The 111163-nt window shown below is 71.2% G+C and carries 112 protein-coding genes, 1 pseudogene and 1 riboswitch (2 of these 114 only partly in view); of the genes and pseudogenes, 63 read left to right on the top strand and 50 right to left on the bottom strand.

All coding sequences use genetic code 11. The annotated features are described in order from the left end of the window. The 10 genes from ABEA43_RS19130 to ABEA43_RS19175 form a co-directional block, all read right to left on the bottom strand. Positions 1-6, bottom strand: partial view of a VOC family protein gene (locus ABEA43_RS19130; protein ID WP_345563494.1) — the beginning only. 381 nt of this gene lie to the left of the window's left edge; 6 of the gene's 387 nt are visible here — the first part of the coding sequence; its start codon is at positions 4-6; its stop codon lies off the left edge, out of view. Between the two features lie 95 nt (positions 7-101). Then, complete coding sequence (locus ABEA43_RS19135; protein ID WP_345563496.1) at positions 102-1058, bottom strand: AraC-like ligand-binding domain-containing protein; 957 nt, start codon at positions 1056-1058, stop codon at positions 102-104. Positions 1059-1213: 155 nt separating this feature from the next. After that, complete coding sequence (gene lipA, locus ABEA43_RS19140; protein WP_345563498.1) at positions 1214-2143, bottom strand: lipoyl synthase; 930 nt, start codon at positions 2141-2143, stop codon at positions 1214-1216. A gap of 42 nt (positions 2144-2185) precedes the next feature. After that, positions 2186-3172 (bottom strand): M48 family metallopeptidase, encoded by a 987-nt coding sequence (locus ABEA43_RS19145; RefSeq protein ID WP_345563500.1) that lies wholly within the window; start codon positions 3170-3172, stop codon positions 2186-2188. A gap of 59 nt (positions 3173-3231) precedes the next feature. Then, positions 3232-3924 carry a lipoyl(octanoyl) transferase LipB gene (gene lipB, locus ABEA43_RS19150; RefSeq protein WP_345563502.1) on the bottom strand — a complete coding sequence of 231 codons (693 nt, stop codon included), beginning with the start codon at positions 3922-3924 and terminating at the stop codon, positions 3232-3234. Positions 3925-3961: 37 nt separating this feature from the next. Next, a complete protein-coding gene (locus ABEA43_RS19155; RefSeq protein WP_345563503.1) occupies positions 3962-4699 on the bottom strand; it encodes a Type 1 glutamine amidotransferase-like domain-containing protein in 738 nt (245 codons plus the stop codon). A gap of 37 nt (positions 4700-4736) precedes the next feature. Then, positions 4737-5630 (bottom strand): TIGR01777 family oxidoreductase, encoded by an 894-nt coding sequence (locus ABEA43_RS19160; protein WP_345563505.1) that lies wholly within the window; start codon positions 5628-5630, stop codon positions 4737-4739. A gap of 134 nt (positions 5631-5764) precedes the next feature. Next, positions 5765-7234 carry a 2-oxoglutarate dehydrogenase, E2 component, dihydrolipoamide succinyltransferase gene (gene sucB / locus ABEA43_RS19165; RefSeq protein WP_345563506.1) on the bottom strand — a complete coding sequence of 490 codons (1470 nt, stop codon included), beginning with the start codon at positions 7232-7234 and terminating at the stop codon, positions 5765-5767. 39 nt (positions 7235-7273) lie between these two features. After that, positions 7274-8638 (bottom strand): dihydrolipoyl dehydrogenase, encoded by a 1365-nt coding sequence (gene lpdA, locus ABEA43_RS19170; protein ID WP_345563507.1) that lies wholly within the window; start codon positions 8636-8638, stop codon positions 7274-7276. Positions 8639-8689: 51 nt separating this feature from the next. Then, the gene (locus tag ABEA43_RS19175) at positions 8690-10165 is read right to left on the bottom strand and encodes a leucyl aminopeptidase (RefSeq protein WP_345563509.1); all 1476 of its coding nucleotides are present in this window, start codon (positions 10163-10165) and stop codon (positions 8690-8692) included. A gap of 105 nt (positions 10166-10270) precedes the next feature. Between ABEA43_RS19175 and ABEA43_RS19180 the strand changes: the two genes are divergently transcribed. From ABEA43_RS19180 to ABEA43_RS19190, 3 genes are read left to right on the top strand one after another with little or no spacing between them, the layout of a single operon-like run. Then, complete coding sequence (locus ABEA43_RS19180) at positions 10271-10618, top strand: GntR family transcriptional regulator (protein ID WP_345563511.1); 348 nt, start codon at positions 10271-10273, stop codon at positions 10616-10618. Beyond that, positions 10615-11586: a DUF1648 domain-containing protein gene (locus tag ABEA43_RS19185; RefSeq protein ID WP_345563512.1), complete on the top strand. Its 972-nt coding sequence runs from the start codon at positions 10615-10617 to the stop codon at positions 11584-11586. The genes ABEA43_RS19180 and ABEA43_RS19185 overlap by 4 nt, the downstream gene beginning before the upstream one ends. Further along, positions 11583-12470 (top strand): CPBP family intramembrane glutamic endopeptidase, encoded by an 888-nt coding sequence (locus ABEA43_RS19190; protein WP_345563513.1) that lies wholly within the window; start codon positions 11583-11585, stop codon positions 12468-12470. Before ABEA43_RS19185 ends, ABEA43_RS19190 begins: the two co-directional genes overlap by 4 nt. A gap of 126 nt (positions 12471-12596) precedes the next feature. Here the strand turns inward: ABEA43_RS19190 and ABEA43_RS19195 are convergent, their stop codons facing one another. After that, entirely contained in the window at positions 12597-13463 is an 867-nt protein-coding gene (locus ABEA43_RS19195) for an adenosylcobinamide-GDP ribazoletransferase (protein WP_345563515.1), read from the bottom strand. Between the two features lie 34 nt (positions 13464-13497). Between ABEA43_RS19195 and ABEA43_RS19200 the strand changes: the two genes are divergently transcribed. Next, positions 13498-14298: an ABC transporter ATP-binding protein gene (locus ABEA43_RS19200; protein WP_345563516.1), complete on the top strand. Its 801-nt coding sequence runs from the start codon at positions 13498-13500 to the stop codon at positions 14296-14298. 294 nt (positions 14299-14592) lie between these two features. Here the strand turns inward: ABEA43_RS19200 and ABEA43_RS19205 are convergent, their stop codons facing one another. Both ABEA43_RS19205 and ABEA43_RS19210 read right to left on the bottom strand, forming a co-directional pair. Then, positions 14593-15636: a bifunctional adenosylcobinamide kinase/adenosylcobinamide-phosphate guanylyltransferase gene (locus ABEA43_RS19205; RefSeq protein WP_345563518.1), complete on the bottom strand. Its 1044-nt coding sequence runs from the start codon at positions 15634-15636 to the stop codon at positions 14593-14595. 73 nt (positions 15637-15709) lie between these two features. Next, complete coding sequence (locus ABEA43_RS19210) at positions 15710-16510, bottom strand: SCO2322 family protein (protein ID WP_345563520.1); 801 nt, start codon at positions 16508-16510, stop codon at positions 15710-15712. A gap of 82 nt (positions 16511-16592) precedes the next feature. On the opposite strand from ABEA43_RS19210, the gene ABEA43_RS19215 reads away from it, so the two are divergent. Continuing rightward, on the top strand, positions 16593-16799 hold the full coding sequence (locus ABEA43_RS19215; RefSeq protein ID WP_345563522.1) for a hypothetical protein: 207 nt from the start codon (positions 16593-16595) through the stop codon (positions 16797-16799). A 66-nt stretch (positions 16800-16865) separates the two neighbouring features. Here ABEA43_RS19215 and ABEA43_RS19220 read toward each other — a convergent pair whose 3' ends face one another. Further along, the gene (locus ABEA43_RS19220; protein ID WP_345563524.1) at positions 16866-17864 is read right to left on the bottom strand and encodes an aldo/keto reductase family protein; all 999 of its coding nucleotides are present in this window, start codon (positions 17862-17864) and stop codon (positions 16866-16868) included. A gap of 57 nt (positions 17865-17921) precedes the next feature. On the opposite strand from ABEA43_RS19220, the gene ABEA43_RS19225 reads away from it, so the two are divergent. Continuing rightward, positions 17922-19079, top strand: coding sequence for an SMI1/KNR4 family protein (locus tag ABEA43_RS19225; RefSeq protein ID WP_345563526.1), 1158 nt, complete (start codon positions 17922-17924; stop codon positions 19077-19079). 24 nt (positions 19080-19103) lie between these two features. Here ABEA43_RS19225 and ABEA43_RS19230 read toward each other — a convergent pair whose 3' ends face one another. Next, positions 19104-19688, bottom strand: a complete 585-nt coding sequence (locus ABEA43_RS19230) for a DUF3043 domain-containing protein (RefSeq protein WP_345563527.1) — start codon at positions 19686-19688, stop codon at positions 19104-19106. A gap of 151 nt (positions 19689-19839) precedes the next feature. On the opposite strand from ABEA43_RS19230, the gene ABEA43_RS19235 reads away from it, so the two are divergent. The 8 genes from ABEA43_RS19235 to ABEA43_RS19270 all read left to right on the top strand — a co-directional run bounded on the left by ABEA43_RS19235 (position 19840) and on the right by ABEA43_RS19270 (position 27912). Next, positions 19840-20664 carry a PspA/IM30 family protein gene (locus tag ABEA43_RS19235; RefSeq protein ID WP_345563528.1) on the top strand — a complete coding sequence of 275 codons (825 nt, stop codon included), beginning with the start codon at positions 19840-19842 and terminating at the stop codon, positions 20662-20664. Continuing rightward, the gene (gene pspAA / locus ABEA43_RS19240) at positions 20661-20939 is read left to right on the top strand and encodes a PspA-associated protein PspAA (protein ID WP_345563529.1); all 279 of its coding nucleotides are present in this window, start codon (positions 20661-20663) and stop codon (positions 20937-20939) included. The genes ABEA43_RS19235 and pspAA overlap by 4 nt, the downstream gene beginning before the upstream one ends. 5 nt (positions 20940-20944) lie before the next feature. Continuing rightward, positions 20945-21844 (top strand): zinc metalloprotease HtpX, encoded by a 900-nt coding sequence (gene htpX, locus ABEA43_RS19245; protein ID WP_425570297.1) that lies wholly within the window; start codon positions 20945-20947, stop codon positions 21842-21844. Positions 21845-21848: 4 nt separating this feature from the next. Continuing rightward, the gene (gene pspAB, locus ABEA43_RS19250) at positions 21849-22406 is read left to right on the top strand and encodes a PspA-associated protein PspAB (RefSeq protein ID WP_425570299.1); all 558 of its coding nucleotides are present in this window, start codon (positions 21849-21851) and stop codon (positions 22404-22406) included. A gap of 47 nt (positions 22407-22453) precedes the next feature. Beyond that, on the top strand, positions 22454-24109 hold the full coding sequence (locus ABEA43_RS19255; protein WP_345563531.1) for a DUF998 domain-containing protein: 1656 nt from the start codon (positions 22454-22456) through the stop codon (positions 24107-24109). A gap of 115 nt (positions 24110-24224) precedes the next feature. Then, positions 24225-26222: a serine/threonine-protein kinase gene (locus ABEA43_RS19260; protein ID WP_345563533.1), complete on the top strand. Its 1998-nt coding sequence runs from the start codon at positions 24225-24227 to the stop codon at positions 26220-26222. A 74-nt stretch (positions 26223-26296) separates the two neighbouring features. Further along, on the top strand, positions 26297-26896 hold the full coding sequence (locus ABEA43_RS19265) for an SIMPL domain-containing protein (protein WP_345563535.1): 600 nt from the start codon (positions 26297-26299) through the stop codon (positions 26894-26896). A 29-nt stretch (positions 26897-26925) separates the two neighbouring features. Beyond that, entirely contained in the window at positions 26926-27912 is a 987-nt protein-coding gene (locus ABEA43_RS19270) for an alpha/beta fold hydrolase (RefSeq protein WP_345563538.1), read from the top strand. A 127-nt stretch (positions 27913-28039) separates the two neighbouring features. Here the strand turns inward: ABEA43_RS19270 and nadA are convergent, their stop codons facing one another. Next, positions 28040-29197: a quinolinate synthase NadA gene (gene nadA / locus ABEA43_RS19275; protein WP_345563539.1), complete on the bottom strand. Its 1158-nt coding sequence runs from the start codon at positions 29195-29197 to the stop codon at positions 28040-28042. Between the two features lie 157 nt (positions 29198-29354). Between nadA and erpA the strand changes: the two genes are divergently transcribed. Both erpA and ABEA43_RS19285 read left to right on the top strand, forming a co-directional pair. Further along, positions 29355-29708, top strand: a complete 354-nt coding sequence (gene erpA / locus ABEA43_RS19280; protein WP_345563541.1) for an iron-sulfur cluster insertion protein ErpA — start codon at positions 29355-29357, stop codon at positions 29706-29708. Between the two features lie 98 nt (positions 29709-29806). After that, positions 29807-30793, top strand: coding sequence for a carbohydrate kinase family protein (locus ABEA43_RS19285; protein WP_345563543.1), 987 nt, complete (start codon positions 29807-29809; stop codon positions 30791-30793). Between the two features lie 52 nt (positions 30794-30845). Here ABEA43_RS19285 and ABEA43_RS19290 read toward each other — a convergent pair whose 3' ends face one another. Genes ABEA43_RS19290 through ABEA43_RS19300 form a run of 3 tightly spaced genes read right to left on the bottom strand, consistent with a single transcriptional unit; the run spans position 30846 to position 32717 of the window. After that, entirely contained in the window at positions 30846-31274 is a 429-nt protein-coding gene (locus tag ABEA43_RS19290; protein ID WP_345563544.1) for a CBS domain-containing protein, read from the bottom strand. 58 nt (positions 31275-31332) lie between these two features. Continuing rightward, positions 31333-31578 (bottom strand): sulfurtransferase TusA family protein, encoded by a 246-nt coding sequence (locus ABEA43_RS19295; RefSeq protein ID WP_345563546.1) that lies wholly within the window; start codon positions 31576-31578, stop codon positions 31333-31335. Then, complete coding sequence (locus tag ABEA43_RS19300; protein WP_345563548.1) at positions 31575-32717, bottom strand: cysteine desulfurase family protein; 1143 nt, start codon at positions 32715-32717, stop codon at positions 31575-31577. The genes ABEA43_RS19295 and ABEA43_RS19300 overlap by 4 nt, the downstream gene beginning before the upstream one ends. A 191-nt stretch (positions 32718-32908) precedes the next feature. Between ABEA43_RS19300 and ctaC the strand changes: the two genes are divergently transcribed. The 4 genes from ctaC to ABEA43_RS19320 all read left to right on the top strand — a co-directional run bounded on the left by ctaC (position 32909) and on the right by ABEA43_RS19320 (position 37117). Next, positions 32909-33694: an aa3-type cytochrome oxidase subunit II gene (gene ctaC, locus ABEA43_RS19305; RefSeq protein WP_345563550.1), complete on the top strand. Its 786-nt coding sequence runs from the start codon at positions 32909-32911 to the stop codon at positions 33692-33694. After that, positions 33691-35352 (top strand): aa3-type cytochrome oxidase subunit I, encoded by a 1662-nt coding sequence (gene ctaD, locus ABEA43_RS19310; RefSeq protein WP_425570301.1) that lies wholly within the window; start codon positions 33691-33693, stop codon positions 35350-35352. The genes ctaC and ctaD overlap by 4 nt, the downstream gene beginning before the upstream one ends. Next, on the top strand, positions 35352-35765 hold the full coding sequence (locus ABEA43_RS19315) for a cytochrome c oxidase subunit 4 (protein ID WP_345563554.1): 414 nt from the start codon (positions 35352-35354) through the stop codon (positions 35763-35765). The genes ctaD and ABEA43_RS19315 overlap by 1 nt, the downstream gene beginning before the upstream one ends. 143 nt (positions 35766-35908) lie before the next feature. Beyond that, positions 35909-37117: a L,D-transpeptidase gene (locus ABEA43_RS19320; protein WP_345563556.1), complete on the top strand. Its 1209-nt coding sequence runs from the start codon at positions 35909-35911 to the stop codon at positions 37115-37117. Positions 37118-37250: 133 nt separating this feature from the next. Here ABEA43_RS19320 and trpD read toward each other — a convergent pair whose 3' ends face one another. Continuing rightward, a complete protein-coding gene (gene trpD / locus ABEA43_RS19325; RefSeq protein WP_345563557.1) occupies positions 37251-38294 on the bottom strand; it encodes an anthranilate phosphoribosyltransferase in 1044 nt (347 codons plus the stop codon). A 6-nt stretch (positions 38295-38300) separates the two neighbouring features. Then, positions 38301-38726, bottom strand: coding sequence for a hypothetical protein (locus ABEA43_RS19330; protein ID WP_345563836.1), 426 nt, complete (start codon positions 38724-38726; stop codon positions 38301-38303). Between the two features lie 193 nt (positions 38727-38919). Here ABEA43_RS19330 and ctaE point away from each other — a divergent pair, with 193 nt between their 5' ends. Genes ctaE through qcrB form a run of 4 tightly spaced genes read left to right on the top strand, consistent with a single transcriptional unit; the run spans position 38920 to position 43188 of the window. Beyond that, positions 38920-39573, top strand: a complete 654-nt coding sequence (ctaE, locus tag ABEA43_RS19335) for an aa3-type cytochrome oxidase subunit III (RefSeq protein ID WP_345563559.1) — start codon at positions 38920-38922, stop codon at positions 39571-39573. Positions 39574-39587: 14 nt separating this feature from the next. Beyond that, positions 39588-40397 (top strand): cytochrome bc1 complex diheme cytochrome c subunit, encoded by an 810-nt coding sequence (qcrC, locus tag ABEA43_RS19340; RefSeq protein WP_345563561.1) that lies wholly within the window; start codon positions 39588-39590, stop codon positions 40395-40397. Then, entirely contained in the window at positions 40394-41509 is a 1116-nt protein-coding gene (gene qcrA, locus ABEA43_RS19345) for a cytochrome bc1 complex Rieske iron-sulfur subunit (RefSeq protein ID WP_345563563.1), read from the top strand. Before qcrC ends, qcrA begins: the two co-directional genes overlap by 4 nt. Further along, on the top strand, positions 41506-43188 hold the full coding sequence (gene qcrB, locus ABEA43_RS19350; protein WP_345563565.1) for a cytochrome bc1 complex cytochrome b subunit: 1683 nt from the start codon (positions 41506-41508) through the stop codon (positions 43186-43188). Before qcrA ends, qcrB begins: the two co-directional genes overlap by 4 nt. A 96-nt stretch (positions 43189-43284) precedes the next feature. On the opposite strand, the gene ABEA43_RS19355 is transcribed toward qcrB, so the two are convergent. Beyond that, complete coding sequence (locus tag ABEA43_RS19355; RefSeq protein WP_345563566.1) at positions 43285-43572, bottom strand: Lrp/AsnC family transcriptional regulator; 288 nt, start codon at positions 43570-43572, stop codon at positions 43285-43287. Positions 43573-43594: 22 nt separating this feature from the next. After that, positions 43595-45358, bottom strand: a complete 1764-nt coding sequence (locus ABEA43_RS19360) for a DEDD exonuclease domain-containing protein (RefSeq protein WP_425570303.1) — start codon at positions 45356-45358, stop codon at positions 43595-43597. Between the two features lie 30 nt (positions 45359-45388). On the opposite strand from ABEA43_RS19360, the gene ABEA43_RS19365 reads away from it, so the two are divergent. The 3 genes from ABEA43_RS19365 to ABEA43_RS19375 all read left to right on the top strand — a co-directional run bounded on the left by ABEA43_RS19365 (position 45389) and on the right by ABEA43_RS19375 (position 50092). Then, positions 45389-46891, top strand: coding sequence for a serine/threonine-protein kinase (locus ABEA43_RS19365; RefSeq protein ID WP_345563569.1), 1503 nt, complete (start codon positions 45389-45391; stop codon positions 46889-46891). Beyond that, a complete protein-coding gene (locus ABEA43_RS19370; RefSeq protein WP_345563571.1) occupies positions 46881-48329 on the top strand; it encodes a serine/threonine-protein kinase in 1449 nt (482 codons plus the stop codon). The genes ABEA43_RS19365 and ABEA43_RS19370 overlap by 11 nt, the downstream gene beginning before the upstream one ends. Before the next feature lie 80 nt (positions 48330-48409). Continuing rightward, positions 48410-50092, top strand: a complete 1683-nt coding sequence (locus ABEA43_RS19375) for a hypothetical protein (protein ID WP_345563573.1) — start codon at positions 48410-48412, stop codon at positions 50090-50092. Positions 50093-50250: 158 nt separating this feature from the next. Here the strand turns inward: ABEA43_RS19375 and ABEA43_RS19380 are convergent, their stop codons facing one another. The 3 genes from ABEA43_RS19380 to ABEA43_RS19390 are packed head-to-tail and all read right to left on the bottom strand — an operon-like array spanning position 50251 to position 52507. Beyond that, a complete protein-coding gene (locus ABEA43_RS19380) occupies positions 50251-51795 on the bottom strand; it encodes a PH domain-containing protein (RefSeq protein WP_345563574.1) in 1545 nt (514 codons plus the stop codon). Beyond that, positions 51792-52283: a PH domain-containing protein gene (locus tag ABEA43_RS19385; RefSeq protein ID WP_345563576.1), complete on the bottom strand. Its 492-nt coding sequence runs from the start codon at positions 52281-52283 to the stop codon at positions 51792-51794. The genes ABEA43_RS19380 and ABEA43_RS19385 overlap by 4 nt, the downstream gene beginning before the upstream one ends. Next, entirely contained in the window at positions 52280-52507 is a 228-nt protein-coding gene (locus ABEA43_RS19390; RefSeq protein WP_345563578.1) for a hypothetical protein, read from the bottom strand. The genes ABEA43_RS19385 and ABEA43_RS19390 overlap by 4 nt, the downstream gene beginning before the upstream one ends. A gap of 110 nt (positions 52508-52617) precedes the next feature. Here ABEA43_RS19390 and ABEA43_RS19395 point away from each other — a divergent pair, with 110 nt between their 5' ends. Both ABEA43_RS19395 and ABEA43_RS19400 read left to right on the top strand, forming a co-directional pair. Continuing rightward, positions 52618-53856, top strand: a complete 1239-nt coding sequence (locus ABEA43_RS19395; RefSeq protein WP_345563580.1) for a sensor histidine kinase — start codon at positions 52618-52620, stop codon at positions 53854-53856. Then, positions 53853-54539, top strand: coding sequence for a response regulator (locus ABEA43_RS19400; protein ID WP_345563581.1), 687 nt, complete (start codon positions 53853-53855; stop codon positions 54537-54539). The genes ABEA43_RS19395 and ABEA43_RS19400 overlap by 4 nt, the downstream gene beginning before the upstream one ends. 3 nt (positions 54540-54542) lie before the next feature. Here the strand turns inward: ABEA43_RS19400 and ABEA43_RS19405 are convergent, their stop codons facing one another. Next, on the bottom strand, positions 54543-55604 hold the full coding sequence (locus ABEA43_RS19405; protein WP_345563582.1) for a phosphotransferase family protein: 1062 nt from the start codon (positions 55602-55604) through the stop codon (positions 54543-54545). Between the two features lie 144 nt (positions 55605-55748). On the opposite strand from ABEA43_RS19405, the gene ABEA43_RS19410 reads away from it, so the two are divergent. Together ABEA43_RS19410 and ABEA43_RS19415 are read left to right on the top strand one after the other, a co-directional pair. Next, on the top strand, positions 55749-57071 hold the full coding sequence (locus ABEA43_RS19410; protein ID WP_425570305.1) for an NYN domain-containing protein: 1323 nt from the start codon (positions 55749-55751) through the stop codon (positions 57069-57071). Positions 57072-57184: 113 nt separating this feature from the next. Next, a complete protein-coding gene (locus tag ABEA43_RS19415) occupies positions 57185-58144 on the top strand; it encodes a C40 family peptidase (protein ID WP_345563585.1) in 960 nt (319 codons plus the stop codon). 138 nt (positions 58145-58282) lie between these two features. Here the strand turns inward: ABEA43_RS19415 and ABEA43_RS19420 are convergent, their stop codons facing one another. Then, on the bottom strand, positions 58283-59170 hold the full coding sequence (locus ABEA43_RS19420) for a LysR family transcriptional regulator (RefSeq protein ID WP_345563587.1): 888 nt from the start codon (positions 59168-59170) through the stop codon (positions 58283-58285). Between the two features lie 70 nt (positions 59171-59240). Between ABEA43_RS19420 and ABEA43_RS19425 the strand changes: the two genes are divergently transcribed. The 6 genes from ABEA43_RS19425 to ABEA43_RS19450 all read left to right on the top strand — a co-directional run bounded on the left by ABEA43_RS19425 (position 59241) and on the right by ABEA43_RS19450 (position 65607). Further along, a complete protein-coding gene (locus ABEA43_RS19425; RefSeq protein WP_345563589.1) occupies positions 59241-59930 on the top strand; it encodes a class I SAM-dependent methyltransferase in 690 nt (229 codons plus the stop codon). A gap of 288 nt (positions 59931-60218) precedes the next feature. Beyond that, a riboswitch (cyclic di-AMP (ydaO/yuaA leader) is annotated at positions 60219-60381 on the top strand. A gap of 202 nt (positions 60382-60583) precedes the next feature. Further along, entirely contained in the window at positions 60584-61003 is a 420-nt protein-coding gene (locus tag ABEA43_RS19430; RefSeq protein ID WP_345563591.1) for a C40 family peptidase, read from the top strand. Between the two features lie 696 nt (positions 61004-61699). Beyond that, positions 61700-62515 carry a gluzincin family metallopeptidase gene (locus ABEA43_RS19435; protein ID WP_345563593.1) on the top strand — a complete coding sequence of 272 codons (816 nt, stop codon included), beginning with the start codon at positions 61700-61702 and terminating at the stop codon, positions 62513-62515. A gap of 325 nt (positions 62516-62840) precedes the next feature. Beyond that, a complete protein-coding gene (locus ABEA43_RS19440; protein WP_345563595.1) occupies positions 62841-62966 on the top strand; it encodes a hypothetical protein in 126 nt (41 codons plus the stop codon). A gap of 71 nt (positions 62967-63037) precedes the next feature. Next, the gene (locus ABEA43_RS19445; protein WP_345563597.1) at positions 63038-64321 is read left to right on the top strand and encodes a M48 family metallopeptidase; all 1284 of its coding nucleotides are present in this window, start codon (positions 63038-63040) and stop codon (positions 64319-64321) included. Between the two features lie 113 nt (positions 64322-64434). Next, entirely contained in the window at positions 64435-65607 is a 1173-nt protein-coding gene (locus ABEA43_RS19450) for a glycosyltransferase family 4 protein (RefSeq protein ID WP_345563599.1), read from the top strand. 94 nt (positions 65608-65701) lie between these two features. On the opposite strand, the gene ABEA43_RS19455 is transcribed toward ABEA43_RS19450, so the two are convergent. From ABEA43_RS19455 to ABEA43_RS19465, 3 genes are read right to left on the bottom strand one after another with little or no spacing between them, the layout of a single operon-like run. Next, complete coding sequence (locus ABEA43_RS19455; RefSeq protein WP_345563601.1) at positions 65702-66619, bottom strand: carbohydrate ABC transporter permease; 918 nt, start codon at positions 66617-66619, stop codon at positions 65702-65704. After that, a complete protein-coding gene (locus tag ABEA43_RS19460; RefSeq protein WP_345563603.1) occupies positions 66616-67491 on the bottom strand; it encodes a carbohydrate ABC transporter permease in 876 nt (291 codons plus the stop codon). Before ABEA43_RS19460 ends, ABEA43_RS19455 begins: the two co-directional genes overlap by 4 nt. Further along, complete coding sequence (locus tag ABEA43_RS19465) at positions 67491-68774, bottom strand: ABC transporter substrate-binding protein (RefSeq protein WP_345563605.1); 1284 nt, start codon at positions 68772-68774, stop codon at positions 67491-67493. The genes ABEA43_RS19460 and ABEA43_RS19465 overlap by 1 nt, the downstream gene beginning before the upstream one ends. 183 nt (positions 68775-68957) lie before the next feature. On the opposite strand from ABEA43_RS19465, the gene ABEA43_RS19470 reads away from it, so the two are divergent. Together ABEA43_RS19470 and ABEA43_RS19475 are read left to right on the top strand one after the other, a co-directional pair. Beyond that, positions 68958-69719, top strand: coding sequence for a DeoR/GlpR family DNA-binding transcription regulator (locus ABEA43_RS19470; RefSeq protein ID WP_345563608.1), 762 nt, complete (start codon positions 68958-68960; stop codon positions 69717-69719). A 163-nt stretch (positions 69720-69882) separates the two neighbouring features. Then, the gene (locus ABEA43_RS19475) at positions 69883-71730 is read left to right on the top strand and encodes an ABC transporter ATP-binding protein (RefSeq protein WP_345563610.1); all 1848 of its coding nucleotides are present in this window, start codon (positions 69883-69885) and stop codon (positions 71728-71730) included. A 51-nt stretch (positions 71731-71781) separates the two neighbouring features. On the opposite strand, the gene ABEA43_RS19480 is transcribed toward ABEA43_RS19475, so the two are convergent. Then, the gene (locus ABEA43_RS19480) at positions 71782-72081 is read right to left on the bottom strand and encodes a cytochrome P450 (protein WP_345563612.1); all 300 of its coding nucleotides are present in this window, start codon (positions 72079-72081) and stop codon (positions 71782-71784) included. 22 nt (positions 72082-72103) lie between these two features. Here ABEA43_RS19480 and ABEA43_RS19485 point away from each other — a divergent pair, with 22 nt between their 5' ends. After that, on the top strand, positions 72104-73069 hold the full coding sequence (locus tag ABEA43_RS19485; RefSeq protein ID WP_345563614.1) for a TetR/AcrR family transcriptional regulator: 966 nt from the start codon (positions 72104-72106) through the stop codon (positions 73067-73069). A gap of 51 nt (positions 73070-73120) precedes the next feature. Here ABEA43_RS19485 and ABEA43_RS19490 read toward each other — a convergent pair whose 3' ends face one another. After that, positions 73121-73429, bottom strand: coding sequence for a hypothetical protein (locus tag ABEA43_RS19490; RefSeq protein ID WP_345563617.1), 309 nt, complete (start codon positions 73427-73429; stop codon positions 73121-73123). A gap of 362 nt (positions 73430-73791) precedes the next feature. On the opposite strand from ABEA43_RS19490, the gene ABEA43_RS19495 reads away from it, so the two are divergent. Next, the gene (locus ABEA43_RS19495; protein WP_345563619.1) at positions 73792-74163 is read left to right on the top strand and encodes a MerR family transcriptional regulator; all 372 of its coding nucleotides are present in this window, start codon (positions 73792-73794) and stop codon (positions 74161-74163) included. Positions 74164-74325: 162 nt separating this feature from the next. Here ABEA43_RS19495 and ABEA43_RS19500 read toward each other — a convergent pair whose 3' ends face one another. Further along, the gene (locus tag ABEA43_RS19500; protein ID WP_345563621.1) at positions 74326-76074 is read right to left on the bottom strand and encodes an AMP-dependent synthetase/ligase; all 1749 of its coding nucleotides are present in this window, start codon (positions 76072-76074) and stop codon (positions 74326-74328) included. Between the two features lie 195 nt (positions 76075-76269). On the opposite strand from ABEA43_RS19500, the gene ABEA43_RS19505 reads away from it, so the two are divergent. The 7 genes from ABEA43_RS19505 (at position 76270) to ABEA43_RS19535 (ending at position 82026) form a co-directional block, all read left to right on the top strand. Then, complete coding sequence (locus ABEA43_RS19505) at positions 76270-77037, top strand: metallophosphoesterase family protein (protein WP_345563623.1); 768 nt, start codon at positions 76270-76272, stop codon at positions 77035-77037. A gap of 68 nt (positions 77038-77105) precedes the next feature. Then, positions 77106-77543 carry an SRPBCC family protein gene (locus ABEA43_RS19510; protein WP_345563625.1) on the top strand — a complete coding sequence of 146 codons (438 nt, stop codon included), beginning with the start codon at positions 77106-77108 and terminating at the stop codon, positions 77541-77543. 1 nt (position 77544) lies between these two features. After that, positions 77545-78702, top strand: a complete 1158-nt coding sequence (locus tag ABEA43_RS19515; protein ID WP_345563627.1) for an ArsA family ATPase — start codon at positions 77545-77547, stop codon at positions 78700-78702. 92 nt (positions 78703-78794) lie between these two features. Next, complete coding sequence (locus ABEA43_RS19520; protein WP_345563629.1) at positions 78795-79205, top strand: hypothetical protein; 411 nt, start codon at positions 78795-78797, stop codon at positions 79203-79205. Positions 79206-79218: 13 nt separating this feature from the next. Then, on the top strand, positions 79219-80151 hold the full coding sequence (locus ABEA43_RS19525; RefSeq protein WP_345563631.1) for an ROK family glucokinase: 933 nt from the start codon (positions 79219-79221) through the stop codon (positions 80149-80151). 11 nt (positions 80152-80162) lie between these two features. Further along, positions 80163-80879 carry an endonuclease/exonuclease/phosphatase family protein gene (locus ABEA43_RS19530; protein ID WP_345563633.1) on the top strand — a complete coding sequence of 239 codons (717 nt, stop codon included), beginning with the start codon at positions 80163-80165 and terminating at the stop codon, positions 80877-80879. Between the two features lie 37 nt (positions 80880-80916). Continuing rightward, a complete protein-coding gene (locus tag ABEA43_RS19535; RefSeq protein ID WP_345563635.1) occupies positions 80917-82026 on the top strand; it encodes a hypothetical protein in 1110 nt (369 codons plus the stop codon). A gap of 25 nt (positions 82027-82051) precedes the next feature. Here ABEA43_RS19535 and ABEA43_RS19540 read toward each other — a convergent pair whose 3' ends face one another. Together ABEA43_RS19540 and ABEA43_RS19545 are read right to left on the bottom strand one after the other, a co-directional pair. Continuing rightward, entirely contained in the window at positions 82052-82552 is a 501-nt protein-coding gene (locus tag ABEA43_RS19540) for a hypothetical protein (RefSeq protein ID WP_345563637.1), read from the bottom strand. A 46-nt stretch (positions 82553-82598) separates the two neighbouring features. Further along, a complete protein-coding gene (locus ABEA43_RS19545; RefSeq protein WP_345563639.1) occupies positions 82599-83357 on the bottom strand; it encodes an alpha/beta hydrolase in 759 nt (252 codons plus the stop codon). 161 nt (positions 83358-83518) lie between these two features. Between ABEA43_RS19545 and ABEA43_RS19550 the strand changes: the two genes are divergently transcribed. Beyond that, positions 83519-84226: a lysophospholipid acyltransferase family protein gene (locus tag ABEA43_RS19550; protein ID WP_345563641.1), complete on the top strand. Its 708-nt coding sequence runs from the start codon at positions 83519-83521 to the stop codon at positions 84224-84226. 7 nt (positions 84227-84233) lie between these two features. Here ABEA43_RS19550 and ABEA43_RS19555 read toward each other — a convergent pair whose 3' ends face one another. Beyond that, positions 84234-84695, bottom strand: a complete 462-nt coding sequence (locus ABEA43_RS19555) for a MarR family winged helix-turn-helix transcriptional regulator (RefSeq protein ID WP_345563643.1) — start codon at positions 84693-84695, stop codon at positions 84234-84236. Between the two features lie 127 nt (positions 84696-84822). Here ABEA43_RS19555 and ABEA43_RS19560 point away from each other — a divergent pair, with 127 nt between their 5' ends. Further along, positions 84823-85248: a DoxX family protein gene (locus ABEA43_RS19560; protein ID WP_345563645.1), complete on the top strand. Its 426-nt coding sequence runs from the start codon at positions 84823-84825 to the stop codon at positions 85246-85248. Positions 85249-85268: 20 nt separating this feature from the next. Here ABEA43_RS19560 and ABEA43_RS19565 read toward each other — a convergent pair whose 3' ends face one another. Further along, positions 85269-86183, bottom strand: coding sequence for a LysR family transcriptional regulator (locus ABEA43_RS19565; protein ID WP_345563647.1), 915 nt, complete (start codon positions 86181-86183; stop codon positions 85269-85271). Between the two features lie 114 nt (positions 86184-86297). Between ABEA43_RS19565 and ABEA43_RS19570 the strand changes: the two genes are divergently transcribed. Then, positions 86298-87650, top strand: a complete 1353-nt coding sequence (locus ABEA43_RS19570; RefSeq protein WP_345563649.1) for an MFS transporter — start codon at positions 86298-86300, stop codon at positions 87648-87650. On the opposite strand, the gene mmuM is transcribed toward ABEA43_RS19570, so the two are convergent. The 3 genes from mmuM to ABEA43_RS19585 all read right to left on the bottom strand — a co-directional run bounded on the left by mmuM (position 87622) and on the right by ABEA43_RS19585 (position 90089). Further along, entirely contained in the window at positions 87622-88488 is an 867-nt protein-coding gene (gene mmuM, locus ABEA43_RS19575; protein ID WP_345563651.1) for a homocysteine S-methyltransferase, read from the bottom strand. The two genes, ABEA43_RS19570 and mmuM, sit on opposite strands and share 29 nt — an antisense overlap. 17 nt (positions 88489-88505) lie before the next feature. Further along, on the bottom strand, positions 88506-89333 hold the full coding sequence (gene otsB, locus ABEA43_RS19580; RefSeq protein ID WP_345563652.1) for a trehalose-phosphatase: 828 nt from the start codon (positions 89331-89333) through the stop codon (positions 88506-88508). A 93-nt stretch (positions 89334-89426) separates the two neighbouring features. Next, on the bottom strand, positions 89427-90089 hold the full coding sequence (locus ABEA43_RS19585; protein WP_345563655.1) for a Crp/Fnr family transcriptional regulator: 663 nt from the start codon (positions 90087-90089) through the stop codon (positions 89427-89429). Between the two features lie 74 nt (positions 90090-90163). On the opposite strand from ABEA43_RS19585, the gene ABEA43_RS19590 reads away from it, so the two are divergent. Further along, positions 90164-90427: a YciI family protein gene (locus tag ABEA43_RS19590; protein ID WP_345563656.1), complete on the top strand. Its 264-nt coding sequence runs from the start codon at positions 90164-90166 to the stop codon at positions 90425-90427. Positions 90428-90492: 65 nt separating this feature from the next. Here ABEA43_RS19590 and ABEA43_RS19595 read toward each other — a convergent pair whose 3' ends face one another. Together ABEA43_RS19595 and ABEA43_RS19600 are read right to left on the bottom strand one after the other, a co-directional pair. Beyond that, complete coding sequence (locus ABEA43_RS19595) at positions 90493-92889, bottom strand: VIT domain-containing protein (RefSeq protein WP_345563657.1); 2397 nt, start codon at positions 92887-92889, stop codon at positions 90493-90495. Further along, the gene (locus tag ABEA43_RS19600; protein WP_345563659.1) at positions 92886-93758 is read right to left on the bottom strand and encodes a helix-turn-helix domain-containing protein; all 873 of its coding nucleotides are present in this window, start codon (positions 93756-93758) and stop codon (positions 92886-92888) included. Before ABEA43_RS19600 ends, ABEA43_RS19595 begins: the two co-directional genes overlap by 4 nt. Before the next feature lie 117 nt (positions 93759-93875). Between ABEA43_RS19600 and ABEA43_RS19605 the strand changes: the two genes are divergently transcribed. The 4 genes from ABEA43_RS19605 (at position 93876) to ABEA43_RS19620 (ending at position 97055) form a co-directional block, all read left to right on the top strand. Continuing rightward, a complete protein-coding gene (locus tag ABEA43_RS19605; protein WP_345563661.1) occupies positions 93876-94343 on the top strand; it encodes a Dps family protein in 468 nt (155 codons plus the stop codon). Positions 94344-94452: 109 nt separating this feature from the next. Next, positions 94453-95256 (top strand): TIGR04282 family arsenosugar biosynthesis glycosyltransferase, encoded by an 804-nt coding sequence (locus tag ABEA43_RS19610; RefSeq protein ID WP_345563663.1) that lies wholly within the window; start codon positions 94453-94455, stop codon positions 95254-95256. Further along, positions 95253-95864, top strand: a complete 612-nt coding sequence (locus ABEA43_RS19615; RefSeq protein ID WP_345563665.1) for a methyltransferase domain-containing protein — start codon at positions 95253-95255, stop codon at positions 95862-95864. The genes ABEA43_RS19610 and ABEA43_RS19615 overlap by 4 nt, the downstream gene beginning before the upstream one ends. Positions 95865-96032: 168 nt before the next feature. Continuing rightward, positions 96033-97055: an alkaline phosphatase PhoX gene (locus tag ABEA43_RS19620; protein WP_345563667.1), complete on the top strand. Its 1023-nt coding sequence runs from the start codon at positions 96033-96035 to the stop codon at positions 97053-97055. 16 nt (positions 97056-97071) lie between these two features. Here ABEA43_RS19620 and ABEA43_RS19625 read toward each other — a convergent pair whose 3' ends face one another. After that, positions 97072-97665 (bottom strand): TetR/AcrR family transcriptional regulator, encoded by a 594-nt coding sequence (locus ABEA43_RS19625; RefSeq protein WP_345563669.1) that lies wholly within the window; start codon positions 97663-97665, stop codon positions 97072-97074. A gap of 94 nt (positions 97666-97759) precedes the next feature. On the opposite strand from ABEA43_RS19625, the gene ABEA43_RS19630 reads away from it, so the two are divergent. After that, a complete protein-coding gene (locus tag ABEA43_RS19630) occupies positions 97760-99982 on the top strand; it encodes an MMPL family transporter (protein ID WP_345563671.1) in 2223 nt (740 codons plus the stop codon). Here ABEA43_RS19630 and ABEA43_RS19635 read toward each other — a convergent pair. Beyond that, entirely contained in the window at positions 99951-100799 is an 849-nt protein-coding gene (locus ABEA43_RS19635; RefSeq protein WP_345563673.1) for a bifunctional helix-turn-helix transcriptional regulator/GNAT family N-acetyltransferase, read from the bottom strand. The genes ABEA43_RS19630 and ABEA43_RS19635 overlap by 32 nt on opposite strands. A 94-nt stretch (positions 100800-100893) precedes the next feature. Here ABEA43_RS19635 and ABEA43_RS19640 point away from each other — a divergent pair, with 94 nt between their 5' ends. Both ABEA43_RS19640 and ABEA43_RS19645 read left to right on the top strand, forming a co-directional pair. Next, positions 100894-101796, top strand: coding sequence for a lactonase family protein (locus tag ABEA43_RS19640; RefSeq protein WP_345563675.1), 903 nt, complete (start codon positions 100894-100896; stop codon positions 101794-101796). Between the two features lie 52 nt (positions 101797-101848). Beyond that, positions 101849-103201, top strand: coding sequence for a N,N-dimethylformamidase beta subunit family domain-containing protein (locus tag ABEA43_RS19645; protein WP_345563676.1), 1353 nt, complete (start codon positions 101849-101851; stop codon positions 103199-103201). On the opposite strand, the gene ABEA43_RS19650 is transcribed toward ABEA43_RS19645, so the two are convergent. After that, entirely contained in the window at positions 103198-103935 is a 738-nt protein-coding gene (locus tag ABEA43_RS19650; protein ID WP_345563678.1) for a Clp protease N-terminal domain-containing protein, read from the bottom strand. The genes ABEA43_RS19645 and ABEA43_RS19650 overlap by 4 nt on opposite strands. 358 nt (positions 103936-104293) lie before the next feature. On the opposite strand from ABEA43_RS19650, the gene ABEA43_RS19655 reads away from it, so the two are divergent. Then, positions 104294-105319 (top strand): 6-phosphofructokinase, encoded by a 1026-nt coding sequence (locus ABEA43_RS19655; RefSeq protein ID WP_345563680.1) that lies wholly within the window; start codon positions 104294-104296, stop codon positions 105317-105319. A 152-nt stretch (positions 105320-105471) separates the two neighbouring features. Here ABEA43_RS19655 and ABEA43_RS19660 read toward each other — a convergent pair whose 3' ends face one another. Continuing rightward, a complete protein-coding gene (locus tag ABEA43_RS19660) occupies positions 105472-106230 on the bottom strand; it encodes an MHYT domain-containing protein (protein ID WP_345563682.1) in 759 nt (252 codons plus the stop codon). A gap of 120 nt (positions 106231-106350) precedes the next feature. Continuing rightward, positions 106351-107214: an MHYT domain-containing protein gene (locus tag ABEA43_RS19665; protein ID WP_345563683.1), complete on the bottom strand. Its 864-nt coding sequence runs from the start codon at positions 107212-107214 to the stop codon at positions 106351-106353. A 114-nt stretch (positions 107215-107328) separates the two neighbouring features. Between ABEA43_RS19665 and macS the strand changes: the two genes are divergently transcribed. From macS to thiI, 3 genes and pseudogenes are all read left to right on the top strand, one after another. Continuing rightward, positions 107329-108462, top strand: coding sequence for a MacS family sensor histidine kinase (gene macS, locus ABEA43_RS19670; RefSeq protein ID WP_345563684.1), 1134 nt, complete (start codon positions 107329-107331; stop codon positions 108460-108462). A gap of 9 nt (positions 108463-108471) precedes the next feature. Next, positions 108472-109135 (top strand): annotated as a pseudogene (locus tag ABEA43_RS19675) (response regulator). 75 nt (positions 109136-109210) lie between these two features. Beyond that, positions 109211-110407: a tRNA uracil 4-sulfurtransferase ThiI gene (thiI, locus tag ABEA43_RS19680; RefSeq protein WP_345563685.1), complete on the top strand. Its 1197-nt coding sequence runs from the start codon at positions 109211-109213 to the stop codon at positions 110405-110407. Between the two features lie 4 nt (positions 110408-110411). On the opposite strand, the gene ABEA43_RS19685 is transcribed toward thiI, so the two are convergent. Continuing rightward, the gene (locus ABEA43_RS19685) at positions 110412-110699 is read right to left on the bottom strand and encodes a YiaA/YiaB family inner membrane protein (RefSeq protein ID WP_345563687.1); all 288 of its coding nucleotides are present in this window, start codon (positions 110697-110699) and stop codon (positions 110412-110414) included. A 152-nt stretch (positions 110700-110851) separates the two neighbouring features. Beyond that, positions 110852-111163: the end of a 3-deoxy-7-phosphoheptulonate synthase gene (gene aroF, locus ABEA43_RS19690; RefSeq protein WP_345563688.1), read on the bottom strand. It continues 720 nt past the right edge of the window; only the last 312 of its 1032 coding nucleotides appear in the window; its start codon lies off the right edge, out of view; its stop codon occupies positions 110852-110854.

A 111163-nucleotide genomic window follows, 5' to 3' on the forward strand; every position in this document is an offset into this window, starting at 1 on the left:
CTGCATTTCCCTGGTCCCTTCCATCGATCCGTGCGAACACCCATCAGTCTGCCGAGCGGCGGCTCGCCGGTCTTGGATCTGGGCGCCAGGTGGATTGACGTTCAGTGCACAGTGCCGGCCCGGCCGCCCGCGCGGCGGTATTCGGCGGGCGGCACCCCGTACGTGCGCCGGAACAGCCTGCTGAAGTGCGCCGAGTCCGGCAGCCCCCACCTGGCCGCGATCTCGCTCACGGGCCGGACGCCGCCCGCGGACAGATCCGCGCGGCAGCGTTCGAGCCGCCGCAGCCTGATCCAGGCGGCCACCGTCGTGTTCTCCGACTCGAACAGCCGGTGCAGGTAGCGCACGGAGATGTGGTGGGCCGCCGCGACGGTCGCGGGATCGAGGTCGATCTCGCCCAGGCGCTGCTCGATGAAGGCGTGGACGCTGAGCAGGAGCACCCGCCGGCGCGAGTCCTCCGGCAACGCCGGCTCCTGCTCGGCGCGCTCCGCGACGGCGGCGCCGACCAGGTCCATCACCACGGTCGACAGCCTGGCGGCGCTGCCCGGCTGGTAGGTCTGGTGGTCGGTGGACACCCGGCGCATCAGCGGCACGGCCAGCGCGGCGGCGCCGGACTCGGCCGAGATCGGGACCGCGGTGAGGTGGGCGGGCAGCGTGAGCAGCTCGCGCGGGAAGCTGAACACCGCGAGCCGCACGGCCGCGTCGTAGGCCAGCTCGTAGGGGCGGCTGAAGTCGTAGATCGCGAACTCGCCCTGCCGGAGCCTGGCCTGCCGGCCGTCCTGGGCCAGGCGCGGGCTGCCCGACACGGCCAGCACGGCCCGGTAGAGCTCGGGGTTGTCACGGTGGATCAGGCCCTGGGTGCGATGGATGCTGTGCGGGGTGGAGGTGCGGATCCGGCCGACGCCGACGGGGCCGAGCTGGCCGATCTCGACCTCGCCGCGTAACGGGGCGTCGGGGTCGATGCGTAAGTCGAGCGGGCCGAGGATGTCGCACACGATGCCCCGCCACGCGTCGTGGCGACTCTTGGCGGGCAGGTCGCTCGTGCGGATCAGAAGGGTCATGCCCCCGAACACCTCCGTCGCTCGCGATGCCATGCTAGCCACGCCTTCCGGCGCCGGATAGCCGAGCGCACGCGAAAAAGCCCCGGGCAGCCGAGCGCGACAGGCCCCACGCATGCAAAAGCCCCGTCCGGCCGGACGGGGCTTCTTGCTTGTGCTCAGGCGGTCTGGCGGGCCTCGATGGCCTGCTGGTAGAGCCGGCCCGCCCGGTAGGAGGAGCGCACCAGCGGCCCGGACAGGACCCCGGCGAACCCGATCGCCTCGGCCTCGGCCTGCAGCTCCACGAACTCCTCCGGCTTCACCCACCGCTCCACCGGGTGGTGGCGCGGCGTCGGCCGCAGGTATTGGGTGATCGTCAGCAGGTCGGTGCCGGCCTCGTGCAGGTCACGCATGGCCTCGACGACCTCTTCGCGCGTCTCGCCCATGCCCAGGATCAGGTTGGACTTGGTGACCAGACCGGCCTCGCGGGCCGTCGTGATCACCCCGAGCGAGCGCTCGTAGCGGAACGCGGGACGGATCCGCTTGAAGATCCGCGGCACCGTCTCGACGTTGTGCGCGAACACCTCCGGCTTGCTGGAGAAGACCTCCGCAAGCTGGTCGCGGTTGCCGTTGAAGTCGGGCACCAGCAGCTCGACGCCGCAGCCGGGCAGCAGCCCGTGGATCTGCCGCGCGGTCTCGGCGTAGAGCCAGGCCCCGCCGTCGGGCAGGTCGTCGCGGGCCACGCCGGTCACGGTCGCGTATTTCAGGCCCATCTGCTGGACGGACTCGGCGACCCGGCGCGGCTCGTCGCGGTCGTACTCCTTCGGCTTGCCCGTGTCGATCTGGCAGAAGTCGCAGCGGCGGGTGCACTGGTCGCCGCCGATGAGGAAGGTCGCCTCGCGGTCTTCCCAGCACTCGTAGATATTGGGACAGCCCGCCTCTTCACAGACCGTGTGCAGGCCCTCCCGGCGCACGAGCGATTTCAGCTCGGTGTATTCGGGGCCCGTCCTCAGCTTGGTCTTGATCCACGGGGGCTTGCGCTCGATAGGGGTTTCGGCGTTACGCACCTCCAGGCGGAGGAGCTTTCGGCCTTCAGGAGCAACGGTCACCGTCTCAGCTTACGTCTCCCGGGAAGGCGGACCGTTCGAGGGTCAGGAGATGAGGCCGAAACCGCGGATCGCCCGGCTGAAGTGGCCGAGCAGCTCGTCGTCGATCCGGTCGGACTCCCGCGTCCCGAGCAGGTCGGAGTGCGGGACCGAGGTGAGCACGCCGTCCTCGGTGAGCCTGAACCTGGCCAGCGCGCCCTCCCTGATCGACGCCACGCTCTCGCCGCGCAGCGCCGCCGCCTGCATCGGCGCCAGGTAGCCGCTGCCCGCCGCCAGCTCGCGCAGCTCGGCCAGCTCGTGCGCAGGGGCGACCCGCAGGGCCTGCGACTCGTGCCTGGCCAGTGTGCGGGTCTCGCCCGAGCGGGCCAGCCGGTCGAGGCCGTACTGGATGAGCAGCAGGGGACCGCCGAGCACCCGCCCGGCCAGGCGGCCGAACATGCCCATGACCTCGTAACCCGTGCCCGGCTGGTCCTCTATGCCGAGCGAGGCGGCGGTGATCCTGGTCTGCGCCTCCTCCCTGGCGTGCAACGGCCCGGCCGGTCCCAGCAGCGTGTCGCGCCAGGCGTCCAGCGTGAACTGGGCGCCCGTCACGATCAGCTCGCCGCCGGTCGGGACCCGCGCGTACGCGGTGGCCAGCAGGACGGCCCGCTGCCTGGGCGGCAGCGCCAGCCACAGCGGCAGGCCGACGACCAGGACCGGGGTACGCGACAGGCCGACGCGCTCGTAGCGGGTCTCCGGGTCGAGGTCCCTGATCGCGATCTTGCGCGGCCTGGCGACGCCGATCCGGTCGGCCACGCGGTCCGCGACGGCGTACAGCTCGGGGGCCGAGGAGCGGCCGAGCACCTCGGCGTCGGCGGGCAGGTGGCCCAGGCGCGGCCGCAGCGCCCAGGCCACCCCCAGGCTCACGCCGCCGAGCAGCCAGGCGAGCAGGGAGTCGAGGTGGGCCAGGATGGCCCACGCGCCCAGCACGACGAAGCCGAGCGTCAGCAGGTGCACCGTCAGCGCGAGCAGGAGAGCGAGGAGGCGCTTCACACGGGCGATGGTAAACCGGCGGACCCGGGATGACCGCCCCTGCCCGGATGCCGATTAGGTCACTGCCGGAGCAGGTCCTCCTCATGCAGTTCGTACGGCTCCAGCCCGAGCGCCTCCGACAGCCGCTTCTCCGCGATCTCCATGACCTCCTCCACCACGATGCGGCGGCCCGTCTCCGCCGACAGCGAGGACACCCCCACGTCGGGCAGCCCGCACGGCGCGATGCGGTTGAACCAGCGGGGGTCGTTCGCGCAGTTGAGCGCGAAGCCGTGCATCGTGACGCCGCGCGAGACCCGCAGGCCCACCGCGCCGAGCTGACGGTCGGGCAGGCCGAGGCTGGAGTCGCCGGCCGCCCAGACGCCGCCGCGGCCGCGCACGCGCCTGGCCGTGACGCCGAAGTCGGCGCAGACCTGGATCATCGTGTCCTCCAGGCGGCAGGCGTAGGAGGCCACGTCGGTGATGGCGACGATCGGATAGGCGACGAGCTGGCCGGGGCCGTGCCAGGTGAGGCGGCCGCCCCGGTCGACGTCGATGACCGGAGTGCCGTCGGACGGGCGCTCATCCGGGGCGGTGCGCTTGCCCGCGGTGTAGACCGGGGCGTGCTCAAGGAGCAGCACGGTGTCGGTCACCTCTCCGGCGACACGTTTGCCGTGCACCCAGCGCTGCAGCGACCAGGCCTGCTCGTAGGGGACGTCGACACCAAGGCGGACGATGGCGAGTGCGTGGGGACCGTCCCCGGGGATGGGGCGCATGAGCCTATTGTGCCGTTGCCTCACCCTTGAAGGGTAATCAGGGGGTCAGGAGACGGGGCTCGATCCTGAGCTCCTTGACCCCGCCGTCGCCGTCGCTCTCCAGCTTGTACGCGTAACCGCCCGGCTCGACGGTCACGGCCTGGATGAACTCCGTGCCCACGTAGTGCAGCCCCACGCCCTCGTCGGCCGCGTAGCCGCCGGGCAGCTCGCCCTCGGCCACCGACCGCTGCAGCATCGCGCGGCGCTGGGGCTCGGAGTTGTAGTGGACGCCGCACGAGTAGGGCAGCAGGGCCATGCCCTCGGCCCACACCCGCAGGTCGGGGCCGAAGGAGTCGGTGTTGCCCCCGACGTGCCAGCACAGCGCGCCCGCGCTCTGCCCCGACAGCACCACCCCGGCCCGCCAGGCCTCCTCGAACGCCTCGTCGAGCCCGTGCAGCCGCCACAACGCCATCAGGTTGGCCACGCTGCCGCCGCTGACGTAGATCATGTCCTGCTCGAGCATCCAGGCGCCGGGATCGGCCACGTTGGGCATCGGGAACACCGTCAGATGGCTCACCTCGACGTCCCAGCCCGCGAACGCGCCGTACATCTTCAGCAGCCAGTCCGCCGAGTCGCCTACCGCGGTGCCGACCAGGCCCAGCTTGGGCCGGTCCTGGCCGGTCAGGTCGAGGCCGTAGCGCAGCAGCGGGCTGGCCTCGACGAAGCTGTAGCGTCTGCTCGGACGGAACGATCCGCCCCCGATGGCAAGGATGTGCGACTGTCCCGACCGGCTCACGTCAGATCTCCCACCTGCTAAAAGGACGAACGGCACACTAGATTACGGCGCTCAGCGCCTCGTCGAGGCTGGTATGGGCGAAGCGGTAGCCGCCGGCCGTCAGCTTCTCCGGCAGCACCCGGTGACTGGGCAGCAACCCTTCGCGAGCGAACTCGCCGAGCCCCGCCGAGAGCGCGAATCCCGGAACCGGGATCGGCATCGTGCCCTTACGCAGGGCTTTTCCGAGAGTGCGGGTGAACTCGGCGTTGGTGACGGGGGAGGGGGAGGTGAGATTGACCGGCCCCACCATGTCCCGATTTTTCAGGATGTGCAGGGTGGCCCCGACCCAGTCGTCCACCGCGATCCACGACCAGTACTGCTTCCCCGATCCCAGCGGCGCCCCGAGTCCCATCTTGAAGATCGGCAGCATCCGCCCGAGCGCCCCGCCGCGCCCGCTGAGCGCCAGCCCCGTGCGCAGCTGGACGCACCTGACGCCGTACGCCTCCGCGCGCCTGGCCTCGCCCTCCCACAGCCCGCACAGGTCCGCCAGGAAGCCCGTGCCCCTGCCCTGGGTCTCATCGACCACCCGGTCGCCCGTGTCGCCGTAGAAGTCCACTCCAGAGGCGCAGACGAGCACTTCCGGCGGGCGTGACAGCTCGCCCAGCGCGTTGACGAGGACCCGCGTGCCCTCCACCCGGCTGGAGATCAGCTCCCGCTTGTACGCCGCGCTCCACCGCTTGTCGCCGATCGGCGCGCCCGCCAGGTGGACCACGGCTTCCGCGCCTTCGAGCGCGGCCAGGTCGGCCACCCGCTCGGAAGGCTGCCAGAACGCCTCGTCCTGGCTCCGCGGCTGGTGCCGTACGAGCCTGACGACCTCATGCCCCCCGGCCCGCAGTCCTTCGGTCAGCGCGCTCCCCAGCAGGCCCGACGCCCCTGTCACGATGATCGCCATGACCCCACAGTACGCCCGCGCGCCGCCCCGGGCGGGCAGCGCGAGCCGCGCGCCCACGAGGCGACGAAAAGCGGCAGCGAAAGGCCGGGCGGCTCGCCACAGCGAGCCGCCCGGCCGGAGATCCGCCGGAACCCCTACGCGAGGCCGAGCTGCGCCTCGAAGCGGCCTTCCTCCAGACGGCGCTTCACCGTCGTCAGGAACCGGGCCGCGTCGGCGCCGTCCACCAGGCGGTGGTCGTAGGTCAGCGCCAGGTAGACCATCGACCGCACCGCGATGACCTCGCCCTCGGCGGTGTCCAGCACCACAGGCCGCTTCACGACGGCGCCCGTGCCGAGCATGCCGACCTGCGGCTGGTTGAGGATCGGCGTGTCGAACAGGGCGCCGCGGCTGCCCGTGTTCGTCAGCGTGAAGGTGCCGCCGGTGATCTCGTCGGGCGTCACCTTGTTGGCGCGCGTGCGCTCGGCCAGGTCGGCCGTCTTACGGGCCAGCCCGGCGAGGTTGAGGTCGCCGGCGTTCTTGATGACCGCCGCGATCAGGCCGCGCTCGGTGTCGACCGCGAGGCCCAGGTGCTCGACGTCGAAGTAGGTGACCTCCATGGTCTCGTTGTTGATCGTCGCGTTGAGCTTCGGGTGCTGCTTGAGCGCCTCGATGGCGGCCATCTCGAAGAACGGCATGAACGACAGCTTCACGCCCTCACGGCGCAGGAAGTCGGCCTTCGCCTGGTCGCGCAGACGCGCGATCTTGGTGACGTCGACCTCGACCACCGTGGTGAGCTGGGCGGCCGTCTGCAGCGACTCGACCAGGCGCTTCGACATCGTCTGGCGCAGGCGCGACATCTTCTCCGTGCGGCCGCGCAGCGTCGTGTCGACCTCCACGGCCTCGGGCGCGGCGGCGACCGGCGCCGGCGCGGCCTGAGCCTGGGCCGGAGCGGCCGCGGCGGGCTGGGCGGCGGGAGCCGGGGCGGCCTGAGCGGCGGCGGCCTGGTCGCGCTGGGACTTGGCGGCCTCCAGCACGTCCTGCTTGCGGATGCGGCCGCCCACGCCGGTGCCGTTGATCGAGTCGAGGTCGACACCGTGCTCGTTGGCGAGCTTGCGCACCAGCGGCGTCACGTAGGGGCTGTCGCCCGACGACGGCAGCGAGGTGGGCTCGCTGGCCGGCGTGGTGGCGATCGGCGACGGCTGGGCCTGGGGAGCGGCCTGCTGCGCAGGAGCGGGCGCGGGAGCCGGCGCGGGGGCCGCCGGAGCCGGCTGCGGGATGGAGGAGACGGGCGGAGCCGGCGCGGGCTCGGGCTCCGGCTCGGGCTCAGGAGCCGGCGCGGGAGCCGCGGGGGCGGCCTCGGCGGCCGGAGCGGCGGCGCCCGGCTGGCCGTTCTCGTCGATGATGGCGAGCTCGGCGCCGACCTCGACCGTCTCGTCCTCAGCCACGACGATCTTGGTGAGGACACCCGCGGACGGCGACGGGATCTCGGTGTCGACCTTGTCGGTCGACACCTCGAGGAGCGGCTCGTCGGCCTCGACGCGCTCGCCCTCCTTCTTCAGCCAACGGGTTACCGTGCCCTCGGTCACGCTCTCGCCGAGCTGGGGCATCTGTACGGAGACCGGCATCGTTATTCTTCTCTCGCGTTCTGATCTCGAGGGCTTGGACTAGTTGTGTACGTGCAACGGCTTGCCGGCCAGGGCCAGCATCGCCTCACCGACGGCCTCGGACTGGGTCGGGTGTGCGTGGATGAGCTGGGCGACCTCTGCGGGCAGGGCCTCCCAGTTGTAGATCAGCTGGCCTTCGGTGACGAGCTCGCCGATGCGCCTGCCCACCATGTGGACACCGACGACGGGGCCGTCCTTCTGGGCGATGACCTTCACGGCGCCAGCGGTGCCGAGGATCTGGCTCTTGGGGTTGCCGGCGAGGTCGTAGACCTGCTCGACGATCTCGATGCCGCGCTCGGCCGCCTGCGCCGAGGTGATCCCGACCGAGGCCACCTCGGGGTCGGAGTAGGTGATGCGCGGCACGCCCGCGTAGTCGATGGGCGGCGGGTTGAGGCCCGCGATGTGCTCGGCCACCATGATGCCCTCGGCGAACCCGGCGTGCGCGAGCTGCAGCGTCGGGATCAGGTCGCCGATGGCGTAGACGCCGGGCACGGAGGTCTGGCAGTGCTCGTCGACCACGACCGCGCCGCGCTCGACGGCGATGCCCTGCTCCTCGAAGCCCATGCCCGCCGACACCGCGCCGCGGCCGACCGCGACGAGGAGCAGCTCCGCGTCGAACGTCTTGCCGTTGGCCAGGGTGACGACCACGCCCGTCTCCGTGGTCTTGGCGCTGTCGAAGAAGACGCCCAGCTCGTACTTGATGCCGCGGCGGCGGAAGGCCCGCTCCAGCAGCTTGGAGCTGGACTCCTCCTCGGTCGGCAGCAGGTGCGGCAGCGCCTCGACGATCGTGACCTCGGCGCCGAACGAGCGGTAGACGCTGGCCAGCTCCACCCCGATCACGCCGCCGCCCAGCACGATCACCGAGCTGGGCACGCGGTCCATCTTGAGGGTGTGCTCGCTGGTGATGATCCGCTCGCCGTCGATGTCGAGGCCGGGCAGCGACTTCGGCGCCGAGCCGGTGGCCAGGACGACGTTGCGGCCCTCGTAGACCTCCGAGCCCACCTGGACCCTGCCGGGGCCGGCGAGCCGGCCCTCGCCCTCGACGATCGTCACGCCCGCGCCCTTGAGCAGGCCCTGCACGCCCTTCCAGGCGCGCGTGACGATCTTGTCCTTGAACGCGTGGACGCCCGGCACGTCGATGCCGTCGAAGCGCGCCTTGACGCCGAAGGACTCGCTCTCGCGGGTCTCGTCGGCGATCTCGGCGGAGTGGAGCAGGGCCTTGGTGGGGATGCATCCCCTGTGGAGGCAGGTGCCGCCGATCTTGTCCTTTTCGATGAGGACGACCGACTTGCCCAGCTCGGCCGCCCGGAGCGCGCAGGCATAACCGCCGCTGCCGCCACCTAGGACGACGATGTCATAGGCCACAGGAAGGCTCCTTGTCGGGGTGTACGTGATGCCGTCATCTTTTCATTTGTTTCAGATGCTCGCGTGCCGCTCGGCGAGTCCGATGAGCGTGCGGGTGATGGCGCCCGTGCCGCCCTTCGGTGTGTAACCGTACGGCTCGCCCTTGTTGAACGCGGGTCCGGCCATGTCGATGTGGGCCCAGCGCACCCCGTCGGGGACGAACTCCTTCAGGAAGATGCCCGCCGCCAGCATGCTCCCCCAGCGCTCCGGCTGGAGGTTGGCGATGTCGGCGATCGGCGAGTCGAGGCCCTTGCGCAGCTCCTCGGGCAGCGGCATGCCCCAGGCGCCCTCGCCCGCGGCCGTGGCGGCCTCGACGACGAGCTCCCTGACGGCGTCGTCGTTGGCCATGACGCCGGCGGTGCGCCAGCCCAGCGCGACGATCTGGGCGCCGGTGAGGGTGGCGACGTCGACGATCAGGTCGGGGCCATCCTCGGCGGCCCTGGCGATGCCGTCCATGAGCACCAGGCGGCCCTCGGCGTCGGTGTCGAGCACCTCGACCGTCTTGCCGCTGTAGCTGTGGATGACGTCGGAGGGGCGCTGCGCGGTGCCGCTCGGCAGGTTCTCCGCCAGGCAGAGGTAGCCGACGACGTTGACGGGCAGGCCGAGCCTGGCGATGCCGAGCACCGCGCCGAGCACGGCGCCCGCGCCGCCCATGTCGGACTTCATCCAGTCCATGGAGGCGGACGGCTTGAGCGACAGGCCGCCCGAGTCGAACGTGATGCCCTTGCCCACGAACGCCAGCGTCTTGCCGGCCTCCGGGTGGGTGTAGGAGAGGCGGACCAGGCGCGGCGGGTTGACCGAGCCCTGGCCGACGCCGACGAGGCCGCCGTAGCCGCCGTCCTTGAGCTGCTTGTCGTCCAGCACCTCGACGCTCAGCCCGGCCTTGCCGCCCACCTGCTCGGCGATCTCGGCGAACTTGGCCGGCCACAGGTCGGACGGAGGCGTGTTGACCAGGTCGCGGACGAGCGAGACCGACTCGGCCAGCACTCCCGCGCGCTCGGCGACGCCCTCCGGCTGCCCGGAGACCACCGTGAGCTCGGCGACCGGCGCCTTCTGCGCGCCGTTCGTGCGGTAACGGGCGAAGGCGTACGCGCCGAGCAGCCCGCCGAGCGCGACGGCCTCGGCCTGCTCCTGCGTGCCCGCGGGCAGCGCGAGGGCGGCGCGCGGGGTGCCGGCGAGCGACCGGACGGCGGCGCCCGCGGCGCGGCGCAGGGTCTCGGGCGTGGGGTCGGCGGCGTCGCCGAGGCCGACCGCGACCAGCAGCGGGGCCGCGATGGCGCCGAACGTGGGCAGCTTGGCCAGCTCACCTGCCTTGCCGGAGAAGGCGACCGCCTTCAGCGAGGCGGCGAGCTTGCCGTCGAAGGCCGCGTCGAGGGACTCGGCGGCCGTGGCGGCGCGTGGGCCTTCCTGGCCTGACCTGAAGCCGACGATCAATGCGTCGGTGTCGATGGAGACTGGATCTGCTGAGTTCAGCCGCACAGTGGTCACGTAAACCGATGCTATCCACGGTTTCTACGTACTCACAAACAGGGGTTCATCCTACAAATCAATGGTCAGCGCTTCCCGAGACATGGTGCTAGTGTCATTAGCACCATGTTGCTGACACTCGATCTCAACGATGCGCGCCCCCTGCACGAGCAGGTGGCCGGGGCCATCAGGCGTGCCATCGGCGAGGGCTCCTACCTGCCCGGAGACCGGCTGCCGCCGGCGCGCGACCTGGCCCAGGCGCTCGGCATCAACTCCAACACGGTCCTGCGCGCCCTGCGCGACCTGCGCGACGAAGGGCTGCTGGAGTTCAGGCGGGGCCGGGGGGTCAGCGTGGCGCGGCGCGCCGACGGGCGGGCCCTGCTCGCCCAGCGCACCCGCGAACTGCTCGAAGAAGCGAGGAGGTACGGCTACGGCCGCGACGACCTCATCGCCATCCTGGAGGAACTGCCATGAACGCCCGAACGATCGTCGTGTCGTGGGGTGTGCTGGTCACCGCCGTGTTGATCATCATGCCCCTGTCCCTGCGGGACCGGCTGCCCGAACAGCTGGCCGTCCACTGGGGAGTGAGCGGCGTGCCCGACCGCTCGATGTCGTTCGTCCCGTACGTGGCGATGGGGGTGCTGTTCTGGGTGGTGCCCTGGCTGGTCATCCTGGGGGCCGCCGTGCGCGGCATGGCGCTGGTCCGCAGGCTCGGCCGGGTGTACTGGTGGGGCTCGCTGGCGTTCCTGAGCGTGTTCGCGCTCGGCATGAACGCCGCTACGCTCCTGGCGAACCTCGGCGCTTCCGACTGGACCCGGGCCGACCTGGCGGGCTGGCACGTGTTCGCGCTCAGCGCCATCGCGGCCGCCGCCGCCCTGGCCGCGGGCTACGCGGGCAGGGGCGCTCCCGACCAGCAGCCGCCTCCCGGCGAGCAGCCGCCGCGCCTGCGGATGCGGGCGGGCACGCGGGCGGTCTGGGTCAGCAGGGTGACCAACCCGTGGCCGGCCGCGCTCACCGCGGTCGCGGGCGCCGCCCTGGTCGTGGCGATCGTGCTGGAGTTCGTCGGCGTCACGTCCGGCGGCACGGCACTCGCGCTGCTGCCCGTGCTGGTCATCGTGCTCGTCGCCGGCCTCCTGTCCGCGTCCGTCACGGTCAGCGCGGGGCAGGACGGCGTGGCGATCGGGTTCGGCCCGTTCGGCCGGCCGGTGCGCAGGATCCGGCTGTCCCGCATCGACTCGGCCCTGCCCGAGGTGCGCCACCCGAGCCAGGTCGGCGGCTGGGGCTTCCGCGGGCTGCCCGGCAGCGCGACCATCATGCTGCGCGGCGGCGAGTGCCTGATCATCCGGTACCGTTCCGGCGGACAGCTCGCGATCAGCATCGACGACGCCGCACGCGGCGCATCCCTCATCAACGCCCTCATCGCGGAGCGAGTGGAGACATGAAAAGACCCCTCCTGATCTTCATCGTCCTGGCCTTCGGCCTGTCCTGGGCGATCGTCCTGCCCATCTGGTTCGGCGGCGGCCTGAGCTCGCCGTCGATGCAGGGGCTGGCGACGCTGATGATGTTCACGCCGGCGGTGGGCGTGCTCGGCGTGTGGGCCGTCACGCGCACGCCGGCCAAGGAGTGGGCTCGCCAGACCGGCCTGACGCTCGGCGAGAGCAGGAAGCGCACGGGCCTGCTCGTGCTCACGGCCTGGCTGGGGATGCCGCTGCTGGCGTTCCTGGCCATGGGGCTCAGCGCCGTCACCGGGCTGGTCTCGCTGGACCTCGACCGGCTCAGCCTGTTCAGGGCGGCGCTGGAGGCGCGCGGGATCGAGGCGCCCGCCGACCTCGGCACCGCGGCGCTCCTGCAGATCGTGATCGCCGTCGTCGCCGGTCCCGTGCTGAACGCGATCCCGGCGCTGGGGGAGGAGTGGGGCTGGCGGGGCTGGTTGCTGCCCAGGCTGCTGACCTCGAACGGCGTGGTCGCCTCCCTCCTGCTGTCCGGGGCCGTGTGGGGAGTCTGGCACGCCCCGCTCACGCTGCTCGGCTACAACTACCCGCGGCTGGGCTCCTGGGCGGCGCTCACCTTCATCGGCTTCTGCGTGCTGGCCGGGGTGCTGTTCGGCTGGCTGCGGCTGCGTACCGGCAGCGTGTGGCCCGCCGTGGTCGCGCACGGCTCGCTCAACGCGGTCGCCGCGCCCGTCCTGCTGCTCGGCGACGCCGCCGCGCCGCCGAACGAGTTGCTGGCGGGGGTGACGGGGCTGGCGGGCTGGGTCGTGCTGGCGGTGGCCGGCACGGCCCTGCTCCGCCTGTCCCCGGTACGGCGCCCGCAGCCGGTCGCCTGATGTGACGCCTCCGGGCCCCTGGCCGCGCTCAGCCGAGCACCGGTCCGGGGCCCGGGCGCTCAGCTCTCGGCACCGGTCCGGATCCCGGGCGGACAGCTCTCGGCGTCGGTCCGGGATCCCGGGTGCTCAGCCGAGCACCGCGCACACCACCAGTGTGGTGGCCGTGGCCGTTTCCACCAGGGCGCCCAGGACGTCCCCCGTGACGCCGCCCAGCCGGCGTCTGGCGTGCCGCAGGAGCAGCAGAGCCGCTCCCAGCCCGATGAGCAGGGCGATCGGCGGCACCACGACTCCCGCGAGCCCCTGGGAGCCCTGGGAGTCCTGGGAGTCCAGGGAGCCGACGAAGCCGATGGCCGCGCTCGCGAGCAGGGCGGCCACGGTGGCGGCCACGGTGGCCGCCCACGCGACGGAGGGGCGTACCGTACCCGCCACCATCGCGCCGAGACCGCCGGGGCGGGCGGCGGGCACCCCGGCCCGGCAGGCCCACGTCAACGCCAGCCGCCCGGCCGCACACGCCGTCACCAGCGCCGCGAACCCCGCCCCGTTCGTAGCCCCGGTCATGGCCCCAGCCGTCGCCGCAGCCGTCGTCCCAGCCGTTGCCCCAGAGGTCGCCCCTGCCTCCGCCAGCGCGGCCACCTGGACGAGCAGCGTGAACACCAGCGCCATCACCCCGAACGGCCCGATGTCCGACTTTTTCATGATGTCGAGCGCCTGGTCGGCCGGCTTGCCGCTCCCCAGCCCGTCCGCCAGGTCGGCGAGCCCGTCCAGATGCAGCCCCCGGGTCAGGACGGCCAGCAGCCCCACCGCCAGAGCCGCGCCGAGCAGCGGCGAAGCGGGCAGCAGCAACGGCAGCCCGGCGACCGCGCCGAGCACCAGCCCGACGGCCGGCGCCAGCACCATCGCCTGCCCCGCGACCTCCCGATCCACCCGCTCAACACGTACGGGGAAGACGCTGAGCGTGCCGATCGCGAACCGCAGCCCGTGCACCAGCCGCATAACGGACGATCCTATGGCCCACTAGTGTGGCGGGATGCACGTGGTTGAACTGGAAGGCGTAGGTGTCCGTGTTGTCGGCAAATCCCTGCTCGACGCGGTCGATTGGCAGGTGGACTACGGCGACCATTGGGCGATCCTCGGTCCCAACGGCGCGGGCAAGACGACGCTGCTCTCGCTGGCGAGCGCCGTACGGCATCCCACCGAGGGCACGGTCAGGGTGCTCGGCCACCAGCTCGGCCGGGTCGACCTGCGGGAGCTCCGCCGCCACATCGGCCTGGTCGCGGCCAGCCAGCGGCTGATCGACGAGGAGCTGATGGAGGAGGAAGGCGCGACCGCGCACACCGTGGTGCTCACCGGGCACACGGGGACGAGCGTTCCCCTGTGGGAGAGCTACGGGGAGAGCGAGAAGGAGCGCGCCCTTCGCCTGCTGTCCGACCTCGGCTGCAAGGACCTGGCGGACCGGCCGTTCCGCGTCTGCTCCCAGGGCGAACGCGCCCGGATCCGGGTCGCGCGGGCGCTCATGGCGGATCCCGCGGTGCTGCTGCTCGACGAGCCGTTCGCGGGGCTGGACCTGCCGGCGCGGGAGGACCTCATCGCCGCCGTGGAGGACCTGGCCACGACCAGGCCCGTCCTGACCACCGTGATGGTGACGCACCACCTGGAGGAGGTGCCGGCGACGACCACGCACGCGATGCTCATGCGCGACGCGAGGGTGCTGTCCGCGGGCCCGGCGTCGGAGGTGCTCACTTCGGAGAACCTCTCCGAGTGCTTCGGCCGCCCCCTGCACGTGGACCGCCTCGACGGCCGCTGGTACGCAAGAGCCGTCCGCCCGTAGACAGCGCATTCGGCACGACCGCCTGACGCGCCATCGGCCCCTCAGCGGACCGCCGGGGGGCGCCCAGTTCAACCGGATCACCCGGAGCCTCCGAACGGGCTCGCCGCGTTTCCGCGCTCACGCGGACGGCCCGGCGCCGCGAGCCCACCGAGCCCGGTCTCCGGAGCTTGAGCGGGAGTCGAGGCCGTGAGTTGTGCGGATGCGGCGGACAAGATCACAAGCTTGCCCGAACCTCCAGCCGTCACAGCTCCAGCAGCCTCACGGCTCCAGCAGGCATCACAGCTCCGGCAGTTATCACAGCTCCAGCAGGCGTCCCGCGACCACCAGCGCCACGTACTCGGACTCGGCGGCGAGGCGCTCGTTGAGCCGCCCGAGCGCGTCCCTGAACGCCCTCCCGCTGGCCGTCGCGGGCACCACGCCCATTCCCACCTCGTCGGACACGGCCACGATGCGCTCAGGCGTCTGCCGCCACGCCGCCACGAGCTCGTCGCAGCGGGCGGCCACCGGTGCGCGGTCGCCCTCCCACGCCCCGTGCTCGTCGAACACCGCCGCCAGCCAGGTGCCCAGCCCGTCGATCAGCAGCGGCGTGGCGGCCCGCCGGACGGTGCCTGCAAGGTCCGTGGTCTCGGCGGTCTCCCAGTGCGCGGGCCGCCGCACCCGGTGCGCCCGCACCCGTGCCGCCCACTCCCCATCGCCCTCGCCGCCGGGCCCGGTGGCCACATAGGTGACGTACGGCTCCGCCGCCAGCCGCAACTCGGCCTCAGCCGACTTCCCGGACCGCGACCCACCCAGCAGCAACGCCCGCCTTACGTGCCCTGCCGTCCGCTGGGGCGGGGTAAGCGGCTCCGGCGAGGTGGGCGGCTCGGGTGACGCAAGCCGGGCCGGTTCCAGCTCCGTGCCGTCGGATACGGCGATCGCGCCCCACAGCCGCAGGCGCCTGGCCAACTCCGCCTCCGAGCGGACCCGGTGATCCAGCCCGATGGCCACCACCAGGGTCTCGTCGTCGGCCATCCCGGCTCGCCGCAGCTCTCCGAGTCGTTCCGGCCGGTCGAGCAGGTCGATGAGCACCATGTCGTACCTGGCGGGCCCGTCCAGGGGCGGGCTCGCGTCCGGTGGGAGGCACAGCAGGGCCGAGCCGTCGGGGGAGGCCAGCCCGAGCCCGCCCGCGCAGACGGCGTACCCGTCCGGCAGGCCGGCGAACGGGAACCGGATCACGCCGTCCACGGTCAGGTCGAACGGGCGGCGGTGACCGGTGGGGAGCGCGGCGCACGACGCGCAACGACATCCCGGCTCGGGCCACCCAGCGCTGCCCGCCGTACCGGAGAGAAGGACCTTCACCGCGCCGAGCGTACAAAGCGGCTGGCCAGGCACGCAGGCCGGGTGCCGAGCCAGGCCCGCCTGAGGTGGGTGGTCAGGGTGCGGGCTGCGTGGTGGAGCGGGTGCGGCGGCGGGTGGCCACCACTGCGCCGCCGCCCAGGAGGACCAGTGCTCCTGCGCCGCCCGCGATCAGTGCGATCGGGAGCCCGCCGCCCGGGTCCGAGCCGGTCGGGTCGGGGCTGAGGTCGGTGCCGCCCTTGTCCTGGGCGGGGTAGTCGCCGATGGTGACGACGTCGCCCTGGGCGTTCGCGCGGACCTTGGCCGCCGTGGCGAGGAGATGCGCGGCGGTGGCGTCCTCGGCGCCGGCCACGCACTTGAGGACCCCCTTTGCGGGCGGCCGGTCTCCGGGATAGGCGTCGCTCTCGCCGTCGCCGAAGTCCACCATCACCACGACGCGCTTGTGACCCGAGGTGGCCGCGTCCTTGCCGCACACGATCCGGAACGACGGCAGTTCCCCGCCGGGGGACTCGCCCGCTGCGGCGTCGGGGGCCGCGGAGAAGCGCCAGCCGATCACCGAGCCGTCCGGCGGCGCGTCCTGGGCCGTGGTTGCCAGCCACGCCGTGCCATCGCTCTGCCAGACGCTCCAGGCGCGCGTCACGCCCGGTGCGGCGGCTTCGGGTACGAGGTCTTCGGGTGCGAAGGACTGGGTCCCGAGCGTCGTGAGAAGGGCGAGCGGTGGCGCTCCGAGAGGCTGCGCGGCGATGGCCGGCCCGGGGGTCGTTGCGGTGCGGGATGGTGCGGCCGAGGAGGGTGCGGCGAGCGCGGAAAGGGGGAGGGAGAGGGAGAAGGCAGCCCCGATGGCGACCCCCGCCGCAACACGATATGCGCGCAGCATCGATTGACCTCCAAGCTCGGGAGTAGGGTTCCAGTGCCGTCGGAGGGTGCGCCGGCGAACCCGCGGAAAAGGAGCGTATGGCATGACATGGCGGTGGCGTTATGAAAATGCAAATGGTGGTGAGGTGACGGATCGCCCTTTGCCGCGAGAGGTTTTTCCGAGCCAGGCGGACGCGGAGTCCTGGATCGGCGAAAACTGGCGTGACCTGCTCGAAGCCGGTGTTGAGCAGGTGGCCTTGCTCGATGAGGACCGCGTTGAATACGCGGGATTGTCATTGCGACCGGAGTGAATTCCGGCTAATTGAAAAACCCCTTGAGCACAGTGGTGGCTCAAGGGGTTTTTGATGTTCGGGGTGTTATGGGCGGGTCCGCGGGCTCACCGTCTTGGACGCGTCGCGCTCGACGACGTCGCCGAGCACCTCGTCGATGCGCTGGAGCACGCCGGCCTCCAGCTTGACGCCCGCCGCCTTGACGTTGTCGCGCACCTGGTCGGGGCGGCTGGCGCCGACGATGGCGCTGGAGACGTTCGGGTTCTGCAGGACCCAGGCGGTGGCCAGCTGAGCCATGCTCAGCCCCAGGTCGGACGCGACGGGCTTGAGCTCCTGTACGCGGGTCAGCACGTCGTCCCGCATGAACCGGGAGATCATGGCGCTGCCGCTCTTGTCGGTCGCGCGGGAGCCCTCGGGCGGCTGCTGGCCGGGCACGTACTTGCCGGTGAGCACCCCCTGCGCGATCGGGGACCAGACGATCTGGCCGACGCCCTCCTTCTCGCTCAGCGGCACGATCTCGGTCTCGATGACCCGCCACAGCATGTTGTACTGGGGCTGGTTGGAGACGATCCGGTCGAAGCCCATCTCGTCGGCGATCTTCAGGGCCTGGGCGATCTGGTCGGCGGTCCACTCGCTGACGCCGATGTAGAGGACCTTGCCCTGGCGTACGAGGTCGTCGAAGGTCTTGAGGGTTTCCTCCAGCGGCGTCTCGTAGTCGAAGCGGTGCGCCTGGTACAGGTCCACATAGTCGGTCTGCAGACGGCGCAGCGAGCCGTTGATGGCCTCGGTGATGTGCTTGCGCGAGAGGCCGCGGTCGTTCTGGCCGGAGCCGGTGGGCCAGAAGACCTTGGTGAAGATCTCCAGCGACTCCCTGCGCACGCCGTGCAGCGCGCGGCCGAGCACCTCCTCGGCCTTCGTGCCCGCGTAGACGTCGGCGGTGTCGAACGTGGTGATGCCCTCGTCGAGCGCCGCCTGCACACACTGCTTGGCGGCGTCCTCCTCGACCTGGGAGCCGTGGGTGAGCCAGTTGCCGTAGCTGATCTCGCTGACCATGAGACCGCTGCGACCAAGGTGTCGGAATTCCATGCGTCCGACCTTAATCCCGGCGCATGACCTGATCTGTTTCGGGATAGGGTGCGCGACGTGCTGAAGCTCGTACGGCTGGCGCTGACGGCGGCCATCGTGACCGCGATCGCGGTACGGCTGCGCAGGCGCGCCCGCATGACTGGGGAGGAGCCCGCGCTCCCGGCCGCCGCGCCGGAGAGCGGATCGCGGCGGACGCACGGGCGGTGGGGCCGCCGGGTGGGCCAGAGGATGGGCTCCCCGATGGGTCTGGTGTGGGCCGCCATCGCGGCGATCGTGGCGGTGACGCTGGCCGCCGCGCTGGTCCCGACGGACGCCCAGCAGGCCGCCGCGGCCGCCTGGCGGCGCTACCAGGCCGAGCAGGCCGAATTCGACTCGGCACTCCCGGTGTCGCCCGCTCAGCCGCCCACGGCCGCTGCTCAGGAGTGGGGCCAGCCGTCGCCCCAGGCGTCGGCTCAGGTGTCCATGGGGTCCGGACAGGAGACGGCCGCTGCTCAGTGGCCCGCGCAGTCCCCGGTCGCATCCGTACCGGCGAGTCCGGCTCCGGACGGGCAGGCCGGCGGGTCGCCGGCGGCCGGGATTCCGGACCCTCGTTGCTCGCCCGCGCCCCGCCCCGTGACCGTGCGCCCGATCGACCCGAGGGTCGCGCGGGCCGTGGACAGGCAGTGGCGGCGGATCGAGCGCTGGCTGCGGGCGAACGCCCCCCGCACCTACCGGACGCTCGGCGCCCCTGGGAGGACGCGGACGATCGCCGTCGCCGAGTCCCAGATGGGCGTGGACTTCCCCGACGACCTGCGCGCCTCGCTCCTGCGCCACAACGGCTCGAAAGGGCTCCTGGGGTTCGGCTTCGGGTACGACGGCGCCGTCAACCTCGGCACACGCGAGATCAGGGACGCCTGGCGCCACCTGTGCCGATGGGACGGCACCGATGCCGGCACCGACCCGGCCACCGAGCCGTGGAACGGCCGGATGGTCCCGTTCATGCACTTCGGGGACCGCGACGGCGCGGACATGGCGTACGCCGTCGTCGACTCCGTCGAGCGGAAGGTCGGCTGGGACGACACGATCTCCGGCATGGCGCCTCGCCTGCCGTCCTATTACGCGTTGATGCGGACCGTCGCCGACGCCCTGGAGCAGGGCGCGGAGATCGACGGCCGGCGGCCCGCGGTCAAGCGAGGCGTGCTGCGCTGGGACAACGTCCGGAACGGCAACTCGTAAAATTTCCTGAAAAATCGGGAAAGGCTACTTCTTTGCCGCCACCGGCTTGCCACCCGGCCGCACCTGGGGCGGCGGGAAGCGCAGCTTGCGGATCTGCAGCGCCCGCATGGCCGCGTAGAAGCCCACGCCCTTGGTGCTCTCGTTGGGCATCTTCTCGGCCACCAGCCGCTTCAGCTTCCACGCCACGTAGACGGACGTGAAGAGCACGCCGACCATCATGATCGGCCAGCCGACCGCGATCACGATGTTGAGCACCTGGGCGCGGATCTCGACGGGCCACGGAACCCAGGTCGCCAGCAGGATCAGTAGCGAGAACGGCAGGAAGTACTGGCTCGGCAACCGCCGCGAATCGACCCAGTCACGCGCGAACTTGCGCGCTGGGCCCTTATCGCGAGCAGGAAAATACCGCTCGTCACCTGCGAGCATGCCCTTACGGGCCCTATCTCGCTCGGCTGCCTGTTTGCCGCGCATCTGCCGATAGGCCTCTTTACGGTCCTTCGGCGCTGAAACGGGCTGGCGTCGTCTGCCTTCGGCATCTCGGCGCTTGGGTGTGGGACGACCTTTACCCTGGGGCTTAGGATCGTCAACGGGGACGGGGGTGTCGTCCACGGAGGTTTGGGAACGGCGTCGCAACACGCGTCAACCCTACCTGGACTGCAACTTAGTGACGCCCCCGTGCGTTATGCGTAGGGTAATCCCAAGGCGGCTGCGCTGCATTGGGTGACCACCAGCACGACCTAGAAGGGGACGGCCGACGCGCATGAGCGTGATGAAGAGACTTTCGATGATCTTCAAGTCCAAGGCCAACAAGGCTTTGGACAAGATGGAAGATCCGCGCGAGACCCTCGACTACTCCTACCAGCGGCAGCTGGAGCTGCTGCAGAAGGTACGGAGGGGCGTGGCCGACGTCGCCACGTCGCGCAAGAGGGTGGAGCTCCAGATTACCGGCCTTGAGAAGCAGGCTCAGCGTTATGAGGAGCAGGGTCGCAAGGCGTTGTCGGTCGGGCGCGAGGATCTCGCCCGTGAGGCGCTGCAGCGCCGTTCCGGACTGCAGACGCAGATGGCCGACCTCAAGCTCCAGCATGACAACCTGCAGGCCGAGGAGGAGAAGCTGACGACGGCTTCCCAGCGGCTGCAGGCCAAGGTTGACTCCTTCCGTACGAAGAAGGAGACGATCAAGGCGACCTACACCGCCGCTGAGGCGCAGACGCGCATCAACGAGGCGTTCTCCGGCATCTCCGAGGAGATGGGCGACGTCGGCCTGGCGATCCAGCGTGCCGAGGACAAGACGGCGCAGATGCAGGCCCGCGCGGGCGCGATCGACGAGCTGCTGGCCAGCGGCGCGCTCGACGACTACACCGGCACCCGCGGCGACGACATCCAGGCCGAGCTCGACCGCATGGGCGGCGGCATGGACGTCGAGCTTGAGCTGGCCAGGATGAAGTCCGAGCTGGGCCAGGGCCCCGCCCCGAAGAGCGCGATCGAGCCGGGCCAGGCGCAGCAGCAGGGCCAGCCCCAGCAGGCGCAGCCGCAGCAGCAGGGCGGCCCGACGCAGCAGCTCCGTCAGCCTGGGGAGGGCGCATGATTGTCAGGATCATGGGCGAGGGCCAGGTGGAGATCTCCGCCGACGACATCTCGATACTCAACGAGCTCGACAGCCAGCTCGAGGCCGCCATCGAGGTGGGCAACGAGCGGGAGTTCCGCGTCAAGCTGCACGCGTTGCTCGACAAGGTGCGCCATGTGGGCAAGGCGCTTCCCGACGACAGCCTTGAGCCGTCAGAGCTGATCCTTCCCCCCGCGGACGCCTCGATCGAGGAGGTCCGGGAGATGCTGGGCGACCAAGGCCTCATTCCGGGCTGATCCGCGTGCGTTCGCGGTTCGCGTCCGACCGCGGCCTGACCAGCCGCATGGTCGTGACGATGTTCCTGCTCGGGCTGCTCTACGTGGTGTTCGTCGGCGTCCTGATCTCTCTGGGCGTCCGGGCACTCACCGTGCTGGTGGTGGCGGGGGGCCTGCTGCTCGTTCAGTACTTCCTGTCCGACCGCATCGCCTTGTTCGCGATGGGGGGACGGGAGGTTTCGCCGCAGGAGGCCCCTGAGCTGCACGGCCTGATCGACCGGCTGTGCGCGCTCGCCGACATGCCCAAGCCGCGCGTGGCGATCGCGGATTCCGACGTCCCCAACGCGTTCGCCACCGGCCGCAACCAGAAGAAGGCCGTCGTCTGCGTGACGACCGGCATCCTGCGCCGCCTGGAGCCCCACGAGCTGGAGGGCGTGCTCGCCCACGAGCTCTCGCACGTCGCCCACCGCGACGTCGCCGTGATGACGATCGCCTCGTTCCTGGGCATCGTGGCCGGCCTCATGACCAGGTTCGCGCTCTACACGGGGCTCGGCGGGCGCCGCAACAACGGCCAGGGCGGTCTGCCGATCGGGGTGATCATCCTGCTGGTCTCCGTCCTCGTGTACGCCGTCAGCTTCCTGCTCACCCGCGCCCTGTCGCGCTATCGCGAACTTGCCGCCGACCGTGCGGGCGCCCTGCTCACGCAACGCCCTTCCGCCCTGGCCAGCGCGCTGACCAAGGTCACCGGCGACATGGCCAGGATCCCGACCAGGGACCTGCGCGAGGCGGAGCCGTTCAACGCCTTCTTCTTCGCCCCGGCGCTGGCCAAGGGCACGACGCTGGCGACGCTGTTCGCCACGCACCCGCCGCTGGAGCGGCGGCTGGAGCAGCTCGCGAACATCTCCAAGCAGCTCGGAAGGGGCTGACCGCATGGGCTGGCTCGACGCGTTGCTCGGCCGCACGAAGCCGGTCGAGCCCAACCTCGACGCGTTGTTCGCGCTGCCGTCCGCGGCCGTGACGCTGCAGGCCGCGACCGGGCTCGTGCCCACAGGTCTCGGCTCCGTGGCGTTCAGGGCCGCGGAGGGCGGCGCGTTCGCCACGGTCGAGCGCGACGCCAAGGAGCTGCTCGGCGAGCGCGTCGAGGAGTCCGGCGACGGCTACGGCTACACCTGGCTGCTGGTGCGCCGGCCGCCGGAGGCGATCAGCGACCTGGTGACGGAGCTGCACGCGGTCAACTCCTCGCTGGAGTCCGCCGGGTTCGGGCCCTCGCTGCTGTGCTCGCTGGTGTCGTTCGCGGGCGAGGACGGCCGGCGGCTGGCGGTCGTCTACCTGTACAAGCGGGGCACGTTCTACCCGTTCGCCCCGCTTTCCGGGCAACGGCGCGACAACCCGCTCGAACTGCAGGCCAGGGGCGTCCTGGAGGGCGAGCTGCCGCTGGAGAAGGACCTCGCCCGCTGGTTCCCTGTCTGGGGCGCTCCAGGGCTCTGACCAGGGGGCTCCTGTGCGAATGTCGCCCATGGTGATCTAATGATCACGTGGAGCGAAGATTGTACGTGCTCGCGGCTTGCGCGTTCATCGTGGCGGCGGTGCTCGGCAGTGCGTGGATAACCGGCCAGTTCACCACGCCGGCGGTGGACAGGATCGACGGCTACGTCAGCGAGCTGGCCGCCCGCGACCAGCCGTGGACCCGCCTGTTCCGGGTCAGCGACGCGCTGTCGGGGCTGGCGTGCCTGTTCGGCGTGGCGCTCGTGCCGCGGGTGGCGCGCGAGTGGCCCGGCTGGCTGGCGCTGGCCGCGTACGGGCTGCTCACGTTCGTGGCGGGGCTGTTCCCGCTGGACTGCGCCGCGTTGAGCGATCCGGCCTGCGCGCAGCGGGCCATGTCGCCCGGCCATCTGATCCACACGCTGGCGGGGGCGCTGGGCACGCTCGCCGTGCTGGCCGCCATGGTGCTGCTCAGCTCGCGGTGGCGTTCGTGGGTGTCGTGGCTGTTCACCTGGCTGACGCTGGCGGCCACGCTGCTCACCGCGGGCGCGCTCGCCGACGGGCACGGGGTGGGGCTCGCGCACCGGGCGCAGCTCACGATGATCGCCGTGTGGCTGGTCTACCTGGCCGTCCACCTGCTGATCGCGGACGGCGTCACCGCAGGCCTCGCCACGGGTCTCACCGCAGGCTTTGTGGCGGGACACACTGCGGGTCTCGCTGTGGGCGGGCCTACGGGCGGTCCCGTGGGTGGCGGCGCTGTGGTCGGTGCGGACCCGGGCGGGGACGCGGCGGCCGGTCATGGACGGCCGCACGTGGTCGAGCAGGGCGCGGGCCCCGCGGTGCTCATCACGGCCGGTCCCGCGGGCGCCTGGTTCCACTGGGACGCGGTGGCCGGCGAGCTGGCCAGGAGCCACCGCGTCATCCGCTTCGACCGTCCCGGGCTCGGCCTCAGCCCTTGCTCGCCGGCCGCGCCCAGCCTGTACGCCGAGGTCGCCCGCCTGGCCGCGCTCGCCCCCGCCCATCCGGAACGCGTCACTCTCATCGCCCACGGCGTCTCCTGCTGGCACGCGGAGGCGTTCGCCAGGACGCACCCGCTGTGCGCGGCCAAGCTCGTCCTGGTAGACCCGGCCTGCGCGGTGACCCGCCGGCGATGCGCCCTGGCCGCGAACGCCGGCCGCTGGCTGCCCGCCCTGGCCGGTACGTGGGGCGCGACCGTCCTGGCCCGGCTGGCCGGGCCCGCGGCGCACCGCCTGCTCACCGGGGGCCCCGACCCGCGCGGCGTCTACCGCATGGGCAAGGTGCCGCTGACGGTGGCGGGGGAGTGGCTGGCGCGCCGCGACATGGCGGCCGATCTGCGCAGGATCAGGGCGGAGAAGCCATTCCCGGACGTGCCGGTCACGGTGATCAGCGCGGGAACGAGCACGAAAACAGGCCAGGAAGACGGTCCGCAAGGCGGCGTGGCGATCAGCCCAGAAATCGGCCCAGAAATCGGCCCAGCGATCAGCCCACAGATCAGCCCACAAATCGGCGCAGAAATCAGCACAGCGGCTGAGGACGATTGTCATGAGCGGCTTGCCCGCTACCTGCGCGCCAAGCTCGTCCGGCTGCCGGGAACCGGGCGGCAGATTCACCTGGAGAACCCGGCGTCGATCGTGGACGCGGTCTTAGGCGGCCAGGGCGGCGGACTGGCGCCTTGCCGGAACGGGTGACGTGGAGCCGCGGGACGCACCAGAATGGCGAGAAAGACGCCATATGTGGGGGTTCTATATGCCAGACCTCGCGGCCCCGAGACCAGGGGATCCCGCGACGGTGGGGGAGTACGCCGTGACCGGGCGCCTTGGCGAGGGCGGACAGGGGATCGTCTACCTCGCCACGGCGCGGGACGGGACCAAGGTGGCGCTCAAGCTCCTGCGCGCCGATCTGGCGGGGAACGCCCAGGCCTCCGAGCGGTTCGTCCGCGAAGTCGCGATGGCCAGGCGGGTGGCGCCGTTCTGCACGGCGCAGGTGATCGACACGGGGTTGTTCGGCGGCCGGCCGTACATCGTGAGCGAGTACATCGACGGCCCCACCCTCACGGACGTCGTACGCACGCAGGGCCCGCGCTCGGGCACCTCGCTGCACCGGCTCGCGATCGGCACCATCACCGCGCTCGTGGCCATCCACCAGGCCGGCATCGTGCACCGCGACTTCAAGCCGTCGAACGTGGTGCTGGCCTCCGACGGCCCTCGGGTGATCGACTTCGGCATCGCCAGGGCGCTGGACCTCACCTCGACGCTCACCGGCACCGCGATCGGGACGCCGTCGTACATGGCGCCGGAACAGCTCACCGAGGCCAGCCCCGGGCCGAAGTCGGACCTGTTCGCCTGGGCGTGCACGCTGCTGTTCGCGGCGTCGGGGCAGGCGCCGTTCGGGCAGGACAGCCTCCCGGCGGTGGTCAACCGGATCATGCACACCGAGCCCGACGTCGGCCCCATCCAGGACCCGGCACTGCGCGCCCTGGTGGCGGACTGCCTGGCCAAGGACCCCATCAGGCGGCCGACGGCCAGTGACGCGCTGATGCGCCTGCTCGGTCACGCGCCGGCCTTCGCGCCGCCGAGCCTGCCGGGCAATCCCGCGGGAGCGGGCCCCGCCATGCAGCCGCCGGGGCTGCTCCAGCAGGGCAGCGCGGCGGCCGCCACCGGTCCAGCGCCGCCGCCACGGGCGTACCCGCCGCGGCCGCAGCCGTACCACTACGCCCCGCCCACGCAGCCGACCAGGAGGAAGGCCACCGGCTGGATCATCGCGGGGAGCGTCGCGGGCGCGCTCACGCTGGTGGCGGCCAGCGCCTTCGTCGCCGTACGCATCAGCGCCCTGCCGGGCCCCACGCCGTCACCCACGGCGTCCGCCACAGAGCCCACCACCCCGACCCGGTCCCCGACGCCCACCCCCACCCCGACGCCGACGAGCCGCGAGGTACGCCTGCCCGGCACTTCGGTGGAGATCCAGGAGAGGGAGGGCGACCCCATCGGCCTCGCCTCCTACACCGTGAACCGGGGCAAGCGCCTCTACGTGAGAAAGCACGGGAGCGGGACCTTCACCGCCGACTCCCGCTATTTCGAGTACGCACTCGACCCCAAGACGAACCTGGCCCTGGGCACCGACGTGGACTACAGCACCGACTTCTTCGCCACCGTGTCGATCATCGACCACGTCACCGGCACCAAGCGCGTCGTCAAGCTCAGCCCCAAGCCGGTCTTCCCCACCACGCCGCGCTGGTCGCCCGACGGCAAGTACGGCCTGGTCACCCTCTACAAGGGCGCGGCCGGGAACACGGTCGAGTACGGCTACGGCATCATCGACGTGGGCAGCGACAAGGGCCGCGCGTTCCAGGTCAAGGAGGAGGGCGCGGGCGAGTGGCGCTTCTTCTGGGACGTGGGCGGCCGGTCGGTGGGCACGTGGGTGGGCGGCAAGATGAAGTTCTACGACCTGAACGGCAAGCTCGTACGCACCCTGTCGGACGTCGGGTCGCCGGTCTGGGTGGAGGGCGACGACATCTCGCCGTCGGGCACCCGGTTCCTGGCCCACTGCACCTCCGCCGGCACCTCGTTGTGCGCCCGCTCCACCTCGGGCGACGACACCGCGCCCGTCACCATCCCGTTCACGAGCAACCGGCTCATCGGCTGGTGGGACGACGACCATCTGGCGGTGTGGCGGGCCAAGGGCGCCGGGTACGAGGCCGTGGTCATCGACCTGTCGGGGAAGGTCAGCCGGGTGCTGGCGACGGCGGGGAAGAAGGCGGAGTTCGACGGGATGGCCTTCAGGTTCGGCCGCAACGCGTCCTGAGCCCGCCGGGATCCTTCGCCTGCGGAGGCGCCCGGCCTAGGATCAGGGGGCCAGTCACATCCGAGGAGGCAGGCGTGGACATCACCGTCGTCGGCGAGGGCGCCGTCCTGGCCGCGCCCGACACACTGCGGCTGCACGCGGGGGTCGAGGTGCGCAGGGCGTCCGCGGCGGAGTCGTTCGCCGCCGTGCGCGCCGCCGCCGCCCGGCTCGCCGAGGCGCTGAGCGGGGCGGGGATCGCCGCGCAGGACGTACGCACGGTGGAGCTCTCGCTGGGCCCCGAGTACGAGGCGTACCCGAAGGTGGCCGCGTACCGCGCGGTGCAGGGCGTGGAGGTCGTCGTCCGCGACCTGGCCCGTGCCGACCACGTCATCGACACGGTGGCCGGCGTGGGGGAGGAGGCCAGGCTCAACGGGGTGGCCTTCGAGCTGTCCGACCCCGACAAGGTGCTGAAGGACGCGAGGGCGCGGGCGTTCAGGGACGCCGCGGCCAAGGCGGCCCAGTACGCCGAGCTGGCCGGGCGGCCGCTGGGCCGGGTCGTCTCGGTGAGCGAGGAGGTCAAGGGCGGGCCGCAGCCGATGCGCGCGTCCGTCGCGATGGCCGAGAGCGCCGCCTCGGTCAGCCCTGGCCGTCAGACCCTCTCGGTGAGCGTCCAGGTCGGCTACGACTTCGCCTAGCCCCGGGCCGGTCGGCGAGACTGTGCGGCGTGGACGAGACGACGCTGCCAAAGACGACGCTGCCAGAAACGACGCTGCCAGAGACGGTGCTGAGTGAGACGACGCCCGCTGAGACGGTGCTGACGGACGACGGGGTGGAGTTGTGGGCGGTCAGGGCCGGTGAAGGGCCGCCTGTGGTCTTCTGCCATGGCGGCCCCGGGCTCTGGGACACCCTGGAGGACGTGGCCGGGCCGCTGTCCGGCGTGGCGGCCGTGCACCGCTGGGACCAGCGCGGCTGCGGCCGCTCCCAGCGGACGGGGCCCTACTCGGTGGCCAGGACGCTGGCGGACCTCGACGCCGTGCGGCGCCATTTCGGGCTGGCGGACATGGTGCTGCTCGGCCACTCGTGGGGAGCGCAGCTCGCGTTGCGGTACACGCTGGAGCATCCGGAGCACGTGCGCGGGCTGATCTACGTCTCCGGCACGGGCATCGACCGGGGTGCCACCTGGCGCGACGAGTACGCCCGCAACCTGCGCGAACGGCTGGGCGGCGACCTGGAGCGCTGGCAGGCGCTGGAGAGCAAGGAGCGCACGGAGGCCGAGGACCGGGAGATGTCGGTGCTGCAGTGGACGGCGGACTTCGTCGACGACGCCCGGGACCACAGCCAGGATCGCAGCGGGAGCCACAGCCGGGATCGCAGCCGGGATCGCAGCCGGGATCACGGTCGCGCGCGGGAGCTCGCCGAGCGGATGGCGACGCCCTGGCTCGGGGTGAACTTCGCGTGCAACGCCGCCATCAACGCCGAGAACCGGCGCTCGTGGGGCATGCCCGAGCTCCACGCGGCGTGCGCGGCGTCGGAGGTCCCCGTGCTGATCGTGGACGGCGCCGAGGACATCCGCCCGCGCCGGGCCGTCGACTCGCTGGAGCGGGCGCTGCCCAGGGTGTCCCGCGTGGTCCTCGAAGGTGCGGGTCATCTGCCGTGGGCCGAGGACCCGGACGGGTTCCAGGCGGCGGTGAGAGCCTTCCTGACCACCTGAGACGAGCCGTCCCGGCCGAAGGACCGGCGGCGGGACGGCCCGTACGGCGGCACCCCGGGCCAGCCCGGCCTGGCGGGACGGCCCGCACGGCGGAAACCCCCGACCAGACCGGGCCCGGGACCGGTGGTTACGGCAGGGCGAGCATGCGGTCCAGGGCGGCCTTGGCCCAGCGGGTGGTGTCGTCGTCCACCGTGATCTGGTTGACGACGTCACCCAGGACCAGCGACTCCAGCGCCCACACCAGGTGCGGCAGGTCGATCCGGTTCATCGTCGAGCAGTAGCAGACGGTCTTGTCCAGAAACGAGATGTTCTTGTCAGGGAACGTCTGCGCCAGCCGCTTGACCAGGTTCAGCTCGGTGCCGATCGCCCAGCTCGACCCCGCAGGAGCGGCCTCCAGCGTCTTGATGATGTGCTCCGTCGAGCCCACGTGGTCGGCCTTGAGCACGACCTCGTGCCGGCACTCGGGGTGCACCAGCACGTTCACCCCGGGGATCCGGGCGCGTACGTCGTCCACGGACTCGGCCGTGAAGCGGCCGTGCACCGAGCAGTGGCCGCGCCACAGGATCACCCTGGCCCGTTCGAGCTGCTCCTGCGTGAGGCCGCCGTTCGGCCGGTGCGGGTTCCAGACGACGCAGTCGTCCAGGGACATCCCCATCTCCAGCACCGCCGTGTTGCGCCCCAGGTGCTGGTCGGGCAGGAACAGCACCTTCTCGCCCCGCTCGAACGCCCAGTCCAGGGCGCGGCGGGCGTTGGAGGAGGTGCAGACGGCGCCGCCGTTCCTGCCGCAGAAGGCCTTGATGTCGGCGCTGGAGTTCATGTACGTGACCGGAATCACCTGATCGGCCAGCCCGGCGTCCTCCAGGGCGTCCCAGCACTCCTCGACCTGGTCGAACGTGGCCATGTCGGCCATGGAGCACCCGGCCGCCAGGTCCGGCAGGATCACCTTCTGCGCGTCACCGGTCAGGATGTCGGCGGACTCGGCCATGAAGTGCACCCCGCAGAAGACGATGAACTCCGCCTCCGGCCTGGCCGCCGCCTGCTGGGCGAGCTTGAAGGAGTCGCCCGTCACGTCGGCGAACTGGATGACCTCGTCGCGCTGGTAGTGGTGGCCGAGCACGAACAGGCGGTCGCCGAGCGCCGCCTTGGCCTTGCGGGCCCGTTCCACCAGGTCGGGGTCGGAGGCGGGCGGCAGCTCGCCGGGACAGTCGACCCCCTTCTCGCTGTGCGGATCGGCGCTCTGGCCGAGGACGAAGAGTGGCAGCCCAGTCTGGGTGGCCATGGCCATACCCCCTTATCGTCGATTTGACGATACTCATGATGACACACGGACATACGTGGTTATTCCTGGGGGAGACGGACCGGGAATGTGTGGCATCGCCCAGGTGTTGGTAGCGTCATTAGTAGGACGTCGGAAACAGACAGCCGGGTTAGGGAGTCAGCAGATGACGGTTGAGAGCAGCGAGACCACGGCACAGGGCCTGATCCTGACTGACGCGGCCGCCGCCAAGGTCAAGAACCTGCTGGAGCAGCAGGGTGAAGAGGGTCTGCAGCTGCGGGTCGCCGTGCAACCGGGTGGTTGCTCCGGCTTGCGCTATCAGCTCTTCTTCGACGACCGTTCGATGGACGGCGACGTTGTGTCGGACTTCGGCGGCGTCAGCGTGGTCACCGACCGGATGAGCGCCCCCTACCTGCTGGGCGCCTCCATCGACTTCGTCGACACCATCGAGAAGCAGGGCTTCACCATCGACAACCCGAACGCCACCGGCTCCTGCGCCTGTGGTGACTCCTTCAACTAGTCGATGGCCGCCGGGTCCCGCTCGCCTTTGTGCGTGCGGGACCTTCGCGTATCCTCGTGGGGCCCATTGGCTTGCTGACAACGAGGAAGAAGAATCCCGTGCGCATCGCCGTCACCGGCTCCATCGCGACAGACCACCTGATGACCTTCCCAGGAAGCTTCGGCGATCAGCTCATCGCCGAGCAGCTGGACCGGGTGTCACTCTCGTTCCTGGTCGATGACCTTCAGATACGTCGTGGCGGTTGCGCCGCGAACATCGCTTTCGGCATGGGCTGTCTCGGCCTCAAGCCGGTCCTCGTGGGAGCCGTCGGCAACGACTTCGCCGACTACCGCTCGTGGCTGGAGCGCCACGGCGTCGACTGCGGATCCGTGCACGTCTCGGAGACGCAGCACACAGCGCGTTTCCTGTGCACCACTGACGAGCATCACAACCAGATCGCCTCGTTCTACACCGGGGCCATGGCCGAGGCCCGGCTGATCGAGCTGCAGCCCGTGTCCGACCGCGTCGGCGGTCTCGACCTGGTGCTGATCAGCCCCAACGACCCTGACGCGATGCTGCGCCACACCGACGAGTGCCGCCAGCGCGGCATCCCGTTCGCCGCCGACATCTCCCAGCAGCTCGCGCGCATGGCCGACGAGGACATCCGCAAGCTCGTGGACGGTGCCTCCTACCTCTTCTCCAACGACTACGAGAAGGGGCTCATCGAGCAGAAGACCGGCTGGTCCGACGAGGAGATCCTGGCCAGGGTCGGCGTCCGCGTCACCACGCTCGGCCCCAAGGGCGCCGTCATCGACCGCGCGGGCGAGCCGTCCATCCAGGTCGCCCCCGCCCCCGAGCAGGGCAAGGCCGACCCCACCGGCGTCGGTGACGCCTTCAGGGCCGGCTTCCTGGCGGGCGTGGCGTGGGGGCTGCCGCTGGAGCGCTGTGGCCAGGTGGGCAACCTGACCGCCACCCACGTGCTGGAGCGCGTCGGCGGCCAGGAGTACGAGCTCGGCCAGAAGGGCTTCCTGGAGCGGTTCGCCGCCGCGTACGGCACCGAGGCGGCCACCGAGGTCGCCGAGTACGTCCGCTGCTACCACCCCTGACGCCTGCTCGCCGTCCCGTCCCCGCCCGGCGGCAGGCGGGGACGACCGGTGCTCAGCGCAGGGCGTAGACGCGGTGCACGAACTCCGCGAGCTGGTTGTCGGGCAGGTGCTTGGCCAGGTCGGCCTCGGTGATCATGCCGGCGATCCGGTTGCCGTCCATCACCGGCAGCCGCTTGATCTGGTGCTCCTCCATCCGCGCCAGCGCCTCCTCCACGGTGGCGTCGGCGGGGATCCAGACCAGCCCGGTGGCCAGCTCGCCGGCCGTCACCGTGGCCGGGTCGTGGCCCGCCGCGACGCACTTCAGCACGATGTCACGGTCGGTGATGATGCCCTGCACACGGTCGTCGGGACCGCAGACGGGCAGGGCGCCGACGTCGTATTCGCGCATCATCTGCGCCGCGCGGTCCAGGGTCTCGTGCGCGGGTACGCACTCCGCCCCCGTGCTCATCACGTCGCGGGCGGTCTCGTGTCCCTTGGTCATGGCTCTTCCCCCCGAAAGTCGTCGCCTTCGGGGAACCCCTACCCGAAATGTCCGGGTATCAGTAGTTTCGTCGGACGTGGATGGCCCAGCCGCCCTCCGGCAGCTCGTACGAGCCCACATGGCGATGCGACTTGAGCCGGCACCACGCGGGCACGTCCGTGTAGGCCGCCGGATCGTCGGCCAGCACGGCCACCACGGCGTTGAGCGGCACGTAGTTGATCTGCTCGGCGAGCATGATGATCGGGATCGGGCATTTCTTCCCGAGCGCGTCGATCGTCAAAGCGGGCTGGGCTACCTCGGTCATGCGACTCCTGCGTCCTGGCGGATGCGGCGGACCAGATCGGGCAGTACGGCGAGAAATCTGTCGACCTCCGCCGCGGAAGCGCCCCTGGGCAGCGACACCCTGACATTCCCATGCGTCAGCACGCCCATCGCTTCCAGGACGTGCGATGGACGAAGCGTACTAGCGGTGCACGAACTTCCGGACGATACGGCGAATCCGGCCTTGTCGAGCTCGGTCAGCAACGCCTCGCCGTCTACGTACAGGCACGAAAAGGTCACGATGTGTGGCGCCCGGCCGACGGGGTCGCCGATCACCTCCACGTCGGGGACGGTCTTCGGGACCGTCTCCCTGATCCTGGCGACGAGCTCGGAGAGCCGCGCCTGCTCCTGCGCCGCCTCGGCGGCCATCGCGCGGAGCGCCGCCGCGGCGGCCACGATGCCGGGGACGTTCTCGAAGCCCGGCACCCGCCGCCGCTCCCGCTCGTCCTCGGGCAGGAACGAGCGGAACCTGGTGCCCTTGCGCACCACCAGCACGCCGACCCCGGCCGGGCCGCCCCACTTGTGCGCGCTGGCGGCCAGCACCGACCAGCCCGGCGGCACCGGCATCCGGCCGGCCGTCTGAGCCGCGTCCACGAGGAGCGGGACGCCGTGCGACCGGCAGGCCGCGGCGACCTCCTCGACCGGCTGCAGGGTGCCCACCTCGTGGTTGGCCGTCTGCAGGCAGGCCAGCGCCGTGCCGGGGCGCGCGACCGCCTCGGCGAAGGCGGCCGGATCGACCCGGCCGGTCAGGTCGACGCCCACGGTCTCCACCGTGCCGCCGTCGCGTTCGTGCACGCCACCGGCGTGCAGCACGCTGGAGTGCTCGACCGCGCTCGTCACCAGGTGGCGGCCGACTCTGCGCCTGCCGTGTAGGGTGCCGAGCACGCCGAGATGCGCGGCCTGCGTGCCGGACGAGGTGAACGACACCTCGTCGGGGCGCGCGCCGAGTGCCTCGGCGACCTCCGTGCGAGCCTGTTCGAGCAGCAGGTGCGCGCGGCGGGCCTGGCCGTACAGTCTCGCGGGGTCGGCCCAGCCGACGTCGATCGCCGCCAGCAGCGCCTCGCGTGCCTGAGGGTGGAGCGGCTCGCTCGAAGCCGCGTCGAAATACGCCACGAGACTCATCGTCCCACTTGCGGCGCCATCGAGGGGTCGCGCGGGAGGGCGGGGCCCTTGCACGCTAATGTGTCTGCAATCAGCTGTGCATTCTGGAAATACGAGCGCCCAAGGGAGAGACTCTTGGGCTTCATCTGTGGGGTAGGCGATCCGTGAGTCCGACTCGCCGTACGACGCGGCGTTCGTTGGCCCGGCGCAGGGTGCCGCGCGCCGCCGCTTTGGCGTTGCTGCTGGCCACTGCTACGGCGTGTGCTAATGACGTCCCTGAGGCCGACTGGTCTCGCGGCCTTCTTCCGGAGCACATCACCACGCAGGGTGATGTGGTCCAGGGTTTGTGGAACCCGGCCTGGATCGCCGCACTCGCCACGGGCGTCGTCGTCATCGTCCTGATCGTGTGGGCGGCGATCTTCCATCGCAAGCGCAAGACGACCAAGGCCGAGCTCCCGCCGCAGGTGCGTTACAACCTGCCGATCGAGATGCTCTACACCTTGATCCCGCTCGTGATGGTGTCGGTGTTCTTCTTCTTCACCGCGCGCGACAGCGCGGTGCTCACCCGTGTCGACGGCGACGCGCGGGTCAAGGTGAAGGTGGAGGCGTTCCAGTGGAGCTGGCGCTTCACGACCACCGTTGACGGCAAGACGCTGCAGCCCGTCGCCGGCATGCCGGTCAGCGACTACCACCAGGGCCCTCAGCTGGTCCTGCCGGTGAACAGCAAGGTCGAGTTCGACCTGTCGACCGACGACGTCATCCACTCGTTCTGGGTGCCCGCGTTCCTGTTCAAGCGCGACGTCATCCCCGGCATCCGCGAGGACAACCCGGGCCGCAAGTTCGAGATCACGACGCTCAACAAGCCTGAAGTCTACGCAGGCCGCTGCGCCGAGCTCTGCGGTGTCGACCACAGCCGGATGTTGTTCTCGGTGAAGCTCGTTCCGCAGCAAGAGTTCGACCAGTACATCGCGACCAACCAGGCTGGGAGTGCCCAGTGACCGCCATTCAAGAACCACTTCGCGTGCCTGTCAGGCCCGGCACCAAGGGCCAGGTGATCGCCAAGTGGCTGTCCTCGACTGATCACAAGATCATCGGGCATCTTTACCTGATCACCTCGTTCGCTTTCTTCCTGATCGGCGGCATCATGGCGCTGATCATGAGGGCCGAGCTGGCCCAGCCGGGGCTGCAGTTCACCAGCAACGAGCAGTTCAACCAGCTGTTCACCATGCACGGCACGATCATGCTGCTGATGTTCGCGACGCCGCTGTTCGCCGGCTTCGCCAACGAGCTGATGCCGCTGCAGATCGGCGCCCCCGACGTGGCGTTCCCCCGCCTCAACATGGTCAGCTACTGGCTCTACCTGTTCGGCAGCCTCATCGCCGTGTCGGGCTTCTTCACCCCGGGCGGCGCTGCCTCGTTCGGCTGGTTCGCCTACACGCCGCTGTCCAACGCGATCCAGTCGCCCGGCATCGGCGGCGACCTGTGGATCATGGGCCTGGCGCTGTCGGGTCTCGGCACGATCCTCGGCTCGGTCAACTTCATCACCACGATCATCTGCATGCGCGCGCCCGGCATGACCATGTTCCGCATGCCGATCTTCACCTGGAACGTGCTGCTGACCAGCATGCTCGTCCTGATGGCGTTCCCGGTGCTGGCCGCCGCGCTGCTGGCCCTGGAGGCCGACCGCAAGCTGGGCACCCACATCTTCGCCTCGGAGAACGGAGGGGCGCTGCTATGGCAGCACCTGTTCTGGTTCTTCGGCCATCCAGAGGTCTACATCATCGCGTTGCCGTTCTTCGGCATCGTGACCGAGATCCTGCCGGTGTTCAGCCGCAAGCCGATCTTCGGTTACATCAGCCTCGTGGGCGCGACGATCTCGATCGCGGGTCTGTCCATCACGGTCTGGGCGCACCACATGTTCCCGACCGGGCAGGTGTTGCTACCGTTCTTCTCGTTCATGACCTTCCTCATCGCGGTGCCGACCGGCGTGAAGTTCTTCAACTGGGTCGGCACGATGTGGCGAGGGCATCTGACGTTCGAGTCGCCGATGCTGTTCTCGATCGGCTTCCTCATCACGTTCCTCCTGGGCGGTCTGACGGGCGTCATCCTGGCCTCGCCGCCGCTCGACTTCCACATCAGCGACACCTACTTCGTCGTCGCGCACTTCCACTACGTGGTCTTCGGCACCGTCGTGTTCGCCATGTTCGCGGGCTTCTACTTCTGGTGGCCCAAGTTCACCGGCAAGATGCTCGACGACAAGCTGGGCAAGCTGCAGTTCTGGCTGCTGTTCATCGGCTTCCACACCACGTTCCTCATCCAGCACTGGCTGGGCGTGCTCGGCTTCCCGCGCCGCTACGCCGACTACAGCGCGGCCGACGGCTTCACCGACCTCAACCTGATCTCGTCGGTGGGCGCGTTCGTGCTGGGCGCCTCGACGCTGCCGTTCTTCTACAACGTCTGGAAGACCTGGCGCAGCGCGCCCAAGGTCACCGTCGACGACCCGTGGGGCTACGGCGGCTCGCTCGAATGGGCGACCTCCTGCCCGCCGCCGCGGCACAACTTCACCTCGCTGCCGCGCATCCGGTCCGAACGCCCCGCGTTCGACCTGCACTATCCGCATGTATCCGCCAAGTCCGCCCAGGAGGTCGAGGCCTGATGAAGGTCCAGGGTTGGCTGTTCCTGCTGTGCGGCCTGTTCTTCGCCGGTGTCGACGTCGCCTACTGGTTCTGGACCAAGGCGGCGACGGGCCACGGTGAGCCGGTCGGCACCACCGCCATGGCGATCTCGGTCGGGTTCGCGTTCATGGTCGGCTACTACCTGATGTTCACCGCGCGGCGCATCGGGCCGCAGCCGGAGGACAACAAGCAGGCCGACATCAGCGACGGCGCGGGCGAGATCGGGTTCTTCAGCCCGAGCAGCTGGTGGCCATTGTTCCTGTGCCTGGCGGCGGCCTTCGCCTTCGTCGGGTTCGTGTTCGGCTTCTGGATGTTCCTCATCGGCGTCCTCCTGATCCTCATGGCGATGATCGGGTTCGTGTTCCAGTACTACCGGGGCAACTTCTCGCACTAGCGCGACCGTCAGCGGGCGTCCTTTCCTTTGGGGGAGGGCGTCCGCTTTTTGGTGTTCTTTACCAGTGCACGGATGTGGTGATTCGATCACTCAGGGTAATAAAGGAGGCAGAAGCGGTTCGATCTTGGACGAGGGAGTCACTCGTGGGGCGCGTAGCGTATGGATCGGCCGGCCTGCTGGCCTTGGCGCTGCTGACGGCGTGCTCGGGCGGGCCTGCCGAGGGTCCCGAGGGGGCCGCCATGGCCGGCAAGGCGGCTCAGGCGCCCCCTGTGGGCTTCTCTCCGCCGGACAAGGCCGCCAACGTGCCCACGGACCAGACCGTGGTGGTGGCGGCCCACGGGGGCGCGTTGAAGAGCGTACGGGTGGAGGGCGGCAAGGCGGGCTCGCTGCCCGGTGAGCTGAGCGCCGACCGCACCCGCTGGCGCAGCACCGGCACCGCCCGGCCGGGCGCCTCGTACACGGTCACCGCGGTCTCCGTGAACGCCGCCGGCAAGCAGAGCGAGTCGACCAGCACGTTCACGACGGTCAAGGGCGGCAAGACGTTCGACATCCAGACCATCACCCCGAACAAGGACGACACCGGGCTGACGGTCGGCATCGGCATGCCGGTCATGATCACCTTCGACAAGCCGGTCGCGGACCGCGTCTCCGTCGAGCGGAACCTGTCCATCCACAGCACCAAGCCGGTGGAGGGGGCCTGGCACTGGTTCGACGACTCGCACGTGGACTTCCGGCCGGAGAAATACTGGCCCGCGCACTCGAAGGTGCGGGTGCAGGCGAAGCTGGCCGGCGCGCGGGGCGGGCCCGGCATGTACGGCAAGCGCGACGTCAAGCTCGACTTCAAGATCGGCCGGTCGCAGATCACCCGGGGCAGCACCGACAACCACGTGCTCACCGTCAGGCGGGACGGCAAGAAGATCCGCACGATGCCGATGAGCGCCGGCCAGGGCGGGCAGTGGAAGTACTACACCACCTCCGGCATCCACCTGGCGATGTCGCGCGAGCCCGTCACGGTCATGACCTCGCCGGGCATCGGCCCCGGCTCGGCCGGCTACTACCAGCTCACCGTCTACAACACCGTCCGCATCTCCAACAGCGGCGAGTACGTGCACAGCGCGCCCTGGTCGGTGGGCTCGCAGGGCAGCGCGAACGTCAGCCACGGCTGCGTGAACATCAGCCCGGACAACGCCGCCTGGTTCATCAAGAACACGCTGATCGGCGACCCGATCATCATCACCGGGTCGCCGCGCAAGCTGGAGCCCACGAACGGCTGGGGCCACTGGCAGGAGAACTGGAAGCAGTGGCAGAAGTGGAGCTCCCTGAAGGCGGGCCCCACCATGGCCCTGCCGTAAACGGGCCTGCCCCGCTTCGAGCGGGGCAGAAGGGCCTGGGCCGGGCGGAAGCCCTGGACCTGGGCAGGGCCTGGACCGGGCGGAAGGAGCCCCTGGGCCGGGCGGAAGGGCCCTGGGCCGCGCGGGAAGGTGCCTAGGGGCGGAAGGAGCCGCTGGCCTCGATCCAGCGGTCGAGGGTGGCCGAGGCGCCGCCGGAGTCGACCGCCTGCACCGCGCGGGCGTAGCCGTCGATCATGGCCGCGTCGAGGTTGTCGCCGGGACCGCTGAGCGACACCAGGGCCGCGGCGGCGTTGAGCAGCACGGCGTCGCGCACCGGGCCGGTCTTGCCGCGGACGAGGTCGTGCACGGCCTGCGCGTTGAACTCCACGTCGCCGCCCCGCAGCGCGCCCACGTCGGCGCGCGGGATGCCGAGCACCGCCGGGTCGAACGTGGTCTGCGTCGCGGTGCCGTCCTTGACCACCCAGACCGTCGAGGTGGCCGCGATGGTCAGCTCGTCGAGGCCGTCGTCGCCGCGGAACACCAGGGCGGAGACGCCGCGCTCGGCGAACACGCCCGCGATCACCGGCAGCATGCCGGCGTCGAAGACGCCGATGGCCTGGGCCGCGGGACGGGCGGGGTTGGTGAGCGGGCCCAGGAAGTTGAAGATCGTGGGAATCCCGATCTCCTTGCGCGTGGGCCCGGCGAAGCGCAGCGCGGGGTGGTAGACCGGGGCGAAGCAGAAGGCGATGCCCGCCTCGCGCGCCACCTGGGCGGTCTGCTCCGGTGACAGGTCGAGCCTGATGCCGAGGTGCTCCAGGACGTCGGCCGCGCCGCACGAGGACGAGGCGGCCCGGTTGCCGTGCTTGACGACGCGGGCGCCCGCGGCCGCGGCCACGATGGCGGCCATCGTGGAGACGTTGACGGTGTGGGCGCGGTCGCCGCCGGTGCCGACGATGTCGACCACGGGGCCCTCCACGCTCAGCGGCGTGGCCAGGTCGAGCATGGTGCGGGCCAGGCCCACCACCTCCGCCACGGTCTCGCCCTTGGCGCGCAGGGCGATCACGAACCCGGCGATCTGGGACGGCGTCGCGGCGCCGGACATGATCTCCCGCATCGCCCAGGCCGACTCGTCGGAGGTGAGGTGCTCTCCGGACAGGAGAGCGGTGAGCAGGGCGGGCCAGGTCGTCCGGGAGTCCATGGGCACCTACTTGGCGTTGAGTCGGGTGGCGGAGCGGCGGCGCATCAGGTCGGCCACGGTGTCGGCCAGGACCAGGGGCTCCAGGGGCTGCGACACGACGGCGTCGGCCTTGGACCAGTCGGCCAGCCAGCGATCGTCGCGCCTGGCGATGATCAGGCAGATGGGCGGGCAGTCGTAGACCTCGTCCTTGGCCTGGCGGGCGACGCCCATGCCGCCCGCGGGCTGGGTCTCGCCGTCGAGGATCGCGACGTCGATCTCGCCCGAGCCCAGCCACTGGTGGACCTTGGGCTCGGTGGCGCACTCCACGATCTCGACGAGGGGGACGTCGGCCGCGGGGCGCCTGCCGATGGCCTGGCTCACCTCGGTCCGGGTGGCGGCGTCGTCGCTGTAGACGAGGACCCTCATCGTGTCGTCGGTGCTCCCACTGGACATCACGGTCGCGCTCACTATCGCTCGTAGCGGTATGGTCACCCTGGATCGTACCGGTGCTCCGGGCCGCAATCCCAGGCCGCCCGGCCGGTGGGGCGGTTTGCTGGGTGTTTTGTGGCGATTATCCCAGGTTGGTTGGTGGTTTGTACCTGCTAACGGGGGGTCGTGCGCCGGACCGACCACCGGAACCGCAATAATGCTGCCCGTGGCGACAGCATCCGCAATAACTTCGACGACGGCAGCCCAGTCGTACCGCAGACCAAATCTGGTCAGCGTCGGTACGATCGTGTGGCTGTCCTCTGAGCTCATGTTCTTCGCGGCGCTGTTCGCGATGTACTTCACCATCCGGTCGGTGAGCACCGGCAACGGCTTCGAGTGGGGTCCCGCACTGCACAAGGCGGGCCTGGAGGTCGCAGAAGGCGCTCACCTGAACATCCCGTTCGCGACGGTCAACACGATCATCCTGGTTCTGTCGAGTGTGACGTGCCAGCTCGGCGTGTGGGCCGCGGAGAAGGGGCAGGTCGGCAAGCTCCGCTTCTGGTACATCATCAGCTTCCTCATGGGCGCGGTCTTCGTCGGTGGGCAGCTGTACGAGTACATGGAGCTGGCGTCAGAGGGCGCGACCTTGTCCGCTAACGCCTACACCTCGGTGTTCTACCTGACGACGGGCTTCCACGGCCTGCACGTGACCGGTGGCCTGATCGCGTTCCTGTTCATGCTGGGACGTACGTACGCCGCGAAGCGCTTTACGCATGAGCAGGCCACCAGCGCCATCGTCGTGTCCTACTACTGGCACTTCGTAGACGTCGTCTGGATCGGTCTTTTCGCGACCATTTACATTATTCGTTAAGGAACGGGATCTCTGTGACTAGGATCACCGCTTGGCGGCGGCATCCCCTCGCGAGATATGCCGTCCTGATTTTGGCGTTGGCGCTGGTCGGGATGGTATACGCCGCCTTTGTCCAGGCGGGCAAGCCTGCCGACGCGGCACTCGCGGCAGGCAAGGTCGATGACGTGGCCGAGGGCAGGAGCCTGTTCGTCGCGCACTGTTCGAGCTGCCACGGCATGAACGCGCAGGGCACCGCGACCGCGCCCACGCTCGTCGGCGTCGGCGCCGCGGCCGTCGACTTCCAGATGAGCACCGGCCGCATGCCCGCGGCCAACCCGGGCCCGCAGGCGCCGCGCAAGCCGCCGGCGCCCTGGGTCGACGAGACGACGACCCGGCAGGTCGCGGCCTACGTGCAGTCGCTCGGCGGCGGCCCGCAGGTGCCCGGGGCCGAGCAGGTCGACGCCAAGCTCGGCGACGCCGGCAAGGGCGGCGAGCTGTTCCGCGCCAACTGCATCCAGTGCCACAACTGGGTCGGCGCCGGTGGCGCCTTGACGCAGGGCAAGTACGCGCCCAACCTCAATGAGGCGACCCCGACGCAGATCTACGAGGCGATGGTCACCGGTCCGCAGGCGATGCCCGTCTTCAACGACACGACGATCACGCCGGAAGAGAAGCGCAGCATGATCGCGTACATCACTGAGGTTCGTGAGCAGCAGGACCCGGGAGGCTTCGGCCTCGGGCGCATCGGCCCGGTCACCGAAGGTCTCGTAGCGTGGATAGTGGGCCTCGGTGCCCTCGCACTCGCCGCCATCTGGATCACCGCGAAGAAGCGACAGAAGTCATGACTGACAACGAGCACGAGATAGAGCAGCCGGACGAACGCGTACCCAAGCGCGTCATCGGCACTCCCGCGCCGGGCACCTCGATGCTCGGCGCCGCGGAGGCGGCGGAGAGCGCCGACCAGGACGTCCCCGGCGTGACGCTGCAGGACGAGGCCAAGGCCCGCAAGGCGGAGAGGCTCGTGGCGCTCTGCTTCACGATCACCTTCCTGGCCGGCCTCGCGTTCATCGTCTCCTACGTGGTCTTCCAGGTCGGCAGCCCCGAGGCGACCGGCACGTCCAACCTCGCGCTGGGCAGCACGCTGACGATCGCGATCCTGGGGCTCGCGGTCGGCATCGTGATCTGGGTCCGCCAGATCATGCCGAAATACTCCTTGGTCCAGGAGCGCCACGAGATGGCCTCCGCCGAGGAGGACCGCGAGGTCGTGGCCGACACGTTCGTCCAGGGCGCCAACGAGAGCGGCTTCGTCAAGCGCAAGCTGCTGCGCCGCACGCTGCTGCTGGCCGCCGCGCCTCTGGGCCTGGCCCCGATCGTGCTGCTGCGCGACCTCGACAACAGCAAGATGCCGGGCGCCAAGTTCAACAAGACGCTGCGGCACACGGTGTGGGGTGAGAAGACCAAGGAGGGCAAGCCGCTCAGGCTCGTCGTCGAGGGCACGGGCCAGCCGATCCGCGCCGCCGACTTCAACTCTCCCGGCGGCATCCTGTCGGTGGTCCCCGAGGGCTACCAGCACGACCTCAACGCCCTCGCCAAGGCCACGCTCATCCTGATCAAGTTCCGGCCGGAAGAGATCAAGAGCGGCGTCAGGCAGAACTGGATCCACGACGGCATCGTGGCCTACTCCAAGATCTGCACGCACGTGGGCTGCCCCGCGGCGCTCTACGAGCAGAACACCCACCACATCCTCTGCCCGTGCCACCAGTCGACGTTCGACGCCGCCGACGGCGCGAAGGTCATCTTCGGCCCGGCCGCGCGGCCGCTGCCGCAGCTGCCGATCACCGTCGACGGAGAGGGCTACCTCATCGCCCAGGGGGACTTCGAAGTGCCCCCCGGCCCCAGCTACTGGGAACGCGGTGACGCCGAGGCCGCGGCGAGGGAGAAGGGAGGCCAGGCATGAGCGACGAACTCAACAAGGTGCCCAAGGCCATCGCGGGGCCGTCGACCTTCCTCGACGACCGCCTCGGCGGGGCCAACTTCCTCAAGCGCAACCTGCGCAAGATCTTCCCGGACCACTGGTCCTTCCTGCTGGGCGAGATCGCCCTCTACTCGTTCATCATCCTGCTGCTGACCGGTACGTTCCTGACGTTCTGGTTCAAGCCGAGCATGGGCGAGATCGCCTACGACGGCTCGTACGCGCCGCTCAAGGGCGTCATGATGTCCGAGGCCTACGCGTCGTCGCTGGAGATCAGCTTCGACGTCCGTGGCGGTCTGCTCATCCGGCAGATGCACCACTGGGCGGCCCTGCTCTTCGTGGCCGGCATGATGGTCCACGCGCTGCGGGTGTTCTTCACCGGCGCCTACCGCAAGCCGCGCGAGCTCAACTGGATCATCGGCGTGCTGCTGCTGACCCTGGCGCTGGCCGAGGGCCTGACCGGCTACTCGCTCCCCGACGACCTGCTCTCCGGCGCCGGTCTGCGGATCACCGAGGGCGTGGCGATCTCGCTGCCGCTGGTGGGGACGTACATCACGTTCTTCCTGTTCGGCGGGGAATATCCGGGTGAGGATGTCATCTCCCGGTTCTACGCACTGCACATCCTGCTCATCCCGGGCATCCTGCTGGCGCTGATCTCGGCTCACATGGTGCTCATGTGGGTGCAGAAGCACACGCAGATGCCGGGCAAGGGCCGGACGAACCAGAACGTGGTGGGCGCGCCGTTCTACCCGGCCTTCATGGCGAAGGCGGGCGCGTACATGCTGTTCACGCTCGCCGTGATCTCGGGTCTGGCGACGTTCAGCCAGATCAACCCGATCTGGTTGTTCGGGCCCTACACGCCGGCGGACGTGTCGGCGGGTTCGCAGCCCGACTTCTACATGGGCTTCCTCGAAGGCGCGCTGCGTATCATGCCGCCCTGGGAGATCAACCTCTTCGGCACGGCCCACGCGGGCACGCTGCCGCTGAGCGTGATCATCCCCGCGCTGGTGCCGATGGGCATCATCATGACCGGGCTCGCGCTCTACCCGTTCCTCGAACGCTGGGTGACGGGCGACCACCGCGAGCACCACGTCGTGGACCGGCCGCGCAACAACCCGCACCGGACCTCGATCGGCATGTCGGCGATCACGTTCTACGGCGTGCTGTGGCTGCTGGGCGCCAACGACGAGATCTCGGCGAACTTCCACATCGGCCTCAACTGGACGACGTACGGCGGCCGCGTGCTGATCTTCGTCGCTCCCGCGCTGGCCTACCTGATCACCTACCGCATGTGCCTCGGCCTGCAGCGTTCCGACGCCGCGGTCATCTCGCACGGGGTGGAGTCGGGTGTGATCAAGCGGCTGCCGCACGGTGAGTTCATCGAGGTCCACACGCCTCCGGCGGACGACATCGAGGCCCACATGCGCGGCAAGGAGCCGGTGCCGATGCTGCCGGTGGAAGAGGACACCGCGGGCATCCCGCCCAAGGGCATGCGCGGGCCGCTCGGCAAGCTCCGCGCGCGGATGTCGAAGGCGTACGGCGGGGAGAAGATCCCGCTGGACGACGGGCACGGGCACGGGCACGGGCACGGCGAGGACGGCCACGGCGAGGACGAGCACGCCGCCATCAGCTCCGGCGGTGACGACCGCAGCCTCACGCACTGACCGCGGACGCCACACGGGCCCGCCCGGTGAGAGCATCGCTCTCCCGGGCGGGCCCGTCCGCGTGTGCCGGCCCTGCTGAGGGGATGACCGCGCGCGTCAGTCGGACTCGGGGAAGCCGATCGAGAACGCCGCGTCCAGGTCGTGCTTGGAGTAGGTGCGGAAGGCGATGTGCGTCTCGGTGTGCAGCACGCCCGCGACCTTGTTGATCCGCCCGGGGATGACCTCGGCGATCTCCTCGTAGGCGGCCACCCTGACCATCGCCAGCAGGTCGTATGCGCCGGTGATGGAGTAGACCTCGCTGACGCCCGCGATCTCGGCGATCGTCTGGGCGACCTCCGGGATCCGGTCTACCTCTGCGTTGATGTGGACGATAGCCGTGACCATGCGGCAACTCTATCGGGTCACCTCAAGGCCGCCCCTCCCGCCCGCGCGGCTGGTCGAAGTGCCGGTAGGCCAGGTCGATGCGGGCCTTGTGGCGGGCGGCGCCCCTGGCGGGCAGGCTCCACTCGCCGTCCACCTCCACCAGCCGCACCCCCGGCGACTCCAGCCAGCGCAGGATGCACTCGGTCTCCTCGGCGCTGGCGGCGTGGACGGGGCCGGGCCCCGGGATGACGGCCTCGGCCGTGGCGGTCAGGGAGGCGACGAACGGGGTCGGATGGGTGCCTTTCCGCATCACCCCGGCCGCCGCCAGCCTGCCGTAGCGGACGACGTGGAGGTCCCAGCCGCCGTCGAACGCCGGGCTGGCGGCGACGAGCTGCGGGATGCGGGTGATGGCGCTCAGGCGCTGCATGCGGGCCGCCGTACGGACGAAGGAGGCCAGCCGGTCGCGGTCGATGGAGGCCTCCTCGTAGCGCTGCTCCACCGACAGCCGCTCCATGCGGGCCGACACGGCCGTGAAAACGGGCGTGGCATCGAGCGTCATGGCGCGGCGGGCGCTCTCCGCGTGCAGCGAGTATTGCTCCTGGGTCTCCCTGCCCTCGCAGGGCGCGCCGCAGCGGCCCATCTCGTGCAGCACACAGGCCGCGCGCCGGGTGCGCAGGGTGATCGGCTGGGTGCACTGGCGCAGCGGGACGGCCTCGTGCAGGGCGACGCGGGCCTCGTCGGCCAGGCGGGCACTGGTGAAGGGCCCCAGGTAGGTGGCGCCGTCGTCCTTGAGGTCGCGCACGATCGACAGGCGGGGGAACGGCTCGGTGGTGAGCTTGAGCCAGACGACCTTCTCCGGGAAGCGGGAGCGGCGGTTGTAGCGGGGCTTGGCGCCGCCGATCAGGCGCAGCTCCCTGACCTCGGCCTCCAGGGCGGTCGCGCAGACGATGTGGCGCACCCGCTCGGCGATGCCGATCATCTCGCGGATGCGCGGGCGGGTCTCGCTCGCGGTGAAGTAGGAGCGCACGCGGTTGCGCAGGTTGGTGCTCTTGCCGATGTAGAGGACCTCGCCGCGCTCGTCCTCGAAGAGGTAGACGCCCGGCGCGTGCGGGACGGAGTCGGCCAGGTGGCGCTTGCGCTGCTGCTCGGGCGTGGGCGCACGGACGAACGACTTGAGCTCTTCGAGCGTGTGCACCTGGAAGGACCCGGCCCGCTCGATCAGCCCGTGGAGCACGTGGACGGTGGCCCTGGCGTCCTGGAGGGCGCGGTGGCACGGGTCGGTGGGGCTGCGGAAGAACCTGGCCAGCGTGGCCAGCTTGGCGTTGGGCGTCTCGTCGCGGGTCAGCACGCGGCGGGCCAGGTCGACGGTGTCGACGACCGGGTTGGCCGGCGGCGGATAGCCCTGCGCGGCGCAGGCGGCCTTGACGAAACGGGTGTCGAATCCCGCGTTGTGCGCCACCAGCGTGGCGCCGCGGATGAACTCCAGGAAGCTCGGCAGCACCGCCTCGATCCGCGGCGCGGCCACGACCATGGCGTCGGTGATGCCGGTGAGCACCGAGATGAACGGCGGGATCGGCCCCCCGGGATCGACCAGCGTGGAGAACTCGCCGAGGACCTCGCCCGCCCGCACCTTGACCGCGCCGATCTCGGTGATGGCGTCCTCGGACGGGGAGCCTCCGGTCGTCTCGAGGTCGAACACGACGAACGTGACGTCGCTCAGCGGAGTGCCGAGCTCGTCGAGGGTGCCTTGAACCGAGTCCACGAACCAAGACCATAGAGAGGGGGACTGACAGGAACGAATCACCATCCCTCTTGATCCTTAGTTACCCTTCCCTGTATGTCCGCGGGAAGACTTGCCGGTCGCTACTCCCTGCTGCGCCCCCTGGGCGCCGGCGGTATGGGGAAGGTGTGGCTGGCCAGGGACGAGATGCTTGAGCGCGAGGTGGCGGTCAAGGAGCTCACGCTGCCCGAAGGCACGTCGCCCAAGGATCGGGCCGACCTGGTGACCAGGGCCGTGCGCGAGGCGCAGGCCACCGCGCGGCTGCGCCATCCCGGCATCGTGGCGCTGCACGACGTGGTCGTCGAGCACGAGCGGCCGTGGCTGGTCATGGAATTGCTGAGGGGCCGGACGCTGGCGGAGACGGTGCGCGAGTTCGGACCCATGCCGCCTGCTTATGCCGCGCGGGTCGGCGCCGAGGTGCTCGAAGCGCTGACCGTCGCCCACGCGCAGGGGATGCAGCACCGCGACGTCAAGCCGGGCAACGTCTTCCTGACCGACAAGGGCAGGGTGGTGCTCACCGACTTCGGCATCGCCAGGCAGGAGGGCCAGGCCACGCTCACCGAGCAGGGCATGATGATCGGCTCGCCCGGGTTCATCGCGCCCGAGCGGCTCGACGGCGAGCCCGGCGGGCCGGCCAGCGACCTGTGGTCGCTCGGCGCGACCCTCTACGTCGCGCTGACGGGCGCGTCCGCCTACGAGGGCTCGGCGGCCCAGCGGGTGCGCGCCACGCTGACGCAGCCGGTGCCGGTCGCGCCCGGCCCGCTCGGCCCGCTGCTGGCGGCCATGATGGCCCAGCGGCCGGCCGCGCGTCCCAGCTCGCACGCGGCCGTGGAGGCGCTCAGGCAGGTCGCCGCGGGCGGCCCCGCGCCGCGGCTGCCCTCGACCCAGGAGGTGACCGCGCCCGGCAGGGTCAAGCGGCGCCGCCGGGTCGTGATCTGGGCCGCGGCCGCGGCGGCGGTGGTCGTCGCGGCGGGCACGACCGGCTACTTCGTCCTGCGCGGCCAGGAGAGCGGGACGCCGTCGGCCTTCACCGTGCCCATGGACGTGTGCAAGCTGATCGGCTCGCAGGACGTGGGCAGGCTGCTGCGCACCCAGAGCCCGCCCAAAGGACAGCCCAGCTCCGACGAGGTCGGCCCCAAGTGCGGCTGGCCGATCTCCGGCAGCGGCGTGGGCCTGCAGGTGCAGAAGGACTCCGACACCGTCGACCCCTGGTCGATGACCGTGTCCTCGTCCCGCGTGCTCTTCCAGAACCAGAAGCGCTGGTGGACCAAATACGACAGCGTCGACTGGACGTGGCCCGAGATCGGGGTGAAGGAGTCCAGGACGGCCAAACGCACCCAGGTGCGCCAGATCGACGGGGTCGGCGAGGAGGCGTTCGGCGTCGAGCTGGCCGGCTCCACGGGCCGGGTGCACACCTCGTACGTCTACTACCGGCTGGCCAACCTGGTGGTCAGCGTCGAATACTCCACCCTCGCCGAGAGGCCGACCGACGAGGACGTCAAGCAGACGGCGCTGAAAGCGGCGCAGGCGAGCGTGCAGGCGTTGCGCAATGCCGGGTGACCTCTACCTCCTGGCAGGCCGCTACCGGCTGATCGAGCGGCTCGGGCAGGGCGGCGCGGGGACCGTGTGGCGGGCGATCGACGAGGTGCTCGACCGGCAGGTCGCGGTCAAGCAGGTGCGCGTGCCCGAAGGGCTGAGCCCGCACGGCCGGGCCGAGTTCACCGACCGGGCCATCCACGAGGCCAGATCCGCCGGGCGGCTGCGCGACCCGGCCATCGTGCTCGTCCACGACGTGGTCCTCGAGAGCGGCCAGCCGTGGATCATCATGGACATCGTCAGCGGCCGCTCCCTGGACAAGGTGATCAAGGAGCAGGGGGCGCTGCCGCCCGCGTTCGTGGCGGCGGTGGGGCTCCGCGTGCTGTCCGCGCTGGAGGTCGCCCACGCGCACGGCATGCTGCACCAGGACGTCAAGCCGGCGAACATCCTGCTCGACGCCGACGGCTCCGCCATGCTCACCGACTTCGGCATCGCCGCTCCGATGGGCGGGCAGGGCGACAGGTTCGGCAGCGCGGGCTCGCCCGGTTACATGGCCCCCGAGCGGCTCAACGAGCAGCCCTCGGGCCCGTCGTCCGACCTGTGGTCGCTCGGCGCGAGCCTGTACACGGCCGTGCAGGGCCGCGGGCCGTTCGAGCGGGCGCTGCCCGCGGCGGTGGCCGCCGCGGTGCTGCTGCACGAGCCGCCGTTCCCGGCCAACGCGGGCCGTGACCTCGGCGGCCTGCTGATGGCCATGCTGGCGAAGGACCCCGCGGCCCGCCCCACGACCCCCCAGGTCCGCGCGGCGCTGAGCGCCCTGACCGGCGCCGCTCCGAGGGGTTCCCTGGCGCGCTCCGGCGGCCGCAGGCGATGGCTGCTGCCCGCCGTGCTCGCCGCCGTCGTGGCCCTGGGCGCGGGCGGCTGGTACGCCGTGAGCGTGGCCGGCGGGCAGCAGGAGATCGGCAAGTTCGCGTCGGCGCCCAACCCCTGCAAGCTCCTCACCGACGCCCAGGCCGCCCAGATCATGAAGGGCGTCCCCGAACGCAGCCTGACCAGGCCCGGCGAGTGCCAGTGGCTCGTCCGCGAGCGGCCGGCCCGCCGCCTCGTCGTCCGCGCCTGGACGGAGAAGCCCGACGGTGACCTCGGCGGCCCGCAGGTGGCGATACGCCGCTTCACCAGCGAGAAGGCCAGCCGCGACGCCGCGAAGGGCACGGTGATGCGCCAGTCCTACGGCGGGGTCAGCGAGGTCACCGGCGTCGGCGAGGTGGCGATCCTCCAGAACGGTTTCCTGCGCCACACCAACAGCAACAAGAGCGGCAATTCCGACAGCACGCTCCTTTTCCGGACGAGCAACCTGCTCGGCGAGGTGATCTGGCATCGTGAGGACGTGTCCGTCGAGTCTCCGCAGGACAAGGGACCTGCCATCGACGCTGCCCGGCTGATCTCCGCAGAACTCTCGAAATGAGTACAAACACGCTGCAAGCACCTTGCAAGGGGTGTGACTAACATGTTTCCCCGCAAGTCAGGGCAACCCCAGGAGTCCCAGTGAATCCCGGTAGCGAGTACGAGCCACCCACCACCCCTCACCCGGTGCCGGGCAGGCCGTTCGAGCCGCCGATGCAGCCGCAGCAGCCGCCGTCAGGCCAATGGCCGGCGCAGCCCCCTTACCAGCGGCAACAGCCCAGCCAGCCGTACGGCCAGCCCCCCAGCCAGCCGCCGAGTCAGCCTTACGGTCAAGGGCCGGGCCAGCCGTACGGCCAGGCGCCGACACTGCCGCCGACGCAGCCGCCGATGCCGCCGCCGCGCAGGCAGCGGCCCGCGTGGCTGCTGCCCGCGCTGGCCGCCGCCCTCGTCGTGCTGGTCGCGGCCGGCGGCGTGGGCGCGTACCTGGTGTACGGCAATCCCTCGGGCGCGTCCTCCCCGCCGCCCGTCGCGAAGAGCGGCACCTCCTCCGGCCCGGCGGCGGGCGGGGCGGCCGGGCCCGACGTGTGCGCCATGCTGTCCAAGGACGAGGTCGACCGGCTCGTGCCCGACGCGACCGTGACCACGCGGTCCAGGGACGGCGACTACACGGTTGACTTCACCTGCAACTGGACGAACCAGCGGATCTCATTCGGCGAGTTCTGGCGGAGCAGGGAGATCGACGTCAGGATCGAGCAGCACAAGGGCGACGGCGCCAAGACCGGCCGGGCGATGGCACAGAACTCGTACGAGATCGACCTGCGCGGCGGCAAGTACGGCGAGACCGCCAAGCCGTCGCTGGAGTCCGGCGACAAGGAGTACGTCTCCCCGGCCAAGGACGTCCAGGGCGTGGGCGACGGCGCGTTCGCCCAATACACCTGGCGCCGCAACGGCGACCTGCTGTGGTACTCCTTCGGCAAGGCCTACGCCCGGGTGGGCGACATGACGATCGAGGTCAAGTTCCAGGCGGGCCAGCAGCGCAAGGACGCGCAGATCCTGTCCAGCGACGGCACGCAGTCCATCAACGAGGACAACGCGATCCGCGAGGTGAGCGGCCTGGTCGCGAACTTCGCCAAGGGCGTGGCCGCCTGGCAGGCCCAGCATCCGGACGTGCTGGCCAAGGCGGAGCCGTCGCCGTCGCCGTCCACGCTCTCGCCGAGCGCCCGGCCGACGCCGTCACCGACGGTGCTGGCCGCGTTCCCCGCGGAGTGCACGGCCGTGACGGAGCCGGCGACGCGGCTCGTGCCCGAGCCTGCCACCCGCGCGCGCGGCACCGAGGCCGGCGACGACAAGCAGACCGAGTGCCGCTGGCTCAACCGGGAGCTGTCCGGCGGCGCGGGGATCAAGAAGATCCGCAGCGCGCTGATCACCACGCACCGCTTCGCCAACCGGGCGGGCGCCGCCGACGAGCCCGCGGCCAAGGGCTACTACGTGAGCGAGTACGGCGGCGACAAGAACGCCGCGAACTCGACGATCGGCGCCATCACCTGGGGCAAGGTGACCGACGTGGCGGGCCTGGGCGACCAGGCGTACCAGCAGTTCGTGCAGACCAGGCAGGGCGAGGTCTCCGCCTCCAGCGGCTCGGTGCTGGTCCGCAAGGGCGCGATGGTGATCAGGGTCGACTACTCCGGGCACCAGCGGCCGGAGGACACGGCGACGAACTCGCCCAAGGTCAAGCTCATGGCCGAGAAAGAGGCGATGGACGGGGCGCTCACGCTGGCCAAGGCGTACCTGGCCGCGGTGGCGCAGCAGCCCGCGGGCGGCTGAAGGCGACCCGTCCTGACCGATGATCTGCGCCGGCGGTTAATGAGGCTGCAACCCGCTTGCAAGCGGGACAAATACGGTTATGTCTTGCAAGCATCTGAGCCGCGCGATCACGTTTGTCCAGTACAGGGGCATGGGCAAGCCATGGGGGATCACGCGGCTCATTGCTGTGCGGGGGCCGGTCGCTCGAGGAAGGGCTCGAGCAGGCCGGGGACGGCGTGCGCGGCGAGGTCCAGGCCGTCGCCGCGGCCCACGTCCAGCACGTCGTAGTGCCCGCTGCCCGCCGCCGTGGTCGCGGAGACGGTCAGCAGGCCGGAGCGGCGCTGGACGTACGACTCGGTGATCGTCCAGCCCGCGATGCCCCTGCGGTCCAGCGCGATCGTGCGCCGCACCACCGCGCCGCTCCTGCTCACCAGATGCCGGCCGCCGAGCGCGTGCCCGAGGCTTCCCGCACCCGACGCGGCCAGCCACAGCCCGGCCGCCAGCGCCGCCACGGGCACCAGCCAGATCCCGGCGCGCAGCCACGGCCAGGGCAGCGCCCAGGACGCCGCCGCCGTCCCCGCGGCCAGCACGGCCGACGTCACCAGCGCCCGCACGACCCGCCTGCGCCGGGCCGCCGCCGGATGCGCCACCAGCCCGGGAACGCGGGCGCCCGCGACGTTCGCGGCGATCTGCCCGGCCAGGCGGCGGGGGAGCGGCGGGGTGAGCGCGGCCACGTCCTCGGTCTCGTCCTTGGCCGCCTTGCCCAGCCCGGTGGCGATGGCCTTGACCCGCGCCCCGCCCGCCAGCCGCAGCAGCAGCGGCTCGCTGATCTCCACGCCGCGCAGCCTGCGCTCCTCCATCGTCAGCGAGCGCGTGGTCAGCAGCCCGCGGCGCAGCCGCAGCCGGCCGGGCTCGCGCTCCAGCCGGTAGCGCCCCCACGACTCGGCGAACAACAGGACGGCGCCGAGCGCGCCGGCCACCGTGTTCACCGCCAGCAGCAGCGGCACGGCGACCAGCGGCTGCGCCGTCACCCAGTCCCACAGGCCGGCCGTCGCGCTGGTGGTGAGCCGCTTGAACCCGATCGAGTCCAGCGCCTTGTACAGCGCGCCGAGCACCAGCGCGGCCCCGGTGAACGTCCACAGCGACAGCGGCGCGTACCTGATCCACGACCAGCGCAGCTCCGCGAGCGGCCCGTCCACCGCCACGGCGTCCGCCTCCTGGTGGAGCAGCACCCGGCGCAGCTCCTCGGCGTCGTGCCTGGTCAGCGGGTCGAGAACGAGCTCCGCCCCCTCGGCCGCGTGCTCGCCCGTGCCCACCTTGACCACGCTCAGCCCGAACGCCCTCCGTACCGGATCGGCCCGCAGGTCCACGCTGCGCACCCGGTCGCGCGGGATGGAGCGGTGCTGGCGGACGGTGAGCCCCGAGCGCAGTTCGAGGCGTTCCCGGGTGAGCCGCCAGCGGGTCGTACGGAGCCTCGCCGCGTCGTAGGCCAGCACCGCGGCGACGATCAGCACCGCCGCGCCCGCGCAGGCCGCCACGATGCCGCCGGCCGCCCAGTCCCGCCCCAGCAGGAACCGGGTCAGACCGGCCGCCGCGCCCGCCACGATCGCCAGCGACTTGAACGCGGACGCCCACAGGCTCCGCCCGGCCAGCCGCCGCCACCCGGCGCCCCCGTGCTCTTCAGCGGCGTGCGTCGCGCTCCCCTGTGAGGACGGCCCGGTCACGTCGCGTCTCCTCGCGTCGCGTGGGTGATCGCGGTCAGGCGCTCGGCCAGCTCGGCCGCCACCTCGTGGTCCAGCGCCTCGATCTTGATCGCGCCCGCCGACGAGGCCGTGGTCACCGTGACGTCGGCCAGCCCGAACAGCCGCTGCACCGGCCCCCGCGCGGTGTCGACCCGCTGGATCCGCGACATCGGCGCCACCCGCCACGTGTGGGTCAGCCATCCCTTGCGGGTGTAGACCGCCTGGTCGGTGACCTCCCACCGCTCCACCCGGTACGAGGCCCGCGGCGCCACCAGCGCCAGCGCCACGCAGCCCGCCACGAACACCGCCACCACCGCGCCCAGCCACAGCGGCCGCTCGGTGAGCAGCCAGTACGCCACCACCGCCGCGACGCCCACCGGCACCATCAGGATCAGCCACTGGACCGTCCACCACGGGATCGCCCGCGGATCGGCCTGGTTGCGCGGCGGGCGCAGCACGGTCGAGCTCACTTCCTGTCCTCCGCATTCTTCGCAGACCGGCTCACGGCCAGCAGCGCCATGCCCAGCACGCCCAGGACGATGGACGCGAACACCTCGTACCCCTCCAGCACCGGCAGGTGATTGACCACCAGCAGGTCGTGCGCCCAGCGCCACCATCCGAACAGCGTGTTCACCGCGCCGCCCACCCCTTGCAGGAGCAGCAGCCAGCCGAACACCTCCATTGCCGCTTTCATGTCATCAGCGTCGCGTTCCCCATGGGCCGCCCGCGTCGTCCCTAGGTCTCGGGAGACACCGACTTTGGTCGCTGTCGAACAGCCCCCGGCAGGGCTTAACCTCGATGAACGTGACAGAACTGCGCGGGGACGGCGTCCGCGCCCACGAATACCGGTGGGCGCTGCCGTCCGTGCTGCTCGGCGACGCCAGGGAGGGCCGGCGCGTGCGGCGCTCGACGCGCGACTGGATCGTCGACACCGGCATGTTCCTGGTCGCCTGCGGCCTCACGTTCCTGTCACTGGCCGAGATGACGCACGAGCCCGAGCCGCTCCTTGCCATCGAGCAGGTGGTGGGGGCGCTGGCCTGCGCCGCCGTGTGGCTGCGCCGCCGCTGGCCGGTCGGGCTGGCGCTGGTGACGACCCTGCTGTCGTCGTACCTGGAGCTGGTCGGCGGGGCCTGCGCCGTGGCGGTGTTCACGGTGGCGGTGCACCGGCCGTTCAAGATCTCCGGGCCGATCACGCTGCTGGGCCTCGTCACGCTGGTCCCGTACGTCATGCTGCGTCCCCAGGAGGATCTGAGCCCGGCGGGCGGGGCGGTGCTCGGCGTCGCCATCGTGCTGACGATCTTCGCGTGGGGGATCGTGATCAGGGCCAGGCGGCAGCTCGTCTGGTCGCTCAGGAAGCAGGCCGAGACCGCCGCCGGCGACGCCAGGCGCTCGGAGCGCGAGCGGATCGCCAGGGAGATGCACGACGTGCTCGCGCACCGCCTCTCGATGCTCAGCCTGCACGCGGGCGCGCTGGAGTTCCGTCCCGACGCGCCCGCCGGGGAGATCGCCAGGGCGGCCGGCGCGATCAGGACCAACGCCCACCTTGCGCTGCAGGACCTGCGCGAGGTGATCGGCGTCCTGCGGCACGCGCAGTCCGGCACGGACGACCTGGTGCCCGACCGGCCGCAGCCCACGCTCGCCGACCTGCCCGCGCTGGTCGAGGAGTGCCGGCAGGCGGGCATGGACGTACGGCTCGACCTGCGCGCCGCCGACGCCCCCGAGCACCTGGGCCGCAACCTCTACCGCATCGTCCAGGAGGCGCTCACCAACGCGCGCAAGCACGCGGGCGGCGCGCCGGTGGCCGTCACCGTGGCGGGCGAGCGGGGCAAGGGCCTCTCGGCCGAGGTGCGCAACCCCCTCTGGGCCCGCCACCCCCTGCGGCTGCCCGGCGCGGGCGCCGGGCTCATCGGCCTCACCGAGCGGGCGGAGCTGTCGGGCGGACGCCTTGAGCACGGCGCGACGCCGGAGGGCGAGTTCCTGGTACGCGCCTGGCTGCCGTGGCCGATGGAGACGACGCCCGAGACGACGCTGGAGGACGCATGACGAGCACCGCGGGATCCGCCGGGCCGGTCACAGGGCCCATCAGGGTGCTGATCGTCGACGACGACGCCATGGTGCGGGCCGGTCTGTCGATGATCCTGGGCGGCGCGGGCGACATCGAGATCGTGGCCGAGGCCGGTGACGGGTCCGAGGTGCCGCCCATGGTGGCCGAGCACCGGCCCGACGTGGTGCTGATGGACATCCGGATGCCGGGCGTCGACGGGCTCACCGCCACCGAGGCGCTGCGCGGCACGTCGGCGCCGCCCGAGGTGGTGGTGCTGACCACGTTCCACGCCGACGCGCAGGTGCTGCGGGCGCTGCGGGCGGGGGCGGCCGGGTTCCTGCTGAAGGACATCGCGCCCGGCGACCTGGTGGCGGCGATCAGGAAGGTGGCCTCGGGGGAGCCGATCCTGTCGCCCGCCGTGACGCGGCAGCTCATCACGCACGTGTCCGACGGCGGGGCGGGGGAGCGTACGGACCGGGCCAGGAAGCTGCTCGGCCGGCTCAGCGAGCGGGAGCGCGAGGTGGCGCTGGCCGTCGGGCGTGGCAGGTCCAACGCCGAGATCGGGCGGGAGCTCTACATGAGCGTGCCGACGGTCAAGGCGCACGTCTCGCGCATCCTGACCAAGCTCGACCTCAACAACCGGGTCCAGGTGGCGCTGCTGGTCTACGACGCGAGCACCTGAGCCTCACCTGGTCAGCAGCTCCTCGATGGTGGTCCGGTGCAGGACCAGGTCGTCGGGGTCGTCCGGCATGGGCTGCTCCCCGAAGTGGATCCGGCGCTGCCACACCCTGGCCATGATGATCCCGTGGCGGAGGGCCGCATACATTTCATAGAAGCCCAGGTCTCGGGCCTCGTAGCCTGTTATTTCGCGATATTTCCGGCAGACGTCGTCGGGGAGCATGAAGTCGGGCATGCCGGGAAGGTCGGCGGAGGTGGTGATGTCCTGGAACCAGCGGTGCAGGAAGATCATCCAGGACAGGTCCAGCTCGCGCGGCCCCACGGCGGCCATCTCCCAGTCGAGCACCGCCACCGGCGTGAAGTCCTGGAACATCAGGTTCCCGATCCGCGCGTCCCCCCAGCACAGCACGTCCGGCCCCGGATCCCGCGGCCAGTGCGACTCCAGCCAGTCGAAGGCCCGCTCCAGCACGGGGATGCGCAGCTTGCCGTGCGCCCATTCGTAGTAGGCCCGCTGCTCCTCGACGTGCCCGCGCAGGCCCGGCGTGCCGAGCGCCGGCAGCTCCCCGGGCGCGAGGGCGATCCCGTGCAGCGCCGCCACGATCCCGACGCTCGCGTCCTGCAGCCTGCGCCGGTCCTCGGGCGCCGCGTCGTGCAGCCACCCTCCGAACGTGTACGGCATCACGTCCGGCGGCACCTCCCCGTCCGCGCGCTCCATCACGAAGAACGGCGTCCCGAGCGGCTCCGGGTCGGGCTCGAACCAGAGCGTCCTGGGCGCTGGGATCCCAGCTTTTTCCCTGGCCAGGCGCATGACCTCGAACTGGGCCCGCAGGTCGTAGGACGGGAACACCGGGACGGCCTCCGCCGCTGGTGCGAGCCTGGCCACGCAGCGCGTCGTCCCCTCACTCCAGGTGGCGGTGAAGAAGAGGGTCTCGCTCGACATGCCGTTCCCGGACGGTCTGGACAGTTCGGACACCGATGCATCGGCGCCGACCCGGCGGCGCAGCCAGGCGGTCATGAGTTCGCGCAGTTCTTCCAGGTCGCGAGTGGAGGTGCGCATCTGCTCCGTCACGGTGGGCCTCCTGGGTGAACGGCTGCTCCTGCACAGTCGTATATCGCCTAGCAAGCGCTTGTCCATATACGGGTGGCCGTTACGGTCAGGTACGCGGCAGCCGTACCCTTGTCTGAAAGGGCATGTCACGAAGGGACAAGTGGGATGAGTTCAGCGGGTGAAGGCTTGTCTCGCCCGCTTCCCGAGCAGGTGCGGCTGAATGTCGTCGATCTGGCGGCTCAGGTTCTCGGGACGATGCCCGCTGTCTCCATCCCGCCGCCCCTGCGGGGGATCGCCAAGTTCGATCCGCGCAAACGCGCCAAACTGGGCAGCGCGCCCATCGCCGCCCAGCTGGAGAACGACAAGAAGTTCCGCGAGCTGGTCGCCGAGTCTGTGGCCGCCGGCTGGCCGGAGCTGGTCACGTCGCTGGCCGACGGCAACGTGCCGCCCGCCGCCGATCCCGTGCTCGTGGCCGCGGCGGCCTATCTGACCAGGCCGCCGGGGTGGGCGGAGATGATCGAGGCGGCCCGCACCGACCTGGAGCAGTCGGCGGTGGCCGCGGAGGGCTCGGAGCGCGAGGAGGCGGTCGCCCGGCTGCGCGAGCAGCTCGCCGCGCAGAAGAACGCCGCCAAGGAAGAGGCCGAGCGGCTGCGCGAGCAGATCAAGGCGGCCCGCGCGGAAAACTCCGATCTGCGGCGCAAGCTCCACGACTCACGGGAGCGGGCCAAGTCCGCGGTCCAGCGGGCCGAGCAGATGGAGCAGGCGGCCGACGACGCCAAGTCCGCGGCCACGGCGGCGGGCAGCGCCGGCGAGTCCGAGCTGCGGCGGCTGCGTGAGCGGCTGGCCGACGTGGAGAAGCAGCTCGAAGCCTCGCGCAGGGCCGCGAGGGAGGGCAGGAGCATCGAGGACGCCCGCGTCAGGGTGCTGCTCGACGCGTTGCAGGACGCCTCCGCGGGGCTGCGCAGAGAGCTGGCCCTGCCCACGACGATCAGCAGGCCGGCGGACTCGGTCGCGGCGATCACCGGGGAGCGTCCCGGCGTGCGCGGGGTGCCCGCGCGGGCGCTGGCCGACGACGACCCGCAGCTCCTCGACCAGCTCCTGGCGCTGCCGCAGGTCCACCTGATCATCGACGGCTACAACGTCACCAAGACCGGCTACGGCACGCACACCCTCGCCGACCAGCGCACCCGGCTGATGACCGGGCTCGGCGGGCTGGTGGCGCAGACGCGGGTCGAGGTGACCGTGGTGTTCGACGGCGCGGAGCTGAACTCCCCTGTTCAGGTGGTGGCGCCGCGCGGGGTGCGGGTGCTGTTCAGCGCGCCGGGGGAGATCGCCGACGACCTGATCCGCCAGCTCGTACGCGCCGAGCCGCCGGGCCGGGCCATGGCCGTGGTGTCGTCGGATCGCGAGGTCGCCGAGTCCGTCCGGCGGATGGGAGCCAGACCCGTTCCGTCTGGTTTGCTGCTGCGCAGGCTGGGCCGGGCCTAAATTTTTATGAATTCTGGAGATTTGCCAAGTTTAGGTGGGACCTCACCCGCCACTTCTGTACTATTTCGCCCCAGATATAATCCCTGGGAGGCGACACTGTGAGGTTTGGTCGGGTGCCGGTGGCCACGGGTCTCGTGATCGGGCTGGTACTGGTTCCGGTGGGTGCGGCCGTCGCTGATCCCAAGCCCACGCTCGGCCAGGCGAAGGCCAAGCTCGCGAAGCTCAACGACAAGGCCGACAAGGTCGTCGACCGCTACAACACGGCGAACGAGCGCTACAAGACGGCCAAGGGCTCCTACACGAAGCTGAACGACCGCTACAAGCGCAAGCTGGAAACGGTCGAGAGCCTGCGCACGCAGGTGGTCAACATGGCGGTCGACAGCTACAAGCTCGGCGAGTACGCCACCTCGTGGCCGGGGCTGGTCGGGGCGAATCGTCCCGATGACCTGCTGGCCAGGATGGCGTTGACCGGTCAGATGTCGCAGGAGCGGGCGGAGAAGCTGGCCGCGTTCGATCGGGAGAACCGCGGGCTGAAGACCGAGCGCGACAACGCGGAAGAGGCGCTGGAGGCGGCCGACAAGGAGCGCGACGGGGTCGAGAAGGAGCGCTCGGAGATCCAGAAGCTGATCGCCCAGCAGAAGAAGCTGCTGGACAAGCTCGGGGCGTACAACCCGGGCAATCCGAACAGCGTCGGCATCAAGTACACCGGGCCGGCGTCGGGGAGTGGGGCCGCGGTGCTCCGGTTCGCGTTCGCCCAGGTCGGCAAGCCGTACATCTATGGCGGGACGGGGCCGCGCGGCTACGACTGCTCGGGGCTGACCCAGGCGTCGTGGCGGGCCGCGGGGGTGTCCTTGCCGCGTACGACGTGGCAGCAGTGGGCGTGGGGGGCCAGTCGCAAGGTCTCGCTCGACGCGCTGCAGCCGGGTGACCTCATCTTCAGCGAGGGCTTGGGACACGTCAGCATTTATGCGGGCAACGGGCAGATTGTCCATGCGCCGCAGACGGGCGACGTCGTCAAGGTCGTCAAGATGTCGTCCTACGGCCGCCGCATCGTCGGCGCGATCCGCCCATGACCGCGCCCTTCTGACCGCAGGCGGTTTCCCATGGGTGCCGGCCGCATTACGGCCCGGCACCCGGGATCAGTGTGTACGTGCTGTGCGCAGGGGCCGTGAGCGGCGCGCCCCAAGCCTGAGCCCCGTCCAGCGCGTCACTCAGGCGGGGGCCGTCAGTGTGGCGAGGAACGCGGAGACGGCGGCCGCGCGGCCGTCCGGGGGCAGGGCGGCGGCGAGGACCGCGCGGGAGGGCAGCGGCGGCGAGGGCCGCAGGAGTCGGATGTCGGGCCGGGCGGACGAATGCCCGGCGATCGACGGATACAACATGATCCCCACGCCCGCCGCCACCAGCCCCTGCCTGCCGTTCCAGTCGTCGCAGAAGTGGCTGATCCGGGGCGCGCGCCCCAGCGCGCTCGTGAGCTGCGAGACGGGCCCGAGGCAGTCGGGATGCGTGCCGTCGATCCACGGCTCGTCGGCCAGGTCCCGCAGGCGCACCCGATCCCCCTGGGCGAGCGGATGCGCGGCGGACAGCGCGACCAGCAGCTCGTCCTCGTGCAACGGCGTCACCGAGATCCCCGGTGCGCTCGCGTCGTCCCAGGCGGTCAGCAGGGCGATGTCGGTCTCCCCGTCCAGCAGCGCCGCGCACGCGTCGTGGGCGCCGGACCGCACCGTCATCGACAGCTCCACCCCCGGATGGCTGGCCGCGAACGTGCGGAAGCGTTCGGGAAGGTAGCGCGTCGCGGCGCTGGGGAAGGCGGACACCCGCACCCGTCCCGCCTCCGCGCCGGCGAAGGCCCGCAACCGGGTCTCGAACAGCCGCATCCCCTTGAGCACCTCGTCCGCCTGCTCCAGCGCCGCCCGCCCCGCGTCGGTGGGCCGCACGCCGCGCGGCAGCCGCTCGAACAGCCTGACCCCCGTGTGCCGCTCCAGCATGGCGATCTGACGGGAGACCGCGGGCTGGGTCATCGACAGCTCCTCGGCCGCCGCCGAGAACGAGCCGAGCCGGCCCACCTCCGCCAGCACTTTGAGCGACCAGATCTCAAGCATGCGCCCAGCTTATGGATTCCATGCCGAACCTGCAGTGGTGCTGATACGTCTCCTTCGCCATCCTCGAAATATGACGACAAAGGACTACGACAGATGGCTAGATGAGGTGCTCCAAGGCACCGGGCGGCGCGTGCTGGACGCCGGTTGCGGGCGCGGCGAGCTGGCCGCCGAGCTGACGCGGCGGGGTCACGCGGTCACCGCGATCGACGTCTCGGAGGCGGCCGTCGCGGCGGCCAGGGCGTCGGGGGTGCCCGCGCGGCTGGCCGATCTCGCCGATTACTACGACGACGAGCCGTTCGACGCGGTCGTCATGTCGTTGTCGCTGCATCACATGCACCCGCTTGGAACCGTGCTCGGCCGCGCGTCCGAGCTGCTGGGGGAGGGTGGGGTGCTGGTGCTGGACGAGTTCGCGTGGGACTGGGCGGACGCGGCGGCGGCCGCCTGGTTCTACGATGCGGCGTCGTTGCTGGCCGCCGGCGGGCTGGCGGACTTCCCGCGCGAGGCCGGCAGGGACCCGGCCGAGCGGTGGCGGGAGGCGCACGAGGATCACGCGACGGGCGCGGCCATGCTGGCCGCCGTCGCCGAGCGGTTCGAGGTGCGGGACGTGCGGCGGGAGCCGTACTTGTCTCGATATATCAGCGGAAAGCTGACAAACGGCAGCACAGAGCTCGTGAACGAGCTGTGGCGCATCGAACGGGAACGTATCGCCTCCGGCGCCCTCCCGCCCACGGGACTCAGGCTCACGGCGGTACGCCTGTGACGAAAGGGACATTTGGGACCTGACAAGCGGGTGTATCAGGAAGTGTGAGCAGGGTCACATTTAGATAACGGAACCTGGTGTTCCAGCAGGGGTTCCCGCTCTGACTGACACCTGTATCTGATCTTTACAACCTGAGTCCCGCTTTGCTGATCCTTGACCTTTCGGCGTAGCTTCTGGCGTCGCGGCGAACACGCCATGTTGCCGCGAACCCGCGTCGGTCCCTCCCGACGTGAGACAGATAGAAATCCGTCGGTCGCCGTCGATATCCCCATTTCGACACATCAATCAGGCGGCGGCCTGCCGAGTCCGTGCAGCCAGGAGCACGGAGCCGGGGACCCAGCGATCCCAATTCCCCAGGGATCAGGGGTGAATCGGCGCGCCAATCGCGCCGTAGGGCGACTTCCAGGCCCGAATCCGTCAGCTAACCCGGTAGGCGTTCGTGGAAGACACAAGGAGAAATCCTGTCTACCTCCCTGCACAACCCCCGTCTGTCCCGCCTTGCCCTTAGTGGCGTAGCGCTCACCATGACCGTGACGGCCGGAGGTTTGGTCCTCCATGCCCCCACGGCTCAGGCGGCGACGAGGAGCGAATCGGTCGGAACTTTCCCGGTCAAGGCGGCGACCACCGCCGTGACCTCGACCGCTGTGACCTCCGTGACCTCGAAGAGGACCACGGCCGCCCGGCAACGGGCCGCCAAGGTCGCTCGCCAGCAGGCGAAGGCCCGCAGGGCCGTCGCCGTGGCCAAGAGCCAGATCGGTGATCCGTACAGGTACGGAGGCACCGGGCCTGGTTCGTTCGACTGCTCCGGTCTCGTCCAGTATTCCTGGAAGAAGGCCGGAGTCAGGCTCCCGCGCGTGGCGAGCAGCCAGTTCGCACGCACCAGGAACAAGGTCTCGTGGCGCAAGCTCAAGCCCGGCGATCTGATGTTCTTCAGCGGGCTCGGCCATGTGGGCATGTACGTCGGCAAGGGCAAGATGATCCATTCGCCACGGACAGGCGAACGGGTGCGCATTGACAAGCTGGGCGGGTGGCGCAAGTCGTCGTTCGTCGGCGCAGTCCGTCCCGGCATGTGATTCCGCCCCGCCCGGTTATCCGGGCGGGGCGTTCGCGCTTTTTATTTTTTACGGCGGATTTTATTTTTTTACGGCGGAGCCAAGGGCGCGCCAATCACCGCACGTGGTCCGCGCCTCCAGGGAGACGCCCGCTGACCGGTGCCCATGATCCGCCGCAACGCCGCCCACTGGGCCAAGACCTGCACAGCCGCTGGGCCAAGACCCGCCCGCTGGGCCAAGACCCGCCCGCTGGGCCAAGACCCGCCCGCTGGGCCAAGACCCGCACAGCCGCTGGCAGCCAGCTGGCGTCCCAGCGGCTTCGCAGGAACGCTCGCCACCGCCCCCACGGTCGCCCAGCTCCGCCATCGTCCGGCCAAGGTGGCAACGGCCACGCCCGCAGCGCAGGGCGGCTTGCAGTCCGGCACGCGGGCGGCCTGCGGAGTGTGGGCTGCGGCGAGCGACATCAACAAGGTGGCAACGGCCACGTCCGCAGCGCGGCGGCCTGCAGCCCGTCACGCGGGCGGCCTTGGAGCCCGGGCCGCGGCGAGCGTCGTCAACTGGGTGCTCTGGCTGATCGTGAGCGGCGATCGGAGGGCGATCATGGCCCGCGTGGCGGCCAGCCGGCGACGATCCCGAGTGACGACCCTCGACCGTCGGTGGTGACGGATCGGGCGAGGGCGGCTGGGTAGTCGTCCTGGGCGGCTACGATCGGGCAGCGTGTCGGGGCGGGTGAGCAGGCGAGGGTTGGTGGCCTGCCTGGCGTTGCTCGCCTTCGCGGCCCCCTCCTCGGCTCCCGAGCCCCCCGACCTCCCTCCCGCACTACGGGACCTGTGGCGTGAAGGCGTGGTCGTCGCGCGGGGCGCGCGGTCCGTCGTCATCGGGCACCATGCGGGCCAGAGCTCGCTCGACGACCTGGCGCGCAGGGCCGACGAGGCCGGGCGGCGGGTCGCCGCCGTGCTGGGCCGGCCGGTGCGTCCGCTGATCGTCGTACCGGACTCCACCCGGGAGGCCGCCGGGCTGGCCGGGGCGGCGCGGGTCGACGGGCTGGCCGCCGTGGCGGATCACGGGCGGGTGATCGTCGTTCCCGAGTTCTTCGCCATGCTCAACTCCACGGGCAAGGACGTGGTCCTGACCCACGAGCTCACCCATGTCGCTGCGGGTACCGATCATCTGCCCGTCTGGCTCTACGAAGGGTTCGCCGACTACGTCGGTTACCGCGACGCCGGGATCCCCTTGCGGACCGCCGCCGCCGAGCTGGCGGCTGAGGTGCGGGCCGGGCGGTTGCCGAGCGAATTGCCCGGACCTGCGGCTTTCGCGGCGGACGGGCGTGACCCCGAACGCCTTGCGCGGGCGTACCAGGAGGCCTGGCTGGCGTGTCGCTTCCTCGCTGACCGGTTCGGTGAGGGGACCCTGGTGGGGCTCTACCGTGCCGCACAGGCGGTCGGCGTCGATCGGGCGCTCGCCTCAAGGGGACTCTCGACGGCCACGCTCACGGCACGGTGGCGCGACTACGTGCGTGATCAGCTCGCGTAGACGGCTCGTGTGAAGGGGAGGCAGATGAGCGAACGGCAAGACACGGAGGACTCGGCGCCCGAAGGGGAGGAGCCCGGCGGGGCGGTGGCCGCCATGAGAACGGACCAGCCCGCTCCAGCAGGCCATGCCGGTGCGGCCGGCGATCTCGGCTCGACCGCCGACGGCGGGATGGCGGGTGAAGACGGTGCGATCGGCGATCCCACTCCGGCCGGTGCTGCCAGTACAACGGCGGGTGCTGCCAGTACAACGGCCGGTGCTTCCGGTACAACGGGCGGCGTCGCTACGACAGGCGGTGTCAGTACGACGGGCGATCGTGGACCGGCCGATGCTATCGGTACGACGGGCGGTCATGGTCAGGCTGGCGCTGCCGGTGCCATGGGCGATCATGCCACCGCCGGTGCTGTCGGTGCGGCGGGCGGTCGTGGTTCGGCCGGGGGCCGGGGCGCGGTGACGGAGGCCGTACCGGGAGGAAAGGGAAGCGGGGCGCGGGCGGAGGGCTCGGAGCGGGGGCATGGTGGGGATGTGTCCGTGAAGCGAGACGGCCGCCCCGGCGGCGACGGCTCCGACGACCCCAGGCTGCGGCGCCAGGCCGCCGTGGCGCTGGTGCTGCTGGGTCTGGTGACCCTGGCGGTGGCCTTGTTCAGCACCCCCTGGGGAGTGCTGACCGGCGGAGCGCCCGATCCCGCGCGTGACTTCAGCGGGCAGCAGATCGCCAGGTCGCAGGCGTTCGACGCGGCCGCGACCCTGCCGAGCTACCTCTCGCTCGGCCTCACGATCATCGTGGCGGGCGTGCTCGTCGCCACCCCGTTCGGCGCCATTGTGCTGGGCAGGCTCAGAGGGCCCTGGTGGTTGCGGGTGATCCTGGGCGTCGTGGTCATCACCGCGCTCGCCGAGGTGATCAGGTGGCCGCTCGGCATGTGGGTCGAGACGCTGCTGCGCGACTACGGCCTGTCCACCCAGGACTGGGCCGGCTGGGCCGCCGACCGGCTCAAGAACATCGGCGTCGAGACGTTCCTGCTCGCCCTGATGCTGCTCGCGCTCGTGGCGCTGGCCCGCAAGTTCAGGCGCTGGTGGATCCCGGCCGCGATGGGGGCGTTCGCGCTGACCGTGGTGGCGTCGTTCGTGTATCCGGTGGTGTTCGAGCCGCTGTTCAACGACTTCACCTCCATGCAGCAGGGACCGTTGCGGACGAACCTGCTGGCGATGGCCGAGCGGGACGGCGTGCCGGTCGAGGACGTGCTGGTCGCCGACGCGTCGCGCAGGACGACGGCGCTCAACGCGTACGTGTCCGGCTTCGGCGCCACGCGCCGGATCGTCGTCTACGACACACTGCTCAAGGCTCCGCAGTCAGAGGTCGAGCTGGTCGTGGCACATGAGCTGGGACACGCCAAGTACAACGACGTGCTGTACGGCACGCTCATCGGCGCGCTGGGCGCGGCGCTGGGCGCGATCCTGCTGTATCTGCTGATCGGGCCGATGCGGCGGCGCGCGGGCGTCACCTCGATCACCGATCCGCGGGCGGTCGGCGTGGTCATGGGCTTGATGACCCTCGGCGGCCTGATCCTGGGCCCGGCCCAGAACGTGATCAGCCGCCACATCGAGGCCAGGGCCGACGTGCACGCGCTCGACCTGACGAAGGACCCGGTCACGTTCATCGCGATGCAAAAACGCCTGGCAGTCACCAATATTTCCGACTTGTCGCCGGATGCGGTGGAATATGTGCTCTATGCCTCCCATCCCTCCAGCCCTCAGCGCATCGCCATGGCCCGCGCATGGGCCAAGCTGAACGGCGTCCCCGTGCCGTGACAAGCGCCGTCGCAGGCGCCGCGCCAGGCACGGGGACGGGCACGAGCGCAGGCACGGATGCGGGCACGGATGCGGGCGCGGGCGCGGAGACGGGCCTGGTGACGGGTACGGCAATGGGTCCAGCGACGGGCCCGGCGACCGGCCCAGAGGCGGGTACGGCGGCGGGTACGGCGGCGGGTGCGGGGGCCGTGCCGGGCGATGCGGCCGGCGTGGTCATCGTCACGAACGACTTCCCGCCCAGGCCGGGCGGCATCCAGTCGTTCGTGCACGGCCTCGCGCTCCGCACGCCCGGCGTGGTGGTCTACGCCCCCGCCTGGCCGGGTTGCGAGGAGTTCGACCGGCGCCAGCCGTACCCGATCGTGCGGCATCCGACGCGGCTCATGCTGCCCACCCCGGCCGTCGCGCGCAGGGCGGCCGGGCTGGTGGCCGAGTACGGCGCGGGCACCGTGGTGTTCGGGGCGGCGGCGCCGCTCGGCCTGATCGCCCCCCGCCTGCGCGCGGCGGGGGCGCGGCGCGTGGTGATGCTCACCCACGGCCACGAGGCGTCGTGGGCGAGCGCGGCGGGCTTCCGCGCGGTCCTGCGCAGGATCGGCGAGCACGCCGACGTGGTGACCTATCTGGGCGACTACACGCGCGAGCGGCTGGTCGCCGCCATCCCGCCGGGCAAGCTCGTACGGCTCGCGCCGGGCGTGGACCTGGCCCAGTTCCACCCCGGCGCGCCCAAGGCCGAGCTGGGCCTGGCGGGCCGCCCGGTCGTCGCGTGCGTGTCGCGACTGGTGCCGCGCAAGGGCCAGGACCAGCTCATCAGGGCCTGGCCCCAGGTGCTGAGCGCGGTGCCCGACGCCGTGCTGCTGCTCGTGGGCGGCGGCCCCTACCGGCGCAAGCTGGAGCGGCTGGCGGCCGGGCAGGAGTCGATCAGGTTCACCGGTACGGTGCCGGCCGCCGCCCTGCCGGGCTACTACGCCGCCGCGGACGTGTTCGCGATGCCGTGCCGTACCCGGTGGAGGGGGGTTGACGTGGAAGGGCTCGGGATCGTGTTCCTGGAGGCGTCGGCGACCGGGCTGCCCGTGGTCGCGGGCGCGTCCGGCGGCGCGCCCGACGCCGTGCGCCTGGGCGAGACCGGGCTCGTGGTGAACGGCGAGGACGCGGGCGAGGTGGCGCAGGCCGTCGTCGAGCTGCTGAGCGACCCGCAGAAGGCACGCAAGATGGGCGCGGGCGGGCGCGACTGGATCGCCCGCGAATGGGCGTGGGACCACGTCGCGGCCCGTTTCCGCGCGCTGCTCTGACCCCCCGTCAGCGCCGCGCCGGTCCTTCGCGGCGGGGTCCCTTACGGCGGCCCCTTACGCCGGTCCCTTGCGCCGGTCTTGTGCCGGCCGTGCGTCAGCCCTTGGTCGCCCCCAGCGTGAGCCCGGCGACGAACTGCTTGTGCAGGAGCTGGAAGACGATCAGCGTCGGCAGCGCCACCAGCACCGATCCGGCCGCCAGCAGGTTGTAGTCGGTGAAGAACTGGCCGCGCAGGTTGTTCAGCGCCGAGGTGACGGGCAGCTTGTCGCCCGACGACATGAGCACCAGCGCCCACAGGAAGTCGTTGTACATCCAGGTGAACTGCAGCGTGGACAGCGCCGCCAGCACGGGGCGGCACAGCGGCAGCGTCAGCCGCCAGTAGCGCTTCCACACGCTCGCCCCGTCCACCAGCGCCGCCTCGGTGATCTCCTCCGGGATCGTGCGCATGAAGTTGGCCATGACGAAGACGCAGAAGCCGAACTGGAAGGCCACGTGGATGAGGATCAGCCCGAGGTAGGAGTCGTAGAGCGCCTGGGAGTCCGACAGCCACTCGGGCAGCGGGATCAGGGTGTAGAGGGTGTAGAGGGGAGTGATGAGGACCTGGGGCGGCAGCAGGTTCCCGGCGGTGAACACGATGAGCAGCGCCTTGCGCCCCGGGATCCGCAGCCGCGCGATGGCGAACGCGGTGAACGACGCCAGGAACAGCGTCACCACCACGCCCGGGATCACGATGATCAACGTGTTCAGGTAGTAGTGCGGCAGCTCGGCCTGGCTCCACGCCTCTCCGTAGTAGCCGAGCGTGAGGTGTTCCGGCAGGGAGAGGTAGCCCAGCCTGGCGGTCTCCTCGTACGGACGCAGCGAGGCGTAGACGGCCAGCGCGAGCGGCAGCAGCCACCCCAGCGCCACCAGCGCCAGGAAGACGTTCAGCAGGATCCGCAGCGGGCGCAGGGGCGGCCGCGGCGGCGGCCGGCGGGACTGCGCCGGGGGAGCGGCGGCGGGCGCGGTGAGCGTCATCGCTCCTCCCCCTTGAACATCTGCGACAGGTACGTGACGATGAACCCCATCGAGATCGCCAGCAGGATCACCGCGATCGCCGAGCCGAACCCGATCCTGCTGGCCTCGCCCACGATGTTCTCGGTGACCAGCACGGACAGCAGCTCCAGCCCGTTCCTGCCCCTGTTGATGGCGTAGACGATGTCGAAGGCCCGCAGCGCCTCGATCACCGTGATCACCAGCACGATCACGTTGACCGGCCGCAGCGTCGGGAACACCACGCGGAAGAACGTCTGACGCTCGCTGGCCCCGTCGATGGCCGCCGCCTCCTTGAGTGCGGGATCGACGGCCTTCAGCCCCGCCAGGTGGATGACCATGACGTAGCCGACGTGCCGCCAGCCGGCCGCGACCATGACCACCCAGATGTTGATCGAGCTGTCGCCCAGCCAGTCCACGGTCAGCCCGGTCACCGCGTTCAGCACGCCGTAGTCGGAGGAGTAGACGAGCTGCGCGATGAAGCCCACTACGGCCAGCGATAGTACTACCGGCATGTAGAGAGCACTCTGATAGACCCGCGACAGGCGCAGCCGCCGGTCCAGCAGCACCGCGCAGAACAGCCCGAACGGCGTCGCGATCAGCCCCAGGAAGCCCAGCCAGAGCAGGTTGTTGCGGACGGCCGACCAGAACGGCGGATATTCCGCGGCCAGGTCGTGGTAGTTCTGCCCGCCCACCCACTCGATCGGCCCGATGCCGTTCCAGTCGGTGCCGGACAGTCCGATGGAGGCCACGGTGGGCCCCCAGATGAGGCCCACGTTGACGATGACGGCCATCCCCAGCCCGATGACCAGGATGGTCACGTCGCGGGCGGAGTAGCGACGGGTTTTGACGGCCATCAGCGGAAGATGTTGACCTTCTGCTTCTCGATGCTCGTCAGCAGGGAGTCGACCTCGTCCGGCTTGCCGACGAACGACTGCAGCGACGGGATCATCACGGTGGAGGCGAAGTCCGGCCGCGTGTCGCGGTCGAGGAACTGCGCGATGTGGGTGGCCTTCGACACCAGCTCGGCGCCGCGCTTCTGCAGCGCGCTGTAACCCGAGGTGTCGGCCTTGGAGCTGGCGGCCAGCGTGCCCGGGTCCAGCTTGGTGGCGATGTCCTGCGACGAGGCCTGGGCGAGGTGCTTGAGCAGCGCCTTGGCGCCGTCCACGTTCCTGGCCTTGGCGGAGATCATGTAGCCGTCGATGGGGGCGTCGATCGAGTCGGTGCCGTACGCCGGGTTGATCTCCGGGAAGGTGAAGAAGTCGAGGTCGCCGCGGTCGGCCTCCGGGAATTGCTGGGCGACGAACATCCCGAGCAGATACATCCCGGTCTTCTTCTGGGCCAGCGACTGCCCGGCCTCCTGCCACGTACGGCCGAGCGGCGCCGGCTGGTGGAACTCCATCAGGCCCCGCCAGGTGTCGAAGACCTGTTTGACCTTCGGGTCGGTCCACGACTCCTTGCCGCCCATGAGCGAGATGTGGAAGTCGTAGCCGTTCGTCCGCATGTTCAGGATGTCGAACGTGCCCATCGCCGGCCAGCCGTCCTTGTCGGCGAACGCGATCGGGATGAGCCCGTCGGTCTTCATCTTCCTGGCCAGCGCGGTGAACTCGTCCAGCGTGCCCGGGGCCTCGTACCCCTTCTCCTGCCAGACGCTCTTGCGGTAGAAGACCGCCCACGGATAGTAGGTGAACGGCACGAAGTACTGCTTGCCGTCGAGGCCCGTCGACTGGTCCTTGAACGCCTGCGTGTAGTCGCCGCCGATCTCCTGCCACACGTCGGAGATGTCGGTCGCGAGCCCCTGCTCGGCGAAGAACTGCATGCGGTTGCCGGCGAACCAGGTGAACACGTCCTCGGGCGTGCCCTTGAGATAGCGGTTGATGTTCTCCTGGAACGTGTTGTGGTCCACGGTATTGATCTTGGTGGTGGCCTGGGTGAAGCCCTTGACGACCGCGTCGAGGGACTTCTTCGGGATCTCGTCGGAGGCGTTCGAGCCGATCGTCACCGTGCCGAGGCCACCCGAGGACGTGCCGGGGGCGGTGGCGGGCGTGTCGGCGCCGCACCCCACGAGGGCGGCGGGCACGCCCAGCGCGGCGGCGCCGAGCAGGAGACTGCGGCGGGACATCGGCAACCGTTGATCCATGTTGGGTTCCTCCTTGCAGGACCCTTCGGATTCCCCCGAGTTCGCTCATCTTCATTCATCGAAAAGCGAACATTTCCGACTGTCAACGCACGGTTCTATGACGAATTGCCGACAGTCGCGGCGGCGCGGCCGTGTCATGATGCGTTCGGAGCGTGTCGGAACCTGTTGGGATCTGGTGATGCGATGCTCGCCCCGCAGCGTCAGCAGGCGATTCTGGAGCTCGTCAGGCAGAGCGGCGGCGTCCGGGTGATCGAGCTGGTGCGGGCCTTCGGCGTCTCCGACATCACGATCCGGCGCGACCTGGAGACGCTGGCCGAGCGCGGCCTGCTGGCCAAGGTGCACGGCGGCGCCACCGTGATCGGCTCCACGGACGAGCCGGGCTTCCTGGTGAAGTCGGTACGCCAGGAGAGCGAGAAGAAGGCCATCGCCCGCCGCGCCGCCGCGCTCGTCCGCCCCGGCACCGCCGTGGCGCTCTCGGCCGGCACCACGACCTGGACGCTCGCCCACCACCTGGCCGCCGTCCCCGCACTGACCGTCGTGACGAACTCGGTGCGCATCGCCGAGGTCTTCCAGCGCTCCCACAGGACGGACCAGACGGTCGTGCTCACCGGCGGCGTCCGCACGCCCTCCGACGCCCTGGTCGGCCCGGTGGCGGTGGCCGCGATCCGCCAGCTCAACGTGGACGTGCTGTTCCTCGGCGTGCACGGCATGACGGTCAGGGCCGGATTCACCACCCCGAACATGATGGAGGCCGAGACCGACCGCGCCCTGGTCGAGGCCGCGAGCCGCCTGGTCGTGCCCGCCGACCACACCAAATGGGGCACGGTGGGCATCAGCACGATCGCCCAGCTCGGCGAGGCGCACATGGTCATCTCCGACGCCGGACTGCCGCAACCGGCCAGGGACGCGCTGGCCGAACACGTGGGCGAACTCGTCATCGCCTGAGCCACCCCGCCCTGAGCTGCCCTGAGCTGCCCCTGAGCTGCCCCTGAGCTGCCTCGCGCCGCTTCGCCCTGCCCCGCCCCGGCTTGGCGACGCGGGGCCGCGCCGCCCTGCCCCGCCCCGGCTTGCCGACGCGGAGGCCGCCTGCGGGACCTAGCCTGGCGGCATGGCCTCGACCCGGCGCAGCGTCGCCGAAGCAGCGGGTTTAGTCTGGCACGCCGGCCCCACGCGGGCGGTGTGCTACGCGGGCGTCACCCTGGTCCAGGCCGGTCTTCCGGTCGCCGTGGCCTGGCTGACCAAGCTCGTCCTCGACGACCTCGTCAGGCGGGCGCCGATCGAGGACCTGGTGCAGCTGCTCGTGCCGCTGGTGGCCGTCGGCGTCGCCATGGCCGCGCTGCCACAGGCCGGCGCGTACCTCGGCGCCGAGATGGGCAGACGGGTCGCGGTACGCGCGCTCGACCGGCTGTACCTCGCCATGGAGCGCTTCGTCGGCCTCGGGCCGTTCGAGACCCCGGCGTTCCTGGACCGGCTCCGGCTGGCCGCGACGGGCGGCGCGATGGCGAGGATCTTCGTCGGCGCCACCTTCGATCTGGGCAGGACCGCGCTGACGCTCTGCGGGTTCATCGGCGCGGTCGTGGTGATCTCCCCGCTGATGGCCGCCGCCGTGCTGGCCGCGGGCATCCCCGCCCTGGTCGCCCAGCTCGCGCTGGCCAACAGGCGGGCCGCCATGCTGTGGGGCGTCGCGCCCATGCAGCGGCGCGAGATGTTCTACTCCCAGCTGCTCGGCAGCGTCGCGGCGGCCAAGGAGGTGCGCCTGTTCGGGCTGGCGGGGTTCCTGCGCGGGCGGATGCTGGCCGAGCGCGGCCGGGCCAACGACGCCGAACGCGCGCTCGACCGCAGGAACCTGCTCACCGAGTCCGGCCTGGAGCTGGCCGGCGCCCTGATCGCGGGCGGCGGGCTGGTATGGGCGGTGCTCGCGGCCGCCGCCGGCGCGCTGACCGTCGGCGACGTGTCGCTGTTCATCGCGGCCGTGGCCGGGCTCCAGGGCGGGCTGTCGGCGCTCGTCCACGGCATCGCCACCACCCACAGCCAGCTCCTGGCGTTCGGCCACTACGCCGACGTCGTGCACGCCCCCTCCGACCTGCCCATCGCCGCCGAACCCCGGCCCACCGGCCCGCTGCGCACCGGCATCGAGCTGCGCGACGTGTGGTTCCGCTACGCCGACGATCTGCCGTGGGTGCTGCGCGGCGTCACCCTCACGCTCCCGTACGGGCAGGCCGTCGCCATCGTCGGGCTCAACGGCGCGGGCAAGAGCACCCTGGCCAAGCTGCTGTGCCGGTTCTACGACCCCGTGCGCGGGTCGATCCACTGGGACGGGACCGACCTGCGCGACCTGGATCCGGCCGAGCTGCGCGCCCGGCTCGGGGCGGTGTTCCAGGACCACATGACGTACGACTTCAGCGCCCGCGACAACATCGCCATGGGCGACCTGAGCGCGCTCGACGACCTCGGGCGCATCCAGGCGGCGGCCGCCAACGCGGGCGTGCACGAGGCCATCGCCGAGCTGCCCGACGGCTACGACACGGCGCTGACCAGGATGTTCGTCCTCTCGCTCAAGAACGAGAAGTTGGCGACCGGCGTCACGCTGTCGGGCGGCCAGTGGCAGCGAATGGCGCTGGCCAGGGCGTTCCTGCGCGATCACGCCGACTTCATGATCCTCGACGAGCCCAGCTCGGAGCTGGACCCGGAGGCGGAGCACGACGTTCACCTGCGGATGCGCCGCTACCGCTCCGACCGGACCAGCCTGCTGATCTCGCACCGGCTCAACGCCGTCAGGGAGGCGGAGGTGATCGCGGTGCTGTCCGACGGGGTCGTCAGCGAGCTGGGCGCGCACGACGAGCTGATGGCTGCGGACGGCCCGTACGCGCGCATGTTCCGCCTGCAGGCCAGTGGCTACCAGGAGACGGCGCCGCACCCCTTCCCCGGCCCGCCTGCCCCGGGGGACGCGACCTGAGCAGCCTTCCCCGGCAGCCTGCCCCGGGCACAGCACCCTGAGCGGTCGTTCTCACCAGGTGACGGGCAGCTCGTGCAGCCCGAACATGATCCCTTCCGTCTTGAACGGCAGCTCCGCCAGGGGGAGCGCCGGCCGCAGGCCCGGAACGCGGCCGAAGAGCGTGGCGAAGACGATCTCCAGCTCCAGTCTGGCCAGGTTCTGCCCCAGGCACTGGTGGATGCCGTAGCCGAAGGCCACGTGGTGCCGGGCGTTGCGGCGGACGTCCAGGTCGTCCGGGTGCTCGAACGCCGCCGGATCGCGGTTGGCCGCCGCACCCAGGGCGACCAGGCTCTCGCCCGCGCGCACGGTCACGCCGCCGACCTCGATGCCGGCGGTGGCTGCTCGTACGCGTGAGAATCAGCTCGGTACGCCGCTGGAACTCCGCCCGGTCCGCGTACGGCACCCCGAGCAGCTCGCAGATGACCAGCGAGGGAACGGGCAGCGCCAGCGCCCGTACCAGGTCCGCCGGCCTGGGTCCGGCCAGCAGGGCGTCGACGTGCTCGGACACGATGGCCTGGATCCGGGGGCGCATCGCCTCCACCCGCCTGACCGTGAACTCACCGGCCACCAACTGCCGGTGCAGAGCGTGCTCGGGCCGGTCCATCCCGCCGTACGAGGGCTTGGCCCTGGCCTTGCCGAGCGCCTGCTGGGCGGCGGGGAACACGGCGGGGAAACCCGGGCCGGCCCGGTCGGAGCTGGCATGCGGGCCGATGCGCGGCGCAACCGCGACCAGATCCTCGCGGCGGCCAGGAAGATCTATCTGGCCGAGGGGTTCACGGTGCCGATGGAGGAGATCGCGCGGGCGGCAGGAGTCGGGGTCGGCACGCTCTACCGGAGCTTCCCCGACAGGGACGCGCTGATCAGAGGGCTGGCGATCGACGCCATCCAGCGGGTGACGGCGCTGGGGGAGATCGCCTGGGCGGAGGAGCCCGACGCGTGGAGCGCGCTGCGCCGCTTCGTGCACGAGGGCGGGGAGCCGAACCGGGTGGTCTCGGCCGTGCGGCCGCACCTGATCGACGCGGTGCCGGACGACGAGGAGCTGTTCGAGGCGGGAGTGGCCTGGTTCGAGCTGCTGTCGCGGATGGTCGTGGCGGCGCAGGAGGCGGGGGACATGCGTACGGACGTGGCGCCCGGGGACGTCCTGCTGATCCTCAACCTGCTGACGCGCCCGATGCCCGGCCTGCCCGCCGATCTCGCGCGGCGGCTGCCAGACCGGTTCTTCGACGTGATGTTCGACGGGCTGCGAGCCGGGTCCAGCACGCAGCTGTCGGGCGCGCCGATCGCCCGCTGGTGGACATGAGACGGGCGGGCCCGCCTCAACCGCGGGCCCGCCCGTCCGTCCGAGCTATGGCTAGTCGGCGTCCAGCTTGCGCTGGATGCCGACGAGAATGTGCATCATCGTCGTCTGCGTGTCCTGCATGGTGTCGAACCGGTCGTCCACCTTGTCGAACCGGTCGTCGATCGCGTCGAACCGCTTGTCCACGGCCTCGAAACGCTTGTCCACGGCCTCGAAACGCTTGTCGATCTCGGCGAACTTGGCGTCACACTTGCCCTCCAAGCGCTTGACCTGGTTGCCGACGCCGTTGATCCGTTCGGTGAGATCTTGCGCCAGCTCCTGCTGATCCGCGCGGATCTGGATCAGCGCATTCTGGATTTTCACGCCGAACTCGAGACCGGCTTCCTTGATATCCAACTTGATCTCTCATACGGTGGGGGGAAGGACCGGGGATCTGAGATGTCTCCGGTCCTTTTCTGTGCACGAGAATACCCCTTGGATCATCCTCGGCAATCGCGAATCGAAGATAGATTCCCCTGTTCAGAGGGCACGTGGGGGTCTAAGTCCGGATTGATCCGCTTATGTTGCGGCGACTAATTCCAGCCACCTTGACGCGCATTTTCGCTTCGGGCTGGATTGGTCAGATCGCGCCTGACATTCGCCCATACCGGCCGCCGGTCAGCCCGGCGGACTGCGCACAGGACTGCGCGGGAATTTCTCTCGTGCCGCCCGCGCTGGTAAGTCACATGAAGATCGGAGCGCTGTCCCTGGAGACCGGCGTCAGCCCGCGGCTGCTGCGCTACTACGAGGAGCAGGGGCTGCTGACCTCGTACCGCGCGGACAGCGGGCACCGCCGCTACGCCGAGGACGCTCCCGTCGTGGTGCGGCGCATCCGCACGCTGCTCGCCGCCGGGCTGCCCACGAGGGTGATCAGGGACGTGCTGCCGTGCGCGTCCGGCTCAGGGGACGTGCTCGACGCCTGCACGCTCGGCCACCTGCGCGGCCGGCTCACCGGCCTGGACGAGCAACTCGCCGAGCTCCAGGCGACCAGGCAGGCACTCGCCACGATCCTGGCCGCCACCGAGCGCTCCGGCGCCCTCGCAGGCGCCGCCGCCTGACAGTTCGGGCCGCCTGACAGTTCGGGCCGCCTGACAGCGCAGGCGGTCTGACGGCCCAGGCGGCCTGACAGCTCGAACGACCTGACGGCCGGACAGCTCAGGCGACCCAGGCCCCGCCCCGGAGCGCTCAGCAGGCCCCGGACCCCTCAAAAGAAGAGATCGTCAGCGGCTGCCGTAGAGGTCGTCGATCTCCTTGGCGAAGTCGCGCATCACCAGGTTGCGCTTGACCTTGAGCGTCGGCGTCAGGTGCCCGCTGTCCTCGGTGATGTCCGCGTCCAGGATCGTGAACTTCTTGATCTGCTCCGCCTTGGACACCGTCAGGTTGGCGCGGTCGACCGCCCCCTGGATCTCCGCCTGCACCTGGGGGTCCGTCCGCAGCGCGGCCGCGGTGGCGCCGGCCGGCAGGGCCTCGGGGTCGAGGGTGATCAGGGCCGCGACGAAGGGCCGCCCGTCGCCGACGATCATCGCCTGGGACACCAGCGGATGGGCCCGCAGCGCGTCCTCCAGCGGCCCGGGGGCCACGTTCTTGCCCGCCGCGGTCACCAGGATCTCCTTCTTGCGCCCGGTGATGCGCAGGTAGCCGTCGGAGTCGAGCTCGCCGACGTCGCCGGTGTGGTACCAGCCGCCGGCGTCGATCCCCTCGGCCGTGGCGGCCTCGTTCTTCCAGTAGCCGTCGAAGACGTTCCTGCCCTTGGCCAGGATCTCGCCGTCGTCGCCGATGCGCAGGGTGACCCCGGGCAGCGGCTTGCCGACGGTGCCGATCTTGTTGGCGCCCGGCATGTTGACCGAGCACGGGGCCGAGGTCTCGGTGAGGCCGTAGCCCTCGAAGACCTCGATGCCGACGCCCTTGAAGAAGTGGCCGAGCCGGTCGCCGAGCGCGGAGCCGCCGCACACCGCGGCCGAGAGGCGGCCGCCCGTGGCGGCGCGCAGCTTGGCGTAGACCAGCTTGTCGAACACCGCCCGCTGCAGCCGCAGCCCCAGCGGCGCGCCGCCGGAGCTCTCCGCCTTGCTCCAGGACACCGCCACGTCCACCGCGCGGGCGAAGATCTTGCCCTTGCCGCCCGCGATGGCCTTCTGCTCGGCGCCGTTGTAGACCTTCTCGAACACGCGCGGCACGCCCAGCAGGAACGTGGGCTTGAAGTCCTGCAGGTCGGGGGCGACGTTCTTCATGTTGGGGGTGTGCGCCATGATCGCGCCCGCCTCGACGAGCACCACCTGGATCATCCGCGCGAAGATGTGCGCCAGCGGCAGGAACAGCAGCGCCGCCGGGTCCTTCCTGCCGAACAGCGGCTCCAGCGGCCCCCGCAGCACGTTGAGCGCGGTGAACAGCAGGTTGTCGTGGGTGATCCGGCAGCCCTTCGGCCGGCCCGTGGTGCCCGAGGTGTAGACGACCGTGGCCAGGTCGGCGGCGACGACCCGCTTCCTGCGCTCGGTCACCTCGGCGTCGGTGACGTCGCCGGTCTCCGGCGTGGCGTCCACCCGCCAGAGCGCCTTCAGCTCGGGCGCCGCCTCCCCGACGGTCTCCTCGTGCGCGTCCAGCTCGACGAACGCCGCCTTGGCCTCGCTGTCGGACAGGATCCACCTGACCTGCTCCACGGACGACGTCTCGTAGATGGGCACGGTGACCGCGCCGACGGTCCAGATGGCGTAGTCGACCAGCGTCCACTCATAGCGGGTGCGAGACATGAGGGCGACCCTGTCGCCGTGCTCGATGCCCGCCGCGATCAGCCCCTTTGCCACCTCGACCACCTGGTCGCGGAACTCCGCCGCGGTGACGACGGGCCAGCCGCCTTCGGCCTTGCGGCGCATGACCACCGCGCCTGGCTCCTGCTCGGCGCGCCGGAACACGGTGTCGGGCAGGCTTGCCGAGGCAGGCACATCGACCAGCACGGGGACGCTGTACTCGCGCACGAATCAACTCCTCTTCGGGGACCGCCTGGACGCTACCGCCTCAAGTTACGCGCCGGTAGCTTCGTCATAGAGGCGTTATGAAGGGCATTCTTCACGCTAGCAGCCGTCGATCGCCAGGTGAGCCGCGTAACAGCCGTACATGGGAGCACGTGCCCCCACGTGGCGGGCGGCGTGGTTGCGCCTAGGATTCACCTCATGAGGGTCCACGTGGTGAGCGACGTGCACGGCAGGGCCGACGCGCTGGCCAGGGCGGGCGACGGCGCCGACGCGCTGGTCTGCCTGGGCGACCTGATCCTCTTCGTCGACTACGACGACCACGCGCAAGGCATCTTCGCCGACCTGTTCGGCGCGGAGAAGGCCGCCGAGTTCATCAGCCTGCGCACCGCCAAGCGGTTCGACGAGGCCAGGGCCATGTCCGCGCAGCTGTGGGCCACGCTCGACGGCGACCCGCGCGAGCACATCGAGCGCAACGTCCGCGCCCAGTACGCCGCGCTCTTCGCCGCCATGCCCGCGCCCGCCTACCTCACCTACGGCAACGTGGACCTCCCGCGCCTGTGGGCCGACTACGTCAGGCCCGGCCACCAGGTGCTCGACGGGCAGGTGGCGGAGATCGGCGGCCTGCGGTTCGGGTTCGTGGGCGGCGGGCTCAAGACTCAATACCGCACCCCGCACGAGATCAGCGACGAGGAGTTCGCCGCCAAGGTCGAGGCGGTCGGCGAGGTCGACGTGCTGTGCTGCCACATCCCGCCGGACGTGCCCGAGCTGCTCTACGACGTGGTCGCCAGGCGGTTCGAGCGGGGCAGCGCGGCCACCCTGGAGGCGATCAGGCGCACCCAGCCGCGCTACGCCCTGTTCGGCCACGTGCACAACCCGCTCTACGGGCGCACCCGCATCGGGCGCACCGAATGCGTGAACGTCGGCCACTTCCGCGGAAGGGGCGTCCCCTACGTCCTCGAATGGTGATCCGACCGGCGGGTGAGCCACGTCCGGCGGTCCGCCGCAAGTCGCGCATTCTGCACTACGGTGGTCGTATGGCTGATCGCACCACTTCGAGCACCTCCATCGGCGCCGGTCGCGCCGAGGTCATGGCGGTCATCTCGGACTTCCCCTCCTATCCGGACTGGGCCGGTCAGGTCAAAAGCGCCGAGGTCCTCAGTACGGACGCCGACGGCAGGCCTCAGACGGTGCGGTTCACCCTGGACGCCGGGATGATCAGCGACACCTACACCCTCGGCTACACCTGGCAGGGCGACGACGGGGTGAGCTGGCAGGTGGTGGAGCCCGGGAAGATGGTCTCCGACCTCCGGGGGAGTTACCGGCTCGCCGACACGGGCAGTGGCACCGACGTGACGTACGAGCTGACGGTCGACCTCATGGTCCCCATGATCGGCATGATCAAGCGCAAGGCGGAGAAGGTGATCGTGGACACCGCGCTCAAGGGGCTCAAGAAACGCGTCGAAGGTCGCTGAGTTGAGCCCGAGGGTCCTGCTCTTCACCGGCAAGGGCGGCGTCGGCAAGACCACGGCCGCCGCCGCGACCGCCACGCTCGCCGCCGCCCGCGGCCTCAAGACGCTCATCGTCTCGACCGACACCGCGCACTCGCTGGCCGACGCGCTGGGCGTGCAGCCCGGCGAGGTCGCTCCCGGCCTGCACCTGCGCCAGGTCGACACCCAGAAGACGCTGGAGCGCCACTGGGGCGACCTCCAGGACTACGCCAGAGGCGTGCTGTCCGACCTGGGCCTCGACGAGATCACCTCGGAGGAGATCACCGTCCTGCCCGGCGCGGAGGAGGTCATCGCGCTGCTGGAGCTGCGCGAGCACGCCCGCGAGGGCCGCTGGGACGTGATCGTCGTCGACTGCGCGCCGACGGCCGAGACGCTGCGGCTGCTGGCCCTGCCCGAGGCGCTCGACTGGCACGTCAGCAGGCTCATGCCGATCGGCCGCAAGATCGTCAAGCTCGTCTCGCCGTTCGTGCGCGGCGTCGCCCACGTCAGCGCGCCGGGCGAGGAGGTCATGAACGCGGCCGAGCGCTTCCACCGCGGCCTGATGGAGGTGCGCGAGCTGCTCACCGGCGACCACGCCTCCGTGCGGCTCGTGCTCACGCCGGAGTCCGTGGTGCTCGCCGAGGCCAGGCGCACCCTCACCTCCCTCAATCTGTACGGCTACCGCGTCGACGCCGTCATCGCCAACCGCGTCTTCCCCTCGGAGGGCGCCGACGAGTGGCGCGCCCAGTGGGTGGCCGCCCAGTCGAAGCTGCTGGCCGAGGCCGAGCAGTCGTTCGCGCCGCTGCCCATCCACGTCGTCCCCTACCTGCCCGCCGAGCCCGTCGGCAAGGACGCGCTGGCCAGGGTGGGCGAGGCCATGTACGGCGAGTCCGACCCGTTCGCCCCGCACGAGGTGGAGCCGCCGCTGCGGATGAGCGCGGACGGGCTGGAGCTGGCCCTGCCCGGCGCCGACCGCGACGACATCGACCTGGCCCGCAAGGGTGACGAGCTGATCGTGACGGCGGGCCCGTACCGGAGGATTCTGGCGCTGCCCGCGGCGCTGGCCCGCAGGAGGATCAGCGGGGCGGCGCTCCGCGACGGGGTGCTCCGGGTAGGGTTCGCCGCGCCCGGCGGTGAGCCGTGAGCGGCGGTTTCTGCATTACGGTTCAGCTCGGGGAGCGAATCCGCGACGTGATGAGTTGAATGGATGAGCGACCCATACGCAGGGAGGGCCAGATGACCGAGAGCAACGACAGGGATCCGATCGGGACCGTCGCCGACGAGGCGCGCAAACTGTTCGACTCGATCCAGGGGCGCGCCACGCGCCAGGTCGGCAAGACGGTGTTCAACTCCTTCGCCGGCACGGGCGGCAGGAGGGAGCGCGACGTGTGGGAGGAGGCCGTGTCCGAGCCCCACGACGAGTACATCTGCCGCGCCTGCCCGGTCTGCCGGGCGATCGCGGCGCAGCGTGAGTCGGGCTCCGACGTCACCGGGCACCTGGTGGCGGCGGGCGGCGAGCTGTTCGCCGCGGTCCGTGGCGCGTTCGACGTGCTGAGCAGGCCCGCCCCCCGCCGGCCGGGCGAGCGCCGGGACGACCCGGACGGCACGGGCGGCCGTGACAACGTGGAACACATAGATCTGGGATAGGGAGACACGGGGCATGCTCACGATCGGTGTCGACATCGGCGGGACCAAGGTGGCCGCGGGTGTGGTCGGCGACAACGGCGAGATCGTCGAACACACACTGCGGCCCACCGCCGCCGACCGCCCTGACGTGGTGGCGGAGACGGTGGCCGACGTCGTTCGCGAGCTGTCCGCCGGCCGGGAGATCGAGGCCGTCGGGGTCGGCGCGGCCGGGTTCGTCGACGAGACCCGGTCGATCGTCCGCTTCGCGCCCAACCTGGCCTGGCGGGAGGAGCCGCTGCAGAAGAAGATCAGCGGGCTCGTCGGCCTGCCGGTCGTGATCGAGAACGACGCCAACGCCATGGCCTGGGGCGAGACCAGGTTCGGCGCGGGCAGGGGCCAGTCCCACGTGGTCTGCCTGACGCTCGGCACCGGCATCGGCGGCGGCCTGGTCTTCGACGGCTCCCTCTACCGCGGCCGCTGGGGCATGGGCGCCGAGCTGGGCCACATGCAGGTGCTGCCCGGCGGGCGGCTGTGCGGCTGCGGCAACGTCGGCTGCTGGGAGCAGTACGCCAGCGGCCAGGCGCTCGTCAAGGACGCCAGGGAGATCGCCGCGGCGGAGCCGGAGCGGGCACGGATCCTGCTCGGGCTGGCCGGCGGCAAGATCGAGGGCGAGGAGGTCACCGAGGCCGCGCGGCTGGGCGACGACGCGTCGCTGGCCGCTTTCGCGAGCCTGGCCGACTGGCTCGGCCAGGGCATGGCCGACCTGGCCTCCGTGCTCGACCCCGGCTGCTTCATCGTCGGCGGCGGCGTCTCCCGTGCCGCCGACCTGTTCATCGACCGGGCCCGCGAGGTCTTCGCCGAGCGGCTCACCGGCCACGGGCACCGGCCGCTGGCCGAGATCAAGCTGGCCGAGCTGGGCGCGTCCGCCGGTGTGGTGGGCGCCGCCGACCTGGCCAGGCAGCGCTAGAGCCGCGCTTCGTGACGATCAGGGTCGCCACGTACAACGTGCACGGGATGCGTGACAGCGTCCCGGCGCTGAGCAGGGTCACCGCCGCCATGCGGGCCGACGTGCTGTGCGTGCAGGAGGCGCCCAGGTTCGGCCGCTGGCGGTCCAAACGGGCGGCGCTGGCCGCGGCGGCGGGGCTGCGGGTGGCCACGCCCGGCAGGCTGGGCGGCGTGGCGGTGCTCGCCGGGCCGCGCGTCACCGTGCTGCACGCCGAGCGCCACGCGCTGCGCGTCTTCCTCGGGCTGGAGCGGCGCGGGCTGGCCGTCGCCGTGCTGGCCGCCGAGGGCGCGACGCTGGCCGTCGGCTCGCTGCACCTCGACCTCAACGACCCGGCCAGGCTGCATCACGCCGCCGAGGCGGTGGCGCTCATGGAGGGCGTGGCGGCCCGGTACGGCGCGGCGATCGTGCTCGGCGGCGACATCAACGAGCGGCCGCACCAGCCCGCCTGGCGCTACCTCGCCGGGCGGCTGGCCGACTGCCATGCCGTGGCGCCCAAAGGCGACGCCGTGAAGCCCAAAGGCGACGGTCTGACGTTCCCCGCCAAGGACCCCTCCGCGCGCATCGACGGCGTGTTCGCCGCGCGCGAGACGCAGGTCGTTTCCTGCGGGGGAGTGGACACCGAGAGCACCGATCTGGCCGCCGCTTCCGACCACCTGCCGGTCGTCGCCGAGTTGCGACTTGGGCTCTAACGGGCAAGCGGGGCCCTCCAGCCCGTAGCATTTGCTCATGACCCGTCGCTCTCGGCGGCGTGCGCTCACCTTGATCTTGGCGACGTCCGTGGCCTTGTCTCAGGTCACGCCCGCCGCGCATGCCGATCCCCGCCCCGGTGCGATAGAGGCGTGGCAGCAGTCGACCAGCGTGCGGCTCCAGGCCGACGCCTCGTTGTCCGACGTGCTCGCCCTCTCCTCCACCGACGTGTGGGCCGTGGGCCAGCAGGAGATCTGGGACGTCTGGAAGAACCGCGGGACCATCCGCCACTGGAACGGCACCGGCTGGGCCGAGATCCCCGTGCGTGACGCGACGGCCGCGGGCAACCTGCGCGGCCTGGCCGCCGTCGGGGCCTCCGACGTGTGGGCGGTCGGCGACGGGCACGACGGGCTCCCCTACCTCGTCCATGGCGACGTGACCGGGTTCGACCGGGTCAGGCCGCCGGGGCTGCGGGCCGGAGACTGGCTCGGCGGCATCGACGCCAAGTCCGGGCGTGTCGTGGCGGTCGGCAGCCGCGAGAAGAACGGGCTCATCCTCACCGGCCAGGGAAACTCCTGGACCGCGCAGGAGACCAAGGAGGAGGGCGCGCTCTACGCCGTGGCCGGCGGGTTCGCCGTCGGCGACACCGGCGACGCGCCGCTGATCGTCCACTATTCGGGCGGGTCCTGGAAATCCATGCCTGTCCCGTCGATTCCCGGCGGCTACCTGCGTGACGTGCAGGTCGACAACTCCAAGCGGGCGGTCGCCGTCGGCGGCGTCTACCGGGGCCCGGGGGACATCTCGCCGCTCGTGCTGACCTGGAACGGCAAGCGGTGGCGTGAGCAGCGGCTGCCCGATTCAGGCGCCCGGCTCTACGGCGTGACGGGCGACGGCAAGGGCCGCTACTGGATGGCGGGTTACGATCCGTCGCGGGCCGCGGAGCCGTTCATGGTGCGCTGCGAGAAGGGCTCGTGCGAGGCCATCCGCGGGAGCTCCAAGCAGGGCAGGAGCAGCGTACGCCTCCAGGCGGTGGCCTACCTCGCGGGCAAGAGCACGGTCTGGGCCGTCGGGCACGCGGTCGACACGGCCGACCGCTACACCGACGTCGTCGAATCGTTCGCGCCCAAGTCCACCACCGCGAAGTCCTAGAGCGGCTCCAGAGCCGCTCAGGGTCCTACAGCACCGCGCCGTCGTCCCAGCCCGAGTCGTTGGGCCGGTCGTCGCCCATGCGCACCACCAGCGCCACGAAGCCGCCGATGAACGCCGCCACCGCGGTGAACAGCGCCCAGCCCTCCATGTGCCAGTTCGCCATCGCGGCGACCAGCAGGTAGGCGGGGCCGCCGAACAGCGCGACCCACGCCAGCTTGGTCGCCAGGTCGAGCTTGGGCAGCGGCGGCGGCGGGGGCGGCTCGAAGTGGCCCTCGTCCTCATCCCTCTCGTCCGGCGAGTCGGCCTCGTGCTGGTCCGCGTCGAGCAGGTCCCCGTCGAGCAGGTCACCATCGCGCAGGCCCGGATCACCGGGCTCCTCCGAGGGTTTGACCACCCGGCGGGTGGGCTCGGCGGGGACGTTCTCGCTGTCCGGCCATGGCTGGTCGGCCGAGTCACGCTCGGCTGTGTCGTTGAAGGACGCGACGATCTGCCGCCAGACCTCGTCCTCGTCACTCTGGCGCGTCACCTAGATGGGCCTCTCCGCAGCGATCGCGACTTCCCCCTGGGTGCGATCAGTCCCTCTGCAAGGGTACCGAGGCATGTGTCCGGATGAAGTCGAGGCTCCCGGCAAAGATCCTGTCGGCATCGTTGTCCAGCGTCGCAACATGGTAGCTATCGGTAAGCTCCTCGATCGTGGCCTGCGGGACCTTCTCGCGAATGATCGCCACACTGGTCGGCTTCACCACGTGGTCCTCCGCGCTGTGGAAGACCAGCAGCGGTTGTGTCACTTTCACCAGGTCGGCCTGCACCAGCGACCACAGGCTGGGCAGCGACGCGGCCGCCTTCACCGGGGTGCGGCTGTAGGCCAGCTCGGTCACGCCGGGCTTCTTGACGTCGTTGGCGACGCCGGGCACCGACGGCACGAACCATTTGAGCAGCGGGGCCAGCCTCATCAGCGGCACGTCGCTGGCGATCGACGGATTGACCACCATGACACCCGTGATGGCCGTGCCGTGCACCTCGGCGAGCCGCAGCGCCAGGCAGCCGCCCAGCGACAGCCCCGCCACGAACACCTCCGCGCAGCGCCCCTGAAGATCCGCGAACGCCTTCTCCACCTCGGCGTACCAGTCCTCCCACCGCGTCCTGTTCATCTCCTGCCACCTGGTGCCGTGCCCCGGCTGGCGGGGCAGCGAGACGCTGACCCCGTGCGCGGCCAGGAACTCGCCCCATGGTCGTAAGGACTGCGGCGTTCCGGTGAATCCGTGGCAGAGCAGGACGCCGACCTGACCCGCATCGTGATGGTAGGGCTCCGCGCCTGGCATGAGCGGCATAACAGCTCCTCCATGCTGTTTCATTCCGGCAATTTGATCCCGGAACGGCCCGATCGTCGCACGTTCTGGGGTGTTTGTGCGAGAGCTGGTGTAGGAGCATGGCGTACGAGATGGGAAGATGACTCTGCCCGCCGACCAAAGCGCTGAGAAGAGGTGCCGGGGTGTTCTACTGGGTGGTCAAGGCCATCTTGGGCCCGTTCCTCCGCCTCGTCTTCAGGCCGTGGACGGAGGGTTCGGAAAACGTGCCCCGGCAGGGGCCGGCGATCCTGGCGGGCAATCACCTGTCGTTCGCCGATCACTTCTTCGGCCCGCTGCAGATCCGGCGCAAGGTCATCTCGCTGGGCAAGGCCGACTACTTCACCGGCAGCGGCATCAAGGGCTTCTTCAGCCGGCTGTTCTTCAGCGGCGTCGGCACCGTGCCGATCGACCGCTCGGGCGGCAAGGCCAGCGAGGCGGCGCTGCGCACCGGTCTGCGCATCCTGCGCGAGGGCAACATCCTGGGCATCTACCCCGAGGGCACCCGTTCGCCCGACGGCCGCCTCTACAAGGGCAAGACCGGCGTGGCCCGGCTGGCCCTGGAGTCGCGGGTCCCGGTCATCCCGTGGGCCATGGTCGACACCTACGAGATGATGCCGCCGGGACGGCCGCTGCCCAAGCTCGGGATCCGGCCGGGCGTCAGGTTCGGCAAGCCGCTCGACTTCTCCCGCTACTACGGGATGGAGGACGACCGGCTGGTGCTGCGGGCCGTGACCGACGAGATCATGTACGCGCTGATGGAGCTGTCAGGTCAGGAATACGTCGACAAGTACGCCGCCAGCGCCAAGGTGGAGATGGAGCGCGCGGCCCGCGCCGCCGCCGTCAAGGGTTAGCCCGCGATCAGACGGACGACCGTAAGGCCTCTTCCGTCTTGCTCATGGCCGTGGTCATCGCGTGCAGCTCCTCGCGGCTGAGCCGGTCGATCAGATAGGCGCGCACGACCTCCACGTGGCCCGGCGCCACCCGCCGCAGGCAGCGGATCCCCTCTTCGGTGAGCACCGCCAGCACGCCGCGCTCGTCGGACGGGCAGTTGGCCCGCGTCACCAGGCCCGCCTTCTCCAGCTGCGTGATCTGGTACGTCAGCGCGCTCTTCGACACCACGACGCCTCTGGCCAGCTCCGTCATCCGCATCTGGTGATCGGGGACGTCGGCGAGCCGGACCAGGATCTCGTACTGCGGGTGCGTCAGCCCCGCCTCGGCCTTCAGCTGCTCCTCGATGCGGCGCTCAAGGAGGTGGGAGGTGGACAGGAAGGCGCGCCAGGCCGCCATCTCAGTCGCGTCTAGCCATCGGGGGTCCGTCACCGCCTCAGTGTAGGTGCACCCCGCGGCCGTCTCCGGCGGGGCCCGTGACCTGCCGCGCGGTTGTTGTTCGAATTTGAACTTTCAGGCTAGAGTGGACATTCGTTTCGACGACTGTCAAGGAGGCCGCATGGTGGATCAGGCGCGTCCCGTTGTACTGCTGCTCGCGAGGATCGCCATCGGGGTGATCTTCATCGTGCACGGCTACCAGAAGTTCGCGACCATGGGCATCGCGGGCACGACCAAGTTCTTCGAGTCCGCGGGCATCCCGCTGGCCGGTGTGGCCGCGCCGGCCGTGGCCGTGCTGGAGGTGGCGGGCGGCCTGGCGCTGATCCTGGGCGCGGCGCTACCGATCGCCGGCACGCTGCTGGCGCTCGACATGATCGGCGCGATCGTGTTCGTGCACGGCGCGAACGGCCTCAGCGGCGACGGCGGCTACGAGTTCGTCCTGGCGCTGGCCGCGGCCAGCCTGGCCGTCGGCTTCACCGGCGGCGGCGCGCTGGCGCTCGACAACGTGCTCGGCCGTCGCCGCAGCACCGCCCCGGCGACCGCCTAGGATTCACCACCCGGCGTCGCTCACCGGCGCCGGCGCCGACCTCCGAGGGCCCCGCGCACCTGCTCCCGCAGCCAGGCATGCGCGGGGTCCGCGTCGTATCGGGGATGCCACGCCTGCGACAGCGTCATCTCCGGCAGCTCGAACGGGATCGGGAACGTCTCCAGCCCCAGCGCCTCGACCATCGGCCTCGTGAGGCGCTCCGGCGTCATGCCCACCAGATCGGACTGACGCACCGCCAGCAGCGAGGCCCCGAACGTCGGCACCGTGCCCGCCACCCTGCGCGCCAGCCCCATGCCGGCCAGGACCTCGTCCACGGGCCCCGACGTCCGCCCTCTGCGCGTGGCGATCACGTGCTCGAACGCCGTCAGCCGCGCGGCCGTCACCGGCTCGCCGAGCAGCGGGTGCCCCGGGCGTACGACGCCGACCAGCCGATCGGTCGTCAGCGGCTCCACCCGCGTCTCCGGCGCCGGGTCCGCGATCACCGTCACCTCCAGGTCCGCGCTCCCGTCACGCAGCGCGGAGGAGTCTCCGGGGCCTTCGGGGATGAAGGAGAACGACACCCCCGGGGCCGACCGCGCCGCCTCGGCCAGCAGCGGCAGGCTCACCGCCGTGATCACCGCGTCCGAGGCCAGGACCACGAACCGGCGCGTCAGCGCGGCCGGATCCAGCGCGCCCGGCGGCGTGAAGACCTTCCTGGCCGCCTCCACCAGCGCCCGCACCTCCGCCTGGACCGCCAGCGCCCGCGGCGTCGGCACCATGTGCCGGCCCGAGCGCACCAGGACGGGATCGCCCATCGCCTTGCGGATGCGGCCCAGCGTACGGCTCATGGCGGGCTCCGACAGGCTCAGCCGCCGCGCCGCCGCCGAGACGCTGGCCTCCTCCAGCAGCACGTCCAGCGCGATCAGCAGGTCCATGCTGGGTTGCGTCTGGCGCATATATCTCCTGTCAAAGATGCATTTGAGGTTAGGGCTGGGTCGAGTCTACGGTGAAGGCGCGGGAGGCCTCCGCTCGTCACCTTTCACCCACCCACCACCCATTGGGGTTCTCCCATGCCCGAAACCATCCTGGAGACCGGACATCCCGCCCGGCGGCGGATCATGGCCGTCATGGCGTCGTCCGTGATCCTCGCGGTCGCCCTGGTCGCCGCCGTCAATCTCGCCATCCCCACGCTCGCCGCGAGCGATCTGCGCCCGACGCAGTCGCAGATTCTCTGGATCGTGGACGCGTACGTCATCGTCTTCGCCTGCCTGCTCGTCCCCGCGGGCGCGGCGGGCGACCGCTTCGGCAGGAAGGGGGTGCTGCTGGCGGGGCTGGCGGTGTTCGCGGCCGGCTGCCTGCTGGCGGCGCTCGCGCCGGACGTCGGCACCCTGATCGCCGCCAGGGCCGTGAGCGGAGCGGGAGCCGCCATGGTGATGCCGGCCTCGCTGGCGGTGACCGTCGGCGTCTACCCGCAGGGGGAGCGCGGCCAGGCCGTCGCGGCCTGGACCGCCGCCACCGGTGCCGCGGGCGTGCTCGGCAACGTGGGTGGCGGGCTGGTCATGCAGTATCTCCCGTGGCGGGCCCTGTTCGGAGTGCCGGTGCTGCTGGCCGCCGTGCTCGCGGTGCTCGTCGCCGTGCTGGTGCCGCGCGCGGAGCGCCATCCCGCGACTCTGGACCTGCCGGGCACGGCGCTGCTCACGGCCGCGTCCGTGGCCCTGCTCACCGGCGTCATCGAAGGCCCGGAGGCCGGATGGGGGAGCGCGCTGGTGCTGTGCGCGTTCGGCGCGGGGGCGGTGCTGTTCGCGCTCTTCGTCGTCCACCAGCTCCGCGCCGCGGCCCCGCTGCTCGACCCCCGGCTGTTCGCGGCGGCGCGGCTGCGCGCGGGGACGCTGGGGGTGGCGGTGACGTTCTTCGGCCTGTTCGCGATGTTCTTCGTCAACGCCCGCTACCTGCAGGACGTCAAGGGCTTCTCGCCGCTGCTCACCGGGCTGGCCATCCTGCCGCTCACGATCCCCATGATCGTCCTGTCGCGGCGGTCGGCCCGCTTTCCCCCTCGTGCCGCCGTCCGGGCCGGGCTGGCGGGAATCGTGGCAGGGCTGCTGCTGCTGTCGTTCGCGGACGCCGCCCTGCCGTACCCGGTGTACGCGGTGGGCCTCCTGGTGATGGGCGCGGCCATGGGGCTGTGCCTGCCCGTGCTGTCACACGAGATCATGGCGGCACTCCCGCGTGAGCGGGCCGGACTCGGGTCCGGGCTGAACAGCGCCACGCGGGAGCTGGGCAGCGCGGCCGGGGTCGCCGTCATGGGCACCGTGACGGCCACGCACGGCATGGGCGCCGGCTACCGCGTGGTGGCGGTCGTGGTGCTGGCGGGCGCGCTCCTGGTCGCCCATTGGCTCAGGTCAGGTGCGCGCGGATCTGCCTGATGTGCTCGGGCGTCGTACGACAGCAGCCGCCGATCAGCGAGGCCCCCGCCCGCTGCCACTCCTCGGCGGCCTGGCCGTACTCCACCGGGTCGGCCAGCCCCAGCCAGCGGCGGCCGGCGGCGTCCCAGGTCTCGCCCGAGTTCGGGTAGACCACCACGGGCAGGCCGCCGGACAGGCACGAGATGAGCCCGGGGATGTGGCGCGGCGCGGTGCAGTTCGCGCCGACGGCCACCACCTGCGGGTTCCCGCCGAACAGCGCGGCGGCCTCGCTGATCGGCGTGCCGTCGTTGAGCCGCTCCCCGTCCTTGCAGGAGAAGCTCACCCACGCCTTGACGCCGGGCGTGCGGGCGAGCAGCCGGGCCAGCGCCCGCGCCTCCGGGTAGGACGGGATCGTCTCGCAGGCCATCAGGTCGGCCCCGGCCGAGGCGAGGATCTCCCAGCGCGGCAGGTGCCAGGCGAACAGGCCGTCCTCGTCGAGGTCGTAGTCGCCGGTGTACTCGGCGCCGTTGGCCAGGTAGGCGCCGTACGGGCCGACCGAGGCCGCCACCAGCCCGCGGCCCGCCGCGTCGCGCGCCTGCCCGGCCAGCTCCACCGACAGCCTGATCAGCCGCTCGGCCCCCGCCGCGCCCAGGCCCCGCCGCAGGAAGCCCGGGATCGAGGCCTGGTAGCTGGCGGTCGTGGCGACGTCGGCGCCCGCCGCGAAGTAGTCGGCGTGCGCCCGCCGGATCAGCTCGGGCTCCTCCAGCAGCAGCCGCGCCGACCAGAGCTCGTCGCCGAGATCGGCGCCGAGCCGTTCGAGCTGGGTGGACAGTCCCCCGTCCAGCACAAGTGCAGTCACGCAGCCAGGGTATTCACTCAGACGGGGTATGAGGTCGCCCGGCGACCGGGGAACGCGCTGATCACCTGGTCCAGCAGGGCCGGCGTGTCCTCGGGGCGATCCACGGTGAAGTCGGCCAGCCGCGCCAGCTCGTCGCCCGTCTCCCCGTTGGCCACCGCGACCCGGACGCCCATGAACGCCGGATCGCGCGCCTCCCTGCCGCGCAACGCGTCGAACGCCCGGCCGTCGGAGAGGTCGTCGCCGAAGTACCAGGCGCGGGTCAGGCTCTCGGTCTCGCCGGCGATGACCGTGCCCTTGTCGCGCTCCACCGGCGGCCGCAGCTCGACGACCATGCGGCCGTACTGCTCACGCAGCCCCAGCTCGGCCGCCTTGTGCGAGCACCACCGCTCCACCGCGCCGCGCAGCGACGGGACCGCGCGGTAGTGCAGCGCCACCAGCAGCGCCTTGTCCTCCACCAGGACCTCGCCGGGCAGCTCGCGGGCGGCGTCCGCGGCCAGGCGGCGCATGACCGGGGTCCACGGCTCGGCCTCGGCGTCCGTACGGACCCGGCCGTCGACGACGGTCTGCATGCCGTACAGGCCGAACAGGCGCACGTGGGGCGCGCCCGAGAACCGTTCGGACAGGAACGCGGCCGGGCGGGCGGAGACGACGGCGACCCGGTCCACCAGCCGCGCCAGTGCCTGCAGGCGCTCCACCGCGCCCTCGACGGGGAACACCGCGCCGGGATCGCGCATGATCGGCGCGAGCGTGCCGTCGAAGTCGAAGAAGAAGCCGGATCTCGCGCCCTCCGCGACCGTGGCGGACAGGGCTTCGACGAAGCGGAGCGGGGCGCGAGGGGTCGCCATGCTCAGGAACGATAGAACAGCGTGACCGGCTCGGATAGACGGCCGCCGCGGTATTCACGCCTGATCTCTCCGGCGGGCCCGCGTTCTTGTGGATCAGGGGATCGTGACGGCGGCCAGGCGGGCCAGCGCGGGCCTGTCCAGCACGGTCACCTCGCCATGGCCGATCGCGATCATCCCCCGGCGCTCGAACGCGCGCAGGGCCCGGTTCACGCTCACCCTGGTCGCGCCGATCTCGGCCCCCAGGCCCGCCTGGCCGCCGTGGAGCGGCACCCGGCCGCCGGCGCAGCGCCGTACGAGCCAGGTGGCCACGCGCGCGGGCACGTCGCGCACCGCCGCGTCGATGAGCCGCTCGTCGAGATCCCGTACGGTCGTGGCCAGCGTACGCAGCAGCCGCGCCGCGACCGACGGCTCGGTGGCGACCAGCTCCAGCACGACCGGGCGCGGCAGATAGGCCACCTCCACCGGCGTCATGGCCGTGCGCGTGGCCCGATGGGCGCCGTCCACGAGCAGGGCCGTCTTGTCGAACGCGACCGGCGCGGCCTCCACGGCGAGCACCACCTCCCTGCCCTCCGCGCTCACCCGCCCGGCCTTGACCCGCCCGCTGAGCAGCACGATCAGGTGCTCGGCCGGGTCCCCTTCCGTGCACAGCACCTGCCCCGCCGGGTAGCGCCGCCACCGCGCCGCCGCCGCCGTCCCCCGGATCCGCTCCTCGCCGAGCTCCGCGAACATCGGCAGGTCCGCCAGCGTGTACGTCATGTATCCCGATATACACCAGCCGGGTGTCCGCTGATGCTGACCGCCGGCCCGCGGGCGCTCTAGCGTGCGGTGACATGGCGAGATACGTACTGCACCTGGCCTTCGACGGCGACCCACGGCGGCTCGCGGCCCGGCCCGCGCATCGCGAGCACCTGCGGCGGCTCAAGGAGGCGGGACGGCTGGTGAGCGCCGGGCCCTGGGCGGACGACAGCGGGGCGTTGCACGTGTACGAGGTGTCCGGGGAGGCCGAGCTGCGGGAGATCCTGCGGGAGGACCCGTACACGGCGGTGGACGGCTACGAGATCGTGCTGCTGAAGGAATGGACGCCCATCATGTGACCGCCCCGGGAAGCGACGGGTGCGCTTCCCGGGGCGATCACGGGGCCTGCCTTGCACGTACGGGCTCAGGTGCGTTTCCAGAACGGCCCGCGCCGGCCGCTCGGACCGTCGCCCGGCGTGGACCCGCCGGTGAGTGAGGTCAGGACCGCGACGGCGCGATCGTGCAGCGCCTGGGCGTCCGCGCCCGGCTGCTCGGCCGCCTCCAGCTCCCGGCCCAGCGCCTGCAACTCCTCGTTCCCCCCGAGGTAGGCCGCCAGCGCCGACAGCCGCGACCCCAGGTCGGCCAGGTACAGCAGGTCAGGCGTCCGCATCGCCTTGAGCCGGTCGAGCTCGGCCACCAGCTGTGGCCTGACCGTCTCCAGCCGGTGCCCCGGCCGCGGCCCGTGCCCGAACCCGGGCGAGCCGGGCGTCCCCGGTCCGCCGCCGCGTGGCCGCCGCAGCCCGCCTCCCGGCATGCTGGGAGCGGGCATCGGCGGCTGCGCCCCATAGGCGTCCCCGTACGCGCCCCCGCCGGGCGCCGCCTGGTCGTCACCGGCGGCGAACCCCTGGTCAGCCACCCCGCCGAAGCCCGGATCCGGCAGCCGCATCCGCGCGGCCCCCGGGGCAGGCGCGGCCATCACCGCCGCCTGGGCCATGAAGCCGCCGCCCATCATGGGCGGGGACTGCGGCAGCTCCCATCCGCTCGGCGGCTCGACCGGCTGGATGACGCGATGCTCCGGCCCGCCCTCCGCGACCTGCCTGGTGTCGATCGCCACGTACGCCGTGAAGCGGCACAGCACGCCGTAGTCCAGGGACGTACGCACGATGCGCGGCTCCAGGTCGTGCTCGCCCATGGCGTAGCGGTCCTCCAGCTCCCGCAGGTGCGCGCGGGCCCAGACGGCGCGGACGGCCGGATTGTCCACCGCCACGCCCGCGATCCGCTCCTCCCACGGCCCGCCGGACGCCAGGCCGCGCACGGTGAGCGAGGAGCCGTCGCGGTAGCGCCCGTACACGCGCAGCGGCACGCCGGGGAAGATCGACCCGAGGTGGGTGACCGTCTCGGGCTCGACCTCCAGGCCCTTGAGCGACAGGTCGGTGACCAGGGGAGCGCCGATCCTGCGGTGGATCTGCTCCATGGCGGCGTCCAGGCGGTCCTCCGACTCGACCAGCTCGCACCGGCCCGCGCCCAGCCCGGCCAGCCGGCCGAGGAACCCGGCGTTCACGGCCCTGTCGATGCCGACGGTGTGCACGCGCATGGCCGACAGCGGCCCGCCCGCCTGCTCCAGGATCTGGTCCTCGTTGCCCACCTGGCCGTCGGTGACCAGCACGACGACACGTTCGCGCTCGGTGCGGGCGCCCAGGAGCGCGATCGCCTGGCGCAGCGGTTCGAGCAGCTCGGTGCCGCCGCGGGCGTCGACGCGGGAGAGGTGTTCGACGGCGCGGTAGCGGTTGCGGTCCGACGCTTCGGCGAGCCCCTCGAACGCCTGCTCCACCACCGAGTCGAACGTCAGCACCGCGAACCGGTCCTGCGGCGTCAGCGTGTCCACGATCCGGGCGGCGGCCCTGCGCGCCGCGACCATCTTCCAGCCGCCCATGCTGCCGGAGCGGTCGAGCAGCAGCACCAGGTCACGTGGCGCCCGCGTGGACTGGAGCGGCGGCGGCACGACGGTGAGCGCGAACGTTCCTTCCTGGTTGAGCTGCAACGACGTGGACGCCTCGAACGACAGGCGCAGGATGAAGTCGCGGTCGAGGCGTTCGCCGGGCCGCAGGCGTGCGGTGTCGCCTTCCTCCTCGACCACGTGCAGGCTGGAGGCCAGCTCACGCAGGTCGAGACCGGCTGCGTCCACTTTCGCGCTGAGCGAGAGGCGTACGGGGCTGGGGAAGCCGGGCAGCAGGACAGGTGGGCTGATCCTGGAGGCGTCGGGGACCGCGTCGGTGTCGGGCGCCGCGCCGTCACCGGCCGGCGGGCCGTCCACGGGGCTGCCGGGGATGTAGCGCGGGGCCACGACCAGCGGGAAGCGGAACGTGGCCGCCCCGTCCTCGTACGGCAGCGGCTGGCTCATGGTCAGCCTGACCGAGACGCTCTCGCCGGGCAGGATGTTGCCCACCCTGATCGTGAACACGTCCGGCCGGTCCTCTTCCGCGATCGCCGCCCGCCTGCCCTCGCGCAGCGCCTGGTCGTAGTCCGCCCTGGCCTGGCCGCGCTCCTTCAGCAGGCCCTCGATCACCCGGTCGTCGGCCTCCATCCGGAACCCGGTCACGGCCGCGCGATCCGGCAGCGGGAAGACGTACGTCGCCTCCAGCGTGACGTCGAACGGGTTCCTGAACCCCTGCGTGACCTCGACCCCGGCGATGAGCCCCGAGATGTCGGCGGCCACGTCCACGCTCTCCAGCGGCAGGTTGCCGCGCTCGGTCAGCAGCGCGCCGAACCCGGCGTCCGGCACCGGCAGGCACCGTGCGGGCTCCAGCGAAGTGATCTTCATGTCAGCTTCCTCTCCTTGAGCACCGCGAGCAGCGGACCCGCCGCCGCCAGCACCGCCTGAACGTCTTCAGCGGACGGCGTACGGCCGGTGTCCAGCACGAGCCGCACCCCCTTACCCAACCTGACCCCAGCGATCACACCGGCCCGCGCCCCACCAACCGGCCCGGCACCCAGTCCGGCACCCAGTCCGGCACCCAGTCCGGCACCCAGACCGGCATCCGGTCCACCGTCCGGCTCGGCATCCGGTCCACCGGCCGGCTCGGCATCCGGTCCACCGTCCGGTCGGGCCGTCTCCCCGTCGTCTCCGCCGCTTGGCCGCTCGGCCCAGAACCTCCCGCGCGCGGGAGCATCCTCAGCCATGCCGTCCAGCCCCGCCGCGTCGGCCGCCAGGGCCGCGAGCAGACCGTTCCCCCGTGCGCCGGCGGCCTCCGCGTCACGCGCCAGGGGATCCCCCGCTCGGGCGTCGCTCGCCGCCGGACCGCTCCCCTCGGAGCTGCCCGTTGGTGGGCCGTCCGCCAGGAAGGTGCCCGCCGGTGAGCCGCCGGGCAGCGGGGCGTCCGTCAGGAGGGCCGCCGCTTCCAGCATGCGATTCGTCGCCCCCGTCAGCGCGGCCTGGATCTGTGCGATCGAGTGCCCCGCCGCCTGCAGGCGCTTGATGGCGACCAGTTGCAGCAGATGCCGCCGCCCGTACTGCGCGATCCGGCCCCGCCGGGTCAGGGGCGGGTCCACCAGCCCGATGGTCATGTACCACCGGATCAGCCGCGCTCCGGGAACGTCGCGGACCCGGCCGTTGACCGGCGCGGGCGCGCCGGCGCGCAGCGCTCGCGCCGCGTGCTCGGCCAGCTCGCCGATCGTCCAGGTATCGCTCATACCTCCACAGTGACACTGTCACTATTACACTGTCAATGACCGAAGGTTCGGAAGAAGAAAGCCCTAAATGTCGTTGTAAAGAACGAAAAGTCCGACCAACGGGGAGGAATAAGAGACATGGCTACGATCACCGGACCGCTCTCGGGCGACGCCAAGGACGCCGTCGTGGACACCCTCCAGGGTGCCCTGGTCGATCTGATCGATCTCTCACTGGTCGCCAAGCAGGCGCACTGGAATCTCGTAGGCGCACATTTCCGCCCGATCCACCTCCAGCTGGACGAGCTCACCGACCTGGCGCGGGCCCACATGGACACCATCGCGGAACGCGCCGTCGCCCTCGGCGCCAACCCGGACGGCCGCGCGGCGACGATCTCCAAGTCCACGAAGCTTCCCCAGCCCGAAGGCGGCTGGCTGGAGGACGGCAAGGTCGTGGCGACGATCACCGACACGCTGGACGGCATCAGCAAGCGGATGTACGAGCGCATCCGCGCCACCGACGACACCGACCCGGTCACGCAGGATCTGTTCATCGCGATCGCGCAGGACATCGACAAGCAGCACTGGATGTTCCAGGCACAGCGCTAGAGCGGGCACGTTCATCGAGCCCGGGCACGACGTACGGTGCCCGGGCTCTTCCATGCCGTAAGCGCCACGTAAGAGGTGATCATCTCTTGTCGATCTACCGTCCAGGAGTATGACCAACCGCACGCAGATCGTCGTGCTCGCCAAGCGGCCCCGGCCCGGGCGCGTGAAGACGCGCCTCACCCCGCCCTACACCCCGGCGGAAGCCGCGGAGCTGGCCGCGTACGCGCTGGACGACACCCTGGACGCCGTCGCCGCCACCCCCGCCGCCGCCCGCCTGCTGGCCCTCGATGAGATCGCCGGACCCGACCTGATCGCGGGCCGCCCGTTCGAGCTGATCGGCCAGCGCGGAGACGGCTTGGACGAGCGCCTGGCCTGGGCCTTCGAGGACGCCTTCGCCCGGCGCCGCGCGCCCGTCGTGCTCGTCGGCATGGACACTCCCCAGCTCACCCCCGCACTCCTGACCAGGGCCGCGGCGGCGCTCGACGGGCACGACGCGGTGTTCGGCCCGGCGGCCGACGGCGGCTTCTGGCTGCTCGGGCTGCGCCGCCCCGACCCCGCCCGGCTCCTCGGCGTGCCCATGTCCACACCCGGCACGGGCGCCGCCCAGCTCCGGCGCCTGCGCGGTCTGTCGGTCGCGACGCTGCCACTCCTCACCGACGTGGACGACGCCGTGAGCGCCCGCGAGGTCGCGGACCAGGCCCCGCACACCCGCTTCGCCACCGCCCTGACCCGCCTCGGTGCCCGTGACACCGCCAGCAATGCCGCCGGAGAAGCAGCCCGCCTCACCGCCAGCGACACCGCCAGCAATGCCGCCGGAGACGCGGCCCGCCTCGGCGCCCGCGACGCCGCCGGTGACGCCGGGGCGGCGGGCGCTGGGCGGGTTGCCTCGTTCGCCGCAGGGGTGGTCAGGTGATCGGGGAGCTTTACGCGGACTCGCTCGCCGGCGCCGAGATCGACGTCGAGTACGAGGACGGCCGCCGCGAGCCCCTCGCGGCCATGCGCTGGCTGGAGCTCATCGACGGCGACGAGGCCATGCTGTCCCGCTGCGCCGGCCCCACCCTGGACGTCGGCTCGGGGCCGGGACGGCTGACGGTCGCGCTGGCCAGGAGGGGCGTGGCCGCGCTCGGCATCGACGTCACCCCGCACGCCGTACGGCTGACGCGGCAGGCGGGCGGGCTGGCCCTGTGCAGGGACGTGTTCGGGCGGGTCCCGGGCACCGGCCGATGGGCGACCGCGCTGCTGGCCGACGGCAACATCGGCATCGGCGGCGACCCGCCGGCCCTGCTGCGCCGGATGCGCGAGCTCGTCAGGCCGGGCGGCGAGGTGATCGCCGAGGTCGCGCCGCCCGGCACGCCCAGCACGACCGAACGCGTCCGGTTGCGCCACGGTGAGGTCACCGGCGCCTGGTTCCGATGGGCGGGGGTATCGGTTTCCGACGTGCCCGGGCTGGCCGGGGAGAGCGGTTTCACGGTCACGGGCAGTCACGAGGAGGCCGGCCGCTGGTTCGCGTACCTTCGCTAGGTGATCATGCCGAGCAGCGAGCGGACGTGCGGAACATCACGGGAAAGCGGCGCCGGGGGCGGCTGGGGGAGACGGGAGCGCGGGGTTTGCGCAGAGTTTGATGTCGCGAGTCCCTGCCATTCATGTCGGTGCGGTCGACTAGCGTGGCACCTAGAGGGAGGCCCCACGATGTCCCACAAGACTCTCCTCCGCACGGGCCCGCTCATGCCGGGTGGCGCCAGCCCGTACGGTCCGCTCGGCCCGCCGGGCGCGGGCGGTCTCGCGTTGCCGCTCGGCTTCACCGGCAGGGTGGTGGCCCGCTCCGGCCAGAAGGTGGCCGGGCTGACCTGGCACGCGGCGCCCGACGGCGGCGCCTGCTTCCCCGACGGCGCAGGCTGGATCTACGTCTCCAACTCCGAGCTGCCCCTGCTCGGCGGCGCCTCGGCGCTGCGCTTCCGCGCCGACGGCTCGATCGGCGACGCCTACCGCATCCTGTCGGGCACCGACCTCAACTGCGCGGGCGGCGCCACGCCGTGGCACACGTGGTTGTCGTGCGAGCTCGGCCACCGCGGCCGCGTCTTCGAATGCGACCCCTACGGTGCCCGCGCGGCCCGGCCCCGCCTGTCCATGGGCCGCTTCAAGCACGAGGCCGCGGCCTGCGACCCGGAGCGGCGCGTCATCTACATGACGGAGGACGAGCACGACGGCTGCTTCTACCGGTTCAGACCGGGCGACTGGGGCGACCTCACGGAGGGCACGCTGGAGGTCCTGTGCGCCGCCGGCCACTGGCAGGCCGTGCCGTCGCCGGCCGCGCTGCTCAAGGCCGCCCGCCATCAGGTCGAGGACGCCCGCCACTTCGACGGCGGCGACGGCTGCCACTACGCGGGCGGGGTCTGCTACTTCACCACCAAGGGCGACACGGGCCTGTGGGCCTACGACACGCAGACCTCCACGCTCGACCGGCTGTGCGAGGGCGTGCGCGCCATCACCGCCGCCCCCTCCGGCGACCTCTACGTGGCCAGGGAGACGACGGAGATCCACGTGATCGCGCCCGACCGGGCGGTCACGCCGTTCCTCCGGCTGGAGGGGCACGGCGGGGCCGAGCTGACCGGGCTGGCCTTCTCGCCCGGCGGCGAGCGGCTCTACTTCTCGGCCAGGCGTGGCCGTACGGAGGGACACACGTTCGAGGTGGCGGGCCCCTTCCGCCCCTAGGCCCGGCCCGCTCAGGTCAGGTCAGGTAGCGCACGAGCATGACCTTCAGCTCGTCGACGAGCTCGGCGCCGCGCTCCGGCGGCACCGAGGTGACCATGGGCAGCACCGCTTTCACCATCGCCAGCGCCATCGTCCCCATGAGCTGGGCGCGGTCGCCGGGCAGCTCCGGGCTGCGCCGCCGCAGCATGGTGGCGAGGTGCCGGGCGATGTCGGCGTGCAGCCGCTGTGAGGCCGCGGCGAGCTGATCGCCGGTGGCCGTCCCGTACAACAGCGACCAGTACGCCGGCGACTCGCTCTTGAACCGGACGCTCTCGTCCACGAGCTGCCCGACCAGCGCCTCCATCGGGATGTCCGGTGTGACGACGGCCAGCCGGGCGGCCCAGAACTCCTGGCGGTCATCGATGTAGCGGACCACCAGCCCGTCGAGGATCTCCTCCTTGTTCCGGAAGAACTGATACAGCGACCCAGGCGACATCCCCGCCCGCGCGGCGACCTGGTTCGTGGTCAGCTCCGGATAACCGACCTCGGCGATCACCAGTTCGGCGGCGTCGAGGATCTCGGCCATCCGCTTCAGACCACGCGCCTGCCGGCGGACCGTGCGCTCAGCCATGGGCCTCCTCGTTGACAAATACGAGCATTTACTTGTATTTCTGATCCAGGACGGCAAACACGAGTAGTTTACCGAGTTTTGGACCAGGAGGCCCATGAGAACCGCCCGCGACCCACAACCGCCGCAGACGCAGGCAACGGCGGTGAACACACCGGCCACGACCGTGCCCATGACCGGGCCGCCGCTGCGCAGGCTCGGCTTCCTCCTCGTACGCCGCCGCAAGCTCGTCCTCTCCCTCTCTCTGGCGGCACTGATCGTCATGGGCGTGCTCGCGGCGGGAGCGGTGTCCGGGCTGTCGCTGGCCAGGTTCGAGGCGCCGGGCTCGGAGTCCGACCGGGCGCAGGCCGAGCTGGTCGAGCGGTTCGGCACCGGCAGCCCGGACATGATCTTCCTGGTGACCGCGAGGAGCGGCACGGTCGACGCCCCCGCGGTCGCGGCCGCCGGCCGGGAGCTGACAGAGCGGGTCGCCCGCGCGGACGGCGTCGCCGAGGCCGGCTCGTACTGGACCCGCGGCAAGCCCGCCACCCTGCGCAGCGCGGACGCCAGGCACGCCCTGATCGTGGTGCGCATCCCGGGAGACGCCGACCACGTACGGTCCCAAGTGCTGCCCAGGCTCGTACCTGAGATCACCAAGGCCAGCGCCCTGCTCCAGGTGCGCGCTGGGGGAGGGGAGGAGGTCTTCAGGGAGACGGTGCCGCTGGCCAGGCAGGACTTCGTCCGGGCCGAGCTGGTGATCTTCCCGCTGGCGTTCGCGCTGCTCTGGCTCTACCAGCGGCGCGTCATGGCGGCCCTGGTGCCGATCCTGGCCGGGGTGTTCGCCATGGTGACCGGGCTGGCGCTGCTGAGCGGCGTGCTGCTGTTCGCGGAGATCTCCACGTTCGCCCTGAACCTCACCCTGGCCATGGGCCTCGGCCTCGGCATCGACTACTGCCTGTTCGTGATCCAGCGCTTCCGCGAGGAGACGCGCGCGGGCAGGGACCGCGCGAGCGCGGTGGCCGGGGCGGTCGAGCACGCGGGCAGGACCGTGCTGTTCAGCGGGCTCACCGTGGCGTCGTCCCTGGCCGTGCTGTTCGCGCTGCCGTTCGACTTCCTGCGCTCCTTCGCGTACGCGGGCATCGCCGTCGTCGCGGGCGGCCTGGTCGCGGCGGTGCTCGTGCTGCCCGCCGTGCTCGCCACGATCGGCGGCACGATGCTCCCCAAGCGCGTCAGGCCCGAACGCGACACGGGGTTCTGGCACGGGCTGGCGGTGCGGGTGATGCGCAGGCCGCTGCTGTTCGGGGGCGTGGCCACGGCGGTGCTGCTGGTCCTCGCCGCACCGTTCCTCGGCCTGCGCTTCGGCGTGGCCGACGACCGCATCCTGCCCCCGGAGGCGTCCTCCAGGCAGACCCAGGAGGTGATCCGCCAGTCGTTCCCCGCGGAGGAGACCGACGCCATCCAGCTCATCGCGCCGGCCGCGGCTCCCGGCGACGTACCGCGCTACGCGGAGACCCTGTCGCGGCTCCCTGGCGTCGCCCAGGTGGACTCGGCGGCCGGCTCGTTCGCGGCGGGTCGGCGGGTGGGCGACGGCGAGCCGTCCAGGTTCCAGCCCCACGGGGGCGGCCAGGGCACGTGGCTGTCCGTGGTCCCCTCCGCGGCGGCCCTGTCCGACGATCCCGTACGCCTGGCCGAGTCCGTACGCTCCGTCGAGCCGCCCTTCAAGGTCATGGTCGGCGGCTACCCGGCCGAGCTGGCCGACTACCGCGCCTCCGTCGTGGACCGGCTCCCGCTGGTGCTGGCGCTCATGCTCGGCGTGACGTTCCTGGTCCTGTTCGGGATGACCAGGAGCCTGATCATCCCGATCAAGGCGACCCTGCTGAACGTCCTGAGCCTCGGCGTCATGTTCGGCGCCATCGTCTGGATCTTCCAGGAGGGCAACCTGTCCGGCCTGCTCGGCTTCACCCCGACGGGCACGCTCGACCCGAGTATCCCGATCCTGATGCTCTGCGTCGCCTACGGCCTGTCGATGGACTACGAGGTGTTCCTGCTGTCCCGCATCAAGGAGGAGTACGACAGGACCGGCGACACGGAGCTGGCCGTGGCCACCGGCCTGCAGCGGGGCGCACCCCTGATCACGGCGGCCGGCGGCATCCTGGCGCTCACGTTCGCCGCCTACGCCACGGCGCAGGTGTCGTTCGTGCAGATGCTGGGCGTCGGCATGGCGGTGGCCGTGCTGGTGGACGCGACCGTGATCAGAGCGGTGCTCGTGCCCAGCCTGATGCGCCTGGCGGGCCCGCTGAACTGGTGGCCTAGAGGTCGCGCGACCACATCTGCTCGGTGACCTCGATCCCGTTCTCCATCCCCTTCTCCTCGGAGTCCAGCTCGAACCCGGCCGCCTGGTAGATGCGCCGCGCGCTCACCAGGGAGTCGCGCGTCCAGAGCACGATCCGCTTGTAGCCCTCGGCCTGCGCGTGCCGCAGGCACTCCTCGACGAGCCGCCGCCCCAGGCCGAGACCTCGGGCGGACGGCTCGACGAGGAGCATGCGCAGCTTGGCCGTCGTCTCGTCCTGCCGCACGCAGAACACGCACCCGGCCCGCTCGCCCCCCACCTCGGCGATCCAGCCGGTGTCCCTGGAGAAGTCGAGGCCGCCGACGATCCTGGCGACGAGCTGCTCGAAGGCGATGCCCCAGCCGTACTCGCCGCTGTAGAGGGCGCCGTGCCGGTGCACGACCCAGCCCAGGTCGCCCGGCCGCGGCGGCCTGATCACGTACGGCTCGCGCTCCCCGGCCGCGCCGAGCGCCCCCCTGATGGCCGCCATGCCCGCGACCAGCCGCCGCTGGTCCTCCTCGGACAGGCCGGACAGCAGCCGCTCGATCTCGCCGGCCGAGCGCTCGTCGAGGCCGCCGAAGGTCTCGGATCCCGCGGGAGTGAGGCGGACGACCTGCCGGCGCGCGTCCGACGCCGACCGCTCACGCGCGATCAGCCCGTCGGTCTCGAAGCGCGTCAGGATCCGGCTGAGGTAGCCGGCGTCCAGGTCGAGCAGGGTGCGCAGCTCGCCGGTCGCCATCTGCTCCGTCTGCGCCAGCTCGAACAGCACCCTCACCTCGGTCAAGGAGTAGGGCGAGTCGAGCATGCCCGCCTGGAGCACGCCGATCACCTTCGTATAGAACCGGTTGAAGGCTCTGACCTCAGAGACCCTTGCTTCTGTCAACGAACTCATTGCCACAGTCAACCATAGGAGGATCCTCACCGTGAAGCACGTGTTCATAGGCGGATACGGCCCGGGCATCGTCACCCTCGGCGGAGAGCTCACCAGAGTGGCGGCGCCGTCGTTCCTCGCGGCCCATCCCACCCTGCCGGTGCTGTACGCGGTGGGCGAGCTCGAACGCGGCTGGCTCACCGCCTTCACGGCCGGGGAGCGGCTGGAGCCGCTGGACGAGCGGCCGAGCGAGGGCGACAGCCCGTGCCACGTCGCCGTGGACCCGGGAGGGAGCCTGCTCGCGGTGGCCAACTACGGCGACGGCACCGCGCTGCTGTGTCACCTCGACGCGCGCGGCGCGTTCACCGGCGAGCCGATCGTGCTGCGCCACGAGGGTTCGGGCCCGGTCCCCGAGCGCCAGGAGGGCTCCCACGCCCACCAGGCCGTCTTCCACGACGACGTGCTGCACGTCTCCGACCTCGGCACCGACGAGATCCGCCGCTACCGCTACGACGGCACCCCGCTGGAGCCGATCAGGATGCACGCCGGGTCGGGCCCGCGCCACTACGCTTTCGCCGGCTCGCGGCTCTACGTGGCGGGCGAGCTCGACGGCACCGTCACGCTCATCGAGGGCGAGCGCAGGACGGTCGTGCCCGCCTCCCGCGAGAGCGGCCCGAACTTCCCCTCCCACCTGCAGGTCGAGGGCGACCTCGTCTACGTCGGCAACCGCGGCCCCGACACGGTCTCGGTGCTGCGGGCCGCCGACCTGTCCTTCGTGGCGGAGATCCCGGCCCTGGGCGAATGGCCCAGGCATTTCGCGATCGACGGCGACCGCATGTACGTGGCCGACCAGCGTTCGAACGTCGTGACCGTCTTCGAGCTCAAGGACGGCATCCCCGAGCCCACCGGCCAGGTGCACGAGGTGGAAAGCCCGGCCTGTGTGCTGATCATGTAAGGAGTTCGCCAAGTCACGGCTCACGGGGGCGGCCGATCCTGACCATGGGCCTGTGCTGAAGATCCTCGCCGCTCTCGTCCTCCTGGTCGCCGGCTGCGCCGCCCCGCCGGCCGCACCACCCGCCGCGCCGCCCGCGCCCGCCGCCTCGAACGCCGCCTCGAACGCGGGCGTGGACGCGGGCGTGGACGTGCAGGAGTCCTGGCGCATCACCAGGCACGGCGCGGCGCACGAGATCGAGGGCTACGCCGACCAGGTGAGCGTCCTGCCGGGCGAGCGGTTCAGGCTGCACGTCTCCACGACCGCGCCGCGCTTCTCCGCCAGTGCCTTCCGCATGGGCGCGAACCCGGCCAAGGTATGGGAGTCCGCCCCGGTCCGCGGGGTACGCCAGGCGCCGATGCGGGTCGTGGACGGCACCGTGACCGCCGCCCACTGGGCCCCCTCGCTGACCGTGCAGACGGCGGGGTGGGCGGAGGGCGCGTACCTGATCAGGCTCGACGCCTCGTCCGGGGCCCAGCGCTATGTCCCGATCACCGTGCGCTCCGCCTCCACCGCGGGCCGCGTGGTGCTGGTGAACGCGGTCACCACCTGGCAGGCGTACAACCTGTGGGGCGGGCGCAGCCTCTACCAGGGCCCGGGCGGGTACGCGGACCGCTCGCGCACCGTCACCTTCGACCGCCCGTACGACACCACCGGCGCCCGCCTCTTCCTGGACTTCGAGAAGGACGCGCTGGCCGTGGCCGAGAAGAGCGGCGTGCCGCTGGCGTACCTGACCAGCCTCGACCTCCGGCCGGGCGCGCTCGACGGCGCCAGGGCGGTGGTCTCGCCCGGCCACGACGAGTACTGGTCGCCCGGCATGCGCAGGGCCGTCACCGCGGCCAGGGACCACGGCACGAACCTCGCCTTCCTCGGCGCGAACGCCGTCTACTGGCGGATCGGCCTGCACGGCAGGAACGTCGCCTGCGACAAGGAGCGCCTGTGCGAGCTGTGGCGCGCGTCGGAGCCGGAGAGCGCCCTGGTGGGGCAGATGTACGACTGCTTCCCCGCGGAGGGCGTCTACCGGGTGCGCAGGCCCGCCCACTGGATCTTCGCCGGGACCCGGGGCAGGCGGTTCCCGGGGATGGCCGGGGTGGAGACCGACAAGGTCTCGCGCGGCTCGCCGCGGAACATCGAGGTGCTGGCCGAGTCGCCGCTCTCCTGCGGCGGCCGGGCGACCGTCAGCCACAGCACCTACTACACGGCGCCGGGAGGGGCGGGGGTGTTCGCCTCCGGCACGATGCGCTGGGTGTGCGCGATGCGGGGAAGGCGGTGCGGCCATGGGGTCACCGAGCAGGCCGCCGCCTTCACCCGCCGCGCCACGGTCAACCTGCTGACCAGGTTCGCCCAGGGGCCGGCCGGCCTGCCCTAGCCTTCCTTCTTGTCGTGCGGGACCTTGCCGAGCGCCCGGACGATCTCCCGCTCGGCGGGCTCCTTGGTCACGCCGAGCCGCTTCAGCGCGGCCACCACCGGGCCCTCCTCCAGCGACAGGACGCCGAGCAGGAGGTGCTCGGTGCCCACGAAGTCGTGGCCGAGCCGCAGCGACTCCCGCAGGGTCAGCTCCAGCACTTTCTTGCTCTGCGCGGCGAACGGGGTGCCCTCCGGCGGGCTGCCGCCACCGGTCCCGAGCTCGGTGGTGACGGCGTCCTTGACCGCCTCCGGTGACGCGCCGAGCGTGGCCATGGTCTTGACCGCGAGCCCTTCCGGCTCGTGCAGCAGGCCGAGCACCAGGTGGCCGACCTCGATGTGATCGTGGTCGGAGGCGCGGGCCTCCACCTGGGACCGCACCATGACGCTGCGGGCCCTGTCGGTGTACCGGGCGAAGTTGCGCAGGTCCTCGGCCAGCGATCCGGAGCCGCCGCCGTCCTTGGGCACGAACCGCTTCTGCGCGGCCTGCTTGCTGACGCCCATGCTGCGCCCGATGTCGGTCCAGGACGCGCCGGAGCGCCTGGCCTGGTCGACGAAGTGACCGATCAGGTGGTCGGCCACCTCGCCGATGTGCTCGCCCAGCGTCACGGCGTCGGTCAGCTCGTCGAGCGGGTCGCCGCCGGGATGCCGGCTCTTGATCGCGGTGATGAGGTCGTCGAGACGAACGGTTTTGTCCATGCGTCAACCCTAGGTTGACGGTCGCTAATCGTCAACCCCAGGTTGACGCAACGGCGAAGGATGGAAACCCGCGCCGCAATTCCGGATGGCCGCGTCGGCGGGATGCGGCGGAACAGGGGGAGGCCCGGGTCCGGGCGGCACGAGCGGCGCTGTGATCTGCCCCTTTTGTACGGCGAAGGGGATAGAAACCCGTCTTGTCCAGGCATGGGCAGGGACCCGCGCTCGTGAAATCGCCCGCCAAAACGGGTTTAGGACATGCGACCCCGCGTTTGGTCTAGACCACTGCACATGACGCCGGGCACAATGCGAGTCTGAACACTGAGGTCTGGTTCGTGAACCCCATTGGGAGGAACCCGCCATGCGTATTGGAGTGCTCACCGGAGGGGGCGACTGCCCCGGTCTCAACGCTGTGATCAGGGCAGTGGTGCGTAAGGGGGTGAGCGTATACGGCCACGAGTTCGTCGGCTTCCGCGACGGCTGGCGCGGCCCCCTCGAAGGCGACACGATGCCGCTCGACATCCAGTCCGTACGCGGCATCCTGCCGCGCGGCGGCACGATACTGGGCTCCTCCAGGACCAACCCGATCAAGATCGAGGGCGGGGTCGACCGGATCAAGGAGAACCTGGTCTCCACCGGTGTGGACGCGTTGATCGCCATTGGCGGCGAGGACACGCTGGGCGTCGCCAAACAGCTCTACGACCGCGAGGTCAACGTCGTGGGCGTGCCCAAGACCATCGACAACGACCTGTCGGGCACCGACTACACCTTCGGCTTCGACACGGCCGTCAACATCGCGATGGAGGCCATCGACCGGCTCCACACCACCGCTGAGTCCCACCACCGGGCGCTGATCTGCGAGGTCATGGGCCGCCACGCCGGCTGGATCGCGTTGCACGCGGGCATGGCGGGCGGCGCCAACGTCATCCTCATCCCGGAGAAGCCGTTCGACATCGACCGCGTCTGCGAATACGTCGAGTCCCGCTTCCGCACCCGCTACTCGCCGATCATCGTGGTCGCCGAAGGCGCGCACCCGATCGAGGGCCAGATAGCGCTGCAGGCGGGCGAGCTCGACTCCTTCGGCCACGTGCGGCTCGGCGGCATCGGCGAGGTGCTGGCCAAGGAGATCGAGAAGCGCACCGGCAAGGAGGCCCGCACCACCGTGCTCGGCCACATCCAGCGCGGCGGCACCCCGACCGCGTACGACCGGGTGCTGGCCACCAGGTTCGGCCTACAGGCGATCGACGCGGCCCACGAGGGCGACTACGGCAAGATGGTGGCGCTGCGCGGCACCGATATCGTCCGGGTCGGCCTCGACGAGGCCACGGCCGAGCTCAAGACCGTGCCCGCGTCCCGCTACTCCGAGTCCGAGGTGTTCTTCGGCTGACTGAAAGCCGCTTGCAAGTGCGCAGCCGTACCTTCTGAATCAGCGGGGTTTCCGCTACAACCCGCTCAAGGTACGGCTCGCGCCGCAGCGAGTCGGCGGCCCACCATGCGCCGCGAGCCGTGCCTAGGCCATCAGCTCGACCGGCCGATAGCTCAACCGCGGGGCGTACCGAAGAGATCCACCTCCGGTGCGCCCTCGTCGCGTTGCCGCAGCCTGGCCCTGAACTCGGCCTCGCTGCGCAACTCCTTCTCCGACGGCGACAGGATGATGGCTAGCAGCAGGCCCACGGTGATCACGCTGAGGCCGACGATCAGCGGCAGCAGGAAGTCGATGGCCCTGGCGCCGTGCACGGGCACCATCTCGGAGTGGGTCTGCACCGACATCGAGTACATCCCCGTGTAGTGCATCCCCGAGACCGCCACCCCCATGACCAGCGCCGCACCGCCGATCCTGAAGGCGCCGCTGACCCGCAGTGTGAACCAGAGCGCCACCGTCGCCGCCGCCACCGCGATCAGGACCGAGATCGAGACGACCACAGGGTCGTACGAGACGAGGCCGGACATGTTCATCGCGGCCATGCCGAGATAGTGCATGCCCGCGACGCCGCACCCGGTCAGCACGCCACCGCCGAGCAGGAACCCCAGCCTGTCGCCGCCGTAGGAGGCCAGGAACAGCCCCATCCCCACGACCGCCACCGCGATGAGCGCTGAGGCCGCGGTGAGCGGCACGTCGTAACGGATCACCGTGCCGGTCACGGAGAAGCCGAGCATGGCGATGAAGTGCATCGTCCATATGCCCGTGCCGCCGATCGCGAACGCGGCTCCCACCAGCCAGTATTTGCCCTCACGCCCGCCGATGAGCCGGGCACGCGACGTCAGCAGCAGGCCGAGCATGGAGCCCACGCTGGACATGACGTACGCGAGAAGAGGTGTTAAAAGCCCAAAAGAAAAATGGTCGATCGGCGACATAACCCCCACCCATCCCCTACGCACCGATAAGGGAGTATGAACAGGGAGTCGCCGATAGCGCAACTACCTTCGGCGAGCGGGCATGGACTGATGGCGTTGGAGGGGCTGGACGATCGGCGTGGGGTAGGTGAGTTGCTGCTGCTGGTGAGCGGTGCGCCGGCGCAGTTCGAGCTTGGCCACGAGCTCCGCGTCCTCGTGCAGCTCCGCCTCCGACGGCGACAGGATGACCATGAGGAGCATGGTGAGCGTGATGAGGCTGATCACGGTCATGAGGGGCACGAGGAAGTCCAGCGCGTCGGCGCCGGAGACCAGGGCGGGCTCGGTGTCGACCCTGACGTGCATCGCGTACATGCCGGTGTAGTGCATGCCGGCCACGGCCACGCCCATGACGAGGGCGGCGCCGGTGATCCAGATGGGCTTCTTGACCCGGAGGGTGAACCAGAGCGCCACCGTCGCGGCCACCACGGCGATGGCCACGGAGGCGCCCACGGTGAGGCGGTCGTAGGAGACGTGGGCGGACATGTTCATCGCGTACATGCCCAGGTAGTGCATGGAGGCCACGCCGAGCCCGGTGAGCAGGCCGCCGCCGAGCAGTGCAAGGATCCGCCCGCCGCCGTAGGAGACGAGAAGCAGGCCGGTGCCCACGACCACGATGGCCACCACCGCCGAGGCCACCGTCAACCAGACGTCGTACTTGATCTGGGTGCCCTCCACCTCGAATCCCATCATGGCGATGAAGTGCATGACCCAGATGCCGGTCCCACCGATCGAGATGGCCGCCCCGAGCAGCCAGCGCAACCGCGCGCCGCCCCGCGAGGCGTGCGCCTGCGCGGTGAGCCGCAATCCGAGCATCGACCCGATGCACGACATCACATAGGCGAGCAACGGCGTGAGCAAGCCGTAGGTGAAATGATTAACGGAGGTCATCTGTGGAGCTTCCTTGCATTAGGGGTCCCCGGATTGTGCCATCTGGCATGTCCCTTTCGCATGGATAACCGAACTATCTGTCAAATCCGCGTGTCGGAAACATGAGAAGGCCTCATGGCTATCGAGGGTCCGTTCTGGCGGGCGGTCGCGGTCTTCCGCGTCGCCTCGCTGGCGTACGCCGCCGTGCTGATGGCGCAGCACCGTGGTTACGAGGAGCCGGTCATCGGCTGGCTGGTGCTCGGCGTGATGGCGCTGTGGACGGCGGGGGCGACGTTCGCGTACTCGATCCCGGCGCTGCGCGGCCGGCCGCTGCTCGCCATAGACCTGCTGGTCACGATGGCCTGCCTGCTGTCCTCGCCCTACGTCCAGGGCGCCCAGCAGGGGGCGACCGGCACGCTGCCGGTGCCCGCCACGTGGGTGGCCGCGCCGGTGCTCGCGTGGGCCGTGTACGCCGGCCGGCGCGCGGGCGCGGTGGCGGCGGCCGTCGTCGCGGCCTGCGATCTGTGGCTGCGCGTACGCACCCCCGAGGCGCCCATCCTGATCAACGGCACGGTCTTACTCTTCTTGTCAGGAGTCGTTGTCGGACACGTCGCCAGACTGGCCAAGCAGGCCGAGGAACGCATGCAGCGGGCCATCGAGATGGAGGCCGCCCAGCGTGAGCGCGACCGCCTGGCCCGCGACCTGCACGACTCCGTGCTGCAGGTGCTCGCGCTGGTCCAGCGGCGCGGGCGGCAGATCGGCGGCGAGGCGGCCGAGCTGGGCCGCCTGGCGGGTGAGCAGGAAGCGGCCTTGCGCCAGCTCGTCGCGAGCGGCCCGCCGCCCGCGAAGGGCGCGACCGACCTGCGCTCGCTGCTGCTGCGCCACGGCTCGCCCGACGTGACGGTCTCCACCCCGGCCACGCCGATGGTGCTGCCCACGGCGGTGGCCCAGGGCGCCGCCGCCGCGGTCGGCGCGGCACTCGACAACGTGCGCGCGCACTGCGGCGCGGGCGCCAAGGCCTGGGTGCTGGCGGAGTCGGGCGAGGGCACGGTGACGGTGAGCGTCAGGGACGACGGGCCCGGCATCCCGGACGGCCGGCTGGAGGAGGCGCGCGCCGGCGGCCGGATGGGCGTCGCCGGATCCATCCGGGGCCGCGTCGAGGAGCTGGGCGGCACGGTGTCCATTGTCAGCGTCCCCGGTCAAGGCACAGAGGTCGAGATCACCCTTCCGGCCGCGACGCCCGGTCCCCTCCGGAGCGGGCGCCGTTAGAGTTGCGGCATGGTTCGGGTCATGGTGGTGGACGACCATCCCATGTGGCGGGACGGGGTCGCCAGGGATCTCGCCGAGGCGGGTTACGAGGTCGTGGCCACCGTGGGGGAGGGCGGCCAGGCGGTCAGGGTGGCCGGGGCGGTGCTGCCGGACGTCGTGGTGCTCGATCTCCAGTTGCCGGACATGTCGGGCGCGGAGGTCGCGGCCCGGCTGGCCGGGGTGGCGCCGCCGCCCAAAGTGCTGGTGCTGTCGGCGAGCGCCGAGCAGGACGACGTACTGAAGGCCGTCAAAGCCGGCGCGTCCGGATATCTGGTGAAGTCGGCGAGCCGGGAGGAGTTCCTGGACGCGGTGCGCCGCACCGCCGAGGGCGACGCCGTGTTCACCCCGGGGCTGGCCGGGCTCGTCCTGGGCGAATACCGGGCTCGTCCTGGGCGAATACCGGCGGCTGGCCGCGCAGCCCGCGCCCGCCGAGGGGCCGCGGCTGACCGAGCGGGAGACCGAGGTGCTCAGGCTGGTCGCCAAGGGGCTGTCCTACAAGCAGATCGCCGACCGCCTCGTGCTCTCCCACCGCACCGTCCAGAACCACGTCCAGAACACGCTCGGCAAGCTCCAGCTCCACAACCGGGTCGAACTGGTCCGATATGCGATCGAGCAGGGGCTCGACGCGGACTAAACTCGATGGGTCGCGACGTTGCCATCAACGGTTGCCATCAACGCGCGCTTTCCCCGTCTTCCCGGAGGTTCCACCATGACGATGTCCGCCCTGGGCGAGCCGTGCGTTCTGCTCAAGCTGGGCGAGATCGTCCTGAAGGGCAAGAACCGCGAGCTGTTCGAACGCCGCCTGATCAGCAACATCCGTGACGCGCTCAAGACCATCGACATCAAGGTCGACGTGCGCAAGCGGCACGGCGTCATCGCGATCTTCCTGCCCCAGGGCGCCTCCGCCGAGCAGGCGCAGGCCGTGGCCGAGCGGGTCTCCGACGTGCCCGGGCTGGTCTGGATCCACCAGGCGTGGCGGGTGGCCAAAGACCCGGACACCGTGCTCAAGGCCGGTCTCGAGCTGGTCGGCGCGACCGAGGAGGCCAAGCGCGGCGCGCGCTTCGCGGTCCGCTCGCGCCGCCGCGACAAGCGCTTCCCGATGCGCTCCAACGAGCTCGACCGCTTCGTGGGCGGCGCGATCAACGACGAATACCAGCTCCCCGTCGATCTGAAGAACCCCGAGCTGACGGTCTCCATCGAGGTCGACAGGGACGAGGTGTTCATCTTCACCGGCGGCATCCCCGGCCAGGGCGGCCTGCCCGTGGGCAGCAGCGGCCGGGCCCTGGTGCTCATGTCGGGCGGCATCGACTCGCCGGTGGCCGCGTACCGGATGATGAAGCGCGGGCTGCACGTCGACTTCCTGCACTTCTCCGGCATCCCGTTCACCACGTCCGAGTCGATCTACAAGGCGTACGCGCTGGTCAGGAAGCTCGACCGGTTCCAGGGCAGGTCGCGGCTGTGGGTGGTGCCGTTCGGCAAGGCCCAGCAGTCGATCCGCGCCTCCGGCCAGGACCGGCTGGCCGTGATCGCGCAGCGGCGGCTCATGCTCAAGACGGCCGAGGAGGTCGCCCATCGCATCCGCTCCGCCGCGCTGATCACCGGTGACGCGCTCGGCCAGGTCTCCTCGCAGACCCTGACCAACATCACCGCCCAGGACAACGCGGTGGAGCTGCCGATCCTGCGCCCGCTGGTGGGCTGGGACAAGACCGAGATCATGGCCGAGGCCCGGCGCATCGGCACCCTGGAGATCTCGGAGCTGCCCGACGAGGACTGCTGCTCCCTGCTGGCCCCCAAGCGCGCGGAGACCCGGGCCAAGATCGAGGACCTGAAGCAGATCGAGAAGCGGCTCGACGCCGAGGAGCTGTGCGTGCAGCTCGCCGACTCGATCCAGGAATACACCCTCTAGCGGCTCAGGCGTCGACCTTGAACGGGTCGTGCTGGGCCAGCAGCTTGTCGAGCCTGGCCTGGTCGACGCGGTTGGTGACCACGGACTGCTCCTGCCGGTCGCGGACGACCTTGCACAGCGTGACCGTCGAGGTGACGACGTAGAGCAGGCCGAGCCCGAGGAACGCCCTGATCCACCCGGCCGTCGGCAGGTAGAGCAGGGCGATCACCACGGAGGACAGCGAGACGGCGAACGACAGGATCGCCTGGACGTAGAACGCGGTGGTCTGCGTGGGCTGAATGGGCTTCGTCATGCGGTCATCGTGCGCCGCGCGAAGGTCCCGGCGCATGGGGTGACGTACTCAAGTTACCGCTGAGTACGGCCGGCCGGCTGGTGGCGCGGCCGGCCGTACTGCCGCCGATCTCCCTGATCGCTCGTGGCCGGGCCGGGCGATACGGCATCAGGTCAGACGGCGACCGCGGCCGCGGCGGACTTGCCGAGCAGCGCGGGGAAGTCGTTCATGACCTGGGCCAGCTCGCCCAGATCCGTGTCGACCAGCGCCTGCGGGCCGTCGCAGAGCGCCTGCTCCGGCTGCGGGTGCACGTCGATGATCACGCCGTCCGCGCCCACCGCGATGGCCGCGCGGGTCAGCGGCAGCACCAGGTCGCGGCGGCCGCCCGAGTGCGAAGGGTCGATGATCACCGGCAGGTGCGACAGCCGCTGCGCCACCGGCACCGCCGAGACGTCGAGCGTGTTGCGGGTCGCCGTCTCGAAGGT

Source organism: Nonomuraea rosea (assembly GCF_039539705.1).
GTDB classification, from domain to species: domain Bacteria; phylum Actinomycetota; class Actinomycetes; order Streptosporangiales; family Streptosporangiaceae; genus Nonomuraea; species Nonomuraea rosea.

Excerpts from the sequence above, each read along its gene's own strand:
- ABEA43_RS19135 (WP_345563496.1), bottom strand. The coding sequence starts at position 1,058 with ATGACCCTTCTGATCCGCACGAGCGACCTGCCCGCCAAGAGTCGCCAC.
- lipB (WP_345563502.1), bottom strand. The coding sequence starts at position 3,924 with ATGCGCCCCATCCCCGGGGACGGTCCCCACGCACTCGCCATCGTCCGC.
- ABEA43_RS19160 (WP_345563505.1), bottom strand. The coding sequence starts at position 5,630 with ATGGCGATCATCGTGACAGGGGCGTCGGGCCTGCTGGGGAGCGCGCTG.
- sucB (WP_345563506.1), bottom strand. The coding sequence starts at position 7,234 with ATGCCGGTCTCCGTACAGATGCCCCAGCTCGGCGAGAGCGTGACCGAG.
- ABEA43_RS19180 (WP_345563511.1), top strand. The coding sequence starts at position 10,271 with ATGTTGCTGACACTCGATCTCAACGATGCGCGCCCCCTGCACGAGCAG.
- ABEA43_RS19185 (WP_345563512.1), top strand. The coding sequence starts at position 10,615 with ATGAACGCCCGAACGATCGTCGTGTCGTGGGGTGTGCTGGTCACCGCC.
- ABEA43_RS19190 (WP_345563513.1), top strand. The coding sequence starts at position 11,583 with ATGAAAAGACCCCTCCTGATCTTCATCGTCCTGGCCTTCGGCCTGTCC.
- ABEA43_RS19195 (WP_345563515.1), bottom strand. The coding sequence starts at position 13,463 with ATGCGGCTGGTGCACGGGCTGCGGTTCGCGATCGGCACGCTCAGCGTC.
- ABEA43_RS19200 (WP_345563516.1), top strand. The coding sequence starts at position 13,498 with ATGCACGTGGTTGAACTGGAAGGCGTAGGTGTCCGTGTTGTCGGCAAA.
- ABEA43_RS19210 (WP_345563520.1), bottom strand. The coding sequence starts at position 16,510 with ATGCTGCGCGCATATCGTGTTGCGGCGGGGGTCGCCATCGGGGCTGCC.
- ABEA43_RS19215 (WP_345563522.1), top strand. The coding sequence starts at position 16,593 with ATGACATGGCGGTGGCGTTATGAAAATGCAAATGGTGGTGAGGTGACG.
- ABEA43_RS19220 (WP_345563524.1), bottom strand. The coding sequence starts at position 17,864 with ATGGAATTCCGACACCTTGGTCGCAGCGGTCTCATGGTCAGCGAGATC.
- ABEA43_RS19235 (WP_345563528.1), top strand. The coding sequence starts at position 19,840 with ATGAGCGTGATGAAGAGACTTTCGATGATCTTCAAGTCCAAGGCCAAC.
- pspAA (WP_345563529.1), top strand. The coding sequence starts at position 20,661 with ATGATTGTCAGGATCATGGGCGAGGGCCAGGTGGAGATCTCCGCCGAC.
- pspAB (WP_425570299.1), top strand. The coding sequence starts at position 21,849 with ATGGGCTGGCTCGACGCGTTGCTCGGCCGCACGAAGCCGGTCGAGCCC.
- nadA (WP_345563539.1), bottom strand. The coding sequence starts at position 29,197 with ATGGCCATGGCCACCCAGACTGGGCTGCCACTCTTCGTCCTCGGCCAG.
- erpA (WP_345563541.1), top strand. The coding sequence starts at position 29,355 with ATGACGGTTGAGAGCAGCGAGACCACGGCACAGGGCCTGATCCTGACT.
- ABEA43_RS19290 (WP_345563544.1), bottom strand. The coding sequence starts at position 31,274 with ATGACCAAGGGACACGAGACCGCCCGCGACGTGATGAGCACGGGGGCG.
- ABEA43_RS19295 (WP_345563546.1), bottom strand. The coding sequence starts at position 31,578 with ATGACCGAGGTAGCCCAGCCCGCTTTGACGATCGACGCGCTCGGGAAG.
- ABEA43_RS19300 (WP_345563548.1), bottom strand. The coding sequence starts at position 32,717 with ATGAGTCTCGTGGCGTATTTCGACGCGGCTTCGAGCGAGCCGCTCCAC.
- ABEA43_RS19315 (WP_345563554.1), top strand. The coding sequence starts at position 35,352 with ATGAAGGTCCAGGGTTGGCTGTTCCTGCTGTGCGGCCTGTTCTTCGCC.
- trpD (WP_345563557.1), bottom strand. The coding sequence starts at position 38,294 with ATGGACTCCCGGACGACCTGGCCCGCCCTGCTCACCGCTCTCCTGTCC.
- ABEA43_RS19330 (WP_345563836.1), bottom strand. The coding sequence starts at position 38,726 with ATGTCCAGTGGGAGCACCGACGACACGATGAGGGTCCTCGTCTACAGC.
- ctaE (WP_345563559.1), top strand. The coding sequence starts at position 38,920 with ATGCTGCCCGTGGCGACAGCATCCGCAATAACTTCGACGACGGCAGCC.
- qcrA (WP_345563563.1), top strand. The coding sequence starts at position 40,394 with ATGACTGACAACGAGCACGAGATAGAGCAGCCGGACGAACGCGTACCC.
- qcrB (WP_345563565.1), top strand. The coding sequence starts at position 41,506 with ATGAGCGACGAACTCAACAAGGTGCCCAAGGCCATCGCGGGGCCGTCG.
- ABEA43_RS19355 (WP_345563566.1), bottom strand. The coding sequence starts at position 43,572 with ATGGTCACGGCTATCGTCCACATCAACGCAGAGGTAGACCGGATCCCG.
- ABEA43_RS19360 (WP_425570303.1), bottom strand. The coding sequence starts at position 45,358 with ATGGTGATTCGTTCCTGTCAGTCCCCCTCTCTATGGTCTTGGTTCGTG.
- ABEA43_RS19365 (WP_345563569.1), top strand. The coding sequence starts at position 45,389 with ATGTCCGCGGGAAGACTTGCCGGTCGCTACTCCCTGCTGCGCCCCCTG.
- ABEA43_RS19370 (WP_345563571.1), top strand. The coding sequence starts at position 46,881 with ATGCCGGGTGACCTCTACCTCCTGGCAGGCCGCTACCGGCTGATCGAG.
- ABEA43_RS19390 (WP_345563578.1), bottom strand. The coding sequence starts at position 52,507 with ATGAAAGCGGCAATGGAGGTGTTCGGCTGGCTGCTGCTCCTGCAAGGG.
- ABEA43_RS19400 (WP_345563581.1), top strand. The coding sequence starts at position 53,853 with ATGACGAGCACCGCGGGATCCGCCGGGCCGGTCACAGGGCCCATCAGG.
- ABEA43_RS19410 (WP_425570305.1), top strand. The coding sequence starts at position 55,749 with ATGAGTTCAGCGGGTGAAGGCTTGTCTCGCCCGCTTCCCGAGCAGGTG.
- ABEA43_RS19420 (WP_345563587.1), bottom strand. The coding sequence starts at position 59,170 with ATGCTTGAGATCTGGTCGCTCAAAGTGCTGGCGGAGGTGGGCCGGCTC.
- ABEA43_RS19425 (WP_345563589.1), top strand. The coding sequence starts at position 59,241 with ATGACGACAAAGGACTACGACAGATGGCTAGATGAGGTGCTCCAAGGC.
- ABEA43_RS19440 (WP_345563595.1), top strand. The coding sequence starts at position 62,841 with ATGCTATCGGTACGACGGGCGGTCATGGTCAGGCTGGCGCTGCCGGTG.
- ABEA43_RS19450 (WP_345563599.1), top strand. The coding sequence starts at position 64,435 with ATGGGTCCAGCGACGGGCCCGGCGACCGGCCCAGAGGCGGGTACGGCG.
- ABEA43_RS19455 (WP_345563601.1), bottom strand. The coding sequence starts at position 66,619 with ATGACGCTCACCGCGCCCGCCGCCGCTCCCCCGGCGCAGTCCCGCCGG.
- ABEA43_RS19460 (WP_345563603.1), bottom strand. The coding sequence starts at position 67,491 with ATGGCCGTCAAAACCCGTCGCTACTCCGCCCGCGACGTGACCATCCTG.
- ABEA43_RS19465 (WP_345563605.1), bottom strand. The coding sequence starts at position 68,774 with ATGGATCAACGGTTGCCGATGTCCCGCCGCAGTCTCCTGCTCGGCGCC.
- ABEA43_RS19470 (WP_345563608.1), top strand. The coding sequence starts at position 68,958 with ATGCTCGCCCCGCAGCGTCAGCAGGCGATTCTGGAGCTCGTCAGGCAG.
- ABEA43_RS19475 (WP_345563610.1), top strand. The coding sequence starts at position 69,883 with ATGGCCTCGACCCGGCGCAGCGTCGCCGAAGCAGCGGGTTTAGTCTGG.
- ABEA43_RS19495 (WP_345563619.1), top strand. The coding sequence starts at position 73,792 with ATGAAGATCGGAGCGCTGTCCCTGGAGACCGGCGTCAGCCCGCGGCTG.
- ABEA43_RS19505 (WP_345563623.1), top strand. The coding sequence starts at position 76,270 with ATGAGGGTCCACGTGGTGAGCGACGTGCACGGCAGGGCCGACGCGCTG.
- ABEA43_RS19510 (WP_345563625.1), top strand. The coding sequence starts at position 77,106 with ATGGCTGATCGCACCACTTCGAGCACCTCCATCGGCGCCGGTCGCGCC.
- ABEA43_RS19520 (WP_345563629.1), top strand. The coding sequence starts at position 78,795 with ATGACCGAGAGCAACGACAGGGATCCGATCGGGACCGTCGCCGACGAG.
- ABEA43_RS19525 (WP_345563631.1), top strand. The coding sequence starts at position 79,219 with ATGCTCACGATCGGTGTCGACATCGGCGGGACCAAGGTGGCCGCGGGT.
- ABEA43_RS19535 (WP_345563635.1), top strand. The coding sequence starts at position 80,917 with ATGACCCGTCGCTCTCGGCGGCGTGCGCTCACCTTGATCTTGGCGACG.
- ABEA43_RS19545 (WP_345563639.1), bottom strand. The coding sequence starts at position 83,357 with ATGCCGCTCATGCCAGGCGCGGAGCCCTACCATCACGATGCGGGTCAG.
- ABEA43_RS19560 (WP_345563645.1), top strand. The coding sequence starts at position 84,823 with ATGGTGGATCAGGCGCGTCCCGTTGTACTGCTGCTCGCGAGGATCGCC.
- ABEA43_RS19565 (WP_345563647.1), bottom strand. The coding sequence starts at position 86,183 with ATGCGCCAGACGCAACCCAGCATGGACCTGCTGATCGCGCTGGACGTG.
- ABEA43_RS19570 (WP_345563649.1), top strand. The coding sequence starts at position 86,298 with ATGCCCGAAACCATCCTGGAGACCGGACATCCCGCCCGGCGGCGGATC.
- otsB (WP_345563652.1), bottom strand. The coding sequence starts at position 89,333 with ATGGCGACCCCTCGCGCCCCGCTCCGCTTCGTCGAAGCCCTGTCCGCC.
- ABEA43_RS19585 (WP_345563655.1), bottom strand. The coding sequence starts at position 90,089 with ATGACGTACACGCTGGCGGACCTGCCGATGTTCGCGGAGCTCGGCGAG.
- ABEA43_RS19590 (WP_345563656.1), top strand. The coding sequence starts at position 90,164 with ATGGCGAGATACGTACTGCACCTGGCCTTCGACGGCGACCCACGGCGG.
- ABEA43_RS19595 (WP_345563657.1), bottom strand. The coding sequence starts at position 92,889 with ATGAAGATCACTTCGCTGGAGCCCGCACGGTGCCTGCCGGTGCCGGAC.
- ABEA43_RS19600 (WP_345563659.1), bottom strand. The coding sequence starts at position 93,758 with ATGAGCGATACCTGGACGATCGGCGAGCTGGCCGAGCACGCGGCGCGA.
- ABEA43_RS19605 (WP_345563661.1), top strand. The coding sequence starts at position 93,876 with ATGGCTACGATCACCGGACCGCTCTCGGGCGACGCCAAGGACGCCGTC.
- ABEA43_RS19610 (WP_345563663.1), top strand. The coding sequence starts at position 94,453 with ATGACCAACCGCACGCAGATCGTCGTGCTCGCCAAGCGGCCCCGGCCC.
- ABEA43_RS19620 (WP_345563667.1), top strand. The coding sequence starts at position 96,033 with ATGTCCCACAAGACTCTCCTCCGCACGGGCCCGCTCATGCCGGGTGGC.
- ABEA43_RS19625 (WP_345563669.1), bottom strand. The coding sequence starts at position 97,665 with ATGGCTGAGCGCACGGTCCGCCGGCAGGCGCGTGGTCTGAAGCGGATG.
- ABEA43_RS19630 (WP_345563671.1), top strand. The coding sequence starts at position 97,760 with ATGAGAACCGCCCGCGACCCACAACCGCCGCAGACGCAGGCAACGGCG.
- ABEA43_RS19650 (WP_345563678.1), bottom strand. The coding sequence starts at position 103,935 with ATGGACAAAACCGTTCGTCTCGACGACCTCATCACCGCGATCAAGAGC.
- ABEA43_RS19655 (WP_345563680.1), top strand. The coding sequence starts at position 104,294 with ATGCGTATTGGAGTGCTCACCGGAGGGGGCGACTGCCCCGGTCTCAAC.
- ABEA43_RS19660 (WP_345563682.1), bottom strand. The coding sequence starts at position 106,230 with ATGTCCAGCGTGGGCTCCATGCTCGGCCTGCTGCTGACGTCGCGTGCC.
- ABEA43_RS19665 (WP_345563683.1), bottom strand. The coding sequence starts at position 107,214 with ATGACCTCCGTTAATCATTTCACCTACGGCTTGCTCACGCCGTTGCTC.
- macS (WP_345563684.1), top strand. The coding sequence starts at position 107,329 with ATGGCTATCGAGGGTCCGTTCTGGCGGGCGGTCGCGGTCTTCCGCGTC.
- thiI (WP_345563685.1), top strand. The coding sequence starts at position 109,211 with ATGACGATGTCCGCCCTGGGCGAGCCGTGCGTTCTGCTCAAGCTGGGC.
- ABEA43_RS19685 (WP_345563687.1), bottom strand. The coding sequence starts at position 110,699 with ATGACGAAGCCCATTCAGCCCACGCAGACCACCGCGTTCTACGTCCAG.